The sequence below is a fragment of the Citrobacter sp. RHBSTW-01013 genome, assembly GCF_013781985.1.
GTDB lineage: Bacteria > Pseudomonadota > Gammaproteobacteria > Enterobacterales > Enterobacteriaceae > Citrobacter > Citrobacter braakii.
In genome coordinates this window covers 171,740-287,082 of the sequence record NZ_CP056185.1, presented here as the reverse complement: position 1 = coordinate 287,082, position 115,343 = coordinate 171,740, and the positions used below count along the sequence as shown (strand labels likewise).

Genomic DNA, 115,343 nt, shown 5'->3' with positions numbered 1-115,343 from the left:
GGTCCTGACCCGACGCCAGGATATCACCGGCCGCGGCGAATGGCTGATGAATATTGACTTCGTGGCCGTTGCCCACCGCGATCACCCGCTCTGCATGCTGGATGCGCCGCTGGATGAAGACGCATTACGCGCGTGGCCGCTGATTCGCATTGCCGATCGCGACACCCCGCAGCAAGCGGTGCGCGATGCCTGGACCTTCTCGACCATTGATGCCGCGATTGAGGCGGTGATGTATCAGGTCGGTTACGGCTGGTTGCCTGAGGAGCGAATTCAGCAGCAGCTTGAGCAGGGGCTATTACGACCGCTGCCGTTAAGCCATGGCGCTCGCCGTGCCACCCCGCTGCATCTGATCGTCAAAGACACGCTCGCGCCGCTGGATGAACAGGTAACAACCCTGCTGCGTTTATTGCGAGAGCATTAACCTTTTCCCCGGATGCCGGACGTGTGTTACAAAATACGCTATTCCCCTTACTCCCTGTGCGCCCACGCGCCACATGAAAGGTTAATTGCAGATGCAACGAGTCACCATTACCCTCGATGACGATTTACTGGAAACGCTCGACAGCTTGAGCCAGCGCCGTGGCTATAACAACCGTTCCGAAGCGATCCGCGATATTCTGCGCGGCGCACTGGCGCAGGAAACCACCCAGGAGCACGGCACTCAGGGATTCGCAGTGCTCTCGTATGTTTATGAGCATGAGAAGCGTGACCTGGCGAGCCGTATTGTTTCCACCCAACATCACCACCACGATTTATCAGTCGCCACACTGCACGTGCACATCAACCATGACGACTGTCTGGAAATCGCTGTGCTAAAAGGTGACATGGGCGATGTGCAGCATTTTGCCGATGACGTGATTTCCCAGCGCGGCGTGCGCCACGGTCATCTGCAGTGCCTGCCGAAAGAAGAGTAATTGCCTGTTATGTTGCCCGGCCTACATTCATTCCCGTTTGTAGGCCGGATAAGGCGCAGCCGCCATCCGGCAATAGTATTTACGCCATCGTGCCAATCGTCTTTCTGAAACGCAGCAGCGCTATCAGGAAGAACGTACTGCCAATCGCCAGCAGCGTCAGGAACTGCGGCCAGACAATGTTAAACCCTGCGCCGCGGTAAAGAATCGCCTGCGCAAGGCTAACAAAATGGGTAGTCGGCATCGTCAGCATAATGTCCTGCACCGCCTGTGGCATGCTTTCACGCGGTGTAGAGCCGCCGGAGAGCATCTGTAACGGCAGCAGTACCAGAATCATCAGCAACCCCAGTTGTGGCATGGAGCGCGCCAGCGTGCCCATAAAAATGCCGATTGATGTGGTGGCGAACAGGCTCAGCGCCACTCCCAGCATAAACAGCGGTATCGAGCCTTCAATCGGTACGCCAAGCACACCTTTTACCATCAGCATCAGCGACAGACCGGAAACCACCAGCACCACCAGCCCCATCGACCAGATTTTTGCCATCATGATTTCAAACGGCGTCACTGGCATCACCAGCAGGTGCTCAATGGTCCCGTGCTCACGCTCGCGAATCAGCGCCGACCCGGTAAGCACAATCGCCAGCATGGTGATGTTGTTGATAATCGCCATCACCGCGCCAAAGCGGGCGGGTTCCAGATTAGGGTTAAAGCGCATACGCATTTCCAGCGCCACCGGCAGCTCGCTGTTTTCGCGGTAACGCGACACAAAGCTGTTCACCTCGCCACTGATGATATTTTGGATATAGCTGTTGCCAGTAAAGGCCTGGCTCATTCGCGTGGCATCGACGTTAACCTGGATATCCGGCTGCCGTCCGGCCAGTACATCGCGCTGAAAATCAGGCGGAATATTCACAGCGAAGGTATAGCGCCCGGCATCCAGCCCGGCATCCATCTCATCGGCGGTAATCATCTCCGGCGGTAAAAACCACGGACGATAAAAACTGTTCACAATGCGATTCGACAACTGCGACTGGTCCATATCGGCAATGGCAATCGGCGCCAGGTGCAGCGACCCAGGCAGAACGGTCGCAGAAGAGTAAACCGAGACCGTGAAGGCGAAGACGATCAGCGTCAGCATCGCTTTGTCACCCAGCAGGCTGCGTAACTCTTTGATGCCGAGGTTATAAATATTCCGTAATCGGCGCATCACCCCTCCTGTTTTTTCAGCAGCAATACGCTCAGACCAATGACCACTGGAATGGCTACCGCCAGCGGAATAAACAGCGGCCAGAGATCGGTCAGATCCAGCGCTTTAGAGAACGTCCCGCGCGCGATGGTCAGAAAATGGCTGGTTGGGTAAATTTCGCCAATCCACCGTCCCGGCCCTTCCAGCGAGGCGACCGGGTCGATCATCCCGGAAAACTGCGTCGCCGGGATCAGCGTAATAATCGCCGTACCAAAAATGGCGGCGATCTGACTTTTCATAAACGTGGAAATTAACAATCCCAGCCCGGTGGCAATGGTGACGTACAGCAGCGCGGCCAGCGTCAGGGTCACAAAACTCCCCTTATGCGGGACGCCGAATACAAACACCGACAGCGCGCACAGCAGCAGGAAGTTCAGCATGCCCAGCACGATGTAAGGCAACTGTTTGCCGAGTAAAAACTCGCTGCGGGTAGTGGGCGTCACGTACAGGTTGATAATCGACCCCAGCTCTTTCTCACGCACCACGCTCAGAGCGCTGAGCATGGAGGGGATCATCATCAACAGCAGCGGGATCACCGCCGGAACAATCGCTGGCAGGCTTTTCACATCCGGGTTGTAACGATAGCGAGTTTCAATGGTCATCAATCCGTTTTGCCCGCTGGTATTTGGCTGACGCGCCATCACATCCTGCAGCCAGGTCTGGTGCATCGCCTGCACGTAGCCTCTGACCGTTTCCGCACGGCTCGGCATTGCGCCATCGACCCAGACGCCAATCTTCACCGGCGTTCCACGCGCGATATCGCGGCCAAAATTTGGCGGGATCTCTATGGCTACCGCGACTTCGCCCGAGCGCATCCGTTTGTCCAGCTCGTCATAGCTGGTGAGCGGCGGCTGCTCGATAAAATAGCGCGATCCCGCCAGATTCAGCGTCCACGCCTGGCTGCTGACTGTCTGATCACGATCGAGCACCGAAAAACGCAGGTTTTCCACATCCATGCTGATGCCGTAGCCCATGATCAGCATCAGGATCACCGTGCCCATCAGCGCCAGCGTTGAACGTACCGGGTCACGTCGCAGCTCCAGCGCTTCGCGGCGGCTGTAGCTGAACAAGCGCCGCAGGCTAAATCCCTGGTGCGGCGGCTGACTGTTTTCATGCACTGCCGGGACATTGGCTGGCGGTAACTGAGCCTCCGGCGCCGGACCTGCCGCTTCCTGTAACCAGGAGATAAACGCCTCTTCCAGACTGGCGGCACCACGCTGTTTCACCAGCTCCTGCGGCGTACCGCTGGCCAGGACTTTTCCGGCGTGCATCAGCGACATGCGGTCGCAGCGCTCCGCTTCGTTCATAAAATGGGTGGAGATAAAAATGGTCACTTTATCCTGACGCGACAGATCGACCATCAGTTGCCAGAACATGTCTCTCGCCACCGGATCGACCCCGGAGGTTGGTTCATCGAGAATGAGCATCTCCGGGCGATGGATCACCGCCACCGCCAGCGACAGGCGTTGACGGATCCCCAACGGCAGCGCGCCAGGCAACGCGTCTTCGACATCGGTCAGCGAAAAGCGCTCACTCATTTCTTGTACCCGCCCCGGGATTTCTGCTTCGGGGATATGGAACAACCGCGCGTGTAGCTCGAGGTTTTGCCGTACGGTCAGCTCGCTGTAGAGCGAAAACGCCTGCGACATATAGCCTACCCGGCGACGGGTATCGATATTCTTCGGGTCAACCGCTTGCCCAAACAGCCACGCCTCACCTTCACTTGCGGGTAGCAGCCCGGTGAGCATTTTCATGGTGGTGGATTTACCGCAGCCGTTGGAGCCGAGAAAACCGAAGATTTCCCCGCGCGGAATACGAAAGTTAACGTGGTCAACGGCCACGAACTTGCCGAAGCGCATGGTCAGATCTTTCGCCTCGATGGCAATCTCTTCCTGCTCAGCGTGATACGGCGGGATCACCACTGGCTTATGCGCCTGACGCTGGGCTTCGGGTAACAGCGCGATAAACGCCTGCTCCAGCGTGTCGGTGTTGGTTTTTTCGCGTAGCTGCTGCGCGCTCCCGGTGGCCAGCACCTCCCCGGCGTTCATCGCCACCAGCCAGTCAAAGCGCTCGGCTTCTTCCATGTAGGCGGTCGCAACCAGCACGCTCATGTTGGTCTGCCGCTGGCGAATGCTGTTAATCAGATCCCAGAACTGGGCGCGGGACAGCGGGTCGACCCCGGTGGTAGGTTCATCGAGAATTAACAGTTCTGGGTCATGGATCAACGCGCAGCACAGCCCCAGCTTTTGCTTCATCCCACCCGAGAGTTTCCCGGCCGGACGATCGCGAAACGGCGCCAGTCCGGTGCTGTTCAGCAGCTCGGTAATCCGCGCTTCGCGCTCCGCTTTGTCATGGCCAAACAGCCGGGCAAAGAAATCGACGTTCTCATACACCGACAGCGTGTGGTACAGGTTTTTCCCCAACCCCTGCGGCATCCAGGCAATGCGCGGGCAGACATCCCGGCGATGTTTCGGGTCGCGCATATCGCCGCCCAGCACCATCACGTTACCGTGTTCAATGACTCGCGCGCCGGAGATGAGCGACAGCAGGCTTGATTTTCCGACGCCATCCGGGCCAATCAGCCCCACCATACAGCGGGCGGGGATATCCAGCGTGATATTGTTCAGCGCTACCGTTTTCCCGTAATGCTGACTCACGCCGTCAAGGTGCGCCACGGGAGGAACGGGAACCAGCGCCAGATGCGTCATTGCGGCAACCTCACCATCAGGTCGTCAGGCCAGGCTCGATTTTCATCGACACGCACCCACGCCATGCCCGGCAGACCGGTTTTCACGTACTCGAGATGCTGCTGCAATAGCTCTGGCGGGATACGCGCTTTAACGCGGAACATCAGCTTCAGCCGCTCATCGCTGGTTTCGACCGTTTTCGGTGTGAACTGCGCGACGCTTGCCACAAAGCTGATGGTCGCCGGAACACGCAGATCCGGTGCGGCATCCAGCACCAGACGCGCTTCGCCGCCAATCTTCAGTAAGCCAGCCTGTTCGGTAGGCAAGAAGAACGTCATGTAGACATCGCTGAGATCGACCATATTCAGGACGCGCCCCCCCGCAGAAAGCACCTCACCCGGTTCAGCAACGCGGTACTGCACGCGACCATCGCGCGGGGCTTTCAGCTCACTGTCATCAATATCAGCCGCAATACGACGTTCGGTGGCCTGCGCGGCTTCTACGCGGGTTTGCGCCTGAATGATGCTAGTGCGAGCGGCTTCAATTGCGGCTTTTGCCGCTGAGACCTGCGCCTTTGCGGATTCCAGCGCCGCACGTGCGCTTTCTGCCGCGGCCCGATCGTCATCCAGTTGTTGCTCAGACACGGCCCCACGCTGGGATAGCGAACGGGAACGCACGTGGCGTTTAGAAACCGACTGCAGCTCCGCCTCGCGCTGTTTTACTACCGACTGCGCGGCGCGCATTTCACTTTGCCGCTGTTCCAGCAGCGCTCGCGCCGCCGCCACCGCGCTTTCGGCCTCTTTGATTTGCGCGATCGCTTCCAGCCGCTGCTCCTGCAGCACGCGAGTATCCATTTTCGCCAACACCTCGCCCTGACGAACGAACTGCCCTTCCGACACAAGGATCGTGTCAATTCGCCCGGCAATCTTGGTAGCAATATCCACTTCGGTGGCTTCAATTCTGCCGTTGCTGGCTGCGAACCCCTCCGGTATTCCGGCAGGACGGAGCATCCACCATGCTATCGCAGCCACCACGACCAGGGTGCCCGCCCCCCACCACATCACATGACGCTTAAACTTATCCATATTCGACCCGCCGTAATCCCTGTTATCAAACGATGCGTGTCACAAAGCCCACTGAATAGCTATTCAGCGGGAGATTCCATCCGGGATGAGAAGGAATAAGAAACCATGGCCAGAGAGCGGACAGGCGTTAAGGCAACCTGCGCCGCGCAGGAAGTGAATGACGAAAATGCTGTGAAATCGGGTAGTAATGTTGTCTTCATCAGCGTTCCTGGCCGGAAATGAAACACGCATACTCATAACTGCTATCTATTGAATACTAACACCTGGATTCAATATGTCTATTCGGTTGTAGTTTCCACTTCAGCCCTATCGCGCTCTGGCACAGGGAATATTTCGTATATCAACGATTGATAAACATTCACAACTATAAACATAATCAATAATTAGACATCGCTATAATAGTGGCTCATTTACCGATCTCGTTATGGCGAGGCTCCTGTACAAATACAAGTTACCGCCCTGCTGGTATCGAGAGAGGCCACTCAGGGAAATACAGGCATCCATCGAATCAAGGTGTTGCCAAGGTAACTTCTGACGATTTCACCATCGGGCAGATACGTTGTTCAGTGCTAAAACCAGGACGTAGGGATCCGCCTGCGCTAACCCTGTCTTGTTCGCCCCTATGAGAGATTTTTATAGGGAATTACACCATGTCATCTATGCCACTCTGCGCCGCCCATCATCCTATGCCGGATTTCAATGGCGATGCTATCGCGCAATATATGCGCACCGATTTTATTACCCTGCCGGATCATCTCAGCGTGAACGGCGCTCGTGAATACTTTGTCTCCCAGCTCACAACGGATGATATTCCAGGCCAGGTCTTTGTTGTATCTGGAAAAGCGCTGCGCGGGGTGTTATCCATCAAGCGCTTATTGCAGGAAAAAGATACATCGTTGAGCATCAACCATCTTACGGACAGTTGTTTGTTTCATGTAAAGCCTGATGATGAACGGGCACAGGTCGTTGCCGAGTTAGCCGAACGCGAACTCGATCTGGTGGCTGTCGTTGAGAAAGGTGAGCTGGTCGGTTGTCTGATGGAAAAAGAGATCGCTCATCTACAGGAAGATGATGTTACCGAAGATGTTCAGCTTCAGGGGGCAACGTTGCCGCTGGAAAAACCCTACCTGGAGATTAGCCCGTGGACATTGTGGAAAAAACGTTCTGTCTGGCTCCTGCTACTTTTTGTCGCAGAGGCCTATACCAGCAGCGTTCTTCAACATTTTGAAGAGGCGCTGGAATCTGCTATTGCACTGGCCTTTTTTATTCCACTATTAATTGGTACTGGCGGCAACAGCGGTACGCAGATCACCTCAACGCTGGTACGTTCAATGGCGCTGGGAGAAGTGCGGCTGCGCGATATGGGTCGGGTGATCCGCAAAGAAGTTTCAACTTCGCTGCTGATCGCCCTGACGCTGGGTCTGGCAGGCTGCTTGCGCGCGTGGATGATGGGTATCGGAGTGGAAATCACGCTAATCGTCAGCCTGACGCTGGTTTGCATTACGTTGTGGAGCGCCGTGGTGTCATCAGTGATCCCCATGGTGCTCAAGCGTATCGGCATTGATCCCGCCGTGGTTTCCGCCCCGTTTATCGCCACGCTTATCGACGGTACTGGGTTGATTATCTACTTTAAAATCGCCCAGTATTTTCTTGGTCTGAACTAATGATAACGCCCGGCAGCCCAGGTTGTCGGGCACCACGGTCAGGCAGGAGCCAAATCCTGCGCGCATGCCCAGGCGCTCGACCACGCCCACTGGAAGTTATAGCCGCCCAGCCAGCCGGTGACGTCCATGACTTCGCCGATAAAGTAGAGTCCCGGTACTTTGCGCGCTTCCATCGTGCGCGATGACAGCTCGTTGGTATCGACGCCGCCCAACGTGACTTCAGCGGTACGATACCCTTCCGTACCGTTCGGCTGCACCCGCCACTCGGTCAGCGTCTCAACCAGCGCTTGCTGATCGCGCACATTAAGCTGCTTCAGCGAGACATCCGGGATTTGCCCTAACTGCTGTAAGCATTCCACCAGACGCTTTGGCAACTGCATTGCCAGGGTGTTCTTTAAGCTTTGATTAGGGTGTGCGCTACGTTGGTCATCGAGGAAGCTCGCGAGGTCAACATCCGGCAACAAATTAATGCTGACAAATTCACCTGGCTGCCAAAAACTGGAAATCTGCAGCACGGCCGGACCAGAAAGCCCGCGGTGCGTAAAGAGCAGGTTTTCACGAAATACGGTGCCGTCCTCGGCGGTGATAACGGAAGAAACGGATACGCCAGAGAGCACCTGAAGCTGCTCCAGTAGCGGCTTATGTAAGGTGAAAGGCACCAGACCTGCGCGCGTAGGCAAAACGTTCAGGCCGAACTGTTCCGCAATTTTATAACCAAACGGCGTCGCGCCAAGACCCGGCATAGAGAGACCACCGGAGGCGATAACCAGCTTTTTCGTGCCGACACTCATCCCATTCAATTCCAGGACAAAATCGTCACCATCTCGCTCAACGCTCAGGATTTCGCTACGTAACCGCATAGTTACGTTACCTTTTTCACACTCATCCACCAGCATATCGACAATTTGCTGGGCGGAATCATCGCAGAAAAGCTGGCCTAGCGTTTTTTCATGCCAGGCAATACCGTGCTTACCCACCAGATCGATAAAATCCCACTGTGTATAACGCGCCAGCGCCGATTTGCAAAAATGCGGGTTTTGGCTCAAATACGCAGCCGGCTCGACATAAAGGTTGGTAAAGTTGCAGCGGCCCCCGCCAGACATGAGAATCTTGCGCCCTGGCTTTTTACCATTATCAATTAGCAGTACGCGACTACCTGCTTGTCCTGCCTGCGCGGCACAAAACATACCCGCTGCGCCAGCGCCTATAATAACGGTATCAAACCTTTCCACGTTGCTATCCTCTCTAAAAAGCGGGAGTGAATTGTAAAGATTCCTCAGTGGTCGCACCAGCACCAAACTACCGATAAAGGGTATTTATCTGAAATATATAGGATAATTCTTTAGTGGTGTAAAACAAAGCAGGAGACAAATCAAAAAAACTCTATATTTCACTTTGCCCGCGCCGCCAAAGTCACTGATAATGCGCCGCGTTCATGTCCTCAAAATGGCGTAACGTCCTATGCTACATTTGTTTGCTGGCCTGGATTTACATACCGGGCTTTTACTATTGCTTGCTCTGGCTTTCGTGCTGTTCTACGAAGCAATTAATGGCTTCCATGATACAGCCAATGCTGTCGCAACTGTGATCTATACCCGTGCAATGCGTTCGCAATTGGCGGTGGTCATGGCTGCGGTGTTCAACTTCTTTGGTGTTTTGCTGGGCGGTCTCAGCGTGGCGTATGCCATCGTGCATATGTTACCAACGGATCTGCTGCTTAATATGGGATCGTCACATGGCCTCGCCATGGTGTTCTCCATGTTGTTGGCGGCAATTATCTGGAACCTGGGTACCTGGTACTTTGGTCTGCCTGCATCCAGCTCCCATACGCTGATTGGCGCCATTATCGGTATTGGTTTAACCAATGCGCTGATGAACGGCACCTCGGTGGTGGATGCACTTAACATCCCGAAAGTTATCGGTATTTTTGCCTCGCTTATCATCTCACCTATTGTCGGTCTGGTGGTTGCAGGTGGTCTTATTTTCATTCTGCGTCGCTACTGGAGCGGTACGAAAAAACGTGCCCGTATCCACCTGACGCCGGCAGAACGTGAAAAGAAAGACGGAAAGAAAAAGCCGCCGTTCTGGACGCGTATTGCACTGATCCTCTCCGCTATCGGCGTGGCGTTCTCCCACGGCGCGAACGATGGTCAGAAAGGCATTGGTCTGGTGATGCTAGTGCTGATTGGCGTAGCGCCAGCAGGTTTCGTGGTGAATATGAATGCTTCCGGTTACGAAATTACCCGTACCCGCGATGCAATCAATAACGTCGAAGTCTTCTTCCAGCAGCGCCCTGACCTGCTTAAACAGGCCACAGGCGTAGACCAGCTGATTCCGTCCCCGACGGACGCGGCACCAGCGACGCCGACCGAGTTCCATTGCCACCCGGCGAATACCATCAACGCGCTGGAACGTGCGAAAGGTATGCTGGCGAATCTGGAAACCTACGACAAGTTAAGCGTCGAACAGCGTGGTCAGTTGCGCCGTATTATGCTGTGCATCTCTGATACCACCGATAAAGTGGTTAAGCTGCCTGGCGTAAGCGCTGACGATCAGCGTCTGCTGAAGAAACTGAAATCTGACATGCTGAGCACCATTGAGTACGCGCCTATCTGGATCATTATGGCCGTCGCACTGGCGCTGGGTATTGGTACGATGATTGGCTGGCGTCGCGTGGCAACCACTATCGGTGAGAAAATCGGTAAGAAAGGCATGACCTATGCCCAGGGGATGTCGGCGCAGATGACCGCCGCAGTCTCTATCGGTCTTGCCAGCTACACCGGTATGCCCGTTTCCACCACACACGTTCTCTCCTCTTCCGTTGCGGGAACAATGGTTGTTGATGGCGGCGGTTTGCAACGTAAAACGGTGACCAGCATTCTGATGGCTTGGGTCTTCACCCTGCCAGCAGCAATTCTTCTTTCCGGCGGGCTGTACTGGCTCTCCCTGAAGCTTATCTAAGCGAATGCGCGGTAAAAAAGCGGGTCAGGAAACTGGCCCGCTTTTTTTGTATCTGTCGTTGGAATCAGTGCCAGATAATCAGCGCAACCATGCTGATTAGCACCAGGCCGCATAGCGCGCTGGTGAGAATGAACTGACCGCGAACCCGCTCACAGCGGCGAATAAATTCATCATCATGATGATCGCGGTAACGCTGAGCGTAGATATACCACACCAGACGCATCTGCTTGTTCGGTTGCCCATGCGAGGTAAAAAAGCCCCCTCCATCGACATACTGGTAAAGCAATGGATCGCAACCACGAAGTACCACTAGCAGTGCGCGTAGCGAAGAAAAATAGCGCGCCATATTAACAATGCAAACGACACATAAAGCCCAGAACAATGCAATGGTGCTTATCATACCCCCTCCCCGGCGACCCGCCCACGGAACTCCTTTCCGGGACTACCGCTCCCCGATACCCTGCCAAACCATTCAGTGAAGAGTACTGAAGAAACCGTTCGTATTAGTATCACGCATTCGAACGCCCCTCTAGATAGTGTAGGAGATTAGTTAATTTTTTTGCCAGAAGGTTAATCGCTATCAATGCAATTAACTAAAAAATTTGTTTAACTGCTTGGCAAGCAAGGCGGATTGACGGATTATTCTGGTCGCTATAATGTAAGGATAGTCCTTATATGGTACGTTTTTACGACTGGGCTAGCCCCGCGCACAAGGTTCGCAGGACGCGGATGACGCGGCGGCAGAGAAACGCCAGCAGGCTAGTCATCGACAACTTATGGAAGGAGTAACACTATGGCTTATAAACATATTCTTATCGCGGTTGATCTTTCTCCGGAAAGCAAAGTTCTGGTTGAAAAAGCGGTCTCTATGGCGCGGCCTTACAATGCTAAAGTTTCCCTTATCCACGTTGACGTAAACTATTCCGACCTGTACACCGGCCTTATCGACGTGAATCTGGGCGACATGCAGAAACGCATTTCTGAAGAAACCCACCACGCGTTAACCGAGCTGTCCACCAACGCAGGCTACCCAATCACCGAAACCCTGAGCGGTAGCGGCGACCTGGGTCAGGTTCTGGTTGATGCCATCAAAAAATACGACATGGATCTGGTCGTTTGTGGTCACCACCAGGATTTCTGGAGCAAACTGATGTCCTCCGCGCGCCAACTGATCAACACCGTCCACGTCGACATGTTGATTGTTCCGCTGCGTGACGACGAAGAAGCATAAAATGCTTGCCGCCGGGATATAGCCCGGCCTGCCGCAAGTAGTTAAGCCTGTAAACGCCCGCCTGTGCGGGCGTTTTTGTTTTTATCATTCGGACACAATTAGTACATCAATCCAACAAACAAATAATAATTAGTGTGATCAACTAATTGGATCGAAAACCATCTCTATAATACTCTACTCTCGCGGCCAATAGCCGCAGTCTATAACAAAATAAGACTTTTTCGGCGCGTTTAAGCATACGCGTTCATACTTTTCGGGATGGCTTTGAAAGGCGATGGAATATGAATAAAACTGCACCTACGGGCTTGCTGCAGCAACCTCGTCCGTTCTTCATGATCTTCTTTGTAGAATTATGGGAACGATTTGGCTATTACGGCGTTCAGGGCATCCTGGCGGTATTCTTTGTTAAGCAGCTAGGATTTTCACAGGAACAGGCATTTGTCACCTTTGGTGCCTTTGCTGCGCTGGTCTACGGCCTGATCTCGATCGGCGGCTACGTCGGCGACCACCTGTTAGGCACCAAGCGCACGCTGGTTCTCGGTGCCATTGTGCTGGCAATCGGCTACTTCATGACCGGGATGTCGCTGCTCAAGCCCGATCTGATCTTTATTGCTTTGGGTACCATTGCCGTCGGTAACGGGCTGTTTAAAGCCAACCCGGCAAGCCTGTTGTCAAAATGCTATCCACCAAAAGACGCCCGTCTGGACGGTGCTTTCACCCTGTTTTATATGTCGATTAACATCGGTTCGTTGCTGTCGCTGTCGCTGGCGCCGGTGATTGCCGATAAGTTTGGCTACGCGGTGACCTACAACCTGTGCGGGGCCGGGCTTATCGTCGCGCTGCTGGTCTACTTTGCCTGCCGTGGGATGGTAAAAAATATCGGTTCTGAGCCAGACCATAAGCCGCTGAATTTCCGTAATCTGCTGTACGTGCTGGCCGGTACGGTAGTGATGGTATTTATATGCGCCTGGCTGATGCACAACGTGCAGATTGCCAACCTGGTGCTGATCGTCCTGTCGATTGCCGTGACTATCATCTTCTTCCGTCAGGCATTCAAACTGGATAAAACCGGGCGCAACAAGATGTTCGTGGCCTTCATCCTGATGCTGGAAGCGGTTGTGTTCTACGTGCTGTACGCGCAGATGCCGACATCGCTGAACTTCTTTGCTATCAATAACGTGCACCATGAAATTCTCGGTTTCGCCATTAACCCAGTGAGCTTCCAGGCGCTGAACCCGTTCTGGGTGGTGCTGGCAAGTCCGGTACTGGCCGCGATCTATACCCGTCTGGGAAACAAAGGCAAAGACCTGACTATGCCGATGAAATTTACGCTCGGTATGTTCCTGTGCTCGTTGGGCTTCCTGACGGCAGCCGCTGCCGGGATGTGGTTTGCGGATGCGCAGGGGCTGACGTCGCCGTGGTTTATCGTGCTGGTATATCTGTTCCAGAGCCTGGGTGAACTGCTGATTAGTGCCCTGGGACTGGCGATGGTCGCCGCTCTCGTGCCGCAGCACCTGATGGGCTTTATTCTCGGGATGTGGTTCCTGACGCAAGCCGCCGCCTTCCTGATGGGCGGGTATGTCGCCACGTTTACTGCCGTACCGGAGAACATCACCGACCCGCTGCAAACGCTGCCTATCTACACCAACGTCTTCAGCAAGATAGGCCTGGTCACCCTGGCTGTCACGGTGGTGATGGCGATTATGGTGCCCTGGCTGAACCGAATGATTAATACGCCAGATAGCAGTAAATAAGCTTTTTTTAACATTAACCGCGAGTCACATCGCGGTTTTTTTTGCCTTTTAAGTCCTGCATTGTAAGAGCGTAGTTTATACAAACAGGTCATCATGAATGGACATGACCATGAACGATATTGCGTTGATTAAGACTTCGGTCTTATCACGCCAGCGGAAAGCGCTTCTCACCGAGGATAAGCACCGGGCATTTTCAATCGCTACCCTTTGCGCGCGTTAATCCACTCCTGAACTTCGACCACAAAAGTGTCCGGCGCTTTGCGGTACATTTTGCGCGCCAAATCCAGAATCGTATGCTGACCGAGCGCTTCTTCCATTCGCTGCTGAGCCATATCCATTACCGAGCGCACACCACAAATGCCTTCACAGGCCCACTCCGGCGGATGCTCCTCAAATACCGCCAGCCGCTGGCGAATCTCACGACACTCAAAGATGCGCTTATCGCCATCAATGGCATTCACCACGTCCAGCACCGTAATGTGTTCAGCAGGTTTAGCCAACTGGAAACCGCCGCCCTTTCCCTCAATACTGCGCACCAGGCCCGCTTTCGATAAACGGGTGAAAATTTTCGCCAGGTAGTCGTACGGCACGCTTTGCAGCTCGGCAATTTCCCGCACACTCATATCCCGCGCGTCGCCCTTGCTGTCGACCATACACATCAGGCTATGAATGCCGTACTCAACCCCGGAACTGTAAAATGCCATTCTCTTATCTCAGCCAAAATGAATCTGAGTTAATTGTAGCTTTTTCGTCTCATTCATTCCAGACAGCAGCACAACCCATATTTATATAAAAACTTTAATCATATATTTATCAAATAGATAATTAAACACCCTACGACATCAGGACAAAAAGGATCCTGATCGCATTGCAATTCTTAACTGCGACAAATAAAATCCGAGTAAATTATTCGTAGTCACCAGAGAGAACCCCCCAATGCGTAAACGAATTCTGATCGTGGGCGCCGGCTTTGCCGGTATGTGGGCAGCATTAAGCGCCGCACGACTGGCGGATAAACATCAGCAGGCCATTGATATTACAGTAATTGCACCACAGCCAGAGCTGCGTGTCCGCCCACGCTTTTATGAACGCGCCGTACAAACCCTGGTCGCCCCACTGCAACCCTTGTTTGACGTTACCGGCGTCAACTTCCTGCAAGGTCACGTCGAGCAGATCATCCCGGACTCTAAAGAGGTGAGCTGGAAAGATGCCAACGGTGAAATTCATCTGCGCCGCTACGACCGCCTGGTGCTCGCCAGCGGGAGTCACGTTAACCGCGACGCCGTTGTCGGTGCAGCCGAGCATGCGTTTGACCTCGACCAGCTCGAGAGCGCCACCGCACTGGAGCAGCACATTACAGACCTGGCATTACAGCCGGAAAGTGAGGCTCGCAATACGGTGGTGGTCTGTGGCGGCGGCTTTACCGGGATTGAGATGGCGCTGGAATTGCCTGGTCGTCTGCGTGAGATTCTGGGTGCCGATGCTAAGACCAGAGTGGTCGTAGTTGAACGCGGTGCTCAGCCTGCCGGGCGCTGGAGCCAGGAATTACGCGACGTGATAATCGAAGCCTCCGCTGAACTGGGCATCGAATGGTTGGTAAATGCAGAAGTAGAAAGCGTGGATGCTGGCGGCGTAACGCTGAAAGATGGGCAGGTTATTGCCTCTCAAACAGTTATCTGGACCGTCGGTGTGCAGGCCAATAACCTGACAGCACAGATTAACGCCCCGCGCGATCGACAGGGCCGCCTGCATGTGAATGCCAATCTGCAGGTCGTGGGTCATGATGATATCTACGCCACTGGCGATGTGGCCTACGCCGCCACCGATGACAAAGGCAACCATGCGTTAATGACCTGCCAGCACGCTATTTTGTTGGGTAAATTTGCCGGTAATAACGCCGCTGCAAGCCTGCTAGGTGTAGAACCTTCACCGTACCGTCAGGAGATGTACGTCACCTGTCTGGATCTCGGCGTGTGGGGCGCGGTGTATACCGAAGGATGGGATCAACAGGTCAAACTCACTCGCGCAGAAGCGAAGAAACTGAAAGTATCGATTGTCAGTGAACTGATTTATCCGCCGAAAGCGGAAAGAGCCGTCGCATTTGAGATGGCTGACCCATACGCACCGTTTGTCTAACCTCCAGTAAACATAGTCTTCCTGACGGACAATCACTCTGTCAGGAAGTCGCCAGTGCCATACAACCTCCCCAGCAATGCCCCATCAGTTATATACATGCTTCTTTATCAATTATTCCCCTCAATTTTAATCACGCATAAAGACGCATTAAAAAAGAAAACGCGCAAATAAACGCATTAATGAATCGATTAACAATCGTACACACCAGAAATGCGATCCTTTACGCAAAACACAAGAAATATAAGCAAATAACTGAATTAAAAGAATTTAAAATGTATCCCGTGATTAGCATCGCAAAAATCAACGATCTTCGTAGGCAATGCGTTTTTCTGCGCATAGATTATAAACACGCAAAAAACCGCATAAACATGTAAACAATATGCTGCGGGCATCGAATGTCAAATACCCAGGCAGCTGCTGTCAGTCAATCGTGAAAAGTGGGAGAACGTAAATGGATCAAGCAACAAAGTGGTTGGATCTTTCCGGTAAAGTCGTGGTCGTGACGGGTGGCAGTATGGGCCTGGGTGAAAAAATGGTTGAGAATCTCTACGCCAACGGTGCAACCGTGGTTTATGCCGATTTATCACCCAATAAAAACTTCAGCCAGTTCGACGACATCATCTTCATCAAATGCGATGTGACCAAAAAAACAGAAGTTGAGCAGCTCACGGCCTCAGTGGTAAAGAGGTTTGGTCATATAGACGGTTTAGTCAACAATGCTGGTGTCAGCCGTCCACGCCTGTTAGTCGATGTATTTAAAGAAAAACCAGAATATGAACTGAGCGAAGATGATTTCGACTTTATGGTCAACGTTAACCAGAAAGCTGTTTTTCTGGTATCGCAGTCCATTGGGCGCCAGATGGTCGAACAAGAATCAGGCGTCATTATCAATATGACTTCTGAAGCTGGTGTTCAGGGTTCACGCGGGCAGAGCTGCTATTCCGCAACGAAAGCCGCCGTTAACGCCTTCACATTTTCATGGGCGAAAGAGTTGGGCCCCCACAATGTGCGCGTTGTTAGCGTTGAGCCAGCCATCAATGTACCAACGCCAATGAACAGCGAAGCCAATTTCCGGGCGCTGGCTTACACACGAGGAACCGATCCAAATCATGTTCATAAAGACTATAAAGGCATTATTCCTCTTGGTCGTCCGGGGAAACTTGAAGAGATTGCCGACCTGATCTCTTTCCTGGTTTCCGATCATTCTTCTTATATCACCGGGTCCGTAATCAATATTACCGGCGGTAAATCGCATCATTAATCACTCATCAATATAAGAATGGAGCCGACCATGGGGAACAGTCGAATTGCCAATAGCCCTGCGTTAGCAAAAATTAGAAAGTTTGGTGGAGTTATGAGCGGCATGGTTATGCCGAATCTGGGAGCGTTTGTGGGATGGGGTTTAATGGCCGCCATCTTTATCCCTAATGGCTGGTTCCCTAATGAAAAATTAGGTGAAATGGTTGGCCCAATCCTGAATTACCTTTTTCCATTACTGATTGGCTATACCGCAGGATATAACATCCACGGTCAACGTGGAGGGGTCATTGCTGCATTCGCGACAATGGGCGTTATCGTCGGGTCAGAAATCACGATGATCAGTGGGGCGATGGTCATGGGGCCACTCTCTTCCTGGCTGTTGAAGAAATTTGACCACAAAGTGCAGGACAAAATTAAGCCGGGATTTGAAATGTTCGTCAATAATTTCAGTCTCGGAATTATTGGCCTGATATGCGCTATTTTCGCCTATATGACCGTTGGGCCGGTTATCCGCCTGCTGATTGTCATTATCACGTCAGGGGTAAACTGGTGTACCAGCAATAATTTACTCCCTTTACTGTCAGTGTTTATGGCGCCCGCTCAGGTTCTGTTCCTGAATAATGTGGTTAACCACGGCATTCTCGCACCAATTGGTTTCGCCCAGGTTCCCGAACTGGGTAAATCAATCATGTTCCTGGTAGATACCAATAATGGCCCACTGCTCGGAACATTAATGGCGATAGCCCTGTTTGGACGTGGACGCGCGAAGAAAACAGCACCGATGGCGATGTTTATTGCAGGTATAGCGGGGATCGGTGAAGTCTATTTTCCGTTTGTGCTGGCAAATCCATTACTGGTATTCGCCACAATGGGAGGACTTGCCGTCTCCTTATTCTTACAAGTCATCATGGAAGGCGGGTTGATCGGCGTTGCATCTCCAGGCAGTTTAATCGCTATCGCCATGATGACGCCGAAAAGCGCCATCGTTGCCAATCTGGTGTCCATCAGCGCAGGGTTTATCGTGTCATGCGCGCTGGGCTGGTTAATACTTAAAATCAGCCCCGGTTCAGAAGATGATGATGAAAGCCCAGTGACTGTCGGCGGGCGTCAGGTTAAATCTGTGGCTGATTTTGTCCCGGGCTTATCCAATACCAGCGTAAAAAAGGTGCAACGTATATTGGTCGCATGTGATTCCGGGATGGGTTCTAGCGCAATGGGCGCTTCTGTTCTACGTAAACGACTACAAGAAGAAGGGCTCGGCTATATTAAGGTTATTAACGATTCAGCAAACCGAGTGGGTAGAGACTACGATATGGTAATTACTTTATCTGGGCTCCTTGAGCGCGCAAAATTAAGCTGTGAAAACACCGATACTGAGTTTATGACCGTTAATAACTTTATTAAGTTGAGTGATTATGACGAAACAGTTGCGTTTATAAAATCGCATAATCATGAAAACCATGAAGAGGTGCCAGCATGAGTGACATCTTTATCCCCGAGAACATTATTCTTAATGCACATGCCAACGATAAATTTGAAGCTATAACCCTTACTGGAAATATTCTGAAAATGAATGGCTATGTGACAGATAAATACGTTCAGAGAATGAAACTCAGAGAGGAGATTGTTTCAACTTATTTAGGCAATGGTTTAGCAATACCACATGGTACGGATGGTTCAGATTGCGAAATCATTAAGTCAGGCATTTCTTTAGTACAGTTTCCTGACGGTATAGACTTTGGTGATGGAAATACTGCCTATATAACCATAGGTATCGCGGGTAAAGAAGGCGAACATATGGACTTGTTAAATAAAATCGCCTTAATTTGCATTGAAGAAAAGAATGTTCAGGCATTACGAACCGCTAATTCCATAGAATATATTTTACAAGTGCTAAACATCTAAGATATACTCATTATTCTCTGAATAAAATGAGTCATTACGATGAAAGCGGCAAGACAAGATATTATTCTTCAAATACTTGAGAAAGAGAAAAAGATTGTTGTCAGTAAATTAAGTGAGCGTCTTAAGGTTTCTGAGGACACCATAAGACGCGACTTAAATGAGCTTGCGAATCAAGGAGTAATTCATCGTGTTCATAGTGGCGCAATACGCGTCGGGCCTGCCATCACTGAGTTTAATATCCGGCAGGATCTGAACACCAGTGAGAAAGTAAAGCTGGCAAAGAAAGCCGTACATTTAATTAAAGAAAATAGCGTCATTTTAATTGACGGAGGAACAACTAACTACGAACTCATAAAGCTAATACCCAAAGATTTAAAATGCACTGTTGTTTCTAATAACATCCCTATTCTGCATTTATTAAGTGATTACAAGAATGTAGAGGTTATAGGATTAGGGGGCAGGCTTTATAAAAACTCTTTGGTTTTAATTGGTGCTGAAACTATTCGTGAATTAAATGCTATTCGCCCGGATATATACTTTATGGGTGTTGCGCATGTTGACAGTGAAGTCGGTGTAACTATTCCCGATCTGGATGAGTGTTATACCAAACAAAAAATGGCTGAAGTCTCAAATGAAGTTGCCATTCTTGTAACCGAAGAAAAACTTGAGACCAGATCTAATTTCGTGGTGTCCTCACTCAAGGATATAAGTCATATATTCACGAGCAAGGATATCTAATAATATGAGGAGTTATAATGAAACGCGTATTAATTATAGGCGCTGGCCGCCTTGGTAAAGGCTTTGTGGGCGAAACGTTTGACAATGCTGGCTGGGATATAACCTTTCTGGATAAAGACCAACGAGTTATTGATGAACTGAACCGTGAAAACAAATATACCGTTCAGGTTTTTCGTACTGATGACATCATTTTACACGAGATCACCAACTTTAATGCTTTTTTGACCGATGACAACTATTCTGTCATGAATGACTTTCTTGAGTCTTCTGTCATTATGTGTCCACTTTATCCAGAGGATTTTGCAGAATCCGCTCAGTATCTTGGCAAATGTTTTGAGCATCAATATCATATTGACCCAAACAAAAAAATGTCATTAATTTGCCTGACAAATAAAAATCATATTATTAAAGATATTGAAGGCTGGTACCGTGACGCAATCCCATCTGCTGAAGCGCGTCAATGGTTCGACACCCACGTAGCGATCCGCGACTCAATTGTCAGACGCTCCACCGATGCCAAAACGCACTACGCAACCCAGATAGACAGCACCGCCGTTGCCTCATTGATCATTCAAACTCCTCTTTATAACGACATCAGTGGTGTGGAATGGCTAGAGCCACGCGAACATCTGGAAATGCTTAAAGACATCAAAGTATTTACCATCAATGGCCCTCACGCTACTACCGCCTGGTATGGACACCTGAAAGGTTACAAAACCATTCCTGATGCCTCAGCCGATCCTCAGGTTTCAGATTTGGCCAATGCGGTACACGATGTCACAATTACTGCGGTAATGACCGAATACCCACAAATCACGCGTGAAGCATTAAAAGATCTGGAGTACTTACCTAAAGCTAAAAACGAACTCCCGGATTCGATTCATCGTGTCGCCTATGATCCTATTCGGAAATTGGCTTATCAGGATCGCTTAATGGGTGTAGTGCAACTTTGTCTTAAACACGACCTCGATTACACCCCCCTCACAAAAGCGATCGCTTGCGGCCTTGCTTATTATGCCGAAGACGATCAAGCCTCTGTCAAACTGCAACAGAAAATGCAACGAATGGGATTGCTGACTACCGCTGCCGAAATCATTGGCTTACCTAAAAATCACCCTGTGACGCTTAATGTTGCACAGCAATATTTAGCGCTGGATGCTGAAAATTTAATTCCAACGACACAGTGTTAATTATGATGCCTGATGCCAATTGCAATGCTCGTTTCATCATAAAAAATGAGCATGGTCTACATGCTCGTCCAGGAGCAAACCTGGTTGCGACATTAAAACCCTTTAAATGTGAAGTTAAGATCGCAAATCTTGCAAGAAGTGATAAATACGTAAATGCAAAGAGTCTAATGGCTCTCATGTCCCTGGGTATAAAAAAAGGCCATGAAGTCAATATCGTATTCCTGGGTGAAGATGCCCAAATTGCATTACAAAAACTTAGCGCCGAAATCGAAAATGGTTTAGGTGAATAAGCTAATATCATTGGCGCTTATTTTTAAATAAGCGCCAACATCCGAAGATTTGGGAGCATTATGATGACCACCACCCACGATCGAGTTAAGTGGAAAGGCTATTCAGGAGTCCCCGCGTAAATATCAAACCGATGCCCTTTCGTGACTACCGCGTTCGGCGTGGCGACATCCGCCAGCGGCGGCGCGTAATCCGGGCGCTTCACTACCACACGTTTAGTGGCTAGCTGACGCGCAGGCTCCAGCAGCCCATCCGCATCCAGGTCCGGCCCCACCAACGACTGAAACACGCGCATCTCTTTTTTCACCAGCGCACTTTTCTGCTTATGCGGGAACATCGGGTCGAGGTACACCACCTGCGGACGCGGGGTGATATCGGTTAACGCCGTCAGGCTTGAGGCGTGGATCAGTTGTAAACGTTCCTGCAGCCACGGACCGATTTCCGGGTCAGCATACCCTCGCGCCAGGCCATCATCCAACAGCGCCGCCACGACCGGGTTACGTTCCAGCATTCGCACGCGGCAGCCTACTGAGGCCAGCACAAACGCATCGCGCCCCAGCCCTGCAGTCGCATCGACCACATCCGGCAGGTAATCGCCTTTAATGCCAACCGCCTTCGCCACCGCTTCGCCGCGACCACCGCCAAATTTGCGCCGATGGGCCATCGCACCGCCAACGAAATCCACGAAGATACCGCCGAGTTTGGGCTCATCACGTTTGCGCAGTTCCAGATGTTCCGGTGTCATCACCAGCGCCATCAGGTTATCTTCATCGTGCGTAAGATTCCAGCGGACGGCAAGAACAGATAAGGCGCCGTCTCCGGCGCCTGTTTCATCTACTAAGCAGATTTTCACGTGAATAATCAGCCTTTAATCCCGTAATGCTCCAGCATTGCATCCAGTTGCGGCTCACGGCCACGGAAGCGCTTGAACAGTTCCATCGGCTCTTCAGAACCACCACGGGTGAGAATGTTATCGAGGAACGATTGTCCGGTTTGACGGTTGAAAATCCCTTCATCTTCAAAGCGAGAGAATGCATCCGCCGCCAGCACGTCGGCCCACAGGTAGCTGTAGTAACCCGCCGCATAGCCACCAGCAAAAATGTGGCTGAAGGCATGCGGGAAGCGACCCCACGTTGGGCCCGGCACCACGGCGACCTGCTTTTTAATTTCCGCCAGCGTTTCGAGGATTTTCGCCCCTTGCTGTGGGTTAAACTCCGCATGCAGACGGAAATCAAACAGGCCAAACTCCAGTTGACGCAGAATAAACAGTGCCGCCTGGTAGTTTTTCGCCGCCAGCATTTTATCCAGCAACGCCTTGGGCAGCGGCTCACCTGTCTCAAAGTGACCAGAGATAAATGCCAGCGCTTCGGGCTCCCAGCACCAGTTTTCCATAAACTGGCTCGGCAGTTCGACCGCATCCCACGGCACGCCGTTGATACCTGAAACACCGGCAGTTTCGATACGGGTCAGCATATGGTGCAGACCGTGGCCGAACTCGTGGAACAGGGTGATCACTTCATCGTGGGTAAACAGCGCGGGTTTGCCGTTCACCGGGCGGTTAAAGTTACAGGTCAGGTAGGCAACAGGCTTTTGCAGCGTACCGTCGGCTTTACGCATCTGGCCGACGCAGTCGTCCATCCACGCCCCGCCACGTTTATGTTCACGGGCATACAGGTCAAGATAGAAACTGCCGCGCAGTTCGTTGTTTTCGTCATACAGTTCGAAGAAACGTACTTCCGGGTGCCAGACGTCAACATCAGTGCGCTCTTTAGCGGTAATGCCGTAAATACGTTTAACCACTTCAAACAGGCCGTTAACGGCTTTGTTTTCCGGGAAGTATGGACGCAGCTGCTCGTCGCTGATGCTATAGAGGTGCTGTTTTTGTTTCTCGCTGTAGTAAGCGATATCCCACGGCTGCAGCTCATCGACACCAAATTTCGCTTTCGCGAAGGCGCGCAGTTGAGCCAACTCTTTCTCGCCCTGAGGACGGGCACGTTTCGCCAGGTCCGTCAGGAAGTCGAGTACCTGCTGCGGGTTTTCCGCCATTTTGGTGGACAGAGATTTAAAAGCGTAGCTTTCAAAGCCCAGCAGCTGTGCCAGCTCGTGGCGCAGCGCGAGGATCTCTTCCATTATCGGGCTGTTGTCCCATTTACCAGCGTTTGGCCCCTGGTCAGACGCGCGAGTGGAGTAAGCGCGATACATCTCCTCACGCAGCCCCTGGTTATCACAGTAGGTCATCACCGGCAGGTAGCTTGGGATATCCAGCGTTAACAGGTAGCCTTCCTGCTGTTTAGCATCAGCCTGGGCTTTTGCAGCCGCCAGCGCGCTTTCCGGCATGCCGGAGAGTTCCGCTTCATCAGTCACCAGCTTAGTCCAGCCCATCGTGGCATCGAGGACGTTATTGCTGTAGAGATTGCCCAGCTCAGACAGGCGGGTGGCAATCTCACCATAGCGCAGCTGTTTTTCCTTCGGCAGACCAATACCAGAAAGCTCGAAATCGCGCAGCGCGTTATCGACCGCTTTTTTCTGTGCGGTGTTCAGGGTGGCGTAATGATCGCCGTCACGCAGGTCGCGGTACGCTTTGTACAGACCTTCATGTTGTCCAACCCAGGTGCTGTATTCAGACAGCAGCGGCAGCGTTTGTTCGTAGGCTTCGCGCAATTCCGGGCTGTTTTTCACCGAGTTCAGGTGGCTAACCGGAGAGAAAATACGCCCCAGCACATCGTCAACTTCCGCCAACGGCTGACAAAGATTTTCCCAGGTGTACGGCGCGCCCTGCGCAACCACTCGCTCAACGTTTTCGCGGCAATCGTTCAGCGCCTTAGTCACGGCAGGCACAACGTGCTCAGGCTGAATTTTAGAAAATGGCGGCAGTTCGAAGGGGGTCAGCAATGGATTGGTCATTAGCGCGGTCCTGTTGAAAAGAGTGAATGAAGCGCGTATCCGGCGCTGTGCATATTAATTTGTACAATGGGGTTAAGTGTAGAGGATTTCAATGCCAGGCGTTGCGCTTTCGCGGCAGTGACGACTTTTCTGTATACTGTGGCGATACGCTTTATTTTCGCCCGATATTGCGCTGTTTTCGGGCCTACGTTTATAACCTGGAACACGTTTACCCATGCTGAGTTATCGCCACAGTTATCACGCTGGCAACCACGCCGACGTCCTTAAACACACCGTCCAGAGCCTGATCATCGAATCGCTTAAAGAGAAAGAAAAACCGTTTCTCTATTTGGATACCCATGCTGGCGCAGGCCGTTATCAGCTGAGCAGTGAGCATGCCGAACGTACCGGTGAATATCTGGAAGGGATCGCCCGTATCTGGCAGCAGGACGATTTGCCTGCCGAACTGGAACCCTACATTGGCGTGGTGAAGCACTTCAACCGTAGCGGCCAGTTGCGCTATTACCCCGGCTCTCCGTTAATTGCTCGCCAGCTGCTGCGAGAACAGGACAGCCTGCAATTAACGGAACTGCACCCGAGCGACTTTCCTTTGCTGCGCGGCGAATTCCAGAAAGATGAGCGCGCACGCGTGGCCAAAGCCGATGGTTATCAGCAGCTAAAAGCAAAATTACCGCCAGTTTCCCGTCGCGGGCTGATCCTTATCGATCCCCCCTACGAAATCAAAAGCGACTACCAGGCGGTGGTGACCGGTATTAACGAAGGCTATAAGCGTTTCGCAACCGGCACCTATGCGCTGTGGTATCCGGTAGTTCTGCGCCAGCAAATCAAACGCATGATCCACGACCTGGAAGACACCGGTATCCGCAAAATTCTGCAGATTGAGCTGGCGGTACGGCCGGACAGCGATCAGCGCGGCATGACGGCGTCCGGCATGATTGTAATAAACCCGCCGTGGAAGCTGGAGCAGCAGATGAACAGTGTCCTGCCGTGGTTGCACAGCAAACTGGTTCCGGCAGGAACCGGTCATACGTCGGTAAGCTGGATCGTGCCGGAGTAATCGCAGTCATCGGTGGAACCTTTTAATTTCAGGTATACAATCGCGAATATTTTGGCGGATGGCGTAACGCTTCTCCGCCCTACAATGAACATGAAGGAGCGGTCATGACCAAGCACTATGATTACATCGCTATTGGCGGCGGCAGCGGCGGTATTGCCTCCATTAACCGTGCAGCAATGTACGGCCAGAAATGCGCGCTGATTGAAGCCAAAGAGCTAGGCGGCACCTGCGTTAACGTTGGCTGCGTACCGAAAAAAGTGATGTGGCATGCCGCACAGGTCCGCGAAGCAATCCACATGTACGGGCCGGATTACGGTTTCGACACCACCATCAATAAGTTCGATTGGGATAAACTGATCGCCACGCGCACCGCTTATATTGATCGCATTCATACCTCGTACGACAACGTGCTGGGCAAAAATAATGTCGATGTGATTAAAGGCTTTGCCCGCTTTGTGGATGCCAAAACCATTGAAGTGAACGGTGAAACCATTACTGCCGATCATATTTTGATTGCTACCGGTGGTCGCCCGAGCCATCCGAGCATTCCGGGTGTGGAATACGGTATCGACTCCGACGGTTTCTTTGAGCTGCCCGCGCTGCCAAAACGCGTGGCCGTTGTTGGCGCAGGCTACATCGCCGTTGAACTGGCGGGCGTAATTAACGGTCTGGGCGCAGAAACGCATCTGTTCGTGCGTAAACACGCACCGCTGCGCAGCTTCGACCCGATGATCGTCGACACGCTCGTTGAGGTGATGAACGCCGAAGGCCCGACTCTGCATACTCACGCGATTCCAAAAGCGGTCGTTAAAAACGCTGATGGTAGCCTGACCCTGCAACTGGAAGATGGTCGTAGCGAAACGGTAGATTGCCTGATTTGGGCGATCGGTCGTGAACCTGCCACCGACAACTTCAACCTGGCGGTTACTGGCGTGAAAACCAACGAAAAAGGCTACATCGTCGTTGATAAATTCCAGAACACCAGCGTGCCGGGTATTTATGCCGTCGGCGATAACACCGGGGCCGTTGAGCTGACGCCGGTTGCCGTTGCCGCGGGCCGTCGTCTGTCCGAGCGTCTGTTTAACAATAAGCCGGACGAACATCTGGACTACAGCAACATCCCGACCGTGGTCTTCAGCCATCCGCCTATTGGTACCGTGGGCCTGACCGAGCAGCAGGCTCGCGAACAGCACGGCGATGATCAGGTGAAAGTGTATAAATCATCGTTTACCGCGATGTATACCGCTGTCACCACCCACCGTCAGCCGTGCCGCATGAAGCTGGTTTGCGTCGGTCCGGAAGAGAAGATTGTCGGTATTCATGGCATTGGTTTTGGGATGGATGAAATGCTGCAAGGCTTCGCGGTCGCTCTGAAAATGGGCGCAACCAAGAAAGACTTTGATAACACCGTTGCCATTCACCCAACGGCATCTGAAGAGTTTGTCACCATGCGTTAATCGCGCTTCAGGAATGTTAAAGGGCAAAGAGGGGTTAGCTCTTTGCCCTTAGTTACGTTTCCGCTATCAGTTCAGCAGTTGCAGCAGATAGCGGATCAGCTCCAGCAACGCGATTAACGCTCCCAGAACGATGATTGCTTTATCAATCACCCGTCTTCTCCATCAGATGGAGTGAGAATGCATCCGCTTACTCATCCATTGCCTGTCACGGCGCATGTCCCAGTGTTAGATGATGGAACTCTCACTCCGGCCAGAGCATCGGCCAACGGCACCACCCGTACAGCCGATCAGGACTTAGAAAGCGTTTAGCGCGCGTCCGGAATGAAAATGCTTCAGAGCTAACTGGATAAGTATACAGTTATTTTAATCAAAACAACCAGCGTATTCTTGCAATACTACCGGTAAGGTAATACGATTGAAGCGTTAGATGATGGAACTCTCACTTCGGCCAGAACCACCAACTCGGGCTGAAGCGTAAAAAAACCGACGTGAAGTCGGTTTTTTTACGTCCGAATCTGGACCACAGAGAAATTATTTACCCTGCATATACGGTGTATATACCCCATTAAGGCTTTCGAGGAATGCCACGATATCGTCGATATCTTCCTGCGGCAGTTCTTTACCCACCTGATAACGCAGCATCAGTTTTACCGCGCCGTCGAGCGTAGGCACATCACCGCGATGGAAATAAGGCGCAGTCAGCGCAACGTTACGCAATCCAGGGACTTTCTGACGCAGCTTGTCACGTAATTCATTGGTGACGTTCATGCGGCCAATATCTGCAGCAGTGACCTCGCCGAAATTAAAGTCCTTTTTCAGACCCAATGGCTCAAATGAACGTCCGCCTAAAATAATACCGCCATGACAGGTCGCGCACTTATTATCTTTAAACAACTGATAGCCATGTTTTTGCTGAGCGGTTAAGGCCGCTTCATCACCACGCAGCCATTTATCAAACGGCGAATTTGGCGTAATCAGCGTTTTCTCAAACTCAGCAATCGCATCGGTAATATTATCCCCACTGAATCCCTGCGGATAAACGGCAATGAACTCTTGCTTAAGTTGCGGATCCTTGTCCAGTTTCTGGATAATTTCATCCCAGGATTTAGACGCCATTTCGATAGGGTTCAACGGTGGACCACCGGCCTGCGCCTGCAATGTTGGCGCACGGCCATCCCAGAATTGCTCAACGTTAAAGACCGAGTTAAATACCGTTGGCGCATTGATAGGGCCAACCGCGCCGCCTACACCGATTGACGTTTTCCGGCCATCCACGCCGCCCGCATTCAGGGCGTGACAGTGCGCGCAAGAAATCGTGCTATCGCCGGAAATACGCGGGTCATGGTAAAGCGTAAAACCAAGCGCTACTTTGCGGGCATCGGTCGGGATGCTTTCCGGTATCGGCTGTACAGGTTCATTACGATGCTGCGTGGCAGTATCGTTACTGGCGTAGTACTGCTCACGCTGTTTCGCAATCCAGCCCAGGATCTCTGCTCGCTCCGTATCGCTTACCTTGCCAGCCCAGTGCAGTGCGGTATAACGCGTCGGCGGCATGGTCTCGTATTGCATCACCCACTCAATTTTATTCAGATCGCTTTGCGAAACGGGTTTATCCGCGACCAGCGCCGCACGAACGGCCTCCAGATTGAATGATTTGTATCCCAGTTGAATATCGTAATTCATCAACTGCTTAGCGACGGGAAAAGAAGAATAGAAAGGTAATTCAGCCGAAGGAGTGTGACAATAATCGCATCCTTTTTCACGTAAGAACCCTAGTACTTTATTATTTTCTTCCAGCGTAGAGGCCTGAACATCAGCCTGTTTACTCCGTTGATTATCGTGATACCACACATAACCGGATAATCCAAAATAACAAATCGCGACGCCAGCTATGGCAATCACGGTAAGACGGGTAATGATTTTCATTATTTTACCCTCACCGTTGTGAGTTATTGTGACCCAGAAAATTAGAATAATTAATAGACAGTCTTTGTCAGACCTGACCATCATAGGAAATGAGGGGATTACTATTTTGATAAGTATCAAGCAATTACATGGAGGAGAACTATCGATAGAATAGCCTGTGCCTATTATAGAGTTAAACGTTACCAGGTTGTGTTCACACCTCGTTGCAATCGAATGTTCTGAAAATAGAATATCCTCAGTTTGTGCAGAATTCGGAATTCTGCATTATTTTCATTGGGATAGATTTATTTTTTGGATATTGCGCAGCACTAAAATGTGATCGACCGCACGCTTTACTCACCAGATACCGAAGCGAATGTCTACGCTTAATTGACGAGCGGGCAATAGCCTTAATCTTTCAACGTCCATCGGAGGTCTTTCGCATTATGCTCAACCAGAAACTACCCCACGCCCCTTCTGAAGAAATGACGATCGACATCGATCTGCTTTATGAAATGGATCCGTGCGAGTTAAAGCTGGATGAAATGATTGAGGCGGAGCCTGAACCGGAGATGATTGAAGGGTTACCCGCCTCAGATGCGTTAACTCCCGCCGATCGTTACCTCGAGCTGTTCGAACACGTTCAGTCGTCGAAACTGTTTGCCGATAGCAAAACCTTCCCCGACTGTGCACCGAAAATGGATCCGCTGGATATTTTGATCCGCTATCGCAAGGTTAAACGCCACCGCGATTTTGATCTGCGACGCTTCGTCGAGAACCACTTCTGGCTCCCGGAAACGCCCTCCAGTGAATATGTTTCTGACCCGGCAAATTCGCTGAAAGAGCATATCGATCAACTGTGGCCGGTGCTGACGCGCGAGCCACAGGACCACATTCCCTGGTCCTCGCTGCTGGCGTTACCGCAGTCATATATTGTGCCCGGCGGGCGTTTTAGTGAAACCTACTACTGGGATTCCTACTTCACCATGCTGGGTCTGGCGGAGAGCGGTCGCGAAGATCTGCTGAAATGTATGGCGGATAACTTTGCCTGGATGATTGAAAACTATGGTCATATCCCGAACGGTAACCGTACTTACTACCTGAGTCGCTCGCAGCCGCCGGTCTTTGCGCTGATGGTCGAACTGTTTGAAGAGGATGGCGTACGCGGCGCGCGTCGTTACCTTGATCATCTAAAAATGGAGTACGCGTTCTGGATGGATGGCGCAGATTCCCTGGTACTCAACCAGGCCTACCGTCACGTGATCAGAATGTCGGACGGCTCCCTGCTCAACCGCTATTGGGACGATCGTGATACGCCGCGCGATGAGTCGTGGCTTGAAGACGTCGAAACCGCCAAGCATTCGGGTCGCCCACCCAATGAAGTGTATCGGGATTTGCGCGCGGGCGCGGCCTCCGGCTGGGATTACTCCTCGCGCTGGCTACGCGATGCAGGCCGTCTTGCCAGCATACGCACCACTCAGTTCATCCCTATTGACCTGAACGCGTTCCTCTACAAGCTGGAGAGCACTATCGCCAATATTTCCGCACTGAAAGGCGACAAAGACACTGAAGCGCAGTTTCGCCAGAAAGCCAATGACCGCCGCGATGCGGTTAATCGCTATCTCTGGGACGATGAAAACGGCTGCTATCGCGATTACGACTGGCGGCGCGAACAAATGGCCCTGTTCTCTGCCGCCAGTATTGTGCCGCTGTATGTCGGCATGGCAACGCATGAACAAGCCGACCGACTTGCCAATGCGGTCCGCAGTCGCCTGCTTACCCCCGGAGGGATTTTAGCCACGGAGCATGAAACGGGTGAGCAATGGGATAAACCCAACGGCTGGGCGCCGCTGCAGTGGATGGCGATCCAGGGTTTCAAACTTTACGGCGACGACCATCTAGGGGATGAAATCGCCCGTAACTGGTTGAAAACGGTGAATCTCTTTTATCAGGAACACCACAAGCTTATCGAAAAATACCACATCGCCGACGCCGCGCCGCGCGAAGGCGGCGGCGGAGAATATCCGTTACAGGACGGCTTTGGCTGGACCAATGGCGTGGTGCGCCGACTCATCGGTCTGTATGGCGAACCCTAGCAGCTGACAGTCTGAATTATCAGACCGTCAGTTAATCGCATCGTACAGTTCGGCGTGAATTTTCTGCCATTTCTTGTTCTCTGGGCTTGGCTGCGCGCGAACGCGTAGCTCGGCCTGTTCAAGGTCATACTGCTGACGCGCGACAACCGCCGGCACCGAGCAAAAACTTTGCAGATAGCTTTTATGCAGCGATGTGAGTGACGCCCCATTCGCCATCGCATGGCTGACCGTGGTCATAAACTGCCGACATGGCTTACTCTCACTCATCTGCGAAGGGTAACGCAGCAGCAGCCTCAACACCTCGGTATTGCCTGCCGAGAATGCCTGCTCCGTCCACGCCAGCTTCCAGTCCATCCCGCCCTGCAGGAAAAGTGACGTCACACGGGTGTCGTTGCGCTCGATAGCCGCGCGCATGTTAAAGGCATCCCAGGTGATGCCCATTCGGGTCACCGACTCCCGCGCACCAGGGGCATCACGCCGTGGCTCCTCCTGCACGATTTCAACGGATTGCCCGGAAGACGCTTGTGGCGCTGGCGAAATGAATAACCAGAACGCGCCCAGCGAAATCACCAGCACCATCACGCCGACCGCTACCCACAACATGCCGGAAATCAGCTGTTCACGTTCTTCCGCCGTGCGCCTGGCCCGCTTCTCCGGCGGATCGATACTGTCTGCGATTTCCTGTTTATCGCCCCCCGCCTGCTCGTCTTTTTGCTTTGCGTTTTCCCAAAACTGGCGAACCGTCGCCTCATCGGACGCCAGATACGACGCAGGATTAATGCGCGTACGCCGTTCTTCAAATGCCCGCTGCACAGGGTGAGTAATCTGTCGGTACTGGCAATCCAGCAACAGCAGTTGTACTGAGGTTAGCGGCTGCTGCGCGATAACGCAGTTACGGGCCAGGCGGCAGTCATCCAGGAACATCCTCAGCGTGATACGTGGCTCAACAAACGACATGAGCACCGAGGTGTCGTTAAAAATCTCGCTAAAATGCCGAACGAATAACTTCTTATCGACAACCATCAGCGCCAGTTCGCTAAACATCATGCCGTCCAGCGCATCCCGACTTTCTCCCAGCTTTAACCAGCGACGCAGACGTTCACCGCCAAAGTGCTGTTTCAGGAAGCTGTTGAGCGGATGTTGATCCGGCCATACCCGCGCAATCAGGGATTTGAGGGTTAATTCTATTGCGCGAAGCTGACGCTGCGCCCGCATCTGCGCATCCGGCTCTGCACGTTCAATCTCGGTTGGATACTTCAGGAGGGGCTGTTGCTGGCGCAACTGTTCCAGAGAAGCGACAAAGCGCAGCGCAGAAATCAGCTGGTTTTCACTGACGTCCTGGCCATTTTCATATTGCGGCACGCTCTGCTGAAGATGGCGTAGCCGCAACGTGAACTGACTCAATTGCGCGTCATTCATCTGCAACCGCCTGGCGACAACGCCCCAACCTCCCAGATTCAATCGCGCCTGGTCAAGCTGCTCGAGAAACCAGCGTGGATCTTTACCCTCTGCGACGCGCACGCCAAGCATCAGCAAAATTTCTACCGAGGCTTGCCGGATTATCCCCAAACAATGTTCGAATGGTGTACATGTCGCCTGTAACGCGCTATTGGTCATTATCTTCCCTAAAAGGACCCAAAAAGTGCGGCCTCACAATGGTGTGTAGTTATCTTTTTTAAATGCAGCACTGTGCCGCCACAGACTAAAACACATTCATATAACAAATAAATATGTTTTACAGTGACTTCCACACAATCATTGAAAATTATTCTGGAGATAAGCCTGTGCCTGTACTGAAAACCTCGCGTTTGATCTGCCGCCCACTCACACATGACGACTGGGCGTTTTTCTTAACGTTACAGCAGAACGCAGCTGTGATGCGCTTTGTCGATGACTCGCGTACCGAAGAGGAGATACGGACAGTCTTTGACTCCCGCTTGCCTGAATGGTCTCCCGGCAGTCCACACTGGCTGTGCCTGGTCCTGTGCGATAAGGCATCGGGCGTACCGCTTGGGGTAACCGGATATATTCAGGATAAAAATGAATGTGCCGAGGTCGGCTTTCTGCTCACTCCCGAGGCGCAGGGTAAAGGTTATGGCGCTGAATCCCTGCATGCCGTTTGCGATTATGCGTTTACCGCCGGAGGACTACGCCGACTGACGGCCTGCGTCACCGCAGGAAACGATGCCTCACGGCGTCTACTGGAAAAGGTCGGGTTCATTCTCGAAGGCACGCTGCGCGAAAACTACTGGCTACATCAAACCTGGCATGATGACTGGATTTTCGGCCTGTTAAAACATGAATATCAGCCGCCCGCGCCATCAGGCGTTTTGCTGTAAAAACTGGCTGGATGGCGGCTGGCGTAACGGGGTGTGTTTCTTAAAATAGGTCTCTTTGTACAGAGATTATTATGCCGCTACATTCGACGCAGTTCACGCCCGCCTGTATCGCATTTATTAAGCAATGGCAGGGCCTGTCGCTGGAAAAGTATCAGGACAAAAAGGGGATCTGGGTCATTGGCTACGGGCACGAAATCACCGCAGATGAATCCTTTGATGCCCCAATTATGCTGATGCAGGCTGAAACATTGCTGCTCGCGGATATAAATATCTGCGAGGCATTCATCCATAAGGAAATGCCGCAAATACAAGATCGTTTTCAACAGGAAGCGTTAATTGCATGGATGCTCAGCGTGGGGATTAGCCGGTTTTGCAGTGCTGAATTCTGGCCGAGGGCTATTTCACAGCCAGAAACAGTCTGACTGTGAAATATTTGCCCATTATAGGGTGTCGTTTAGCATCATTGCCGCCTGCGTACGGTTTTTTACCTCCAGGCGCTGATACAACGATTCAAGATGGGCTTTTACCGTTCCGGTGCTGATATTTAATAATCGACCAATTTGTTTATTAGATTCTCCGGCGGCCAGCATCGTCAGAATCTCCCGCTGACGCGCGCTGAGCAATCTGATATTTTGCCCGCCACATTCGGTCGCTGTGATGCAATCTCTGGGGATAAACATCATACCTATCGCGACGCTATTGAGTGCCAGCGTGAAGGTTTCCGCATCAGAATCGCGCGGAATAATGGCCAGCACGTTTAATTGCGTGACTTCCTGTAGCCATTTTTTACGGCAGTCCGTTGCGATTACCAGCACTTTTACCTTCGCAAAGCGCTCTGCTATCTGTTGCAGCAAGCTACGGCAGAACTCAGCGTCAAAATCTCCATCCAGCATTACCAGTGCATCAGGATTGTCTTCCAGCGTCCGCCAAAGATCATCTGCCTGACTGACACCCTGAACATTCACTCCTGGAATACGCTCTTGCAAAATTACATTCATTCCATGAATAAATATTGACTGCCTGTCAAACATTATTAACTGCATTATTTATCTCCGTCTGAATAAGATATTAGCCTTAACACGCGGAAGGGTATTATCCGAGGGGCAAAATATGAAGTCACCATTTGGCGGAGGCCATTTTACCGATAGACGGAGAAGAAAGAAGCAGACGTTATAAATAGTTACAGCTGAAACCAAAGAATCACACAAAGGATCAAAATCGGGGTCAAATGTTCAGAAATTCCTTAATATTTGACGTTCAAAACTGGATTACTAATATTAATAACCCGGAGTTTATATTCTTAGCTAAAAATAAGGAACTCACGATAACAGACAAAAATGTTACAAAACAAAATATCGCATTAAATGATCATTCGGGCATGAGAATGGGGAGGTGATCATGGTTTCTGATACAACAAATCCACTCTCGAAGAAGAATGAACTCTTCAGAACGTTTATCCCCGCTCTCTTTCCGCGGTATCAGATTCCAAATAATACCGGCAAACGCCATCAGCTATATTTTGACCTCTGATAGCGCGCCAGATTTCTCTTGCTCAAAAAGCTAAGTAAGAGGCGGTCGATTACAGGAACATCCCGCCAGAGACTTCGATACGCTGTGCCGTCATCCAGGCCAGCTCATCGCTGAGCAACGCAGCAATGGCGTCGCCAATATCGTCCGGTAACCCAACACGCCCCAGCGCCGTCTGCGATGCAATGTAGGCATTCAATTGCGCATTATCCCGCACGTTTCCGCCGCTAAAATCCGTCTCGATTGCCCCAGGCGCAATAATATTCGCCGTAATGCCGCGCTCTCCCAGCTCCTTCGCCTGGTAACGGGTTAACACCTCCATCGCCCCTTTCATGGCAGCGTAAGCGCTGTAACCCGGTAGCGCAAAGCGCGACAATCCGGTCGAGACATTAAGAATGCGTCCGCCGTTGTTGATCAACGCCAGCAAGTTCTGTGTCAGGAAAAAAGGTCCTTTAAAATGGATGTCCAAAAGCTGGTCAAATTGCGCTTCAGTGAACGCCGGATACGGTGCGTTAATGCCAACTCCGGCATTGTTTAATAAATAATCAAAGGTGTCGCTTTGCCAGTGCGTTTGTAGGGTTTCCTGCACCTGTTGGACAAACTGAGGGAAAGTGGAAATATTTCCGACGTTCAACGGTAATGCTGCAGCTTTACCGCCAGATTGGCGAATTTCATCCACAACCTGCTGCGCTTCTTTTTCATTGCTGTTCCACGTCAGGATGACACCAATGCCTTTACTCGCCAGCTTTAGCGCCGCGTTTTTACCGAGTCCACGGCCGCCGCCGGTCACCAATGCGATACGTTGCGTCATAAGAAACCTCATTTCAGATGTTGTGAAGATTGAGACAAAGCTTATTAGGTGGTAGAAAAACAATAAATACCGCTTACTGCGCATTACTGTTTCATTTAGAACAACAATAGGGCATGAGAATGGATAAAATTCACGCAATGCAGCTGTTCATCCGCGTCGCAGAACTGGAGAGCTTTTCGCGCGCGGCAGACACCCTCGGACTTCCTAAAGGTAGCGTATCGCGCCAGATCCAGGCCCTGGAAAATCATCTGGGCACACAGTTGTTGCACCGCACAACCCGCCGCGTTCAGCTCACGCAAGACGGCATGATCTATTACGAACGAGCGAAAGATTTGTTGAGCAATCTCGATGAACTGGATGGGCTATTCCATCACGACCCGGCCAGCATCAGCGGCAAGCTGCGCGTCGATATGCCGGTTGGTGTGGCGAGAAATCTGGTGATGCCCCGCTTACCGGCCTTCTTGCATCAGTATCCGGGGCTTGAGCTCGAACTTAGCAGCAGCGACCGCCTGGTGGACTTGATCCGCGAAGGCTTCGACTGTGTGGTACGCGTGGGGACGCTGAAAGATTCAGGGCTGATTGCGCGCCCGCTGGGAAAACTCACGCAGATTAACTGCGCCAGCCCGCAATACCTCGCCCGATTTGGTTATCCGGAAAGCCTGGAGGATTTAGCCTCGCATGCGGTGGTGCACTACTCAGTCAATTTGGGAACACGTGCGCAAGGCTTTGAAGTGGCGACAGACAACGGTGCTAAATGGGTTAAAACCGGCGGCATGCTGACGGTGAACAGTACCGAAACGTATCATGCGGCATGTCTTGCCGGTCTGGGCATTATTCAGGTACCGCGCGTGGGCGTGCGTGATGCCCTGCGCGCCGGTACGCTGATTGAAGTATTGCCGCAATATCGCGCCGAACCATTACCGGTTTCATTGCTCTATCCGCATCGCCGTAACCTCTCCCGCCGCGTACATCTGTTTATGGAATGGCTGACCGGCGTGATGAAAGACTATGTGGACTGACAAGCTATACTGTCCTGAGAATGAACAGAACAAGGATTACTGCCCTGATGACGCAGGAAAAAGAGATTAAACGCCCCATTCAGGAACTTGAGCACGCACCAATCCCAAAAATTGAGACCCTGGAGCGTAAAAATACAGAAACCAACGGTAAGACCAACCAGGCGCTGAAAACCGCCCTGACCTTCGCCGATAAAATTCAACGCCAGCCCATGATTGCCCATCTGATTCGCGCCGCGGAGAGATTTAACGATCGTATGGGAAATCAGTTTGGCGCCGCCATTACCTACTTCTCGTTTCTGTCGATGATCCCTATCCTGATGGTGTCGTTTGCCGCCGCGGGTTTTATTCTCGCTTCGCACCCTACGCTGTTGCAGGATATCTTCAGCAAAATCCTGCTCAACGTCAGCGATCCGACGCTCGCCTCCACGCTGAAAAACACCATCAATACCGCCGTTCAGCAACGCACCACCGTCGGTCTGGTGGGTCTTGCCATCGCGCTCTATTCCGGAATTAACTGGATGGGAAACCTGCGCGAAGCTATTCGTGCCCAGTCGCGGGATGTCTGGGAGCGGACCCCACAGGATCAGGAAAAAATTTGGGTCAAATATCTGCGTGATTTTGTCTCATTGATTGGCTTACTGATTGCGCTGATTGTTACGCTGTCCATTACCTCCATCGCCGGTTCCGCCCAGCAGATGATTATCTCTGCGCTGTATCTCGACGGCATCGAATGGCTGAAGCCCGCCTGGCGGCTGATCGGCCTGACCATCTCTATTTTCGCCAACTACTTGCTATTCTTCTGGATTTTCTGGCGGCTACCGCGTCACCGACCGCGCAAAAAAGCGCTCATTCGCGGCACGTTTATCGCGGCACTGGGGTTTGAAGTCATCAAAATGATCATGACGTACACGCTGCCATCACTGGTGCAATCGCCGTCAGGCGCGGCGTTTGGTTCCGTACTTGGCTTGATGGCGTTCTTCTACTTCTTCGCCCGTCTGACTCTGTTTTGCGCTGCCTGGATTGCCACAGCGGAATACAAAGACGACCCGCGAATGCCGGGGAAAACCCACCGCTAATCTTTGTTAACTGCCGGATAACGCTGCGCTTATCCGGCCAACCCAATGCTTACGTCGAAATTCTGCGCATTATCAGAATTAAAATCCAGCCCGTAACTTTTGTTTAACCAAAAACCAGTTTTATCATCCAAGTTTTAAATTATGTGAAGCATTTCATGGAAGTGAAATCTCCAGCCTAAAAATTATCCCCTTTTTGCTCTGTTTTTGACCAATCGCAAGGTTTGTTACAGATTGAAATGTCTCTTTTGCTGTGCGTAATATGACCTTTCGTTCGACCAAAAATAAGAAAATATTATGCAAGCAACAGCCACAACGCTCGACAACGAACAGGAACACACCCCGGTCAACTCGCGCAATAAAGTTGTCGTCGCCTCACTCATTGGCACTGCCATTGAGTTCTTCGACTTCTATATCTACGCCACCGCCGCGGTGATCGTGTTCCCCCATATCTTCTTCCCGCAGGGGGATCCGACCGCGGCAACGCTGCAGTCCCTTGCCACCTTTGCTATCGCCTTTGTGGCACGGCCTATCGGTTCTGCTGTGTTCGGGCATTTTGGCGATCGCGTAGGGCGTAAAGTCACGCTGGTTGCCTCACTGCTCACTATGGGGATCTCGACGGTTGTCATTGGCCTGCTGCCGGGCTATGAAACTATCGGTATTTTCGCCCCGCTGCTGCTGGCGCTGGCGCGTTTTGGTCAGGGTTTAGGACTGGGCGGTGAATGGGGCGGCGCGGCGTTACTGGCGACGGAAAACGCACCGCCGCGTAAACGCGCGCTGTACGGATCATTCCCGCAGTTGGGCGCACCTATCGGCTTCTTCTTCGCCAACGGCACTTTCCTGCTGCTCTCCTGGCTGCTGACCGACGAGCAGTTTATGAGCTGGGGCTGGCGCGTACCGTTCATCTTCTCTGCGGTGCTGGTGATTATCGGTCTGTACGTTCGCGTTTCGCTGCATGAATCCCCGGTCTTTGCCAAAGTGGCTGCGGCGAAAAAACAGGTGAAAATCCCGCTGGGTACCCTGCTGACAAAACATGTCCGCGTGACGATCCTCGGCACGTTCATCATGCTGGCGACCTATACGCTGTTCTATATCATGACCGTCTATTCCATGACGTTCAGCACCGCCGCGGCGCCTGTAGGGCTTGGCCTACCGCGTAATGAAGTGTTGTGGATGCTGATGATGGCGGTTATTGGCTTTGGCGTCATGGTGCCGGTGGCAGGCCTGCTGGCCGATGCGTTTGGTCGTCGCAAGAGCATGCTCATCATCACCACGCTTATTATTCTGTTTGCGCTGTTTGCCTTTAAACCGCTGCTCGGCTCTGGCAATCCGGTGCTGGTGTTCGCCTTCCTGTTGCTTGGTTTGAGCCTGATGGGTTTGACATTTGGTCCGATGGGCGCGCTACTGCCGGAGCTGTTCCCGACCGAAGTGCGCTACACGGGGGCGTCGTTCTCGTACAACGTTTCGTCGATTCTTGGTGCTTCCGTTGCCCCTTACATTGCCGCATGGCTGCAGGCGAATTACGGCCTGGCGGCGGTCGGTACGTATCTGGCATCAATGGCGGCGTTAACGCTGATTGCGCTGCTGTTAACCCACGAAACCCGCCATCAATCATTGTGATTCTTTGGTTGTAAGCACCGTCTGCGGCCTACGTTGAGCATGAAATGTAGGCCGCAGAAGCGAAGCGTTAGCGCCATCCGACAACGGCAAAAATCACTTCTTCATTTGCGACAAAATGGTCCGGCATTGATTAGCGTCTCCTTCAGAAGGTGAAATCAGCGCCAGCAAGGCCGCCGCGGGCGTCACTAACGTTGCCAGCGCGGCAGCAACCGCACCGCGCGCAATCAGCGGCCCGGCCTTCACACCGGCCTGCGGATTCTTAAAGGTGCCGCGAACATACAGCGGCGAACGCAGGGTAATAATACGAATGCCTTTGCTCTCCGGATCGATGGTTAAATCCAGTTGCTCCGACGCAAAACTCGCCGTACCAGTGACATTAATGACCGCGTTTTCCGTGTCGAAGGCAAAAATCTGCGGGCGGGCTACGCCGTTAACAATATCCAGATTCGCCGCCGCGCAGTTTACCCGCACCTCGTCATCACCAAATATCTGTCCAACAAGATAGTTGCCCAGATTCAAGCCAACAATTTCCATCAGATTCCGGCTGATCAAACCGTCGTTCATCAGCAGCTTCAGGTTGCCATTGCTGTTACCAAGCAGCGCCGCTACCGAGTTTCCGCTCCCGCTAAACCTGGCGTCACCGTTCATTTCACCGAGCGTTTTCTGCATCAGCTCCACATCCGGCATCAGCGCTTTTAGCTTCAGGCGGCGAGCCTGGATGTCCGCCTGCCCCCGCATCGGCTTTTTATCCCCTTCCAGATGGATGCTGGAGACAATGCTGCCTCCCGCGAGGCCAAATTTCAGCGGCTGCAGGCGCAGGTCGGCATTTTTCAGGATGATATGGGTGGAGAGATCGCTGATCGGCAGGCTACTGCCGTGCTCAATACGCCGTCCTTTGAAACGTACGTCAGCGTCCATCACGTTCCATTTGTCGGTTTCAAAACGGTCATACGGCAAGACCTTGTCCGCGGGCTGGACGCTCTTCTCACCTTTGCGCTGTTCAGATTGTTTGGCCCGCTCCGCCCCTTTGCCTGAATCCACACCGATCAGCGGTCCCAAATCAGCCAGCCTCAGTTGGCGTGACTCAACATCCCCTTTCAGCATTGGGCGCGGCTTACCGGTGGTATAGGCCAGCGTTCCGTGAATATCGCTGTCGCCAATTCGGCCATTAAAATCGCGGTAATCAAAAACAGAGGATTTTTCCGGGTCAATTTTCGCGACCAGATGTCCGTCGGTTTCAAACGGCGGCGTATCCGGGAGCAGCACGCCGGTCAAATCGTACAAATCCCCTAGCGAATCTCCCGAGAATTTAAGCCGCAGATCCGCCCCGCCCATATTCATCGGATCGTTTATCGTACCGATAAACGCCACACGCGTATTACCCGAACGGAAATCAGCCTGAATCGGGAAAGGGGTTCCTTCACCGCGCAGCGCCAGCATTCCGCCTATTTTCCCGCTACCGCTTAGCGGTTCGCCGTTATATCGGCCTTGCGCTTTCAGACCAAACACGTAGTCCTCAATGTGGGCGTTGCTCTCTTTACTTTTTGCGCCAGTCACTTCGCTAAAGGGCAACGGCTTACCCAGCGGATCGACCAGGATTTCAATCTCTGACTTCGTCACCTTATCGTTAATGGCGATGCGCCCTTGGTCGAACAGAATGTTATCCAGCCGGAAAGACCAGGCTGATGGCGGCGCATTGGGATCGCGGTTTTCATCCCCTGCCAGGTTAAAGGTCCAGTTATTGTTTTTCTCCGACAGGCGGATAAGCCGTGCATCGGGTTTTACCAGCTTGATCCACGGGAGCCAGACGGTTTTTGTCAGCAACGCCAGTGGGGCGAGCGTGGCTTCAACGCGCGGGAGATGCACCATGGTGACGTCAGGAATGTCCGGCGGGTTGCCGAGGATGATATCCTCAGCATGAACATGCGGCCACGGAACCCAGCTACGCCAGCCGGTTTCCTGTTTTTGGCGTTCCCAAACCACGCCCAGGTCACCCCGTATGGCGAAGGGCCGGTTGAGTTCTGTAGAGACTTTCTGGTTGATGGTCGGTTTGAGCCGGTTCCAGTCAAATGTCGCAATCACGATGATGAGTACGACGATCAACAACAAGAAAACCCCTATTACTGAAGTGGTTATTTTGCCTGTTCTCGTCATGTTTAACCTCCTTACTTTCTTCCTTGCCTGTCCTAAAGATAGTCCAGCAGAGGAAAAGGAGGCGTTCTACATCCTTATCAAAGCGACAGGATTACGTCTTCAAGGGTATCCAGAGGCACTGGACGAGAGAGAAAATAGCCTTGCGCAGCGAAAGCAGGCGAGTTTTGCACATCACGCCACTCTTCCAGCGTTTCAACGCCTTCGACAATCACACCGCGGCAATAGCGGTTCATCAGCTGTAACAGCAGCGTAAAGAGATTGCGGCCCTCCGGCGTCTGGCGCAGCATGACAAACAGATCCCGCGCCACTTTGATATAGTCGTAACTCACTTCGCTCAGAGCCGAGAAGTTTGCCATTCCGGTACCAAAATCATCCAGCCAGAGCGGGCCAAACTCGCACATTGAGGCGAACGACGATCCCTTCGGCAAGCGGATATGCTCCACCAGTTCAAAGCGCAGCCACGGCAGACATTCGATGATTTTCAGGATTTCGGGATCCTGGCGCATTGCAATCAGCGTTGGCCCGTCGACATTCACGGATGCCAGCAGATCGTGGGCTTTGAAAAACGCCCCTTTTTGTTCAAGCTGTACAAGCTGCTCTTTCACCACATCTACACGATGTCGTACGGCCACTTCGGCGAAATAGCGGTCCGGCGCGATACGTTGGGAGGGGTTTTCAGGATGGCTCACGACGGTCAGCAGCTCAACGGCCATCAGCCGCCCGTTGGTCTGATAAATCGGCTGGTAGGTGTAAGCACGCTCGCACTGCAGCCAATAGCGTCTCTCCTGCAAGTTTTCAATACTCGCATCGAGCGTAATTAGCTGCTGGGTAACCTGCTTTATCATCTGAGATGTCCTGTAAATAAGAGTGTGACTGACCGGACTCGTCAAAGGTTATCGGCGCTCAGGCGAAGAACTTTACGTTCAGCCCTACGCAAAATAGAAACTAAGCGGCAAAAAACGACGCAGAACACGTGCTGGCTCAAAAAAATAATGGAACGATGTTTTAATATAGTTGACCACTTAACACCCACAGCGCACACTAACGCTAATTTTTTTCAGAGCAGGTTACGACTATGTCCAGAAAGATTGCCGTGATTGGCGAATGCATGATTGAGCTGTCACAGAAAGGCGCTGACGTTCAGCGCGGATTCGGTGGCGACACGTTGAATACATCCGTTTATATCGCCCGTCAGGTCGATGCTGCGGCACTTTCCGTACACTATGTGACTGCGCTGGGTACCGACAGTTTTAGCCAACAAATGCTGGAATCCTGGCAGAGCGAAAATGTGGATACCTCATTAACCCAACGCATGGAAAACCGCCTGCCGGGCCTCTATTACATTGAAACCGATAGCACCGGCGAGCGCACCTTCTATTACTGGCGTAATGAAGCCGCCGCAAAATTCTGGCTTGAGAGCGAACAGTCCGCCGCTATTTGCGAAGAACTGGCGACATTTGACTATCTGTATCTGAGCGGAATCAGCCTGGCTATTTTAAGCCCGGCAAGTCGTGACAAGCTGCTGTCGCTGCTGCAAGAATGCCGTGCCAACGGTGGAAAGGTCATTTTTGACAATAACTACCGCCCACGTCTGTGGAGCAGTAAAGAAGAGACCCAGCAGGTGTATCAGCAAATGCTGGAATGCACCGATATCGCGTTCCTGACGCTGGATGATGAAGACGCGCTGTGGGGTGAAAAACCGGTTGCCGAGGTGATTGCCCGTACTCATGCGGCTGGCGTACAGGAAGTGGTTGTGAAACGCGGTGCTGACTCTTGCCTGGTTTCCATCGTAGGCGAAGAACTCATCGACGTTCCGGCCGTAAAACTGCCGAAAGAGAAGGTTATCGATACGACCGCTGCGGGAGACTCCTTCAGCGCCGGGTATCTGGCGGTACGTCTGACCGGTGGCGATGCCGCTGATGCCGCAAAACGCGGCCACCTGACGGCAAGCACCGTTATTCAGCATCGCGGGGCGATTATTCCTCGCGACGCCATGCCGCAATAATCTGGCGTTCTGGCAGGCCGGATTAGACGTTAACGTCGCGTCCGGCCTGCAGGTCACGATTCCCTTATTGCACCGGCGGGATGTCCGTCACTTCAGAATGTGATTCATCCGTTTCTACCGACGTTGCCGCGGCGGTAACCGGTGCCATAATGCTATCCCACGTCGCCTGCAAATCCTTCATATTGAATTCAGGTTCACCCTTCGGCTGCAACAAAATTAACGCCATATCTTGCGACAGTTGCTGACGCAGGTCCTGATTCAGCATCTCAACACTCAGGTTGTTCAGGAAGCTCTGACGTAAACGCTGATACTGTTCAGGCGCAATATCTACGACCTGGTTTTGCAGCGAGCGCAAACGCTGGCTGATCAAAATATCGGTATCGGTGCGACCATAGGTGGCAAACAGCTTCTGCAGTTCCAGATTCTTTTGCGCCACCAGCGCATTAAATTCTTCTTCCGGCAGCCCCTTATCGCGCACTTTGGCCAGCTCACGCGCAACCGTGCTGAGGTTCGCGTTCAGCTTACCGTTCGGTGATTCAACGTTAATGGCACATTGCGCGCGCAGGAACAGCACCCGACAGTCAAAGCCAAGGCCAATGTCTTTGGCATTGTTTTTGGTGAGCTCCTGCTGAATGTGCCAGAACAACGCTTCACGGGCTAAATCAGCGCGCCAGTAACGTAACAGCGCGGCAGATTCACGGATCGGCTGCCACGGCGTATCCCACATAATAGACAGGCGATCCTGACGTACCGCATCGGTCATTATGCTTACGGCCTCTGCACGCAGCGGAGAGAGCGTGGGTACCGGCGCAGGCGTTTCGCGTTTACCTTTTAATTCGCCGAAGGTTTTATTGATTTGATCAGCCACGCTGCGCGCATCTACGTTACCGACGATAATCAGCGTCATCGCATCCGGGGTATACCATTTCTGGTAGAAGGACTGGATTTTCGTCGCATCAACAGGCGTTTTCAGCGGATCGGCAGGATCGTGACCCAGCAGCGTCGATCCCTTCAGACGATAGCGCCACCATCCCTCTTTGGTATCTGACGGCCAGGTTGCAACCATATCTTCGCTACTCAGCGCATGATTGACCGATTCAGGGGTGATGCTCAGATTACCGGAAATATTCGCCAGATAAGAAAGTGACTCTTTCAGCAGATCGTTGCGGCTGTTAGGCAGACTGAGGTTATACAGCGTGGAATCATAGGAAACGATAACGGGCGGCATGGGACGACTGGGATCGAACCCCTGCTGCCACAGAGAACGGGCTTGCGTAGCATCGAGGCCACCGCTTTGCGTCAGCGCGATACGCGGGATCGCATGGCTGAAACCACTCTGTTGTGTACTTTCGGTGAGTGAACCGGTATTGACCAGCAGGCGAACCTCAATACGGTCGCTGGGGCGCTGGGGCGTGGCTAAGACTTGCCACTGTAAACCATTTGCCAGCGTGCCCTGTTGCCACGCCGGGTCAGGCTGGAGCGCATCTGCCTGCACATAGCCGGCAGTGGCCATCATCAGCAAGCCGCCCGCTAAAAGTCGAATTTTTGTGCCCTGCATGTGAACCCCTGATCAACTATCCTGGAAATAAAAAGACAGCCCGCGAGAGGACTCTCTGAATATGACGTTAAAAACACTTCGTGTTAGACCGCAAGAACATAAAAATGTCACGGAGGAAGTGAAAAAATCCCGACGCCGCCGAATCGGCGGTTTCAGGCACAGGGGTTAATTATGCGCAAACGCCCGCAGTCCTGGAAGGGACTACGGGCATAAGTGGAGAGATTAAGAGGATATTTCGTGCGTTTTGCCATCCGGCGCACGATTATTCAGCACATCATCCAGCTTTTTATGGTCCAGTTCTTTCACCCATTTCGCTACTACAACAGTTGCCACACCGTTACCGACCAGGTTAGTCAGCGCACGGGCTTCAGACATAAAGCGGTCAATACCGAGAATCAGCGCCAGACCAGCAACCGGTAAATGGCCCACAGCGGAGATAGTCGCGGCCAGAACAATAAAGCCACTCCCGGTCACACCCGCAGCACCTTTTGAAGAGAGCAGGAGCACCACCAGCAGGGTTATCTGATGGAAGATATCCATATGACTGTTGGTGGCCTGAGCGATAAATACCGCCGCCATCGTCAGATAGATTGATGTCCCATCAAGGTTAAACGAGTAGCCCGTGGGTATAACCAACCCGACAACCGACTTGCGACAGCCCAGTTTTTCCATCTTATCGAGCATACGCGGCAGCGCGGACTCGGAAGAAGAGGTGCCCAGAACGATCAGCAGTTCTTCACGGATATAGCGGATGAATTTGAAAATGCTGAAGCCGGTTGCACGCGCAATCGAACCCAACACCACAACCACAAACAGAATACAGGTGATGTAGAAACAGATGATCAACTGACCCAACTGCACCAGCGTCCCGACGCCATATTTACCGATGGTAAAGGCCATGGCACCGAAAGCACCGATCGGCGCAAGGCGCATGATCATGTTGATGATGCCAAAAATAACCTGCGAGAAGCTTTCAATCACGTTGAAAATCATCTGGCCTTTGCTACCCAAACGATGCAGCGCAAAACCAAACATAACCGCAAACAGCAATACCTGCAGGATGTTGCCACTGGCGAACGCGCCAATGACGCTACCCGGGATAATATCCATCAGGAAGCCTACGATCCCCTGGTCTTTTGCCTGTTCGGCGTAAATCGCAACCGCTTTGGCATCCAGCGTCGCCGGATCGACGTTCATACCGGCACCGGGTTGCACCACGTTGACGATGATAAGGCCGATGATCAGCGCAATCGTACTGACAATTTCAAAATAAAGCAGTGCAACCGCACCGGTGCGGCCTACGGCTTTCATACTTTCCATGCCTGCAATGCCGGTCACGACAGTACAGAAGATGACAGGTGCGATGACCATTTTGATGAGCTTCACGAAAGCATCACCAAGTGGCTTCATTTGGGCGCCTAATTCAGGGTAGTAATGGCCAAGGAGGATACCTATGGCAATTGCTGTCAGGACCTGAAAGTAAAGGCTTTTGAATATAGAGGTTTTCATAGGGTGTCCTTAAAGTAAAAACCACAGGTCTTGTAAGGTTTTGTTTAACCTGCGGCCTTAAAGTAACACCCACACAACATGACAGAAATGCGCCTGGATCATAATTGATACAGAAATGTTAAAAATTTTGAGCTGGCTCGCACAAGCGAGACCTTTTTTAACTTTTGTAATCAGCGTTTTTCGGCGTCAGATAACGTTCTTCGAAGATATTCGCCGGAACCGGCCGGGCAAACAGGAACCCTTGTGCCACTTCTACCCCCGCTTGTGATAACCATTCGCGTTGCGCTTCGGTTTCGACGCCCTCAGCGATCATCTGCAAATTGAGGCTATGTGCCAACTGAATGATGGCGGAGATCATGCTGCAATCTTCAGGGACGCCATCGACAAACATCTTATCGATTTTGAGTACATCCACCGGGAGCGACTTCATGTGCTGCAGCTGCCGCAGGCCCGCATACCCCATACCAAAATCGTCCAGCGCGATACGCACGCCCGCGTTGCGCAGCGGGCGTAAAATAGCCACAGCGGCATTAGGATCATCAATGTGCCGGCTTTCGGTCACTTCCAGAATCAACGTCCCAGGCTTGATGCGATAGCGGTTTAGCAACTCCAGCAGATCCGACACCATACTCGGATGCATCAGCTGTAGCGCAGACAGGTTCACCGAGAGCGGCAGCATCAGGCCGCGTTCCTGCCAGGCTGACAGCTGGCGGCATGTCTCCTCCAGCACCCAGTAACCGACCGTCACCATCAGGCCACAGGACTCAATCCTGTCGATTAACCCTTCTGGCAACTCCCAGCTTCCGTCTGGCTGCTGCATTCGCAATAATGCTTCTGCGCTCAATACCTTACCGCTGGACATCTCCACCTGCGGCTGCATCCAGAGCGCAAACTGATGGTTATCCAGCGCGGTAAGAATATCGTTCTCTTCCGTCAAACGCTGTTGCGCCTCTTCCATCTGCAACGGGTCAAAGAACTGAATCCGGTTTTTACCCTTGTGACGCGACGTTAACACAGCTGAGAGTGCGCGGTGGTAAAGCTGTTCTGCGGTCAAGTCGCCATTAAACATCGCCACCCCAATGTTACAGGTTGGACGGAGTTGAATGCCCTGAATCGGTAATCGCTCGTTAACGATAGTGAGCACTTGCTGACCTAGCGTAATAGCGTGCCAGGGTTCTTTCACACCATGTGCGATGATGGCAAAGTCATAGCCGCTCACCTGAGTAAGCACCATTCTGGGGGCCAAAACTGACTTCAGCTTTTCAACCAGCGTAAGCAGCAGGATTTCCCGCTGGGTCTCGGATAACACACCCGCGGTATCACGTAGGGTTTCGCAGGTGACAATCATCAACGCCGTTGTCTGCTGGCGGTTCACAACCTGCTCCAGCAGCGCCATCAGAAACGACTTGTTGGGCAGCTCAGAAACCGGGAACCGCATTGAATGGTCGCTTTGCTCTTCACTGCGGCGCTGAATCAGTTGCTGATTGAGGTTGTAGCTACGCACCAGCAGGCCAATCTCGTCGTCCTGATGCAGACGCGGCAATGCCAGCTGATAGCCAATCAGATCCTGCTGGGGAATGTCGTTCAGCTCACGCGCTATTTTACGTAATGGATGCAAAATCAATCTGTTAATACACCATGAGATGGCTACCGTGAGTATTAACGAGAGAAGTAAGTAAATGGTCACTAACGTTGAGAGCGTACTCATCACGAACTTGTACATACGGTACGAATCCGCCTGCAGCACCAGATACGCCAGCGGTTGCGGATTCGCTGAACGCTCAAGAGAATAGACCGGCAGCGAAATTTGTACCGGAAGTTCAAACAGGCGAGTCACCGTAACCGGAACCGGGCGTTCAGGAATAAAGCTCATCCGCAGCGCCTGAAACTGATTGGGAAGCACCACATCGGCGCGACTGACCACGCCTGCTGGTCGAATACTTCTTAAAATAGCTTCTGCTTCGGGAATATCCCCTTTCAGGATCGTGCCCGACAGAGGCTCACGGACGGAGCGAGCGATACTTTCCAGTTGCGTAGCCGTGTTGTAGCGATTCTGCTGGACCAGATGGAACAACAAAACGGTGCAAAAAATAAACACAAACACCATGACAACGGCCGCAACCATTGCCATCTGCTTAATTGTTAACGAGCGACTGACACGCAAACTGACTCTCCACGGATAGACGAAACTGCCGTCAGAGTATACCCGATCGTAGCGGTATTAAGAGAGGCGGTATCTGAAAACTTACCAGCATGCATTATCCCGACAGGATAGGCACCTGGCGACGAGATTTATCTGCATTTAAGCCGAAAAAGGCCGCAAGGTTCCCCCCTGCGGCCTGGTTCGGGCGCATGTTGCCATCACGGCAGACAGACGCCCGCAAGGTGCATTACTTCCTGTTACGCAGCCAGCTCACAATCAGGCTGGCAATAATGCCAGCGATGATCGGAGCCGCTAAATCGTGCCAGAAGGCCACGCCTAACTGTGCGAGCGTCATATAGCCGCCTGTGTTGCAATGGCAACTGTTCGCGGCTATTCTTAACTTGTCTGGAGTCAAGTTAGCCCCCGTCTTGTTGCCTGGTTTATACCTAACAACGTGCGGGGGTTTTCTCTTTCCAGCAACCTATGCCGCCGGGGATCAAGCCCCCGCAACATTGCGCCTCACCGGGAATTCCCGGCTTGCCGCTGATTCTACGGTAGCCTACTTTCCATATCACTGCGCAATATACGGCTCTGCGTAGCGCCTCGCATTTCACCTGTTTTCTCACCATTACGCTGGAAAGATTCTTGCCAGTTGGCAACATTCCTGCCGCTCTTCAATACAGAAAAAGACATATCTCATTGATATATATACCTTAATTTTCTGGCACAGCGATTGCTATTTGACTGTGAGCTGTTCTGTTCCGAATCAAAGGAGATATCATGTCTGACTGTCGTACTTACGGATTCAACACCCAGATCGTTCACGCGGGGCAACAACCCGACCCTTCTACTGGCGCGCTCAGTACGCCTATTTTCCAGACTTCAACGTTTGTTTTTGACAGCGCCGAACAAGGTGCCGCCCGCTTTGCGCTCGAGGAGTCCGGGTACATTTACACCCGTTTGGGTAACCCCACCACCGATGCGCTGGAGAAAAAGCTGGCGGTGCTAGAAAGAGGTGACGCCGGGCTGGCAACCGCATCCGGTATTTCTGCCATCACCACCACGCTGCTGACATTGTGCCAGCAGGGCGACCATATCGTTTCCGCCAGCGCGATTTACGGCTGCACCCACGCGTTTTTGTCACACAGCATGCCGAAGTTTGGGATTAACGTCAGCTTCGTCGATGCGGCAAAGCCTGAAGAAATCCGCGCCGCCATGCGCCCGGAAACCAAAGTAGTGTATATCGAAACGCCCGCTAACCCGACGCTGTCGCTGGTCGACATTGAAACGGTAGCCGGTATCGCCCATCAACAAGGCGCATTGCTGGTGGTGGATAACACCTTTATGTCACCGTACTGCCAGCAGCCTTTACAGTTAGGCGCGGATATTGTGGTACACAGCGTCACTAAATATATCAACGGTCACGGAGACGTGATTGGCGGGATCATTGTTGGTAAGCAGGAGTTTATTGACCAGGCGCGGTTTGTTGGTCTGAAAGATATCACCGGCGGCTGCATGAGTCCTTTCAACGCGTGGCTGACTCTACGCGGCGTTAAAACACTGGGTATACGTATGGAACGCCACTGTGAAAACGCATTGAAAATCGCCCGCTTCCTCGAGGGGCATCCATCCATTACCCGCGTTTATTATCCTGGCTTATCTTCACACCCGCAGTATGAGCTGGGCCAGCGACAGATGAGCCTGCCAGGAGGAATTATCAGCTTCGAAATCGCCGGCGGCCTCGAGGCTGGCAGACGGATGATCAATTCTGTAGAATTGTGCCTCCTCGCGGTCAGTCTCGGTGATACCGAAACCCTCATTCAGCACCCAGCGTCTATGACACATTCGCCCGTTGCGCCAGAGGAACGGCTTAAAGCAGGTATTACCGACGGGCTTATCCGTCTTTCTGTGGGTCTTGAAGATCCAGAAGATATTATTAACGACCTTGAACACGCCATCAGAAAGGCAACATTCTGACCATTATGACCTGAACCGACGCCGATCGGTTCAGGTTGTTGAGAATCAAGGCACAACAGTCTGGTAATACGCGCAATCCTGTTTCGGGGAGTGCGCGTATTTTGGGCAGGGGGTTCTATGCAGGACGACACATTACAACTAAGCAACAATACAGCAACCACCGTACCATTCTCAAAGAAAATACCGTTTACGAAATACGACTTTGGCTGGGTATTACTGTGTATCGGTATGGCAATTGGTGCCGGAACGGTACTGATGCCAGTACAAATAGGCTTAACAGGCATTTGGGTATTTATCGTCGCCTTTATTATTGCCTATCCAGCAACCTATATTGTGCAGGATATTTATTTAAAAACATTATCAGAAAGTGAAACTTGTAATGACTATACCGATATTATCAGTCATTACCTGGGAAAAAACTGGGGTGTATTTCTTGGCGTCATCTATTTTTTGATGATTATTCACGGCATATTTATCTATTCCTTATCCGTGGTTTTTGACAGTGCCTCATATATCAAAACCTTCGGCTTAACCGATGCCGATCTTTCACAATCAATAATCTATAAAGTGGCCATTTTTTCCGTGCTGGTGGCTATTGCATCCGGGGGAGAAAAGCTGCTGTTTAAAATCTCCGGCCCGATGGTGGTAGTCAAAGTGGGGATCATCATCGTGTTTGGTTTTGCGATGGTTCCGCACTGGAACTTCTCTAATATCAGCGCATTCCCTGAAGCATCGGTCTTCTTTCGCGACGTGCTGCTGACCATCCCGTTCTGCTTCTTCTCAGCGGTGTTTATTCAGGTGTTGAACCCAATGAACATCGCCTACCGCAAGCGGGTAGCGGACCGGGTTCTGGCCACCCGCATGGCAATACGCACGCATCGCATCAGTTACATTACGCTGATTGCGGTCATTCTGTTTTTCTCATTCTCTTTTACCTTTTCTATTAGTCATGAAGAGGCCGTTTCGGCCTTCGAACAAAATATTTCCGCACTGGCGCTGGCAGCGCAAGTCATTCCTGGGAAAATTATTCATATCACCTCAACGGTGCTAAATATCTTCGCCGTATTAACCGCATTCTTTGGTATTTATCTGGGGTTCCACGAGGCGATTAAGGGTATTATTCTTAATGTTCTGAGCCGCGTTATTGATGTGGAGAAAATTAATCCCCTGGTGCTTACGCTGGGTATTTGCACCTTTATTGTTATCACCCTGGTGATCTGGGTGTCATTTCGTGTATCGGTACTGGTGTTCTTCCAGTTGGGTAGCCCACTTTACGGGATTGTGTCCTGTATTATTCCGTTTTTCCTGATCTATAAAGTAACGCAACTGGAAAAACTACGCGGGCTGAAAACCTGGCTAATCCTGTTGTACGGGATCCTGCTGTGCCTGTCGCCATTATTGAAGCTGATTGAATAATCCGTTTACAGCGCCGTCAGTGACTGACGGCGCTTAACTCACACTCTCCAGTTGATAGCTGCGAATTTTATTCAGTACCGTGGTATGTGACACCCCCAGCGCTTTAGCGATATGCCGCGACGACACATTCTCTTCCACCATCTGTTCAATAAGCTGGCGTTCAGCACACAAAACCTGTTCTTTAAAAGGACGCTCTGTCGGCGTCAGCTCAACAGCAGGCAAATTCACCATCCCTAATTCTTCCCGCGTAATGACGTCGGATTCCGCCATCAGCATCAGGCGAATGATGGTATTTTCCAGTTCGCGAACGTTTCCCGGCCAGGTGTGATGATGCAGGGCATCAAAGCAGGCTTTATCCAGAATGATCCGTCGTTGGAATTCCTTCGCGTATTTCTGCACAAAGTGGCGAATCAATAGGCTGATATCCTGCGGGCGCTCCCGCAGGGGCGGAATGGTCAGTGAAAGTACATTGATGCGGTAATAGAGATCGGCGCGCAGCAGACGTTGTTCCACCATCTCTTCCAGATTGGCGTTGGTTGCCACAATAATGCGCACATTGACCGGAATAATTTGCGCCCCGCCAACGCGACGGATCCCGCCATCCTGAAGTACGCGCAGTAATTTAGCCTGTAAGCTCAGCGACATTTCACCAAATTCATCGAGAAAAAGGGTGCCTTTATCGGCCATTTCAAACAGCCCTTTTTTGCCTTTACAATCTGCACCGCTAAAAGCTCCTTTCTCATAGCCAAAGAATTCACTCTCCATCAACGACTCAGGTAGCGCAGAGCAGTTGACCGGAATAAACGGATAAAAACGTCGCTGCCCGGAATTATGGATAGCCCGGGCCAGAAGTTCTTTGCCAGTACCCGTATCGCCGCGGATCAAAACGGTATATTTGCTGTCGGCAATTTTTATCGCCTTTTCGATAAGCGAGTGCATGCTCTGGCTGCTACAAATAATGTCAGAGAAATAGCGCGGGCGTTCTGGCTCAGGCGTTGACAGTTCGCTTATCTCTTCACACAGGTAAGCGACGTTAATAATATCGGCGCGCCGGCCTAAACAGGATTGCACGCAGGAAATATCCTGTAACTGACGGCACCAGGATTTAATCAGGATCCGTCCAGGCGTGACTTTCATAGAGATGATATTGATATCGCAGCAGGAAAATTCCTTCAGGACATCCTCAACCATCGACAGACGATCAATTGTTTTAATATCCCAGCGTATCGTGACCACATTTGCTCCTGACAGTTAGCAACTGCGAAATAGATATTTCTGTGACGAGAGGAAATCTGACTACATTTTAGACGCTGTGGAATAATGTTCTGCCAGAGGACTCACATTGTGGACGTAAAAACAAAATATAAAAAAACCGGAGCACAAGGCTCCGGTTATCAGGTCATAACCCACGTTTATTGCTGTGGATTTTCATCCTGGTCAACAGCGAAACAGGCCACGAGTTGTCCACCGTAATCCTTCAGCTGCGGCTGAAGCTGGGTACACGGACCAAAACGCCGACGGCAGCGGGCATTGAACGCACAGCCCGGCGGTGGATTCAGCGGGCTTGGCAGCTCACCGGTCAGCTTGATACGCTCGCGGCGATCGTCCGGGTTCAGGCGTGGCGTCGCGGAGAGCAGCGCCTGCGTATACGGATGACGCGGATTATTGAAGATCTGATCCTTCGTTCCTTTTTCCACGCAACGGCCTAAATACATCACCATCACCTCATCGGCAATGTGCTCTACCACCGACAGGTCATGCGAGATAAAGACGTATGACAGCCCCAGTTCCTGCTGCAAGTCCATCATCAAATTCAGCACCTGCGCACGAACAGAAACGTCCAGCGCCGAGACCGGTTCGTCGGCGATCACCACGTCTGGATCAAGCATCAGCCCGCGAGCGATGGCAATACGCTGACGCTGACCGCCGGAGAACATGTGCGGATAGCGGTCGTAGTGCTCGGTTTTCAGCCCCACTTTCGCCATCATCGCCAGCGCTTTTTCACGACGCTCCTCTTTACTTAGCGTGGAGTTGATCAGCAGCGGCTCTTCCAGAATCTGCCCTACTTTCTTGCGCGGGTTCAGGGAACCGTAAGGGTTCTGGAACACAATCTGGATTTTCTGCCGGCGCAGCTTCTGCGCCTGCGGGTCGTGCTTAAGCAGATCCTGCCCCTGATAATACAGCTCACCGCCGGTCGGGACTTCAATCATCGTCAGCAGGCGACCAAGGGTGGATTTCCCACAGCCCGACTCGCCTACCACCGCCAGCGTTTTGCCGCGTTCCAGGGTAAAGGAGACGCCGTCCAGCGCTTTCACCAGGCGTTCCGGGGCGAACATCCCCTTCTTCACCGGGTAGTGTTTTTTCAGGTCAATTGCCTGCAACAGCGGCTGTGGCAAAGCGGCCTTTTGCGTACTCATAGCCCAGGCCTCCCGGCATCATCAAGTGGGTAGTGGCATTTCGACTGACGACCGCCTTCCAGCAGGTTCAGTTCAGGTTCTTCAGCGCGGCATTTGTCAGTCGCATAGGGGCAGCGCGGGTTCAGTAAACAACCGGTCGGGCGGTCATATTTACCAGGTACCACGCCCGGCAACGAAGCCAAACGCGCTTTATCCTGAGCGAACTCCGGCAACGCGCGCAGCAACGCCTGGGTATACGGATGACGCGGCGCGCGGAAAATATCCTGCGCGGCCCCGGTTTCCACTACCTGCCCGGCGTACATCACAATGATCTTGTGCGCCGCTTCGGCCACCAGCGCCAGGTCGTGCGTGATTAAGACCAGCGCCATGTTCTCTTTTTGCTGCAATTCCAGCAGTAGCTCGATGATCTGCGCCTGAATGGTCACATCCAGCGCCGTTGTCGGTTCATCGGCAATCAGCAGCTTTGGACGACAGGCAATCGCCATCGCGATCATCACGCGCTGGCTCATCCCACCAGACAACTGGTGCGGATAGACATCCAGACGCGAGGCCGGATCGGGGATCCCCACCAGCGTCAGCAGGTCAATCGCCCGCTGAATACGCGTTTTTTTGTTACCGCCCTGGTGCACCTTAATGGCTTCCATAATCTGGTAGCCGACGGTGTAGCACGGGTTAAGGCTGGTCATCGGGTCCTGGAAGATCATCGCCACTTCCGCGCCCACTAACTGGCGACGCTCTTTCTCAGAGATGCGCTTCAGGTCACGACCATTAAACTCCAGATTTTCGGCCATAACGCGACCTGGGTAGTCAATCAGTCCCATGATCGCCAGCGAGCTGACGGACTTACCAGAGCCGGACTCCCCTACAATGCCAACCACTTCACCCTGGTTCACGCTGTAACTAATGCGGTCTACGGCACGGAATTCGGACCCCACATCGCCGAAGTGCACCGATAATTTATCTACATTTAATAACGCCATCTCGAACCTCTTACTGCTTCAGTTTGGGATCGAGCGCGTCACGCAGACCGTCACCCATCAGGTTAAATGCCAGCACCGTCAGCAGGATTGCCAGCCCCGGGAAGGTCACGACCCACCAGGCGCTTTGGGCAAATTGCAACACGTCAGAGAGCATGGTGCCCCATTCCGGCGTAGGCGGCTGTGCGCCCATCCCCAGGAAGCCGAGGGCAGCCATATCGAGAATGGCGTTAGAGAAACCAAGCGACGCCTGAACAATCAGCGGCGCAAGACAGTTAGGAAGAATATTGACGAACATCTGGCGCATCGCACCGGCTCCGGCCACGCGGGATGCGGTAACGTAGTCGCGGTTAACCTCCACCAGGACGGCGGCACGCGTCAGACGCACATAGTGCGGCAATGCCACGAACGTCAGCGCCAGCGCGGCATTGCCAATCGAGGGCCCAAATACCGCCACCAGCACCAGCGCCAGTAGCAGGCTCGGCAGTGCCAGCATGATATCGACCACACGCATGATGACGTTATCGACAATCCCGCCAAAGTAACCGGCAATCAGCCCGAGAATCACGCCCATCAGCAGGGAGAGCACCACCACCAGACAGCCGACCAACAGAGACAGACGCGCACCGTACATCAGGCGGGACAGCACATCGCGGCCCACATCATCAGTACCAAACAGATGCGCCATGGTACCGCCTTCCTGCCACGCAGGAGGAGCCAGCAGCGTATCGCGGAACTGCTCTGCCGGGTTGTACGGCGCGAGGACGTTGGCAAAGACCGCAATCAGGATCATCACGACAACGTACACCAGCCCAACAACCGCACCTTTGTTGCGTTTAAAATAGTGCCAGAACTCCTGCAGCGGGGTCATGGGCACCGGTGCAGCAATAACTTTATTTTCAGTAACCTGTGACATGATGGCCCCTTACTTCCTATGCCGAATACGCGGGTTCACCACGCCGTACAGCAGGTCTACCAGCAGGTTGACGAGGATAATCATCGTCGCGACCAGCAGCACCCCGCCCTGTACCACTGGATAATCACGGCGTTGTAGCGCATCGATCAACCAGCGTCCCAGTCCCGGCCACGAGAAAATAGTCTCGGTCAGGATTGCCCCAGCCAATAACGTACCGACCTGCAGGCCAATAACGGTCACAACGGGCAGCATCGCGTTACGCAGAGCGTGAATGATGATGACGCGCATACGGGTCAGGCCTTTGGCGCGTGCGGTACGAATGTAATCTTCACCCAGTACTTCCAGCATCGATGAACGAGTCATACGCACAATTACCGCCAGAGGAATGGTGCCAAGCACCATTGCCGGCAGGATCATATGCGCCAGCGCATCGATAAAGTTGCCCTCTTCACCCCAAATGGCGGTGTCAATCAGCATGAAACCGGTCAGGGGATTGGAATCATCAAGGAACACCATGTCGCTCACCCGACCGGAAACAGGCGTCAGGTTCCACTGCACGGAAACCAGCATGATCAGCATCATGCCCCACCAGAAAATCGGCATGGAGTAACCCGTCAGCGCCAGGCCAACGGCAGTGTGATCGAAAATGGAGCCGCGCTTAACGGCAGCAAGTACCCCCACCGGAATACCCACCGCAACGGCGAAAATCATCGCGCAGACGCCAAGTTCCAGCGTTGCTTTAAAGCGAGGAACGAACTCTTCCCACACCGGTAATCGGCTTTTCAGCGAGATACCTAAATCACCATGCATAACCCCCCAGATGTAATGGAGGTACTGCTGCCACATCGGTTTATCCAGACCGAGTTCAGCCAACAGTTGAGCATGACGCTCAGGGGAAATTCCACGCTCACCCGCCATGATCATTACCGGATCGCCGGGGATCATATGAACGAAAGCAAAGGTGAGAAGAGTGATACCGATAAACGTGGGGATGACGAGTCCCAAACGTCGGAGAATGAACTGCAACATAACCCGGATTCTCTCTAATGACGCACGGCCTGGAACCGTGAATCTGTATTGCTCACAAATCTTATCTCCCCCTCCAGCGAGAGGGAGATAAAGCATTACTGTCAGGTGGCGCTACGGTGACCCGACTTAACGGTCCGTAGCGCTGCCTGGCTTGCTTTTAATTATTCGACAGAGACATTTTCGAAGTGATGTTTGCCTAATGGATCAACCACATAGCCTTTCACTTCTTTACGCACTGGTTCATACACGGTGGAGTGAGCAACAATCAGAGCCGGGGCCTGATCGTGCATAACAACCTGAGCTTGCTTGTACAGTTCAATACGTTTGTTGTGATCGTCGGTCGCACGCGCCGGCTGGATCAGATCTTCAAACGGCTTGTAGCACCAGCGAGAGTAGTTGGAACCGTCTTTCGCTGCCGCACAGCTGAACAGGGTGGCGAAGAAGTTGTCCGGATCCCCGTTGTCACCGGTCCAACCCATCATCACCGCCTGATGCTCACCCGCTTTGGCGCGTTTCAGATATTCACCCCACTCGTAGGTCACAATCTTGGCCTGAACGCCAATTTTCGCCCAGTCAGCCTGAACCATTTCCGCCATACGGCGGGCGTTCGGGTTGTAAGGACGCTGTACCGGCATGGCCCACAGCTCAACGGTGAAGCCTTTATCCTGACCCGCTTCCTTCAGCAGCGCTTTAGCCTTTTCAGGATCGTAGGTGTAGTCTTTAACGTCGTCGTTATAGCCCCACATGGTCGGTGGGATCAGGTTTTTCGCGGCAACGCCGGCGCCCTGATATACCGCTTTAATGATGGCTTCTTTGTTCACCGCGTAGGTCAGCGCCTGACGGACTTTCACGTCATCAAACGGTTTCTTCTCGGTGTTGAAAGAGAGGTAGCCAACGTTCAGACCGGCCTGCTCCATCAGGTTAATGTTTTTATCCTGCTTCATGCGCGCGATATCTGCCGGGTTCGGGTACGGCATCACCTGGCACTCGTTCTTCTGCAGTTTGGCGTAACGCACGGAAGCGTCAGGCGTAATGGAGAAGACCAGACGGTCAATCTGTGGCTTGGTGCCCCAGTAACCTTCGAATGCTTTATACAGAATACGGGAGTCTTTCTGGTACTGCTGCAGCTGGAACGGACCGGTCCCAATTGGGTTCAGATCCACTTTCTCCGGGGAGCCGGCTTTCAGCATGTTGTCTGCATATTCTTTGGAAAGAATAGAAGCGAAGTCCATCGCCAGGTCAGCCAGGAAAGGCGCTTCCGGGCGAGTCAGCACGAACTGAACGGTTTTATCGTCCACTTTTTTCACTTCGGAGATCAGATCTGGCAGACCCATCCCTTCGAAGTATTCATAGCTACCGCCAGAGACTTTGTGGTACGGGTTCTGGGCATTTTTCTGACGATCGAAAGAGAACACCACGTCATCGGCGTTTAAATCGCGCGTCGGTTTGAAATCTTTGTTGTCCTGCCACTTCACGCCCTGGCGCAGGTGGAAGGTATAGGTTTTACCGTCTTCGCTGATTTCCCACTTCTCAGCAAGGCCCGGGATCACTTCAGTTGTACCGGTTTTGAACTCGACCAGGCGGTTATAGATCGGTACGGAGCTGGCATCATAGGTCGTGCCAGAGGTGAAAAGCTGTGGGTTAAAGCCTTCAGGAGATCCTTCTGAACAATAAACCAGAGTTTTAGCCTGTACGCTTGCGGCGCAGGTCATAGCCACCAGGCTCAGACCAAGCTTCAGCATCCCTGACTTCTTCAAGGAAATACTCATTCTTCTGCTCCAAATGTGATGTTTGTTGTTTTACCCTTTGCAGTGGGTTTGCACCGCCTGGCCTTTTTTGTTTTTTACCCGGCCGGGTCGGCGTTAAGAGGATAGGGATTCCGTTCACATAAGCGACTGAGTTGCAGTGCGGATTCTCCATGAAATGCCCCTCATGCCCTACAATCTGTCAACAGAATGTGAAAACGTCAATACAGGTAACCGTGATTTACACCAACGGTGAGAATTCGCAAACAAAGATTAAAAAAAGTGCAGAAGGACATTTTCAGCAGGGAAATTTGTGCTACGCGCACTATGCCAGAATAAACATCTTCATATTTCGCAACATTTGGTGATTAACATTTATGCAAATTATTAAAACTTTCTAAATTAATGCTGCATATCTGAGCGATTAATGCCATGAACGCTAAAGCGCACAGCGGAAAATGCCAGGTTCAGCCATAAGTAGCGCAAAAAAAGTTTCAAGCAAATATAAAAAAAGGCAATGGAATATGTCACAGAATCGTTAACAGTCAGTGGGAAGTGGTGCACAATTTTTGCAGATAAAAGGAAGGTCAATTTTGGTCGGAGAGAGAGGATTACTCGCCACTAATGCAAAAAACCCTGCTCGTTGAGCAGGGTTTTGAATTTGGTCGGTGATAGAGGATTCGAACCTCCGACCCCTTCGTCCCGAACGAAGTGCGCTACCAGGCTGCGCCAATCACCGAATGCGGGGCGCATCTTACTGCTCAGCCGCGCCCCCGTCAATCCCTTAGTATCAAAATGCCATTTGATCGGCGAGAAAGTCAGCAGCCCAATTACTGAGCCGTAACCTTCTTCGCGTCCGGGATACGGCACCAGTTGTTATTCTCGTTAATACCGCCATTTGGCGAGGTATAACCGAGGCAACCCAAAATAGTGTCGTACAGTTCCACATGACGACGCGGCACCTTCATATCAGCTTCTTGCTTCAGGTGTGCAAACGCCTTCGCATGGTCTGGGTCTTCCAGATATTTGTCTGACATCCACACCAGCATAGGAACGCGGAACTGCTCTGGCGGAGCCATTTTACGCGGCGTACCGTGCAGGTGCTCACGCTCGTTAATCGACTCACCGTGATCGGCGGCGTAGAACACTATCGCTTTCTTATCCCGCAGTTGATCAAACACTTTGGTAATAAAGTGATCAACATAGGTTACCGAGTTATCAAAAGAGTTAATCATCTCGGCTTTCGAGCAACCGCTATCCACATTGACACACTCCGGCTTCCACTGCGCATATTCGCGGGTATAGCGCTGCGTGTAGTTAAAATGCGAACCTTTGGTATGCAGAATAATCAGACGTTTGCCATCATCATCCGTCGGTTGCAGAGACTGCTGCATTTCGGTAATCAACAGCATATCGTCAACGTTCTTGCCACGGTTACGCGGCTCTGCGCCAATCTGCTCTCGGTAAGCGATGTTCTCCGCCATAGTATTGCTGTAGAACCACATCTCGCTTTGCATCGCGTAGAGGTCTGTCTTGAACCCTAACTGACCTAGCACGGAAAAGACGTTTTGTTCTTTCAGGGTACGCTGCGGGTTTTCTTCCGCCCCACCTTCACGCACAAACATACAGCGCAGCGAAAGTTTGGTCGCCGTGTCACAGGAATATCCACGGAACGCGGCCAAGTTTTTCTCCTGGGCGAGCCTTGGCGTGGTATTTCGCTCATATCCAAAAATCCCCATATGGTCCCAGCGGGTGGTTTCGCCGATAATAAAGACCACATAGGTGTCGTCGAGGTTCTTGGGCTCAACATAGGTAAATTTCTTCGCCGGGTTCATCAGCGATTTGTTGTCTGAGGATTCATCCACCTGTGCCCAGGCGTACAAACCCAGCGCAGAGAGCCAGTTTGACGGCAAATAAGAGTTCGCCACAACCCCGCCATAGCTGGGTAAATCGATACCTGTTTCTCGCTCTACGCTTCTCTGTTGCATGCTCAGCAGGCGAATCGGCGCCCACACCATCAGGCCGGCCAGTAAAACTACCGCTACGCTACGCCACCTCATGCCCGGTGTACGAATTTGTCTCATCAACGTGTAGCGGCAGCGGTTACTCCAAATCAGCACCAAGGGAATAATACTGACCGAAACCAGCCACACGATGAAATGCCAGCCGACGACTTCTTTCGATAAATCAATATCCGTGGTCATTACGGAGGCGATAATACCGTAACCAATTACCACGTTCAGGAAGGTCATATAATAACTGGCGCCGGCAGAACACAGCACCAAACAGGTTGCCAGGACACGCCAGGCGCGGCGGCCAAACAAAGAGAGAAGGCGTAGTAAAAAGAAGGTCACCAGCACAGTGCCGGCCAATTCAACAACCGCGGAGAGTCCTTTCCAGACGGTAAAATCGTGCGCATATCCGCTAAAACGACGGAAAAATACAGCACAGTTCATAAACAAACCGATATAGATTGCCAGCAAGAAACTGAGTTTCTGCTGCGTCATCGACTTAATGTATCTCATGCAAACAAACCCTGGAAATCGGGATAAAAAACCCTGAGCAGCGATCAATCAGACCTGACAGAGGAAAAATGCGACAACAGCAGAGGTGAAATGTCTACGGGCGCGGGTAAGTAGACCACAGGAGGGAGCAAAAGTGCTTATAGAGAATGAAAATGGCGCATAAATTTTTGTAAATATATGCGCCAGGTTACTAATAGATTTAGGCGTGCGCCTCGGTATAGACGCTACGTTGTGGCTGACGAATAGTGGTAGAAAGCGCCAGCGAAATGATTAACAGCGCAAAGATGACGCAGAAGGTCACATAGAACCCGCCAAACAGCGAGGCGATAATGGAACCGCAAATGCTACCGATACCGAAGCCCAGGTAAATAACACCGTAGTTTTTAGCCAGGTTATTCAGACCGAAGAACTCGCTGACCAGTGACGGGAATACGGTGATGGTGCCGCCAAAGTTAAATGCGACACAGGCAATTGCCATAAAGAAGGTTACGTCATTCAGCGGCGCGAACAACAGTGCAGCCATACCGACCAGCGAAACGACCTGACCAATGGTGATCACGCGAATACGGGAGATTTTATCGGACAGAATCCCCAGCACCAGACGACCCGACAGGTTCGCGATAGAAATGACGGTAACCGCATTCGCCGCCGTCGCCACATCCATATGCGCCAGGCTTTGTGCGATATCTTTCGCCACGCCAATGACGTACAGACCGCTCATACACGCCGTCAGGAACATGACTGCCAGCATCCAGTACTGCGGTTTGCGCATGGACTGCGCCAGGGTGTAGTCGTTCTCAACTACGCCATTCTTCGCTTTCACTTCCTGATTCGGCGCATCTTTCATCAGCGTGGAGCCAAAGACGATCATCACCAGTACGATCGCACCCCAAATCATGAAGGTTTTTTCCAGGCCCACGGTGCTCAGCAGTTGGCTGTCGATAAATTTAAAACCGAGGCTGCCAAGGCCATAAGAACCGATGGCAAAGGCGGAAATCAGCCCTTTACGCTCAGGGAACCATTTTACGCAGTTGGAAAGCGTTAACAGGTAACCTGCGCCATCCGCCAGACCAACCAGCACACCGGCGCTCAGCCACAGCATAATCAGGCTGTTGGAATGGGCGGTTAAGAAGAAACCGACGCCGAGTAAAATACCGGAGGCCATGGTGACGCGTTTCACGCCAAAACGTTCCTGCAGCTTGCCGGCAACGGAAGAGGAAATCGCCAGCCCGAGACTCAGCAGGCCAAAGGAAAATGCCACCTGACTTACTGGCGCATCGAGCTTAGAAGAGAGCGCGCCATTAAACAGGCTCCAGGTATAAACAGAACCTAAAGCAAATTGGGTAATAATCGTGCCGATCAGTGTTAGCCAGCGAGTGCGCTGATAATCAGAAGTTTTCATGGCAGTCTTCCTGCATAAGCAAAATGGGAAATTCTCTGCCAACAACCATACCGAAGCGCTTTTATGGCCAGGAGAAAACGGCATGAAATGCCGCCAGGACGGAATGAAATGCCTGGAATGCGGAATGAATGACGAGACAAAAAGTCGGGTTACTGAATTTTATCGTAAGAGTTAGTACACGCTATCGCTGAGGGGCGTGTGATTGTTGATCTCAATATGTAACAAAGATGTTTATATGATGATTGTTTGCGTTAAAATTTGGCACTCACTCCCATGGTGTACATATAGTCGCTGTTATTGGTGCTATTTTCCGCCTGCGAAAGCGCCGCGTAAGCCGCCATGTGCCGGTTCAACAGCATATCTGCGCCAACGGTAACATCCAGCCAGTTACCGTCTTGACCCGCCGCCGTCATGCGACTGAGGCCCGACTGCGCTTTCCAGATATTCTCGCCAAACTGCTGGTTATAGCTGATTTGCGCCCACGGCCGCACATCACCGAACTGAGAATTGACTCGCCAGCCTAACGTGCTGACGCTGGCATGCCACAGCGGATCGTTCTGCGTTACCGACGTCACGCTATCGCCAAATTCGTTGTAAGTAGACGTGGTCGAACCGTCATAATGCAGCGCGGCCACCGGACCGGTCATCACCTGCCTTGAAAGCGGAAAGTTCCAGCCCATACTCATGCCGCTGGTCGCATCCATAGGCGTTTCATCCGCCAGATTCACCACGGGACCCGCCACGTTTTGAGTGGAGCGAATACGTTCTTCCAGAATGTCGTTATAACGTGGTTGGTGATCGCTGTCCCATGTATAACGTTCAGCCGTATGCCCTGACATCGCATCAACGATATATTCTTGTTGCCAGCCATATGCTGTATTGATGAACAGCGCACAAACTACGACGCTCGCCAGAGTTAACCTTTGGCGACCACTACTGTTTCTTATAATCATCAACGCGACTCCAGAAAAGAGCCGAATTCGGCGATATTATTGTCATTGTGTGAAGGATATCGGGCCCATCAGGCCCTGTATTAAATATTGTCTTTTTAGCTGGCGCGTCAAGGCGGGCCGAATGAAATTTTTACGCCAGTAAAAACAGCGAGGAAGAATATGCAGCGTTGCGGATGGGTCAGTCAGGACCCACTTTACATTGCCTACCACGACAAGGAATGGGGTGTCCCCGAAACAGATGGCAACAAGCTGTTCGAAATGATCTGTCTGGAAGGCCAACAGGCCGGTTTATCGTGGATCACTGTGCTTAAGAAACGGGAAAATTATCGCCACGCCTTCCACCATTTTGACCCGGAAAAAGTGGCGGCCATGACCGAAGAAGATGTGGAAAGACTGGTACTGGATGCCGGCATTATTCGCCATCGAGGAAAAATTCAGGCCATTATCGGCAACGCTCGCGCCTTTCTGACCATGGCGCAAAACGGAGAATCGTTTAGCGAGTTCGTCTGGTCGTTTGTTGATAACCAACCGCAACTGACCCGCGCCGCCAACCTGAGCGATATCCCCACCTCTACACCTGCGTCAGATGCACTGTCTAAAGCGTTAAAAAAACGCGGATTTAAGTTTGTCGGCACCACCATCTGTTACTCCTTTATGCAGGCATGCGGCCTGGTCAACGACCATGTCACCAGCTGTATCTGTTACCCGAGAGAACAACATGATTCGTGAATCAAAGGCTGACGATCTACCGTCGATTCTGGCGCTGTGGATGGAAAGCACGATCCATGCCCATCCGTTTATCGAAGAACGCTACTGGCGCGAAAGTGAATCCATCGTGCGGGATGTTTACCTGCCAGCCGCACAAACCTGGGTATGGGAAGAAGAAGGGGTGCTCAAAGGCTTTGCCAGCGTCATTGACGACCGCTTTCTCGGCGCGCTGTTCGTCGCGCCTGCCGCCATCAGAAGCGGGATCGGCAAAGCGCTGGTGCAGCATGTACAGCAGCGCTTTTCGTTACTCAGCCTCGAGGTCTACCAGAAGAATCAATCAGCGGTGAACTTCTACCATGCGCTGGGTTTTCGCATTGAAGATGGCGCATGGCAGGAAGAGACTCACCATCCCACGTGGATTATGGGCTGGCAGGCGGATCAAACGCCGTAAGCGTCAACGTTGGTCCGCTGTATTTTTCGAGCCACGCCAGCGCAGTGTTGCCCGCACAGCCATTCCCCAGCTTCGAGCTGGGGAGATCTTTGGTCAGCACGTTGACGGCGCCATTTTTACAAATACCGTTGGCGGCGAGATCCAAATCAGGCCAGGCGCCCTCATGAATACAGATGACACCGGGTTTAATTCCCGTCGTCACGACCGCTCCCGCCAGAACGTGCCCACGCTGGTTCCACACCCTGACCGTGTCGCCATCCGCAATACCGCGCGCTTTGGCATCCTGCGGATGAATCGTGACGGGCTCACGATCCGCTACCGCATACTGTTCGCGCAACGCGCTGTAATTTAGCTGACTGTGCAAACGGTGCGCCGGATGGGCGGAAAGCAGCTGTAACTGGCCCGGCTCGGCGTTACCGAACCACTCATCCGGCTCCAGCCACATCGGATGCCCCGCACAGTCCGCGTAACCGTAACTGGCAATCCTCGCGGAGTAGATTTCAATTTTACCGCTGTCCGTTTTCAGCGGATGCGCCTGTGGGTTGCGGCGAAAATCCGCGAAACGGATAAACTGCGCGCTGGCGGCGTTTTCTGGCATTTCGATCAGCGCATTCCGCTGCCAAAACTCGGTGAATGACGGCAACGTCACCTGCTGGCTAGCCCCACGCTGCCCGGCAATGTTGTAAAAAGTCTCCAGCCATTCCAGCTCGCTTTTGCCTTCGGTAAATCGCTCATATCCGCCCTTCTCCCAGCGTTCACTCAGCTCGGCAAAGACATCAAAATCATTTCGCGCTTCAGCCTGCGGCGATACAACCTGCTTCATCGGCACCAGATGCTGGTTGCTGTAATCGCCGGTCATGGTCAAATCATTACGTTCAAAAGACGTCGTCGCCGGCAGCACGATATCGGCATGCTTCGCTGCGGCAGTCCAGAAACACTCCGAGATAACCACCAGCTCCGGTTTTTGCCAGGCGCGAATCAGACGGTTGGTGTCCTGATGATGGGTGAAGTTAGCGCCGCCCGCCCACCACAGCATACGGATGTCCGGGAAATGGCGGTCCATACCGTTGTGCTGATAAAAACCACTCGGGTTCTCCAGCGCTTCAACAATTCGCGCCACCGGGATTTTATCCACCGCGTCGGTGCCGTTTTTAACGCTGCCCTGCATTGAAGCCAGCACCGCAGCACGGCGCGTTGGGTTGCCGCCGTTGGCAAAATGGTACGACAGCCCAAAGCCGCCGCCAGGCGTCCCGATTTGCCCGAGCATGGCGGCCAGCGTGACAATCATCCAGTGTTTCTGCTCACCATACTGCTGGCGTTGCATACCCCATCCCGCCATCAGCATGGTGGTGTTTTGGTGAAATATCGCCGCAAGTTCACGTATTTTCGCCGCCGGAACACCACAAATTTCAGTGGCCCATTCTGCCGTTTTTGCAACATCGTCAGATTTGCCCAGCAGATAGTCGGCAAAACGGTCATATCCGGTCGTACACCGAGCGAGAAAGTCCGCGTCGTGCCAGCCGTTTTCCACCAGCGTATGCGCGATACCCAGCATCAGCGCCACGTCGGTCCCCATATGCGGAGCGATCCATTCCATCTTCTCGCCAAAGAAATCGACGCTTTCCGATCGCATCGGATCGATACAGATCAACCGCTTCCCGCTGCCACGCAGTGCCTCAAAGTAAGCGAGGCCCTGCTCGTCGGAGGCGTTCCAGGCAATTTTCAGGGTATTCAGCGGATTGGCGCTCCATAACACCACCACTTCACTGTTCTCCAGCACCACCGGCCAACTGGTCTGCTGCTGGTAAACTTCGTTACCGCCCACCACGTACGGCATGATGGCCTGCGCAGCACCCGTCGAGTAATCCCCCAGATGCCCGGTATAACCACCCGCCAGCGCCATATAACGCTGTAGCAGGGTCGCTGCTTTGTGTAACACGCCGTTGGAACGCCAGCCGTAGGAACCGGCAAAAATCGAGGCCGGGCCGTAGCTGTCACGGATGCGTTTATGCTGCGTATGGATAAGATTCTGCGCGTCGTCCCAACTGACACGAACAAATTCATCCTGCCCGCGCACCCCCTGCGAATTCTCCGGCGAGGCGAGAAAGCCTTTACGCACCATGGGAAAACGTACCCGCGTTTTACTGTGTACCTGGTCGCGCACCACGGTTTGCAAAGAGTTGGGATGGGCGGTGGGCAGCGCGCCGCGAGAGGAGAAAACCGTCTCGCCATCGGTTTCGACGAGAATAGGTCCCCAGTGGGCGGCGGTTAACACCGAGTAATGTGCGGGTGAATTAGCCAAGATGGCGCTCCTGAATGCGATGTGACGGCTTATTTATTATGCCGTTCAATGTTACTTACAAATTTCAGAGTCTTCCCTGGAATTTTCTTCATGTTCACACGTCATAATCAACCGCCACGGTCGCTGTGGCAAAGAAGAAAAAGTCATTAAGGAATTAAGATGAAGAAACGTGTTTTTGTTATTGCTGCCATCGTGAGCGGCGCCCTGGCGGTTTCTGGCTGCACAACAAACCCTTACACCGGAGAACGCGAAGCGGGTAAATCCGGCATTTGCGCGGGTATTGGCTCTCTGGTCGGCGCGGGTATTGGCGCACTCTCTTCTTCGAAGAAAGATCGCGGCAAAGGCGCGCTGATTGGTGCGGCGGCTGGCGCGGCCGTTGGCGGCGGTGTCGGCTATTACATGGACGTGCAGGAAGCAAAACTGCGCGACAAAATGCAGGGAACGGGCGTCAGCGTGACGCGCAGTGGCGATAACATCATCCTGAATATGCCAAATAACGTCACCTTCGACAGCAACAGCAGCAATCTGAAACCTGCGGGTGCCAACACCCTGACCGGCGTGGCAATGGTACTGAAAGAGTACAATAAAACCGCCGTCAACGTGCTCGGCTTCACCGACAGCACCGGCAGTCAGGATCTGAATATGCGCCTGTCGCAGCAGCGCGCGGACTCTGTGGCCAGCGCCTTAATCACTCAAGGCGTCGCCGCTAACCGTATCCGCACTCAGGGTATGGGCCCGGCAAACCCGATCGCCAGTAACAGCACGGCGGAAGGTAAAGCGCAAAACCGCCGCGTAGAGATCACCTTAAGCCCGCTCCAGTAACGTTTTGTGCCGGATAATGGCAGCGTCTTATCCGGCATGAAGCACTTGCCATCGTTGATTTTCGCGTTAAGGTGTTGTCACCAAATTTAGGGAAATCAGCGATGAGCAAATCAACACGGGCAACCATCAGCGATGTGGCGAAAGCCGCAAAAACCGGCAAGACCAGCATTTCACGCTACCTCAACGGTGAAAAGCACCTGCTTTCCGACGCGCTACTGGCCCGCATTGAACAAGCCATTGCCGATCTCGACTACCGTCCCAGCCTGATGGCAAGAGGCCTGAAACACGGTCGTACCCGTCTGATTGGTCTGATCATCGCCGATATTACTAATCCCTACTCCGTCAACGTGTTAAGCGGTATTGAAGCCGCCTGTCGCGACAAGGGCTTTACCCCGCTGGTGTGTAACACCAACAACGAAGTGGATCAGGAGCTGCATTATCTCGACCTGCTGCGCAGCTACCAGGTCGAAGGGATTGTGGTCAACGCCGTTGGAATGCGCGAAGAGGGGCTGAACCGCCTGCAACAGTCTGCGCTGCCGATGGTACTGATTGACCGTAAAATTCCCGATTTCGCCTGTGATATGGTCGGGCTGGATAACACCCAGGCGGCAACGGTTGCCACTGAACATCTGGTCGAGCAAGGCTTTGAAGCCATCCTGTTCCTCAGCGAACCGCTGGGCATGGTGAATACCCGCCGCGAACGCCTGAGCGCTTTTCGCGCCACGCTCGCACAGTACCCCGGCGTTATCGCGCAAAATGCCGAAGTCCCGCTAACGGACAATACGCAACTGGATGACACGCTGCGCCAGTTTCACCAGCAGCATCGGGGGATGCGCAAAGCCGTTATCTCTGCCAACGGCGCTCTCACGCTGCAGGTTGCCCGCGCCCTGAAGCGCATTGGCCTTAACTGGGGCAGCGATATCGGCCTGCTCGGTTTTGACGAACTGGAATGGGCGGAGCTGGCGGGCGTCGGTATCACCACGTTGAAACAACCCACATGGCAGATTGGCTACACCGCCGTTGAGCAGGTTGTACGCCGAATTGATGGCGGCTCTGCTGCCATTCAGGAACAGGTATTCTCCGGCGAGCTGATCGTGCGCGGCTCAACCGCCCGTTAAATTTCCTTCGTGATGGTGATCATAAATTCGACATCATGAGCTTTTCTTTGGAACCGGTTCCATCTAGCGTTATAACAAGAATGCTAGTCTGGAGTTTCCATGAAAAGAAAAATTATGGTGGTTACCGCCGCCTACGGCTACGACCAGGTGCGGGCCGCAGGCGGGCAAACGGCAATGTTGCCCATCATTGCCGAAGCCGGTGCTGACGGCGTCGAAATCCGCCGCGAGTTATTAACCGACGCCGAGCTGAAAACGCTGTCCACAATGGCCTCTGCAATCGAACTCTTCGGCCTGCTGGCCTGTTATTCAGCGCCTGAACCGTTATTCCTTGAGGATGGGAACCTGAATCCCCGACTTCCGCAGCTCCTCGAAGAAGCGCAGGCCCTACAGGCGCTGTGGTTAAAAGTCTCTCTCGGTCATTTTTCCCATACCGAACAGTTCGACGATTTACGTGAATGGCTGGACAACAGCGGAATGGAGCTGGTTGTGGAAAACGATCAGACCGCCTGCGGACGCCTGCAGCCGATGCAACGTTTCAATGAAGCCTGTCAGACGCAAAACCTGCCGATATCTCTGACTTTCGATATGGGCAACTGGCTGTGGGTTGGCGACTCCCCGGAACAGGCTGCGCAGAACCTGGCGCCAACCGTCGGATATATCCATGTCAAAGCCGCAGTTACGCATCGCGATAGCTACCGTGCCGTACCGCCTGATGAAGCAGATTCACGCTGGCTGGCGCTGTTAAAAACGCTGCCCAACGATGTTCCGCGCGGTATTGAGTTCCCCCTGGAAGGGCAGGATTTGACGGCGGTTACCCGCCACTACGTCGAGCTGTTACGCGAGGAGTAACACATGAAAAATTCACTGGATGCGGTCACTATTGGTGAAGCGATGGCGATGTTTGTCGCCACGCAAACCGGCGAACTGACGGATGTAGAGCAGTTTATCAAGCGCGTTGCAGGCGCTGAACTCAACGTGGCGACCGGTCTTGCTCGTCTGGGCCTGAAGGTCGGCTGGGTGAGCCGCGTAGGCAACGACAGTTTTGGTCGTTTTATCGTTAAGTCGCTGGAAAAAGAAGGGATAGATGCGCAGGGAGTTACCCAGGACGGGCGTTACGCTACCGGCTTTCAGCTTAAATCTAAGGTCGAAAATGGAACCGATCCCATTGTGGAGTATTTCCGCAAAGGGTCCGCCGCCAGCCACCTCAGCGTTGAGGATTATCACGAGGACTATTTCGCCAGCGCGCGTCACTTGCACCTGAGCGGCGTGGCGGCTGCGCTTTCTGCCAGCTCCTATGAACTACTGGCGCACACCGCCCGCACGCTGAAAGCCCAGGGGAAGACCATCTCGTTCGACCCAAATTTGCGTCCGGTGCTGTGGAAAAGCGAAGCCGAGATGGTGGAAAAACTGAACCGGCTGGCATTCCAGGCTGACTGGGTTTTACCTGGATTAAAAGAGGGGATGATTTTAACCGGCCAACAGACGCCTGAAGCCATCGCCGACTTTTATCTGCGTCACGGAGTGAAGGCCGTGATCATCAAAACCGGGGCTGATGGTGCCTGGTACAAAACAGCCAGCGGTGAACAAGGTTGCGTTGCACCGGTAAAAGTCGACAACGTGGTCGATACGGTCGGCGCAGGCGATGGCTTTGCCGTGGGCGTTATCAGTGCCCTGCTGGAAGGCCGTTCGCTGCATCAGGCGGTGACCCGCGGCAATAAAATCGGCGCACTGGCCATTCAGGTTCAGGGCGACAGCGAAGGATTACCCACACGTGAACAATTAGGGGAATAAACTCCCGGCCAACTCTGTCTCTGTACCCTACATACAGAGGCGGCGTATCAGCATAACCAGAGGGCAGTCTATGAATAGCTCAACTAATGCAGCAAAACGCTGGTGGTACATTATGCCAATCGTGTTTATCACGTATAGCCTGGCGTACCTTGACCGTGCGAACTTCAGCTTCGCCTCCGCCGCCGGTATCAACGAGGACCTCGGCATTACCAAAGGGATCTCTTCCCTGCTGGGCGCTCTGTTTTTCCTCGGCTATTTCTTCTTTCAGATCCCAGGCGCGATTTACGCAGAACGGCGCAGCGTACGAAAACTGATTTTTGTCTGTCTGATCCTTTGGGGCGCATGCGCGTCGTTAACCGGTATGGTCAGCAATATTCCAATGCTTGCCGCCATCCGCTTTATTCTTGGCGTCGTTGAAGCCGCGGTGATGCCCGCAATGCTGATTTATATCAGCAACTGGTTTACGAAATCCGAGCGCTCGCGCGCTAACACTTTCCTGATCCTCGGTAACCCGGTTACCGTCCTGTGGATGTCTGTGGTTTCCGGTTATCTGATCCAGGCGCTGGGCTGGCGGGAAATGTTTATCATCGAGGGCTTCCCGGCCATCATCTGGGCGTTCTGCTGGTGGGTATTGGTAAAAGACAAACCGTCTCAGGTCGGCTGGCTGTCAGAATCTGAAAAAGCCGCCCTTCAGGCGCAACTGGAAAAAGAGCAGCAAGGCATCAAAGCCGTGCGTAACTATAGCGAGGCCTTCCGCTCACGTAACGTCATCCTGCTGTGCATGCAGTATTTCGCCTGGAGTATTGGCGTCTATGGTTTTGTCCTGTGGCTACCGTCGATTATCCGCAACGGCGGCGCAAATCTGGGCATGGTAGAGGTTGGCTGGCTGTCATCCGTACCTTATCTGGCGGCGACGGCGGCGATGATCCTCGTCTCCTGGGCCTCCGATAAGCTGCAAAACCGTAAACTGTTTGTCTGGCCGCTGTTATTGATAGCCGCTTTCGCTTTTATCGGCTCCTGGGCCGTGGGTGCAGACCACTTCTGGATTTCTTACACGCTGTTAGTTATTGCGGGTGCGGCAATGTACGCCCCATATGGCCCCTTCTTCGCCATCATCCCGGAAATGCTGCCGCGCAACGTCGCCGGGGGTGCAATGGCGCTGATTAACAGCATGGGCGCGCTAGGCTCATTCTTTGGTTCATGGTTTGTCGGCTACCTCAATGGCGCAACCGGCAGCCCATCCGCCTCGTACATTTTTATGGGGGTAGCGCTTTTTGTCTCAGTATGGCTAACTTTAATTGTTAAGCCTGCTAATAATCAGCAATTACCTATTGGCGCACGCCACGCTTAAATTTTAACTTACGGAGATTCGCATGAAGCCGTCCATTATTCTCTATAAAGCGTTACCTGACGATTTACTGCATCGCCTGGAAGAGCATTTTACTGTGACTCATGTGCCTAACCTGCGCCCGGAAACAGTCGCACAGCACGCCGAGGCTTTTGCCAACGCGGAAGGTCTGCTGGGTTCCAGTGAAGCCGTCAATACCGCCCTACTGGAGAGAATGCCCAGGCTACGTGCGACATCCACGATTTCCGTAGGCTATGACAACTTCGACGTCGATGCCCTCAACGCGCGCAAGGTGCTGTTGATGCACACGCCAACCGTGCTGACGGAAACTGTCGCCGATACGGTAATGGCGCTGGTGTTAAGCACCGCTCGCCGCGTGGTAGAAGTTGCTGAACGGGTGAAAATTGGCGAATGGACCAAAAGTATCGGGCCGGACTGGTTTGGTACGGATGTACACCACAAAACGCTGGGGATTGTCGGCATGGGCCGTATTGGTCTGGCGCTGGCGCAACGCGCGCATTTTGGTTTTAGCATGCCGATTCTTTATAACGCGCGCCGTCATCACCAGGAGGCGGAAGAACGCTTCAACGCGCGTTACTGCGACCTCGATACGCTGTTGCAGGAGTCCGATTTTGTCTGCCTGATCCTGCCGTTAACCGCAGAAACGCATCATCTGTTTAGTACCGAACAGTTTGCCAAAATGAAGTCCTCCGCCATTTTCATTAACGCCGGGCGTGGGCCAGTGGTCGATGAAAAAGCGCTGATTGCCGCCCTGCAAAGCGGGGAAATTCATGCCGCAGGCCTGGATGTGTTTGAGCAGGAGCCATTACCGGCAGACTCACCGTTATTGGCGCTGCCAAACGTGGTAGCCGTGCCGCACATAGGTTCAGCGACGCATGAAACGCGCTATAACATGGCGGCCTGTGCGGTGGATAACTTAATCGATGCGCTGCAAGGACGCGTTGAGAAGAATTGCGTGAACCCGCAGGTCGCGCCATAAACAAAAGGCCGGGTAGCGCTTACGCTTACCCGGCCTTTTATGTATTACAGCGCCTTCATTACTGAGCGGCATTCACCGCAGCAGTCCAGGCCTGATTAAATGCCTGATGCTGAGAGGCCAACGGGCCAATCAGCGTGTTGTACTGACTTGCCTGCTGTGAAGTTGGGAACTGGATACCGTTAGCGACAAAGCTCACCTGCGTATCCTGCTGTGCCACAAAATCACCAACCTGTACTAACTGCTGCGTGAAGATTTGCGCGGCAGGGATCAGCGGCTGTAGCGCCTCTGAAGGTACAGTGACGACTTTATTGTAGACCTGGTCAAAGACCGGCTTCAGATCCTCGCCCTGCTTCAGCGCGCCATGCGCAGCATCTGCCTGCAGTTTCGCATTCTGCAACTGTTGCCCTAATACGCCCAACGCACCATTTGCCTGACGCAGCGGTTCGCGCTGAGTCACATAATCCTGAGGAACACGAATCGCATTTACGCTATCAACCACCGGGCGCAGACCGGAGTCCATTGCCTGATTAACCTGCTGCGAATAGCCATACAGAATCGCGTAATCGGACACAAACGGGCCAAACTGTTTTTTCTGATCGGCGGTCAGCGTTGGTAAACGCTCTCCGCTACGCATTGCAGTATTCTGCAGAAAATCGATAAACGCTTTGCGTTGATCGCCTTCTTTATCAAAACACCCACTCAGGCCAACTACCATTAAGAGCGCCAAAACAGGCGCAAACCAGCGAGAGCAGGACTTACCTGTCGCCATTTTAATACTCCTTTCACCCAAAAATGCGCACAACGACACCCGCGTGCCTGACGTTGACAAGGATAGTCCAGGTCAGCCCCGCAAGATACCCTTTCCGCGTAATCTTGTGGGGGAAAATAACCGCTCCCGCCACCCATCGTTTTGCTAAACAATGCGCCATTTACCACACGACGTCATATTTTAGTCATCTTTACAATCGGGATCGATCGTTCGCAGATCACGACCTTTATCAGTTCGTTAGCCTGCAAAAGATTGTCGACCCCGATCCGCTGAAACGAATCCATCACGCAAACCTAAAATCCGGCTTCATTTTTTCCGACTACTCTTAATGAGCTTCGATGAAATTCACGATCCCGCTGTGTGATTTGTAGGAGTTCTCAATGGAATACAAAGATCCTATGTTTGAACTGCTGAGCAGTCTGGAGCAGATTGTTTTTAAAGATGTATCGCAGACGGTTACTCTGACGCAAAAAACCAACCCTTTCACCGAATTTGAACAGCTACGACGAGGGACAGGTTTAAAAACAGATGATTTTGCCCGGGTGATGGGCGTGACGGTCGCGACGGTTCATGAATGGGAGTCTAAACGCGTAAAGCCTTCCAATACCGAATTGAAGTTAATGCGCCTGATTCAGGCAGACCCAAGATTAAGTAAGCAACTGATGGATTGAACTATTTTTCAATTTTACTTATGAACGGTCCTGTAAAAGGGCCGTTCCCTTAAGGGGGTTATCCACAAAAAAGAAAATAGTAGTTGCATCCACATGCGTAAAATGAGTTAATGCCCTCAACGGTTTGACGTACAGACCATTACAGCAGTTAGTAAGGCAAGTCCCTTCAAGAGTTATCGTTGATACCCTTCGTAGTGAGCATTTCCTTTACTGTTAAAAAATCTGTAAAGCACGCCATATCGCCGAAAGGCACACTTATTTTTTAAAAGGTAATACACTATGTCCGGTAAAATGACTGGTATCGTAAAATGGTTCAACGCTGACAAAGGTTTTGGCTTCATCACTCCTGACGATGGCTCTAAAGACGTGTTCGTACACTTCTCTGCTATCCAGAACGATGGCTACAAATCTCTGGACGAAGGTCAGAAAGTTTCCTTCACCATCGAAAGCGGCGCTAAAGGCCCGGCAGCTGGCAACGTAACCAGCCTGTAAGCTTAATAAGCTCAAAATTCTGAATCCCTGCCAAACGGCGGGGATTTTTTTTATCTGTACTTCGCAAGACTCCCCGCCCAAACGCTTCTTTGCATTACTTTACCCGTCCTCCCTTTGACCTTTCCCTAAGGGCAAGCTTTATAGTGAGCCAGTCTGTATTCCACAATATTCACAAGGAATTGAAGTTATGTCGAAATCCTCACTGCTGCTGGTTTTAGGTTTGCTCACTACCGCTAGCGCGTTCGCAGCAACTCCGGAAGCTGCTTTTCTGGCGGAACACGGGCTCAGCGGTAAATCCGTCGAGCAAATCGTCGAGACCATTGACCAGTCGCCACAGAACCGCCCGCTGCCGTACTCAGCATCTATCACCAGTACCGAACTGAAGCTCTCTTCGGGCGATCAGATTTATACCCTACCGCTCGGTGACAAGTTCTATCTGTCATTCGCCCCCTATGAATGGCAAACACATCCTTGCTTCAACCACAGCCTTTCTGGCTGCCAGGGCGAAATGCCGGAGAAGGCATTCAATGTCAAAGTGACGGATAACAAGGGTGAGGTGGTGGTACAAAAAGTGATGAAGAGCGGTCGAAATGGCTTCGTCGGGGTATGGCTACCGCGCAACATGGCAGGCACAATCGCGGTAAGCTACAACGGTAAAACGGCGGAGTATCCCATCAAGACGATGGAAGACAGCCAGACCTGTCTGACAAAATTACAGCTGCGCTAACAACATACAAAAAAGCCGGATGGCACAATGCTTATCCGGCTTTTCAAAGTCAGCTCAGGAGCGTTACTGCAGCAGAGAAATATCCGCTACGCGCAGGAACAGTTCGCGCAGTTTTGCGAGCATAGACAGACGGTTAATACGCAGATCTTTATCTTCCACGTTGACCATCACTTTCTCGAAGAACGCATCAACCGGTTCACGCAGTTCCGCCAACTCAACCAGCGCTTCCTGGTAACGACCAGCTGCAAAGACAGGCTCCAGCTTATCGCGCAGCACCACAACCTGCAGCGCCAGCGCAATTTCTTCCGGCTCTTTCAGCGTTGCCGAATTTACGCGGTCATTCAGCGTCTCTTCAGACTTCGCCAGGATGTTCGATACACGCTTGTTCGCTGCAGCCAGCGCGGACGCGGCTTCCAGCGTACGGAAGTGCGAAACCGCCTTCATACGTGCGTCGAAATCAGCCGGACGAGTCGGACGACGCGCCAGTACTGCCTGAATGGTATCGACGGTGTAACCTTCATCCTGATACCAGGCGCGGAAGCGACCGAGCATAAAGTCGATCACATCATCCACCACGTTGGCGTTAGTCAGCTTGTCGCCATACAGACGAACCGCTTCTTCGGTCAACGTTTGTAGATCCAGATTCAGGTTCTTCTCAACGATGATACGCAGTACGCCCAGCGCGGCACGACGCAGCGCAAACGGGTCTTTGTCGCCTTTCGGATGCTGACCGATACCGAAGATACCCGCCAGTGTGTCCATCTTATCGGCAATCGCCACGGCACAGGCAACCGGGTTAGATGGCAGGTCATCACCAGCAAAACGCGGCTGATACTGCTCGTTCAGCGCCACAGCGACATCTTCCGCTTCACCATCGTGACGCGCGTAGTGCATGCCCATCACGCCCTGGGTATCGGTGAACTCGAAGACCATGTTGGTCATCAGGTCGCACTTGGACAGCAGGCCAGCACGCGTTGCGTGGTTAACGTCAGCGCCAATTTGACCAGCAATCCAGCCCGCCAGCGCCTGGATACGGTCAGTTTTGTCGCGTAGCGTACCCAGTTGCTGTTGGAACAGCACGGTTTGCAGACGTGGCAGATGGTCTTCCAGACGTTTTTTACGGTCAGTATTGAAGAAGAACTCGGCATCCGCCAGACGCGGACGAACCACCTTCTCGTTACCGGAGATGATTTGCTGCGGGTCTTTGGATTCGATGTTGGCAACGAAGATAAAGTTCGGCAGCAGTTTGCCGTCGTTCGCGTATACCGGGAAGTACTTCTGGTCACCTTTCATGGTGTGTACCAGCGCTTCGGACGGAACAGCGAGGAATTTCTCTTCGAACTTCGCGGTCAGCACGACCGGCCATTCCACCAGCGAGGTGACTTCTTCCAGCAGGCTTTCACTCAGATCGGCGTTGCCGCCAATTTTACGCGCCGCGTCTTCGGCATCAGCTTTGATTTTGGCTTTACGCTCAGCGTAATCCGCAATCACTTTGCCGCGCTCACGCAGAATTTCTGGGTACTGATCGGCATTATCGATGGTGAACTCCGGCTCGCCCATAAAGCGATGCCCGCGGATCACGCGATCGGACTGAATCCCCAGAATAGTTGCCGGAATAACTTTGTCGCCCAGCAGCAACGTCACGGTGTGAACCGGACGCACGAAGTGAACGTCAGACGCGCCCCAGCGCATCAGTTTCGGGATCGGCAGCTTAGCCAGTGAGGTGGCGATCATATTCGGCAGCAACGCTTCAGCGCTTTCGCCTTTCACATGCGCGCGATACAGCAGCCACTCGCCTTTGTCGGTGGTCAGACGCTCAGCCTGATCAACCGTGATGCCACAGCCACGCGCCCAACCTTCAGCCGCTTTGCTCGGTTTACCTTCGGCGTCAAACGCCTGGGCGATAGCCGGGCCGCGTTTTTCTACTTCACGGTCGGGTTGTGCTTCAGCCAGGGCAGCGACTTTCAACGCCAGACGACGCGGCGCGGCGAACCACTCCACGTTGCCGTGCGCGATGCCAGCATTATCCAGCTCCGCGGTAAAGTTCGCAGCAAAGGACTCAGCCAGGCTGCGCAGTGCTTTTGGTGGCAGCTCTTCAGTGCCGATTTCCACCAGAAAAGTTTTCTCAGACATGGCCGCCTCTTATTTGTCTTTGTTGCACATCGGGAAGCCAAGGGCTTCACGGGAAGCGTAGTAAGCTTCTGCCACTGCTTTGGTCAGGGTGCGAATACGCAGGATATAGCGCTGACGCTCGGTGACGGAGATGGCTTTACGCGCATCCAGCAGGTTGAAGCTATGGGCGGCTTTCAGAATACGTTCATACGCAGGCAGCGGCAGCGGATTTTCCAGCGCCAGCAACTGCTGCGCTTCTTTCTCGTACTGCTCGAAGCAGGTGAACAGGAAGTCCACGTCGGCGTATTCGAAGTTGTAGGTGGATTGCTCCACTTCGTTCTGATGGAACACGTCGCCGTAAGTGGTTTTACCCAGCGGGCCGTCGCTCCAGACCAGGTCGTAAACGCTGTCTACGCCCTGAATGTACATGGCCAGACGTTCCAGACCGTAGGTAATTTCCCCGGTCACTGGTTTACATTCCAGACCACCAACCTGCTGGAAGTAGGTGAACTGCGTGACTTCCATGCCGTTCAGCCACACTTCCCAACCCAGACCCCAGGCACCCAGCGTCGGGTTTTCCCAGTTATCTTCCACGAAACGGATATCGTGAATGGTCGGGTCCATACCCAGCTCTTTCAGAGAACCCAGGTACAGCTCCTGAATGTTGTCCGGAGACGGCTTAATCACTACCTGGAACTGATAGTAGTGCTGTAAGCGGTTCGGGTTTTCGCCATAGCGGCCGTCGGTCGGACGACGAGAAGGCTGCACATAAGCAGTCGCCATCGGTTCCGGCCCCAGCGCCCGCAGGCAGGTCATTGGGTGAGATGTCCCCGCGCCGACTTCCATGTCCAATGGTTGAACGATGGTGCAGCCCTGGCGAGCCCAGTAATCCTGTAAGGTCAGGATCAAGCCCTGGAAGGTCCTGGTATCAAACTTTTGCATATTATTTCGTGCTGGATACGTGTGGATTTAAAGGAAGCGGTCAGTATACCCGCTGGCTGCAAGATATACAGTACGAAACGGGAAAAAGGGGGAACTTAGCGCATGGAAAGGTGTAAAAACTGCCCGTCTGCATCAAAAGAGCAGACAAAACTCTCTTTACGGAAGGTAGAACCACGCATCTCATAGCTGCCCTGAAATTGTTCCAGACCGGAGATATCAATTTTCTGCACTCCAGTGTTGTAGATTTGTGCCGCCTCATTTTTACATAGTGACTCCATATCCAGCGAACGTGTTGCACTGACTTTGATCTTTTGCGCCTTCTGCGCGGGTGCAGGCGGCTGGGTGTCGGCGCACGCAACCAGTAAAAGGGGAACGATCGCGGAAAAGAAATACTTCATCATCATTTTATTACCGCCTGGTTTGCTGGTCAGTCTTATTATTAAGTGTCTGGAAACGGATGCTATTTTGAGAATCTCATCAGACCATCTCAAGCTTTAGCGTAAGAACTCGGATTTTTCCAGTGAGCTACGCTCGCAAATTTTCGGTCAGACTTTTTTTAATGGATACAGAGGAACTGATGCAGCCCAAAATATTCTGGATTGATAACCTGCGCGGGATAGCCTGTCTCATGGTTGTGATGATCCACACCACGACCTGGTACATCACCAATGCGCAAAGCGTCAGCCCGTTGAATTGGGATCTGGCCAATGTGCTCAATTCAGCCTCTCGCGTCAGCGTCCCGTTGTTCTTTATGATTTCGGGCTATCTGTTTTTTGGCGAGCGCAGCGCCAAATCGCGCCATTTCATGCGCATTGCGCTCTGCATCCTGTTTTACAGCAGCGTGGCGCTGGCCTACATCCTGCTGTTTACCTCGATCAACGCTGAGCTGTCGCTGAAAAACCTGCTGCAAAAGCCGGTGTTCTATCACCTGTGGTTTTTCTTCGCGATCGCCGTAATCTACCTGGTTTCCCCGCTGATACAGGTAAAAAATATCAGCGGCAAGATGCTGCTAGCGCTTATGGTGGTGATTGGGGTGATTGCCAATCCCAATACCGTCTCACAAAAAATTGGCGGTTTTGAGTGGCTTCCCATCAACCTGTACATCAGTGGCGACACGTTCTACTACATCGTGTACGGTATGCTAGGCCGAGCGATTGGTATGATGGATACGCACAAGCGCGCGCTTACCTGGCTCTGTGCGGCGTTGTTTATCACTGCAGTGTTTATTATTTCTCGAGGCACGTTGCATGAACTGCGTTGGCGAGGCAATTTTGCCGATACCTGGTATCTCTATTGCGGCCCGGCTGTGTTTATTTGTGCCGCCTCCCTCCTGACGCTGGTCAAAAATACGCTCAGTACGCGCACTCTGCCGGTACTGGGCCTTATTTCCCGCCACTCCCTGGGCATTTATGGCTTTCATGCGCTGATCATTCACGCGCTACGCACCAACGGTGTAGAACTCAAAAACTGGCCGCCGCTGGATATGCTATGGATTTTTAGCGCCACACTGGCGGGAAGTTTACTGTTGTCTGTATTGTTGCAGCGCATCGATACGCGCAGACTGGTGAGCTAACAATAAAAGCCCTCGATCGGTAACCATCGAGGGCATACGATCACTCCGTAAAATCGTCTGCGACTGCCAGCGTTTCTTTTGGATGCTCAAAGCCACTATCACGGATATTTTTCTGCACCGCAACGGTACCAAACAGGCTTAAAAAGAAGGCCAGGCCGTAAAACCCTTTCTCGTTTAGCAGCAGCGTGGCATTCCACAAACCGATAACCAACAATGCAACCGCAATAATAAACGCGGCAAGACAGGTTATGTAGTAAATCGGCGTTGTCGGGATCCCCTCATATTTATCCCGTACCGTCTTTTGATACGACGCAGCAGAAAACAAACCAAGCACCAAAACAGCAAAGTAATACCCCTTTTCGTTCAACTGCATATCGGCATTCCACAACCCCAGCAGATAAACCACAATGCCGCCGAGAAGCGCGACCCATGACACAATACTAAATGCCGGTGAATAAGTTGATGTCCTGTTTTCCATTTAGAGTTCCGGTCCTTTAGATAAATATTCTGCTGAACGCATGAGTAAAACTTGCCCCAGTAAACATACGATGAATGCCAGCGGGAACAGCCCCTTTTCGAGGGGTGATAATGGGACATTCAATACGCCCACCAACAGCACCCCTACCGTGATGAGCGCCACCATCTGACATACAGAGGCGAAGTGTTCATCGTTCTGATTGAGATTTTCTGCACGCTGATAAACGTACGTCACAAACATTCCCGTCATCAGCACGGCGAAAAAATAGCCTTTGCTACTCAATAACGGGCATGCCCGCCATAAGCCAATAACGTAAATCAATGCACCAGAGAAGAATAATATCCATGGCAACAGCCTTGTCGTCTTCATTGGGACCTCCTTATCCATCATGGATACAATATGAATAACCCACTAAAGACAACACAGAAAAGGCCACTACGCCGGACTTTCAGAATAAATTCATGCGCGCTAATTATTAATTAGATTGAAATATATATTTGATAAATCCCCTCTGTTTACCAGAGGGGATTTAGGGTCAGGACATCAGCGGGTGTAATTGCTGATAGATTCGGCGGAAGGTTTCCCGACGCTGTTGGTAAAGGGCATGGCGCTCGACATCAGGATAATGCGCCTGCTCCAGCGTAAGCTGAGGTAGAAGATCTGATAATGGCTGCTGCGGATTAATGGCAATCTGCGCCAGACGCGCCGCACCGAGAGCAGGACCAACATCGCCGCCGGTACGGTAATCCAACTGCAATCCGCTGATGTCAGACAGCATCTGACGCCAGTATTCGCTGCGCGCCCCGCCGCCAATCAGCGTAATGCTGGAGGGCTGCACGCCGCAGGCGTGTACCACGTCCATACCCTCAGCCAATGCAAAACCAACGCCTTCCAGCACCGCCTGAGCCAGCTCCGCCGGACCATGCTGATGCGTCAGACCGAAAAATACGCCCTTCGCCTGCGGGTTGTTGTGCGGCGTACGTTCACCGGACAGATAGGGTAAAAACCAGACCGGCTCAGCGTGTTCATCCGCCTGTTGCGCTGCGGCAATCAACGCAGGAACGCTCGCCAGTCCGGTTAATTTTGCCGCCCAGTCCAGGCAGGATGCCGCACTTAACATCACGGACATCAGGTGCCATCGTTCAGGCAATGCATGGCAAAAGCTATGGACCGCGCTTTCCGGTTTGCTGAGAAAGCCGTCGCTGACCGCAAAATAGACCCCGGAAGTACCCAGCGATAGCATCGCCTGACCGGCATTCATCATGCCCACGCCAACCGCCCCCGCTGCGTTATCCCCGCCTCCGGCGACCACCGCAACCTCCTGCATTCCCCAGGCCCTGGCGACTGCTGGCAACAATGTTCCGGTAATCTCACTGCCTTCATAGAGCGCAGGCATATGCGCACGAGTCAGCTTACAGGCTTCCAGCATGACATCACTCCAGTCACGCTTCGCAACATCCAGCCACAGGGTACCAGCCGCATCAGACATATCGCTGGCGAAATCGCCGGTCATACGCAGGCGCAGGTAATCTTTCGGCAGCAGGACTTTATCAACCCGGCTAAAAATCTCCGGTTCGTGGCGCTGTACCCACAGCAGCTTTGGCGCGGTAAAGCCAGGCATCATCAGGTTGCCGGTGATGGCACGAGACTGCGGAACCAGACTCTCCAGCATGACGCACTCTTCGGCGCAGCGACCATCGTTCCACAGGATAGCCGGGCGCAATACCTTCTGTTGTGCATCCAGTAGCGTCGCGCCGTGCATCTGTCCGGCAATCCCCAACGCTTTCACCTCGCGAAGTGAATGCTGCCGACCCAGGGCTTTCACAGCGCGATCCGTTGCCAGCCACCACTGCTCTGGGTCTTGTTCTGACCATAACGGGTGCGGGCGCGAGACGGTGAGTTTCTCTGTTTGCGAAGCGACCACATCGCCCTGCTCGTTGAGCAGAATGGCCTTTACGCCTGATGTGCCAAGATCTATCCCGATATACATAGGGCATCGTTCCTTAAAGAAAGGCCCGGTCGCGCGAGCTGACCGGGCTTACGGACATGCTCAGAGACCCGTTATTTGTCGAACAAATAATGGTTCACCAGATTTTCCAGCAATTCCTGATGACCGCTCTGGTGCACTGGCGCCAGGTTGTGTTGTTCAGCGTACTGCGCAATTTCCGTCAGCGTCATCTGCCCTTTCAGAATTTGCTGGCCCAGCTCACCATTCCAACCGGCATAACGTTTAGCCACGCGCTGATCCAGACCACCGTCTTCAATCATACGCGCCGCAATTTTCAGCGACAGCGCCATGGTATCCATCGCACCAATATGACCATAGAACAGATCGTATTTATCGGTACTCTGACGACGAACCTTGGCATCGAAGTTCAGGCCACCGGTGGTGAAGCCGCCGGCTTTCAGGATTTCGTACATCACCAACGCATTCTCTTCTACGCTGTTCGGGAACTGGTCAGTATCCCAGCCCAGTTGCGCGTCCCCACGGTTGGCATCGACAGAGCCAAACAGACCCAGCGCGATAGCGGTGGCGATTTCGTGATGGAACGAGTGACCCGCCAGCGTGGCGTGGTTGGCTTCGATATTCAGTTTGATCTCTTTTTCCAGACCGAACTGCTTGAGGAATCCGTATACGGTCGCCGCATCGTAATCGTACTGGTGCTTGGTCGGTTCCTGCGGCTTCGGCTCGATAAGCAAAGTTCCCTGGAAACCGGTTTTGTGTTTGTGTTCCACGACCAGTTGCATGAAGCGACCAATTTGCTCACGTTCCTGACGCAGATCGGTATTCAGCAGCGTTTCATAGCCTTCACGACCGCCCCACAGAACGTAGTTTTCACCGCCTAATTTATGCGTGGCATCCATAGCCGTAACCACCTGAGTGGCGGCCCAGCTGAACACTTCCGGATCCGGGTTCGTGGCCGCGCCCGCGCCGTAACGTGGGTTGGTGAAGCAGTTTGCCGTTCCCCACAGCAGCTTCACGCCGCTCTGCTCCTGTTTTGCCGCCAGTACATCAACCATCTGCGCAAAATTGTTTTTGTACTCTTTCAGCGACGCACCTTCCGGCGAGACATCCACGTCATGGAAGCAGTAGTAGGGCACGTTCAGCTTGTGGAAAAACTCGAACGCCACGTCCGCCTTGCGCTTCGCTAATTCCAGCGCTTCACCGGGCTGCTGCCACGGGCGATTAAATGCACCAACACCAAACATATCTGCACCATTCCAGCAGAAAGTGTGCCAGTAGCAGGCAGCAAACCGCAGGTGATCTTCCATACGCTTGCCTAACACTAACTCATCAGAGTTGTAGTGGCGAAATGCTAATGGATTAGTTGATTTGGTGCCTTCATAACGAACGCGCTCAAGCTGGTCAAAATAGGCTGGCATAATGAACTCCATAATCAGGTAATGCGGCGGGTGATGGATAATGTCGTAATATTGGGCACTCCCCACCTATTGCTCAATTATGTTATTTCATACTGCCATTGAGATAATTCACAAGTGTGCGCTACTTCTCAAAATAAAATCTGAACAATTTAAAAATTGTTACTTATCAAACTTAAATGCAACCCAGGTGACGAATCATTTAAAATACGATCCCGGTCATAAATCAAGAAATAAACCAAAAAACGTAATTGGAAGATAAAAATCTATAATTGCCTTCCCGCCGTTACCTGTTAAAACTCTGCTACGTCTTATGCTGTGATTGTTACTTTTACTGCTATTTCTCCCCTACAAAAGGCATCACGATTATGAAGATGAAGAACATTTTACTTGCTGTTTGCACATCCCTTTTACTCACCAGCGTCGCAGGTCATGCCAAAGAAGTAAAAATCGGTATGGCGATTGATGATCTCCGCCTGGAACGCTGGCAGAAAGATCGCGATATTTTCGTCAACAAAGCTGAATCGCTTGGTGCGAAAGTATTTGTACAATCGGCGAATGGTAATGAAGAAACCCAAATGTCGCAGATTGAAAACATGATAAACCGGGGCGTGGATGTCCTTGTGATAATCCCTTACAACGGCCAGGTATTAAGCAATGTTATCAAAGAAGCAAAACAAGAAGGGATCAAGGTGCTGGCTTACGATCGCATGATCAATGATGCTGACATCGATTTTTATATCTCTTTCGATAATGAAAAAGTAGGTGAATTACAGGCTCAATCATTAGTCAATATTGTTCCCGAAGGGAATTATTTCCTGATGGGTGGCTCACCCGTTGATAACAACGCGAAGCTGTTCCGCGCTGGACAAATGAAAGTATTAAAACCTTATATCGACAGCGGAAAAATTAAGGTAGTGGGCGATCAATGGGTTGACGGCTGGTTACCGGAGAATGCGTTGAAGATTATGGAAAATGCGCTAACCGCCAACAATAACAAAATTGACGCAGTAGTTGCCTCAAATGACGCCACAGCTGGCGGTGCGATTCAGGCGCTGAGTGCGCAAGGATTATCAGGAAAAGTCGCTATTTCCGGACAAGATGCAGACCTTGCAGGCATCAAGCGCATTGTCGCCGGGACTCAAACCATGACGGTTTATAAACCTATTACATTGCTCGCAAATACCGCTGCGGAAATCGCCGTCGAACTGGGAAATGATCAACAGCCTAAAGCAGATACTTCGCTGAATAATGGCCTGAAAGATGTCCCTTCCCGACTACTCACACCTATTGATGTTAACAAAGATAATATTAACGAGACCGTCATTAAAGACGGATTCCACAAGAAAAGCGATCTGTAAGCCATGTGCCCTCTGCAAATCAGAGGGCAATAAAACGTGGTGTCAAATTCGCCACGGATATACGTGAATGTCCACGCAGGGTTCTCTTATTGGCTTATGTGGAGCAGTTATGCCATATCTTCTTGAAATGAAAAACATTACCAAGACATTCGGCGTAGTGAAGGCGGTTGATAACGTTAGCCTTAGGATCAATGCTGGCGAAATCATTTCATTATGCGGTGAAAATGGTTCGGGTAAATCGACGCTAATGAAAGTTCTGTGCGGAATTTACCCGCATGGAACCTACGAAGGTGAGATCATTTTTGCTGGCGAAGCCATCCGTGCCAGCCATATTCGTGATACCGAACGTAAGGGTATTGCGATCATCCACCAGGAATTAGCCCTGGTGAAAGAGTTAACAATACTGGAAAATATTTTCCTCGGTAACGAAATGACCCGTAACGGCGTTCTTGATTACGAGATGATGACGTTACGCTGTCAAAAATTACTCGATCAGGTCAGTTTGTCTATTTCGCCAGATACGCGCGTGGGCGATTTAGGATTAGGGCAACAACAGCTGGTAGAAATTGCAAAAGCGCTGAATAAGCAGGTCCGCTTACTTATTCTGGATGAACCAACGGCCTCTCTCACCGAGCAGGAAACTGCAATACTGCTGAATATTATACGTGACCTACAACAGCATGATATCGCCTGCATTTATATTTCACACAAATTGAATGAAGTTAAGGCCATCTCGAATACCATTTGCGTTATTCGCGACGGTAAACACATCGGCACACGCGATGCGACCAACATGACTGAAGACGATATTATCACCATGATGGTTGGTCGTGAGCTCACCGCACTTTACCCCAGCGAGCCTCATACCACGGGAGAAGAGATTTTACGGGTTGAGAATCTGACAGCCTGGCATCCCGTCAATCGCCATATAAAACGCGTCAACGACATTTCTTTCTCACTCAAGCAGGGCGAAATTCTCGGTATTGCCGGACTCGTCGGTGCAGGACGTACCGAAGCCGTACAGTGTCTGTTTGGCGTCTGGTCTGGTCGCTGGGAGGGAAAGATTTTTATTGAAGGCACTCAGGTGCATATCCATAACTGCCAGCAAGCTATTGCTCATGGAATCGCCATGGTGCCTGAAGACAGAAAAAAAGATGGCATTGTTCCGGTGATGGCTGTGGGGAAAAATATCACGCTGGCTGCACTCGATAAATTTACCGGGGGCATGAGCCATCTTGATGATGCCGCTGAACAAAAATGCATTCTGGAATCGCTTCAACAGCTCAAAGTAAAAACATCGTCCCCCGACCTTGCGATCGGGCGTCTGAGCGGAGGGAATCAGCAAAAAGCGATTCTCGCGCGTTGCCTCCTGTTAAATCCCCGGATTCTCATTCTTGATGAACCCACCAGGGGTATTGATATCGGCGCCAAATATGAAATCTACAAACTCATCAACCAGCTCGTCCAGGAAGGCATTGCCGTGATTGTCATCTCCTCTGAATTACCTGAAGTGCTCGGACTAAGCGATCGCATCCTCGTGATGCATGAAGGAAAACTGAAAGCTAACCTGGTAAATCATAACCTGACTCAGGAGCAGGTGATGGAAGCCGCATTAAGGAGCGAACATCATGTCGAAAAACAATCCGTCTGAAGCGAAACTTTCTCCCTCTATCACAGGTGGTTTCCCAGCAATAAAATCGCTTAACTTGCAAGTCTTCGTCATGATTGCGGCGATTATCGTGATTATGCTGTTTTTCACGTGGACCACTGATGGCGCATACCTGAGCGCACGTAATGTCTCGAACCTGCTTCGACAGACTGCGATTACCGGTATTCTTGCCGTGGGTATGGTGTTTGTGATCATTTCCGCTGAAATCGATCTCTCTGTCGGTTCCATGATGGGATTATTGGGCGGCGTAGCGGCGATCTGTGATGTTTGGCTAGGCTGGCCTTTACCGCTGACGGTGATCGTAACCCTGACTCTGGGATTGCTCCTCGGGGCATGGAATGGATGGTGGGTTGCTTACCGCAAGGTTCCCTCGTTTATCGTCACCCTTGCGGGAATGCTGGCTTTCCGCGGTATTCTGATTGGCATCACCAACGGCACCACCGTATCCCCCACCAGCGCAGCAATGTCTCAGATTGGTCAGAGCTACTTGTCTGATGGCACAGGCTTTGTCATCGGTGCTCTCGGCTTAATGGCGTTTGTTGGCTGGCAATGGCGAGGCCGTATGCGTCGCCAGGCGTTAGGCCTTGCCACTCCCGCATCAACGTCGGCTGTGGGTCGCCAGGCATTCACAGCCATTGTCGTCTTAGGGGCAATCTGGCTATTAAACGATTATCGTGGTGTTCCAACGCCCGTCCTGCTGCTGACGCTGCTGCTGCTCGGTGGGATGTTTATGGCCACGCGCACTGCATTCGGTCGGAGAATTTACGCCATTGGCGGGAATCTGGAAGCCGCCCGCCTTTCAGGTATCAACGTTGAACGCACCAAACTTGCCGTCTTCGCTATTAATGGTTTGATGGTCGCCATTGCCGGGCTCATTCTTAGCTCCCGGCTTGGCGCAGGTTCCCCTTCCGCAGGGAACATTGCAGAACTGGATGCCATTGCCGCATGTGTCATCGGGGGAACCAGCCTGGCGGGAGGGGTCGGGAGTGTTGCCGGCGCCGTCATGGGCGCATTTATTATGGCTTCTCTCGATAATGGAATGAGTATGATGGACGTCCCCACCTTCTGGCAATACATAGTGAAAGGAGCGATATTGTTGTTGGCGGTATGGATGGACTCAGCAACCAAACGTCGTTCCTGAATTTAAGAAGTGGGTGTATCTCAATGCCGGTTAATGCAACCGGCATTGTCTTTTCTACATGATTCAGCAGGAAAAGAACCATGTTGTATAAACGTCATCGTATTACGTTGTTATTTAATGCCAATAAAGCCTACGACCGTCAGGTGGTTGAAGGGGTTGGCGAGTATCTGCAAGCGTCGCAATCGGAGTGGGATATCTTCATAGAAGAAGATTTTCGTGCTCGCATTGATAACATTAAAGAGTGGTTAGGCGACGGCGTTATTGCCGATTATGACGATGATGATATTGCGCAATTACTTGTCGATGTGGATGTTCCGATCATTGGCGTTGGGGGTTCCTACCATCTGCAGCAAGATTATCCACCAGTACATTACATTGCCACCGACAACCACGCGCTGGTAGAAAGCGCCTTCCTGCATCTGAAAGAGAAAGGGATTAACCGCTTTGCGTTTTACGGTCTGCCTGCCTCAAGCGGTAAACGCTGGGCCGCAGAACGTGAATATGCGTTTTGCCAGTTGGTTGCCAAAGAGAAGTACCGCGGCGTCGTCTATCAGGGGCTGGAAACCGCGCCAGAAAACTGGCAGCACGCGCAAAATAGGCTGGCGGACTGGCTGCAAACTCTGCCGCCGCAAACCGGGATTATCGCCGTCACCGACGCACGTGCGCGGCACGTTCTGCAGGCCTGTGAACATCTGCATATTCCGGTACCGGAAAAACTGTGCGTCATTGGTATCGATAACGAAGAACTGACCCGTTACCTGTCACGAGTCGCCTTGTCCTCCGTCGCTCAGGGGGCCAGACAAATGGGGTATCAGGCAGCCAAACTACTCCACCGCCTGCTGGCTCACGAAGAGATACCCTTACAGCGCATTCTGGTTCCTCCTGTACGCGTTGTTGCGCGTCAGTCTACAGATTATCGTTCACTTACCGATCCTGCCGTTATTCAGGCGATGCATTACATTCGCAACCATGCCTGCAAAGGTATCAAGGTTGATCAAGTGTTGGACTCAGTAGGGATTTCACGTTCGAATCTGGAGAAGCGCTTTAAAGAAGAGGTCGGAGAGACCATTCACGCCGTGATTCATGCCGAAAAGCTGGAAAAGGCGCGCAGCCTGTTGATTTCTACCACGCTTTCAATCAACGAAATTTCACAGATGTGCGGCTATCCGTCTCTGCAGTATTTCTATTCGGTATTCAAGAAAGAGTACGACACGACGCCAAAAGAGTATCGCGATGTGAACAGTGAAGTGTTGCTATAAGGATGATAGCCGGAGGGCGAAGTCGCCATCCGGCACTCGAAATTACATATGCGCGGCGATTAAACGCTGGTTGTCCTGATACATTGCGAACAGATAGTTGTTATAACTCTGTCCCTTAGTGGAATAACCCTTCAGCTTATGGATCATCGCGGTGGCGGTGACTTCCTGATCGGCTTTACGCAGCTGCGCACGTGACTTACGGAAGGAAGAGTAGGCCGGATGCGTATTCAAATTAATGACGTAAGCATTCACCGACTCTTTCACTGATTCAAATTGTGAGTAGCCTTTGACCTTACCCGGTGCATTGTTACAACGACCCTTGCCGCATTTCATGCCAAACAGGTTGTTGTTGCTACGCGCCAGCTTCGACGTACCCCAGCCGCTTTCTGCCGCAGCCATGGTTGCCACCATACTGGTCGGGATAATGTCTACACGTTCAAGCAGCGTATTCCACGGAATTTTACGCGTGTTACCAGACCAGTTCACCTTGTAGCGCTTCGCGATGTCTTTCATACGCGTACGCTCAGTCGGTGACCAGCGGTTCTGGTACTGTTTTGAAATCAGCCAGTTACGGTCCGCCGTAATGGCAGCATTTTGACTGGTAATATAAGGCATAACCGTCCGGAGAAACGCTTTTTTCCTTGGTGTTCCGGAAGGGTATTTTCGCAAATCAGGAAGTGAACTACTCTTTGCACTATTGCGAGAATACTCTTGTTTACTGCTAACCTGTTTATTACTTGCCTTGGTTATCTGGGGCTTGTGACTCGTTGTCGCCGTGTGTGTCTTTGCCAGCACCTCACCCGAAAATGCAACGGTGAGTAACATAAGAATCATTGCCCCATATCGTCGAATGGGAGTCAATATCATTAGGTCTCCTGGTCGGATTTATACATTCCAACACCTTATATTTTTCACAAAAATGAGAGATGAATCTCAAATCATATCAAAAATAGCCGTCAAGAGCACCCACAGGAATAGTCCAATTCTGAAACTATGTCACGTATTAACGGTTCTGGGTGCCATTAATTCGAAGAAAATGTGGAGGTTATCGCAAAATCAGTTCATTTTTTGCGCGCGATCGCTCACCCTCACTTCTCCTCCTGGCGGAATCAACTCAAAGGAGGAGTTTCCGGCCTGATTTCGCTGGCAAACTGGCGAAAATCGCAGCATCAAGGACAGCACTATGAAACTTGCCGCCGTTGCGCTGGCGCTAATGCCCGGCATTGCCATCGCCTCATCATGGACGTCTCAAGGACTTCCCACCTTCGAAGCGGAAGGTACGGGTAAATTCGTCAGCCATGCAGCGTTGACGAAGGGTACCCGTCCTTTAACCCTGAATTTTGACCAACAGTGCTGGCAGCCTGCTGATGCGATAAAACTCAACCAGATGCTGTCGCTAAAACCTTGTGAAGGCACGCCGCCACAGTGGCGTTTATTCAAAGACGGCGATTACACGCTGGAAATCGATACCCGCTCCGGTACGCCGACGCTGATGCTGTTGGTAAAAAGTGCTAAGGACACCGTCACCACCCAGATTCGCCAATGCCCGAAATGGGACGGCTCACCATTAACGCTGGACGTGAGCCAGACCTTCCCGGAAGGTGCCGTGGTGCGTGATTTCTACAGCCAGCAAACGGCAACGGTAAAAAACGGGTCGATTACCCTACAGCCCGCCGCAACCAGTAACGGGCTGTTGCTACTGGAACGGGCGGAAACCGATGCCCCCGCCGCTTTCGACTGGCATAACGCCACGGTGTATTTCGTCCTGACGGACCGCTTTGTGAATGGCGATCCGAGTAACGACCACAGCTATGGGCGTCGCAACGACGGCATGCAGGAAATTGGCACTTTCCACGGTGGCGATTTGCGCGGGCTCGCCAGCAAACTCGACTACCTGCAACAGTTAGGCGTCAACGCCCTGTGGATCAGCGCGCCGTTTGAGCAAATCCACGGCTGGGTCGGCGGTGGCTCCAAAGGGGACTTCCCCCACTACGCTTACCACGGCTACTACACCCAGGACTGGACCACGCTTGACGCCAATATGGGAAACGAAGCGGACCTGCGTGCGCTGGTTGATGGCGCACACCAGCGCGGCATCCGTGTCTTGTTTGATGTGGTGATGAACCATACCGGCTACGCCACGCTGGCGGATATGCAGGAGTATCAGTTTGGGGCACTGTACCTATCGGGCGATGAACTGAAAAAAACGCTCGGGGAACGCTGGACGGACTGGCAGCCATCCGCCGGGCAAAGCTGGCACAGTTTCAATGATTACATCAACTTTAGCGATAAAGCTGGCTGGGAAAAATGGTGGGGGAAAAACTGGGTCCGCACCGATATTGGCGATTACGACAATCCTGGCTTTGACGACCTGACGATGTCGCTGGCCTTCCTGCCCGATCTGAAAACCGAATCCACCACGCCTTCCGGGCTGCCAAACTTTTATCAGCACAAGCCGGATACGCACGCCAAAGCCATCGCCGGTTACACGCCCCGGGATTATCTGACGCACTGGCTCAGTCAGTGGGTGCGTGATTATGGAATTGACGGATTTCGGGTCGACACCGCTAAACACGTCGAGCTTCCCGCCTGGCAGCAGCTAAAAACACAAGCCAGCGCGGCGCTGGTCGAATGGAAGAAAGCCAATCCGGAAAAAGCGCTGGATAATAACCCCTTCTGGATGACTGGCGAGGCCTGGGGTCACGGTGTGATGCAAAGCGACTATTACCGTCACGGCTTCGATGCGATGATCAATTTCGACTACCAGGAGCAGGCGGCAAAGGCCGTTGATTGTCTGGCAAATATGGACCCCACCTGGCAGCAGATGGCGGATAAATTGCAGGACTTCAACGTCCTGAGCTATCTCTCCTCGCACGATACACGTCTGTTCCGCGAAGGTGGAGACAAAGCCGCCGAGCTATTGCTGCTGGCACCTGGCGCGGTTCAACTCTTTTATGGCGACGAGTCGGCCCGCCCCTTTGGCCCAACCGGCTCAGACCCATTACAGGGTACGCGCTCAGAGATGAACTGGCAGGATGTGACCGGGAAATCTGCCGCCAGCGTCGCACACTGGCAGCGAATCAGTCAGTTCAGGGCCAGACATCCCGCCATTGGTGCCGGTAAACAAATCACGCTGCCGCTGACGCAGGGATACGGATTTATTCGTGAGCATGGCGACGATAAGGTGATGGTGGTGTGGGCCGGTCAGCCCTGATCCCGGCAGGCTTCTCGCTGTGCACGCAGCGGGAAGCCTTACTCAACATTAAAAACCAGCCAAATAAAAATCATTAGCACAAAATCTCAATCCGGCCTGATACCCCTGATTTGCACCCTGCCATGGGTAGCGCTATGGTTAGCCACTTTATTACTCAGTTCGACAGACCACCTGCTATGACATTCTCACTTTTTGGCGACAAATTTACCCGCCATTCAGGCATCACACGCCTGATGGAGGACCTTAACGACGGTTTACGCACCCCAGGCGCCATCATGCTCGGTGGCGGCAATCCGGCGCAAATTCCAGAGATGCAAAATTACTTTCAATCTCTGCTGGCAGATATGCTGGAAAACGGCAAAGCCACTGATGCGCTTTGCAATTACGATGGTCCACAAGGTAAAACCGAGCTGCTGACTGAGCTGGCGAAACTGCTACGTGAGAAGCAGGGTTGGGATATCGAGCCACAAAATATTGCACTGACAAATGGCAGTCAGAGCGCATTTTTCTACTTATTCAATCTGTTCGCCGGACGCCGCGCCGACGGAACAACGCAAAAAGTGTTGTTCCCGTTAGCTCCGGAATACATTGGCTATGCTGATTCCGGGCTGGAAGAGGATCTTTTTGTCTCCGCGCGTCCAAACATCGAACTGTTACCAGAAGGTCAGTTTAAGTATCACGTTGATTTTGAACACCTGCACATCGGTGAAGAGACGGGCATGATCTGCGTGTCACGTCCGACAAATCCGACAGGCAACGTGATCACCGATGAAGAGCTGATGAAGCTGGACCGGCTGGCCAACCAGCATGGGATCCCGCTGGTGATTGATAACGCCTATGGCGTACCGTTCCCCGGCATCATCTTTAGCGAAGCGCGCCCGCTGTGGAATCCCAACATTGTGCTGTGCATGAGCCTTTCCAAGCTGGGTCTGCCAGGCTCCCGCTGCGGCATCATTATCGCGAATGAAAAAATCATCACCGCCATCACCAACATGAACGGCATTATCAGCCTCGCGCCTGGCGGAATGGGCCCGGCAATCATGTGCGAAATGATTAAGCGCAACGACCTTCTGCGCCTGTCCGAGACGGTGATCAAGCCGTTTTATTATCAGCGCGTTCAGGAGACGATTGCGATCATTCGCCGCTATTTATCTGAAGATCGGTGCCTTATTCATAAACCGGAGGGCGCGATTTTCCTGTGGTTATGGTTCAAAGATTTGCCTATCACCACCGAACTTTTGTATCAGCGTCTGAAAGCGCGTGGCGTACTGATGGTTCCCGGTGACTACTTCTTCCCGGGTCTGGATAAACCCTGGCCGCATACCCATCAGTGTATGCGGATGAACTACGTGCCAGAACCGGAGAAAATCGAAGCTGGAGTGAAGATTCTGGCTGAAGAGATCGAACGCGCCTGGCAGGAAGGCTAACGCAAGTCCCGACCCGAGAGCGGGTCGGGCTCACTTCACAGCGGCTGTGAACACAGACGCTGGCGCTGAATGCTGACGGCATCTATACACTGCAACGCGCTGGTCGGACAGGCTTCGACACACGCGGGTCCCGCATCACGGTGCCAGCATAAATCGCATTTTATCGCCTGCACCCGTGACGAGCGGGCGACGACATTCATTGCCCCAAACGGGCAGGCCAGCATACAACTTTTACAACCTATACAACGCGCCTGTTCAACGAAGATATGCCCATATTCACGACGAATTGCGTGCGTCGGGCAGACATTTGCACAGGGAGCGTCCTCGCATTGATGGCAGGCGACTGCCGTCGTAAAGGCGTCGTCTTTGATCACGCGGATGCGCGGGGTAAACGCAGTGGAAGAGACCGACGCACAGTCCTGGTTTTGCTGGTGCGCGACGACGCAAGCAACTTCACAGGTACGACACCCAATACATTTTGCCGCATCCGCCATAATAAACTCGTTCATTGCTCCCTCCGTCTGCGTGAAAACCACAGAGTGCCAGAGAGGTTGCCCCTGACGCCTTGATCGGACAGGGGAAACGGTTAAATATTGTCAGGTGCCTGAATAACTATGGATATCTGCCTAATCGCGAACGGTAAAACCCAGCTCATTGGAAATGGTCAGATGACGATGCTTCGGGTCTTATCCGGTCTACCGCATTGAAAAGATTGCCCTCCTCCCTGAGGACAAACGGGTGAGAATCAGAAACGCCAGGTCAGACCGGACATAAAGGTAAAGCTGTCATCACGGTCAACCATCGGGCTATTTTTAATATCATCTGGCAGCGCACTATAGTTGGCGCTGGCCAGCAGCGTCAGATTGCTGGTCAATGCGTATTTAGCGGACAGGCCAACATACGGTGTCCAGCTATCGCCAGGGGAGTAGCTTGATAACCCACTACGGCGGGATTCATTGCCAGAGATGCCGTAGTAATATTCGTTGAAGTTTTCGTCATAGTAGAGCACGCCAATCGCCGGCGTCAGCGTCAGCTTGCCCATCGGCATTTGGCGAAACAGAGACATTTCCCCAACCCAACCGTTGCTGTTGTCCAGCACATCCGCTGCTGCGGAGACTTTCACGCTGCCCCATTTCTCATGGTGATACCATGCAGCACCTGCCATCGCGGTTGCGTCACGCTTGTTCAGTTGCTTCATCGCTTGATCGTCGTTATCACCCGGATCAAACTCAAGCGGCATGTACGAGGCAGTAATGCTAAATTCATTACTTTCATTTTTTGAAAGAATATAACCTAACGTTGTTTGCCTAAAATAAAATGATTCACTTTCATAACTGACAAGCGGTACTGCGTGAACGTTATCATTATATCCACGATAAGGAGATTCGTTATATACAGCGCCGCCGCCAATAGAAAATTCTGCGGCAGTTGCGCTCGCCATAAATGAAAAGGCGAATAGCGCCACAATATTGCGTTTAATTAACATGCCCACATTCCATTTTAAAATAAGATACAAAACGCGTGCATAATAATGCTTACAATTTCATCGGTGCAAGATTCATATTTATATAGTAATATATACAAACATATATATATTGGGTTTGGCGATGAACAAATTACAACTCAAACACCGGGAACTGAAGATTATTTCGGTAATTGCTGCCAGTGAAAACATCAGTCATGCCGCTACGGTTCTCGGCATCGCACAAGCCAACGTTAGTAAGTATCTTGCTGATTTTGAATCCAAAGTTGGACTAAAGGTATTTGATCGCACCACTCGACAGCTCACCCTCACACCGTTTGGTACAGCGCTGCTTCCTTACATCAATGACATGTTGGACAGAAACGATCAGCTCAATAATTTCATTGCTGATTATAAGCACGAAAAACGTGGCCGGGTAACCGTATATGCTCCGACGGGCATAATTGCTTATTTATCGCAACATGTGATCGCAAAAATTCAGGATATTGGTGGAATTAGCCTCTCACTTAAAACATGTAACCTGGAACGAAAGGCATTTTTTGAAGGTGTCGACTTCCCTGAAGATTGTGATATTTTAATTACCTATGCGCATCCTAAAGATGAATCTCTGGTTGCCAGTTTCATTACCAAATATGCGGTGACGGCTTTTGCCAGCCCTGAGTATATCAAAGCACATCCTATTAGTAGCCCTGATGAACTGGAAGAACATTCCTGTATCCTGATTGATTCCATGATGATAGATGAGGCTAATATCTGGCGTTTCACTTCTGCCGGAGGCAAGGAGATGCACGATTATCGGGTGACCGGAAATTATGTCTGCGACAATACACAGTCTGCACTGGCGCTGGCACGTAACCATCTGGGCATTGTTTTTGCGCCAAATGCGAGTATCCAAAAAGATATTGAATCCGGGTCGCTGGTTCCATGTTTCTCAGAACAACATGAATGGTGGCTGGATTTGGTGGTGATTTTCCGCAAACGTGAATATCAGCCATGGCGGGTACAGTTTATTCTTGATGAGATGTTAGCAGAGATCCGCCAGCAACTTACTCAGGCGCTGGAACAGCAGCCTGAGTAAGCGAAATTAGGGTACCAGGTTCAAAATGGTAAGCAAAATAGCCTGCGCCTAGTGATCGAGATACAGATAATGCACCCAACTGGTCATACGCAGCAGAACCTTACGCATCACTGACACATGGGTGAAGTGATCAGAATAAACCGCGACCTGCGCATAAATCCCGTCAGGCAGAGCGTTCACATCCACATTATCATTCAGCTCAATCGTGGCGATCACCCCTTCCGATCCGGGCGTAGAATTTAAGGATTGCAGCGCCCCATTCGACTGGTATGTCCCCCCCGGTACGGCCGGGCTGATGGCAGCCAGTTTGCCGCTGAAAACCTTACCCGGCAGGGCGTTAAACACCACTTCAGCTTCATCGCCTGGCTCCAATCGCAGCAACGAGTTTTGCCGGAACTGGGCGATAATTTGCCGTTTTTGATCCGGGATAAACACCATCACCGGACGCATAGGCAGCGCGGCGGCATAGGTTCCCGGTCGCATCAGCACCTGCGTAACGTAACCATCGCTGGGCGCGCGAACCACTGTCTGGTCCAGGTTGAACTCCGCTTCGGCTAACTGCGCTTTCAGGCTGGCAATTTGCGAATTCTCACCCTGCACCAGGCTGTCTAACTGACTCTGGATTTGCTGTTGTTCCGCAACGGAGGATTTCACCGCTGCTTCCTGCGCCAGATAGTTTTGCCGCGCCGCATCGATATCGCGTTCAGAAAAAGGATTGACCTTCGCCTGACTCCCCTGCGCATAGCGCTGGTAATCTTTAGCTAGCTTGTCACGCGTAGCCTTTGCCCGCTGCGTGTTGGCTTGCATTTCGTCTAACTGCGCCACCAGCACCTGCTCTTTATGTTGTGCGGTGACAATATCAGCTTTCAGGCGATCAACTCGTGCCTGATAACGTCCCGGATTAAGTTTAAACAGTACCTCACCTTTTTTGATCAGCGTATTCTTCTTATCCGTCACTTCCGTCACGACCCCCGTGACCTGCGGTACTACGGGAATAGAAATTACTGCCTTTTGCGCCTTAAATGTATACGGATGGTTATAATTCATCAGTAATATAAGCCCGCAAACAATGAATATACCGCCCAATGCTGCAGTGGGTACTGTCCATTTATTGGCAGGAATTTTAAAAATCTTAAATATTGACCATGCGCACGCCACATAGGTCAGAACGATCAATAAATCCATCGATATTACTCCGCCGGAGAGGTCTTCGCCTCACCCAGTTTCTTTTCCAGATCGGCAACCCTGGCCTGCAACTGGATCAGGGAAGAATCCGCGCTTTGCATACCCCACCCGCGTTCCGGGCGATAAAGCGTTGCCCAGATCCATAAAAAGGGCCAAATGACATGTAAGGTAAACAAACTCACCCAGCCTGCGACATGTATTGCGTCAGCGTGAGGGTGGTTACGTTTCTTTGCAATGAGATAGGGAATATCATGCAGAATAATAATCCCGTAAAAAATGACCAGGAATACAAAAATAAGCACTCCTAATGCAAAATAATTAAGGAACATATTTGCCTCAGGGATTTAAATTAAAAATTCGGCTGCAATTTGATTTACACAATAGAGTTGATAATAGTAGTGGAATGACCAGATTGGATGCAATCGTCTTATTTATATAACGATATATGGGTTTATATATAACTGCAGAATAAAGATATGCCCGGCGCAAAACCGGGCAATAAGTGATGAGAAATTAAAATAGTCCCAGCGGTTTATCCGAGTAGCTCACCAGCAGACATTTGGTTTGCTGATAATGCTCGAGCATCATCTTATGCGTCTCGCGCCCGATGCCTGACTGCTTATAGCCACCGAATGCCGCATGGGCCGGGTAAGCATGGTAACAGTTGGTCCAAACACGCCCCGCCTGAATCCCACGGCCCATCTTGTACGCCAGATTTCCATTACGGCTCCAGACACCAGCGCCAAGCCCATATTGGGTGTCATTGGCGATTTCCAGCGCCTCTTCCATGGTTTTAAAGGTCGTGACGGCCAGCACGGGCCCGAAGATCTCTTCCTGGAAAACCCGCATGTTGTTCTTGCCAAACAGAATGGTTGGTTCGAGGTAATAACCTTCTTTTAAGTCGCCATCCAGTTGCTTGCGCCGCCCACCGGTGAGAACATCAGCCCCTTCTTTCTTACCAATATCGATGTAATTCAAAATGGTTTCCAGTTGACCATGCGAGACCTGCGCACCCATTTGCGTCACGCTGTCTAACGGATTGCCGCTGCGAATACTCTCCACCCGGCGGATAGCTCTTTCCATAAAACGTTCGTAAATAGATTCCTGTACTAACGCACGGCTCGGACAGGTACACACTTCACCCTGATTGAAGGCAAACAGCGCGAAACCTTCCAGCGCTTTGTCAAAAAACGCATCCTCTTCATCCATCACATCAGCGAAGAAGATATTGGGCGATTTCCCACCCAGCTCCAGCGTGACGGGAATAATGTTCTGCGTGGCGTATTGCATGATCTGCTGCCCAACTTCCGTTGAGCCGGTAAACGCCACTTTCGCAATGCGTTTAGACGTCGCCAGATACTCACCGATTTCCCCACCCGCACCGTTTACCACGTTCACCACGCCTGGCGGGAGCAGATCGCCGATGACTTCCATCAGCAACAGCACGGACAGCGGCGTGAGGCGCGCGGGTTTAAGCACGACGCAGTTACCCGCCGCCAGCGCGGGCGCCATTTTCCAGCTGGCCATCAGCAGCGGGAAGTTCCACGGGATAATTTGCCCTACCACGCCAAGAGGTTCATGGAAGTGATAAGCCACGGTCTCGCTATCAACCTCGCTTATACCCCCTTCCTGCGCACGAATACAGGAAGCGAAATAGCGGAAATGGTCAATCGCCAGCGGAACATCTGCCGCGCTGGTTTCGCGGATGGGCTTACCGTTATCCCAGGTTTCTGCCGTCGCCAGCAGTTCCAGGTTTTTCTCCATACGATCGGCGATTTTGAACAGTATCGCCGCCCTGTCCTGCACGGATGTCTGCGCCCACTTGTCTTTTACTTTGTGCGCGGCATCCAGTGCCAGATCGATATCCTTTTTGCCGGAAGAGGCCACTTCGCACAGTAATTGCCCGGTTACCGGCGTCAGGTTTTGGTAATACTCGCCGTCCACCGGGGCAACCCAGTCACCGCCGATAAAGTTATCGTATCGGGCTTTTAACTTCAGAGGGTAACCATACTCGCCGGGATAAATACGCGTTGAAGGGGGGTTATTGGTCATGACCGTCTCCTTGCTGTAGGGGTACTACAAGGGTAGACGGGGCTGGCGAATTATTCGCCAGCCATTTACTGCTTTACGACAGGTATCACGAATTACATGGCTGCGCGATAAATCGCCATGATTTCTTCATGAGTCGCCTGAATCGGGTTAGTGAAACCGCAGGCATCTTTCAGAGCATTGGTCGCCAGTACGGCAATATCCTCTTCCTTCACGTTCAACTCACGCAGACCGGCCGGGATATTCACTTTCTGCGCCAGTTCGCGGATCGCCGTGATGCAGGCTTCCGCCCCTTGCTCTGCGCTCAAGCCAGCAACGTCCACACCCATTGCCGCGGCGCAATCACGCAGGCGAGCGGCAGCCACTTTGCTATTGAAGACCTGCACATGCGGCAGCAGCACTGCGTTACATACACCGTGCGGCAGATCGTAGAAGCCACCCAACTGGTGCGCCATTGCGTGCACATAACCAAGAGAAGCGTTGTTAAAGGCCATGCCCGCGAGGAACTGCGCGTAAGCCATGGCTTCGCGCGCCTGAGCATTGCTGCCATCTGCAACGGCGACCGGCAGGTTTTCCGCAATCATGGTGACCGCTTTCAACGCGCACGCATCGGTAATCGGCGTTGCAGCAATAGACACGTAGGCTTCAATGGCGTGGGTCAGCGCATCCATACCGGTTGCCGCTGTCAGGGACTTCGGCATGCCGACCATCAGCGAGGAGTCATTAACGGACAGCAGCGGCGTAACATGCTTATCCACAATCGCCATTTTAATGTGACGTACTTCATCGGTAATGATGCAGAAACGGGTCATCTCAGATGCCGTGCCCGCGGTGGTGTTAATGGCGATCATCGGCAGCTGTGGTTTTGCAGAACGGTCCACACCTTCGTAATCGCGAATATCACCGCCGTTAGCCGCCACCAGCGCAATGCCCTTCGCACAATCGTGCGGAGAACCGCCGCCGAGGGAAATAACGCTATCACATTCATTTTCTTTCAGTATGTGCAGGCCAGCAGCGACGTTACTGGTCGTGGGATTAGGATGCGTACCGTCGAAAATTACACTGAAAATATCACGTTCCTGTAATGCTTTTTGAATCTCGCCAGCCATACCTAATTTTGTCAGCATGGCATCCGTGACAATCAGCGTACGACGAAAACCATATTCTGCCATTGTATTCATTGCGTCTTTTAATGAATCAGCGCCAATTACATTCACGGAAGGAATAAAAAATATTGAAGCAGCCATTGTACGATCCTTAATTACTCTAAAGAGTCAGGAAGCATACGAGTGAAATATCCAACAAAATATGATCGTGGTTGTTATTTTAATAACACCCACAATTAAAAAGCACATTAGGTTCATAATCTAATGTGCTTATTTCAATCAATATTTATTTTGTATTAATTCATTTAATTCCTGAATTAATTGTTTCATTACTTTTCGGGAAACAACAAAGCATCGCGTAATAAATGATCATTTCCCCGGCGACGCGTAAAACCAATGCGGTCAAAATATTCCAGAATCTGGATAGCCAATTTACGTCCAACGTTAAGCCTGTCGCGGAAATCGGCAGCACAGGTCGATCCTTTCTCCTGATCCAGTTCGCGGATCATATTGGCAAAGGCCACAATACGATCGTTACGGTAATAGCGATCTTTGACGATCGCGGTAATGATGCCTTGCTGCGCTGCTTGTCGTAACGCCACACGCATCGTCTGCTCATCTGTGCCCGTCTGTTTTGCCAAATCGCGCACCCACCACGGCTCATCGCCAAAAAGCGGTTCTGCTTTTTGCCAGATAGCCTGCTGCTCTTCGCTGAAACCGGCCTTATGATCCGGCAAATGCAGCCAGCCATGATGGCTATGGATGGCGCCGCTCTCACGCATCTTTTCAATCAGCAGCAGGACCAACGCTTCGTCTTCCATCGGCAAAGCCATACGGCGCAGGCGTTCTCGCCCTGGTCCTGGTTCATCACGGTGCTGTTCGTGGTACGTTGCCAGCGTATCAAGGACTTTCCGCTGCCAGCGCGCTGCAACGGCAGCATTCAACAGACTGTATCCCGCCTGAATAAAGCCATGCAGCTCAATCAACGGACGCATACCGTTGCCGTTGAGCTGACGCGCCCAGGCGAAGTCAGGAATATTCACCGCCCCGCGCGTCAGATGTAGCGCCAGAGCTTCGCCGTCACTCTGTACCTTCTCCAGCGCTGCCAGCCACTGCAAATATTCCGGCTTACGCTTCCCGCGACGCGGCGGATTGAGCGTTACCACGCGCGCGCCAGCCAGCGTCGTGCGGGCCGAAATATCGCGTAGCACCAGACGGTCGTTATCGGCGAGCCAGAGCGGTGTATCAAACACCAGTTCCGCCAGCGTCCCTTCAAGCAGCGAGATTCTCCCGGTGACATGGCTGGCCGCGTGGTGAAAATGCAGCGGTTGCCACTGCATCAGCGGCGCGGCATGCTCTAAAGAGACAATCACGCGGGTAAACGCCTCTGGCGGTGCATCGGACAGCAGCCAGTCGCCGCGGTTAAGCTCTTCTTTTTGTGCATCACCGGCAATATTCAGCGCAATACGTTGCCCCGCCTGCGCGCGATCGGTGGTCTGATTTTGCGCATGCAAGCTACGTACGCGCATCGGTTTGTTGACGCCCGTGAGCCACAGCGTGTCACCAACAGTCACTTCACCGCTAAGCGCCGTCCCGGTCACCACCAAACCCGCGCCTTTGACCGTAAAGGCACGGTCAATCGCCAGGCGAAAGCTGCAATCGCGGGCATGCTCGCGCGACGTTAATTGCTGTAAATGATCGCGCAGTTCTTCGATTCCACGACCTTCACTGGCAGCCGTCACGAACAGAACCGCATCGGCGAATCCATAGTTTTCAAGCGCAGTATGCACCTCAGTACGTACCGCGTTGATGCGATCGTCATCCACGCGATCGGCTTTCGTGAGCGCCACGGTGATCTGCGGGTTGCCCGTCAGTTGCAGAATTTGCAAATGCTCACGCGTTTGCGCCATCACGCCGTCATCACACGCCACCACCAGCAGCGCATGGTCGATCCCGCCGACACCCGCCAGCATGTTGGACAAAAACTTTTCGTGTCCGGGAACATCGATAAATCCCAGAATCCTTCCGTCCGGCTGCGGCCAGTAGGCATAACCGAGATCGATGGTCATGCCGCGCTTTTTTTCTTCCGGCAAACGGTCGGCATTCACGCCGGTAATCGCCTGTAATAACGTTGTTTTTCCGTGGTCAACGTGTCCGGCGGTTGCAATAATCATTTCAGCATCATCTCCATAAACCGGGTCTCGTCCTCAAGGCAGCGCAGATCCAGCCATAAGCGACCATCATAAATTCGCCCAATGATCGGCACGGGCAGCGCACGCCAACGGGCGGCCAGTGCTTCGAGGCGGCTACCGCGCCCGTCATGTGGAGTAAAGGTTAATGCCGCGCTGGGCAGCCTATCAACAGGTAGCGAACCGCTGCCTATCTGCGATAAACAAGGCATAACGTTCAGGGCGAATTCGTCGCCGTAATGATCAGCAAGCCGTGCCTGTAATTGTTGTGCCTGCGCGTGGACAGCCTCCTGCGAGCGGGTGAGCTGGCGTAACGTCGGCAACTTCGCTGCCAGCGCTTCCGGGTGCAGGTAGAGCCGCAGCGTCGCTTCCAGCGCAGCCAGCGTCATTTTATCAGCCCGTAATGCACGTTTCAGCGGATGGCTCTGTAAGCGCGCGATCATCTCTTTTTTACCGACAATAATCCCTGCCTGCGGCCCTCCCAGTAATTTATCGCCAGAGAAGCTCACCAGGCTAACGCCAGCGGCAATCAGCTGTTGCGGCATCGGCTCCTGCGGTAATCCATACTGGCTGAGATCGACCAGCGAGCCGCTGCCGAGATCCGCCACTACCGGAACATCCAGCTCCTTGCCAATAGTGGCCAGCTCTGCCTCATCCACCGACTTCGTAAAGCCTTCGATGCTGTAATTACTGGTATGCACTTTCATCAGCAGACCGGTGTTTTCATTTACCGCCTGACGATAATCTTTCGTGTGGGTCCGGTTGGTGGTACCCACTTCGCGCAGAATACATCCGGCCTGACACATCACGTCAGGAATACGAAACGCGCCGCCAATTTCTACCAGCTCTCCGCGTGAAACGACCACCTCTTTGCCGTTAGCCGTGGCCGCCAGCATCAGCAAAACCGCTGCGGCATTGTTATTGACGATACAGGCGTCTTCCGCCCCCGTCAGACGGCAGAGTAAATCCGCCAGGGCCCGATCCCGATGTCCACGCCCGGCATCATCCAGGCTGTATTCCAGCGTCACTGGCGTGCGCATCGCCTGCACCACCGCCTCGATCGCTTCTTCGGCCTGCGATGCGCGACCAAGATTGGTATGCAGCACCGTTCCGGTCAGGTTAATCACCGGACGCAGCGCACTTTGCGATTCTCGTTCCAGCCGGGCGCAGGCCTCTTGCGCCCAGTCCTCACACCATGCCGGGAGCGCGTGCGTGTCGCGAATAGCTTCTCTGGCTTCGTCGAGCATGTGACGCAGCAGGTCAACCACCCGGGTATGACCGTGAGACTCACGTAAAGCTGGGAAGGCGCTATCGCGCAATAAACGATCGATCGCAGGAAGCTGGCTGTAGAGTGAACGCATGTCGGTTGTCATGAAAGGGCCTGGCTGTTGGTGGCCCTCTCCACCGTGGAGAGGGATATCGATATAGGAAGGATTGTACCGTGACTTTGCTTAGGCGAGTATAATGTGTATCAAGCCTTTGGCGGTTCCGTACGGGCAAAACTTTCGCGTTGAAAGAGCGTTTCCACCAGTTTGACCAGACGCGGGCGATCAACACACCAGCCGGGCGCAACCCGACGGAAATTGAGATAACCGACGGCACAGGCAATCGCAATGGTTGCCAGGTTAACCGTATCCGTTTTCAGCGTACCCTCCGCCAGATAACCTTCCAGCATATCCAGACTACGGGTAATCTTTTCTCGCTGGCGTAACAGTTCGGTTTCTGACTGCTGTGCGACGGGGCGAGCCTGTTCGCGTACCGAGACTAAACCGGCATCCATAATGCCATCGGCCAGCGCTTCCAACTGGCGTACCTTCAGCGCCGCCAGTGGTTCACGCGGCAGCATCGCTGGCGCAATATCCAGCAGTTCTATGTATTCCGCGATGATCGGAGAGTCAAACCAGTACTCGCCCTCATCGGTAACCAACGCGGGCACTTTTCCTAACGGGTTATAGCGTGCCACGCCGTTATCTGCGTTATAGGGGAGTTCATTTACAAATTCGAAGGTGATGCCCTTTTCCAGTAACAGTATAGAAATTTTACGCACAAAAGGGCTGGTATAGCTGCCAATGAGTTTCATGCCGGGTCCTTTTTGCCAACAAAAATATCAGTATGGCTCAGGTCAGTGCAAATGGCAGGTGATGACGGTCTCAATGATCCAAATAAAGGTAATGCATCCAACTGGTCATGCGCAGCAGCACTTTACGCATCACTGAAACGTGAGCGAAATGGTCGGAATAGACCGCCACCTGGGCATAGATACCGTCCGGCAGCGCATCCACATCGGCATTGGGAGCCAGCTCAATCGTGGCCAGCACGCCATCGGTACCCGGCACCACCGTTAAGGACTGTAATGCTCCCTGCGCCTGATAAGAACCGCCCGGAACAACCGGCAGAATGCTGGTGAGCTTGCCGGAGAATACCTGGCCTGGCAGCGCGTTGAAGACCACTTCCGCTTCATCACCCGGTTTAAGACGCAGCAACGAATTCTGGCGGAATTGCGCCACGATTTGCCGTTTTTGTTCCGGAATAAATACCATCACCGGGCGCAGAGGCAGCGCGGCGGCATAGGTCCCGGGCCGGATAAGCACCTGCGTTACATAACCGTTGCTGGGCGCACGTACGATAGTCTGCTCAAGATTGTATTTGGCTTCAGCGAGCTGGGCGCGCAGAGACGCAACCTGAGATTGCTCTCCATTGACCATACTGTCTAACTGGCTCTGAATCTGCGTCTGTTCAGCAACTGAGCCTTTGACCAGCGCATCCTGCGCCAGATAGTTTTGCCGGGCGTTGTCGATGTCGCTTTCAGAGAATGGATTAACCTTCGCCTGGCTGCCCTTCAAATAGCGTTGATAATCTTTATACAGGCGATCTCGTTCAGCGGAAACGCGGGTGGTATTGGCTACGGCTTCAGACAGCTGCGCTTTCATATTGTCGATGTTGTGCGTAGCGGTCACCAGGTCGGCCTGCAGCCTGTCGACCCGCGCCTGATAACGAACGGGATCGAGTTTAAATAACACCTCGCCTTTTTTAATCAGCTGATTATTTTTATCTGTCACCTCACTAACAATTCCGGTGACCTGTGGGGTAACAGGAATTGAAATAACCGCCTTTTGCGCCGTAAAGGTATACGGGTGGTTATAGTTCATTAATAAAATGAGTCCCGCCACAATAAACACCCCACCTAATGCGGCGGTAGCAAGCGTCCATTGATTTACCGGAATACGGAATATTTTAAAAATGGCCCAGGCGAATGCCACATAGGTCAGGACAATCAACAAGTCCATGATCAAATCTCCGGAAAGGTGGAGTTATCGTTTTTTTTCTCCCCATCCAGTCTATTTTCCAACTGGGTGATGCGCGCGGCCAGCGCGGCAATTTCAGGGTCAGGTTCCTTCCCGGACGGCGTGATGTGTGACTGCATTCCCCAGCCTCGTTCTGGCTGATAGAGCGTGGCCCAGATCCACAGGAAGGGCCAAATAACATGCAGCGTAAATAAACTCACCCAACCCGCCGTATGGATGGCATCGGCATGGGGATGGTTGCGCTTCTTAGCCATGTTATAGGGAATATCATGGATGGCGATGATTCCGTAAAACAGAACCAGAAAAACGAAGATCAGCACACCTAACGCGAAATAGTTTAGAAACATACCCGCCTCGTATTCACGCTAATCAGAGCTTTCAATTGCAGGCAGCCGAAAGGAGTCATGGCTGGTAATTTGAACATAATTGCAGTTAGTCATTTCCGCCATACCACCAGGGTATAAATTTTCAGGTTGATGGCTTGCGGGGTAGTTGCAAGAAATAGGTGATGAAACAGAATCCGCTCCAGATCACACCAGGAGAAATCCAGACAAATATTTATTGCGAAGTAGATCACAAATACCCAACAAACAGCCAAAGCAAAAACGTGAACAACTTCACACTTAACGCCCATTTTTAGCCAATTCTTGACCTGTGATGTTTTTTTGTACCGATATTTTGTGATGAAAATCACATTAACTAACGCCATACACCCTATATTTACGTGACAAACGTCACATAAAAAGCCATCGACTGGACAGTTGAACGATTCAGTGCCAGATTTCGCAGTATCTACAGGGTCCGGCTACCTCCTGCCGCTACATTAACAAACCTCGGGCTTTTAGCCTGCGCGACAGCAAACATAAGAAGGGGTGTTTTTATGTCATCCGATATTAAGATCAAAGTGCAAAGCTTTGGTCGATTCCTCAGTAACATGGTGATGCCAAATATCGGCGCGTTTATCGCGTGGGGTATTATCACCGCATTATTCATTCCGACAGGGTGGTTGCCGAACGAAACGCTGGCGAAGCTTGTCGGCCCAATGATCACCTATCTGTTGCCGCTGCTGATCGGTTATACCGGTGGTAAGCTGGTTGGCGGCGAGCGTGGCGGCGTGGTGGGTGCTATCACCACCATGGGCGTTATCGTCGGTGCCGATATGCCAATGTTCCTCGGCGCGATGATCGCAGGTCCGCTGGGCGGCTGGGCTATCAAACATTTCGACAACTGGGTAGACGGTAAGATCAAGTCCGGTTTTGAGATGCTGGTGAATAACTTCTCCGCAGGCATCATCGGGATGATCCTCGCCATTCTGGCATTCCTTGGCATTGGCCCATTGGTTGAAGCACTGTCCAAAATCCTGGCGGCAGGCGTTAACTTCATGGTTGTCCATGACATGCTGCCGCTGGCGTCTATCTTCGTTGAACCGGCGAAAATCCTGTTCCTCAACAACGCCATCAACCACGGTATTTTCTCACCGCTGGGTATTCAGCAGTCCCACGAGATGGGCAAATCCATCTTCTTCCTGATTGAAGCTAACCCGGGTCCGGGTATGGGCGTTCTGCTGGCATACATGTTCTTCGGTCGCGGCAGCGCTAAGCAGTCTGCAGGCGGCGCGGCTATCATCCACTTCCTGGGTGGTATCCACGAAATTTACTTCCCGTACGTGCTGATGAACCCGCGTCTGATCCTGGCCGTTATCCTCGGCGGTATGACTGGCGTATTTACCCTGACTATCCTGAACGGCGGCCTGGTTTCTCCGGCTTCTCCGGGTTCTATCCTGGCCGTGCTGGCAATGACGCCGAAGGGTGCTTACTTCGCGAACATCGCTGCTATTTGTGCCGCAATGGCTGTCTCCTTTGTCGTCTCAGCCATTCTGCTGAAAACCAGCAAAGTGAAAGAAGATGATGACATTGATGCCGCAACTCGTCGTATGCACGACATGAAAGCGGAATCCAAAGGTGCATCTCCGCTGGCGGCTGGCGACGTGACTAACGACCTGAGCCATGTGCGTAAAATCATCGTTGCCTGCGATGCGGGTATGGGCTCCAGCGCCATGGGTGCGGGCGTACTGCGCAAGAAAGTGCAGGATGCCGGTCTGTCTCAGATTTCCGTCACCAACAGCGCGATTAACAATCTGCCGCCGGATGTCGATCTGGTCATTACCCACCGTGACCTGACCGAACGTGCGATGCGCCAGGTGCCTCAGGCGCAACACATTTCGCTGACCAACTTCCTCGACAGCGGCCTGTACGCCAGCCTGACCGAACGTCTGGTTGCTGCACAGCGCCACAACGTGAACGAAGAGAAAGTCCGCGATCACCTGAAAGACAGCTTTGAAGAGGGTGATACCCACCTGTTCAAACTGGGTGCGGAGAATATATTCCTCGGCCGTAAAGCCACTAACAAAGAAGAAGCGATTCGCTTTGCCGGTGAGCAACTGGTGAAAGGCGGCTACGTTGAGCCAGAATACGTCGAGGCGATGCTGGACCGCGAAAAACTGACCCCGACTTACCTCGGTGAGTCCATCGCAGTGCCGCACGGTACGGTTGAAGCCAAAGACCGCGTGCTGAAAACCGGCGTGGTGTTCTGCCAGTACCCGGAAGGCGTGCGCTTCGGTGAAGAAGAAGACGATATTGCCCGCCTGGTCATTGGTATCGCCGCACGTAACAATGAACATATCCAGGTGATCACCAGCCTGACCAACGCTCTGGATGACGAATCCGTGATCGAACGTCTGGCCCATACCACCAGCGTGGATGAAGTTCTGGAACTGCTGGCTGGTAAAAAAGCTTAACCATTAAGTATCTCCAAAATAGTTCGAGCTGCAGAAAGGCGGCAACGCAGCGAATCCCCAGGAGCGTACATAAGTACGTGACTGGGGTGAGCGAGGAGATCCAACGCATCTGCAGTTCGAAATATGAAGGCGATATCCTCTCCCTTGTGGAGAGGGTTAGGTTGAGGGAAACGCCTCACCCCAGCCCTCTTGGGTAAAAACATTAATGAAGGTTAATACTATGAAAGCATTACATTTTGGCGCAGGTAATATCGGTCGTGGCTTTATCGGCAAACTGCTGGCGGACGCGGGGATACAACTGACGTTCGCGGATGTAAACCAGGTCGTGCTCGATGCCCTGAATGCCCGTCATAGCTATCAGGTTCATGTGGTGGGTGAAAACGAGCAGGTTGATACCGTTTCCGGCGTCAACGCCGTGAGCAGCATCGGCGATGATGTTGTCGACCTGATTGCCCACGTAGATTTAGTCACTACCGCCGTCGGTCCGGTCGTGCTTGAGCGTATCGCTCCGGCCATCGCCAAAGGGCTGGTTAAACGCAAGGCGCAGGGCATCGCCACTCCGCTGAATATTATCGCCTGTGAAAACATGGTGCGCGGAACCACCCAGTTGAAAGGCCACGTTATGAACGCGCTGGCAGATGAAGACAAATCTTGGGTTGAAGAACATGTTGGCTTCGTCGATTCCGCCGTGGACCGCATTGTTCCCCCTTCGGCTTCTGCGACCAACGATCCGCTGGAAGTCACCGTCGAAACCTTCAGTGAGTGGATTGTCGACAAAACACAGTTCAAAGGCGAACTGCCTAACATCCCGGGAATGGAATTAACTGATAACCTGATGGCATTTGTCGAACGTAAACTCTTCACGCTGAACACCGGGCATGCTATAACCGCGTACCTCGGAAAATTGACCGGTCATCAGACCATCCGTGACGCGATTCTCGACGAGAAAATCCGTGCAGTGGTAAAAGGTGCGATGGAAGAGAGCGGCGCGGTACTGATCAAACGCTATGGCTTTGATGCAGCAAAACATGCGGCATACATTCAGAAAATCCTCGGTCGCTTTGAAAACCCGTATCTGAAAGATGACGTTGAGCGCGTGGGGCGTCAGCCGCTGCGTAAACTGAGCGCGGGCGACCGTCTGATTAAACCGCTGCTGGGCACGCTGGAGTATGGCTTGCCGCACGCGAATCTGGTCACCGGTATTGCTGCAGCGATGCACTATCGCAGTGAAGAAGATCCGCAGGCCCAGGAACTGGCCGCGCTGATTGACGAAAAAGGTCCACAGGCCGCGCTGGCGCAGGTTTCCGGTCTGGATGCCAACAGTGATGTGGTGGCGGAGGCGGTTAACGCATATAACGCAACCAAATGATAGAGAATGTGGCGCAGGTCAGCCTGCGCCCAAATGACAGATTGTCAGATATGCAGGCAATAATGGAACAAACGCAGGCCTTTGAAAATCGTGTGCTTGAGCGTCTGAATGCTGGCAAAACCGTACGCAGCTTCCTCATCACCGCCGTAGAACTGCTCACCGAAGCGGTGAATATCCTTGTGCTTCAGGTATTTCGCAAAGACGACTATGCGGTAAAATATGCCGTAGAACCCCTGCTCGACGGCGACGGTCCGCTGGGCGATCTTTCCGTTCGTCTGAAGCTAATTTACGGTCTGGGCGTACTCAGCCGGCCGGAGTATGAAGATGCGGAGCTTCTGATGGCGCTGCGGGAAGAGTTAAACCATGACGGTAATGAATACGCGTTCACCGACGACGAAATTCTTGGCCCGTTTGGCGAACTCCACTGCGTGACGGCACTCCCGCCGCCACCGCAGTTTGATACCTCAGACTCAGGTTTGCACGCAATGCAGATTCAGCGCTACCAGCAGATGGTACGCTCCACGATGGTACTTTCCCTGACCGAGCTGATTTCTAAAATCAGCTTAAAAAAAGCCTTTCAAAAATAAGACCCTGCAGGCTTACTTCTCTTCCTGCTGCGGTCGATACAGCTGCCGATAATACGCCAGACGTTGCAGATACAGCTGCGCATTCTCCTGCGGTATTTCAGTAGGGACAACGTTGCGCGGTGGTGTTTTATTCAGATATTCGCGAAAAGCCTGGCTTGAAGCCATAAAATCGACCGTCTTATCAATAAGGGCCGAAACGTTCTCACCTATTTTCGCCATAATCTTCCCTCCTCCATGTATTAACCGCGCTCAGCCTGCGCGGTTGCTCATTTAAGTTTAGGATCGGTTGGGCGATTATATTGAGGAAAACGTGCTTCACTATGAACCCGTCAATAAAAAGCACCACGGCCGACCTTATCACTTAAAATTCCTTATTAATCAAAATAGTAGTATTTTCATTAGCTGAATAATACTTGCAACATTTGATTATTTATCTGCGATTAGTTGTGAATAATCCCGCTCTGCGCGCATACTATAGGATATTCATCCTATTTTTATCAGAAGCTATCCTATGAAAGAAGTCGAAAAAAACGAAATTAAACGCCTGAGCGATCGTCTGGACGCTATCCGCCACCAGCAGGCAGACCTGTCCCTGGTTGAAGCCGCCGACAAATATGCCGAGCTGGAGCAAGAGAAAGAAACGCTGGAAACCGAGATCGCGCGTCTGCGTGACGTCCACGGCCAGAAGCTGAGCAAAGAAGCGCAAAAGCTGGCGAAACTTCCTTTCCGTCGTGCTATCACCAAAAAAGAACAGGCCGACATGGGCAAGCTGAAGAAGAGCGTGCGCGGCCTGATCGTCGTTCACCCGATGACCGAGCTTGGCCGTGAAATGGGCCTGAAAGAGATGACGGGCTTCGCGAAGAGCGAGTTCTGATCTCCCACCGGGCAACATTCGCTTGCCCGGTCCTTCCCTTCTCCTCGCAATTGGCCCTACCAATTTCAACCAGATCCTACCAGCACCTCACATTTCATTAAAATGTGCGTACAATACCGTTGCCAATAAATAACATTTGATTAACCATTCATTGTCATTACCCCTACACAACAATATTGGCAGGGCCACTTTTACACATAATGTGACCAGGAGATGAGCACAGACTCATTCCATTATGTCGGCGGCCCCCAGGAGACCTGCAATGAATCTCTGGCAACAGAACTACGACCCGGCCGGTAACATCTGGCTTTCCAGTCTGATCGCATCGCTCCCTATCCTGTTCTTTTTCTTCGCCCTGATTAAGCTCAAGCTGAAAGGCTATGTTGCGGCGTCATGGACGGTGGTGATCGCTCTGACGGTCGCCCTGCTGTTTTACAAAATGCCGGTCGATCACGCTCTGGCTTCCGTGGTGTACGGCTTCTTCTATGGTCTGTGGCCAATTGCCTGGATCATTATCGCCGCGGTATTCGTCTATAAAATCTCGGTGAAAACCGGGCAGTTCGACATCATCCGCTCCTCAATACTCTCGATTACCCCGGACCAACGTCTGCAAATGCTGATTGTCGGTTTCTCCTTTGGGGCATTCCTCGAAGGGGCGGCAGGATTTGGCGCTCCGGTAGCGATTACCGCCGCACTGCTGGTTGGTCTGGGCTTTAATCCTCTGTACGCGGCAGGTTTGTGTCTGATCGTAAACACCGCTCCGGTCGCTTTTGGCGCAATGGGCATTCCGATTCTGGTTGCCGGTCAGGTTACCGGGCTGGATAGCTTCGAGATTGGTCAGATGGTGGGCCGTCAGTTACCGTTCCTGACCATTATCGTGTTGTTCTGGATTATGGCGATTATGGATGGCTGGCGCGGCGTAAAAGAGACCTGGCCTGCGGTGATGGTCGCTGGCGGCTCGTTTGCTATCGCGCAGTACCTCAGCTCTAACTTTATCGGGCCAGAACTGCCAGACATTATCTCGTCTCTGGTTTCGCTGGTCTGCCTGACGCTGTTCCTGAAACGCTGGCAGCCGGTACGCATCTTCCGCTTTGGCGATATGGGCGCTTCACAGGTCGATCAGACGCTGGCTCGCACCCACTATACCGCTGGACAGGTGGTCCGCGCCTGGTCTCCGTTCCTGTTCCTGACCGCCACCGTCACGCTGTGGAGCGTACCGCCGTTTAAAGCGCTGTTTGCACCAGGCGGCGCGATGTACCACTGGGTGGTCAATATTCCGGTTCCGTACCTCGATAAGCTGGTTGCCCGTATGCCGCCGGTCGTACACGAAGCCACAGCCTACGCGGCGGTGTATAAATTTGACTGGTTCTCCGCAACCGGTACCGCGATTTTGTTTGCCGCCCTGCTGTCTATCGTCTGGTTGAAGATGAAGCCGTCCGCAGCGCTGCAGACTTTTGGCAGCACGCTGAAAGATCTGGCATTACCTATTTACTCCATCGGAATGGTGCTGGCATTCGCGTTTATCTCAAACTACTCCGGGCTTTCATCAACCCTGGCGTTGGCCCTGGCACACACCGGCAGCGCGTTTACCTTCTTCTCACCGTTCCTCGGCTGGCTGGGGGTATTTCTGACCGGGTCCGACACCTCATCAAACGCACTGTTTGCCGCCCTGCAGGCTACGGCTGCTCAGCAAATCGGCGTTTCGGATGTGCTGATGGTTGCGGCAAATACCACCGGCGGCGTGACCGGCAAGATGATCTCGCCGCAATCTATCGCTATCGCCTGTGCGGCAGTGGGACTAGTGGGGAAAGAGTCTGACCTGTTCCGCTTTACCGTGAAACACAGCCTGATTTTCACCTGCATGGTGGGTGTGATTACCACGCTGCAGGCCTATGTCTTAACCTGGATGATTCCATGATAGTGATGCCCAGACGCCTGTCAGACGAAGTCGCATCTCGTGTGCGGGCGCTGATTGAAGAACAACAGCTGGAGGCGGGCATGAAGTTGCCCGCTGAGCGCCAACTGGCCGTACAGCTCGGCGTATCGCGTAACTCGCTGCGCGAGGCGTTAGCAAAGCTGGTCAGTGAAGGCGTACTGATTAGCCGTCGTGGCGGCGGGACGTTTATCCGCTGGCAGCATGAGGCCTGGTCTGAACAAAACATCGTTCAGCCGCTGAAAACCCTACTGGCGGACGATCCTGATTACAGTTTCGATATTCTGGAGGCCCGCCACGCCATCGAAGCCAGTACCGCCTGGCACGCTGCCATGCGGGCCACCGCCGCGGATAAAGAGAAAATCAGGCTCTGTTTCGAGGCCACGCAAAGCGAAGATCCGGATCTCGCCTCGCAGGCTGACGTTCGTTTTCATCTCGCCATTGCGGAAGCCTCGCACAACGTGGTGCTGTTGCAGACCATGCGCGGTTTCTTCGACGTCCTGCAGTCTTCGGTAAAACAGAGCCGCCAACGTATGTACCTGGTACCGCCCGTATTTTCTCAACTGACGGCGCAGCATCAGGCCGTGCTGGACGCCATTGTTGCCGGGGATGCCGACGGGGCGCGTAAGGCCATGATGGCGCACCTCAGTTTTGTCCACACCACAATTAAACGATTTGATGAAGATCAGGCCCGGCAGGCGCGTATTACTCGCCTGCCGGGTGATCCTGGTGAGAATAGCAGGGAGAACAACACATGATTATTTCAGCAGCCAGCGACTATCGCGCCGCAGCCCAGCGCATCCTGCCCCCCTTCTTGTTCCACTATATTGACGGCGGGGCGTATGCCGAGCACACCTTGCGCCGTAACGTGGCAGACCTGTCAGAGGTGGCGCTGCGCCAGCGCGTACTGAAGAATATGTCTGACCTGAGCCTGGAAACCAAGCTGTTCAACGAAACACTCTCCATGCCGGTAGCCCTCGCGCCTGTCGGTTTGTGCGGCATGTACGCACGCCGGGGCGAGGTTCAGGCCGCCGCCGCCGCT

General features: G+C 52.4%; 101 protein-coding genes, 1 tRNA gene, 1 pseudogene and 1 riboswitch (2 of these 104 running past the window's edge). Of the genes and pseudogenes, 51 read left to right on the top strand and 52 right to left on the bottom strand.

Annotated features, from left to right (window positions below):
- The 3 genes and pseudogenes from HV350_RS01385 to nikR form a co-directional block, all read left to right on the top strand.
- A protein-coding gene (locus tag HV350_RS01385) for a LysR family transcriptional regulator (protein ID WP_046274498.1) crosses the window boundary here: on the top strand, positions 1–421 show its final stretch. 440 nt of this gene lie to the left of the window's left edge; the window shows 421 of its 861 coding nt (coding positions 441–861); the start codon falls outside the window, past its left edge; the stop codon is at positions 419–421.
- Positions 418–498, top strand: a pseudogene (gene nikE / locus HV350_RS26580) (nickel import ATP-binding protein NikE); the annotation flags it as partial. The gene HV350_RS01385 and the pseudogene nikE, both read left to right, overlap by 4 nt.
- Positions 499–512: 14 nt before the next feature.
- Complete coding sequence (gene nikR, locus HV350_RS01380) at positions 513–914, top strand: nickel-responsive transcriptional regulator NikR (RefSeq protein ID WP_005121550.1); 402 nt, start codon at positions 513–515, stop codon at positions 912–914.
- A 79-nt stretch (positions 915–993) separates the two neighbouring features.
- Here the strand turns inward: nikR and HV350_RS01375 are convergent, their stop codons facing one another.
- From HV350_RS01375 to HV350_RS01365, 3 genes are read right to left on the bottom strand one after another with little or no spacing between them, the layout of a single operon-like run.
- Positions 994–2,118, bottom strand: a complete 1,125-nt coding sequence (locus HV350_RS01375; protein WP_181629654.1) for an ABC transporter permease — start codon at positions 2,116–2,118, stop codon at positions 994–996.
- On the bottom strand, positions 2,118–4,865 hold the full coding sequence (rbbA, locus tag HV350_RS01370) for a ribosome-associated ATPase/putative transporter RbbA (protein WP_047415903.1): 2,748 nt from the start codon (positions 4,863–4,865) through the stop codon (positions 2,118–2,120). Before rbbA ends, HV350_RS01375 begins: the two co-directional genes overlap by 1 nt.
- Positions 4,862–5,929: an HlyD family efflux transporter periplasmic adaptor subunit gene (locus HV350_RS01365; protein WP_016154872.1), complete on the bottom strand. Its 1,068-nt coding sequence runs from the start codon at positions 5,927–5,929 to the stop codon at positions 4,862–4,864. Before HV350_RS01365 ends, rbbA begins: the two co-directional genes overlap by 4 nt.
- 411 nt (positions 5,930–6,340) lie before the next feature.
- Positions 6,341–6,524: riboswitch (M-box (ykoK) riboswitch) on the top strand.
- A 55-nt stretch (positions 6,525–6,579) separates the two neighbouring features.
- Between HV350_RS01365 and HV350_RS01360 the strand changes: the two genes are divergently transcribed.
- Positions 6,580–7,593: a magnesium transporter gene (locus HV350_RS01360; protein WP_181629653.1), complete on the top strand. Its 1,014-nt coding sequence runs from the start codon at positions 6,580–6,582 to the stop codon at positions 7,591–7,593.
- A gap of 38 nt (positions 7,594–7,631) precedes the next feature.
- On the opposite strand, the gene HV350_RS01355 is transcribed toward HV350_RS01360, so the two are convergent.
- Positions 7,632–8,825 (bottom strand): NAD(P)/FAD-dependent oxidoreductase, encoded by a 1,194-nt coding sequence (locus tag HV350_RS01355; protein ID WP_181629651.1) that lies wholly within the window; start codon positions 8,823–8,825, stop codon positions 7,632–7,634.
- A gap of 229 nt (positions 8,826–9,054) precedes the next feature.
- Between HV350_RS01355 and pitA the strand changes: the two genes are divergently transcribed.
- Entirely contained in the window at positions 9,055–10,554 is a 1,500-nt protein-coding gene (gene pitA, locus HV350_RS01350; protein ID WP_016154875.1) for an inorganic phosphate transporter PitA, read from the top strand.
- A gap of 64 nt (positions 10,555–10,618) precedes the next feature.
- Here pitA and uspB read toward each other — a convergent pair whose 3' ends face one another.
- Entirely contained in the window at positions 10,619–10,954 is a 336-nt protein-coding gene (gene uspB, locus HV350_RS01345; protein ID WP_003023371.1) for a universal stress protein UspB, read from the bottom strand.
- A gap of 393 nt (positions 10,955–11,347) precedes the next feature.
- Here uspB and uspA point away from each other — a divergent pair, with 393 nt between their 5' ends.
- The gene (gene uspA / locus HV350_RS01340; protein ID WP_003023368.1) at positions 11,348–11,785 is read left to right on the top strand and encodes a universal stress protein UspA; all 438 of its coding nucleotides are present in this window, start codon (positions 11,348–11,350) and stop codon (positions 11,783–11,785) included.
- A 281-nt stretch (positions 11,786–12,066) separates the two neighbouring features.
- Entirely contained in the window at positions 12,067–13,539 is a 1,473-nt protein-coding gene (gene dtpB, locus HV350_RS01335; protein WP_019078104.1) for a dipeptide/tripeptide permease DtpB, read from the top strand.
- Positions 13,540–13,739: 200 nt separating this feature from the next.
- Here dtpB and HV350_RS01330 read toward each other — a convergent pair whose 3' ends face one another.
- On the bottom strand, positions 13,740–14,243 hold the full coding sequence (locus HV350_RS01330; protein ID WP_016154877.1) for an Rrf2 family transcriptional regulator: 504 nt from the start codon (positions 14,241–14,243) through the stop codon (positions 13,740–13,742).
- A 232-nt stretch (positions 14,244–14,475) separates the two neighbouring features.
- On the opposite strand from HV350_RS01330, the gene HV350_RS01325 reads away from it, so the two are divergent.
- From HV350_RS01325 to HV350_RS01295, 7 genes are all read left to right on the top strand, one after another.
- A complete protein-coding gene (locus HV350_RS01325; protein ID WP_181629650.1) occupies positions 14,476–15,675 on the top strand; it encodes an NAD(P)/FAD-dependent oxidoreductase in 1,200 nt (399 codons plus the stop codon).
- A 451-nt stretch (positions 15,676–16,126) separates the two neighbouring features.
- On the top strand, positions 16,127–16,936 hold the full coding sequence (locus tag HV350_RS01320; RefSeq protein WP_016157691.1) for a sorbitol-6-phosphate dehydrogenase subunit: 810 nt from the start codon (positions 16,127–16,129) through the stop codon (positions 16,934–16,936).
- A gap of 30 nt (positions 16,937–16,966) precedes the next feature.
- Complete coding sequence (locus HV350_RS01315; protein ID WP_181629648.1) at positions 16,967–18,415, top strand: PTS mannitol transporter subunit IICB; 1,449 nt, start codon at positions 16,967–16,969, stop codon at positions 18,413–18,415.
- Positions 18,412–18,840 carry a PTS sugar transporter subunit IIA gene (locus tag HV350_RS01310; RefSeq protein WP_016157693.1) on the top strand — a complete coding sequence of 143 codons (429 nt, stop codon included), beginning with the start codon at positions 18,412–18,414 and terminating at the stop codon, positions 18,838–18,840. Before HV350_RS01315 ends, HV350_RS01310 begins: the two co-directional genes overlap by 4 nt.
- Before the next feature lie 39 nt (positions 18,841–18,879).
- Positions 18,880–19,578, top strand: a complete 699-nt coding sequence (locus tag HV350_RS01305; RefSeq protein ID WP_181629647.1) for a DeoR/GlpR family DNA-binding transcription regulator — start codon at positions 18,880–18,882, stop codon at positions 19,576–19,578.
- Positions 19,579–19,595: 17 nt separating this feature from the next.
- Positions 19,596–20,768, top strand: a complete 1,173-nt coding sequence (locus tag HV350_RS01300) for a mannitol dehydrogenase (RefSeq protein WP_019078100.1) — start codon at positions 19,596–19,598, stop codon at positions 20,766–20,768.
- 2 nt (positions 20,769–20,770) lie between these two features.
- Positions 20,771–21,058, top strand: a complete 288-nt coding sequence (locus HV350_RS01295) for an HPr family phosphocarrier protein (RefSeq protein ID WP_029139725.1) — start codon at positions 20,771–20,773, stop codon at positions 21,056–21,058.
- Positions 21,059–21,156: 98 nt separating this feature from the next.
- Here HV350_RS01295 and rsmJ read toward each other — a convergent pair whose 3' ends face one another.
- Complete coding sequence (gene rsmJ, locus HV350_RS01290) at positions 21,157–21,909, bottom strand: 16S rRNA (guanine(1516)-N(2))-methyltransferase RsmJ (RefSeq protein WP_049042429.1); 753 nt, start codon at positions 21,907–21,909, stop codon at positions 21,157–21,159.
- 8 nt (positions 21,910–21,917) lie between these two features.
- Positions 21,918–23,960, bottom strand: a complete 2,043-nt coding sequence (gene prlC, locus HV350_RS01285; RefSeq protein WP_181629645.1) for an oligopeptidase A — start codon at positions 23,958–23,960, stop codon at positions 21,918–21,920.
- Between the two features lie 214 nt (positions 23,961–24,174).
- On the opposite strand from prlC, the gene HV350_RS01280 reads away from it, so the two are divergent.
- Together HV350_RS01280 and gorA are read left to right on the top strand one after the other, a co-directional pair.
- Entirely contained in the window at positions 24,175–25,017 is an 843-nt protein-coding gene (locus HV350_RS01280; protein ID WP_016154881.1) for a 23S rRNA (adenine(2030)-N(6))-methyltransferase RlmJ, read from the top strand.
- Positions 25,018–25,121: 104 nt separating this feature from the next.
- Positions 25,122–26,474: a glutathione-disulfide reductase gene (gene gorA, locus HV350_RS01275; RefSeq protein WP_016154882.1), complete on the top strand. Its 1,353-nt coding sequence runs from the start codon at positions 25,122–25,124 to the stop codon at positions 26,472–26,474.
- A gap of 66 nt (positions 26,475–26,540) precedes the next feature.
- Here the strand turns inward: gorA and dinQ are convergent, their stop codons facing one another.
- Positions 26,541–26,624, bottom strand: coding sequence for a damage-inducible type I toxin DinQ (dinQ, locus tag HV350_RS01270; RefSeq protein ID WP_003837776.1), 84 nt, complete (start codon positions 26,622–26,624; stop codon positions 26,541–26,543).
- 381 nt (positions 26,625–27,005) lie between these two features.
- On the bottom strand, positions 27,006–28,400 hold the full coding sequence (locus HV350_RS01265) for a cytochrome-c peroxidase (protein ID WP_016157700.1): 1,395 nt from the start codon (positions 28,398–28,400) through the stop codon (positions 27,006–27,008).
- A gap of 425 nt (positions 28,401–28,825) precedes the next feature.
- Between HV350_RS01265 and HV350_RS01260 the strand changes: the two genes are divergently transcribed.
- Entirely contained in the window at positions 28,826–30,475 is a 1,650-nt protein-coding gene (locus HV350_RS01260; protein ID WP_029139724.1) for an alpha,alpha-trehalase, read from the top strand.
- Between the two features lie 27 nt (positions 30,476–30,502).
- Here HV350_RS01260 and HV350_RS01255 read toward each other — a convergent pair whose 3' ends face one another.
- A complete protein-coding gene (locus tag HV350_RS01255) occupies positions 30,503–32,092 on the bottom strand; it encodes an STY4199 family HEPN domain-containing protein (protein WP_151222238.1) in 1,590 nt (529 codons plus the stop codon).
- A gap of 167 nt (positions 32,093–32,259) precedes the next feature.
- Between HV350_RS01255 and HV350_RS01250 the strand changes: the two genes are divergently transcribed.
- Positions 32,260–32,814, top strand: a complete 555-nt coding sequence (locus HV350_RS01250; RefSeq protein WP_181629643.1) for a GNAT family protein — start codon at positions 32,260–32,262, stop codon at positions 32,812–32,814.
- A 71-nt stretch (positions 32,815–32,885) separates the two neighbouring features.
- On the top strand, positions 32,886–33,236 hold the full coding sequence (locus HV350_RS01245) for a lysozyme (protein ID WP_181629642.1): 351 nt from the start codon (positions 32,886–32,888) through the stop codon (positions 33,234–33,236).
- An 18-nt stretch (positions 33,237–33,254) separates the two neighbouring features.
- Here the strand turns inward: HV350_RS01245 and HV350_RS01240 are convergent, their stop codons facing one another.
- Positions 33,255–33,857: a response regulator transcription factor gene (locus HV350_RS01240; RefSeq protein WP_181629640.1), complete on the bottom strand. Its 603-nt coding sequence runs from the start codon at positions 33,855–33,857 to the stop codon at positions 33,255–33,257.
- A 536-nt stretch (positions 33,858–34,393) separates the two neighbouring features.
- The gene (locus HV350_RS01235) at positions 34,394–35,152 is read right to left on the bottom strand and encodes an SDR family oxidoreductase (RefSeq protein ID WP_181629638.1); all 759 of its coding nucleotides are present in this window, start codon (positions 35,150–35,152) and stop codon (positions 34,394–34,396) included.
- Between the two features lie 119 nt (positions 35,153–35,271).
- On the opposite strand from HV350_RS01235, the gene HV350_RS01230 reads away from it, so the two are divergent.
- From HV350_RS01230 to HV350_RS01220, 3 genes are all read left to right on the top strand, one after another.
- Positions 35,272–36,171: a LysR family transcriptional regulator gene (locus HV350_RS01230; RefSeq protein WP_016157706.1), complete on the top strand. Its 900-nt coding sequence runs from the start codon at positions 35,272–35,274 to the stop codon at positions 36,169–36,171.
- Between the two features lie 47 nt (positions 36,172–36,218).
- On the top strand, positions 36,219–37,247 hold the full coding sequence (gene yhjD / locus HV350_RS01225) for an inner membrane protein YhjD (protein WP_016154892.1): 1,029 nt from the start codon (positions 36,219–36,221) through the stop codon (positions 37,245–37,247).
- Positions 37,248–37,541: 294 nt separating this feature from the next.
- A complete protein-coding gene (locus HV350_RS01220; RefSeq protein WP_003023312.1) occupies positions 37,542–38,864 on the top strand; it encodes an MFS transporter in 1,323 nt (440 codons plus the stop codon).
- Between the two features lie 93 nt (positions 38,865–38,957).
- On the opposite strand, the gene HV350_RS01215 is transcribed toward HV350_RS01220, so the two are convergent.
- Both HV350_RS01215 and pdeH read right to left on the bottom strand, forming a co-directional pair.
- Positions 38,958–41,018 (bottom strand): AsmA family protein, encoded by a 2,061-nt coding sequence (locus tag HV350_RS01215; protein ID WP_181629636.1) that lies wholly within the window; start codon positions 41,016–41,018, stop codon positions 38,958–38,960.
- Positions 41,019–41,095: 77 nt separating this feature from the next.
- A complete protein-coding gene (gene pdeH, locus HV350_RS01210) occupies positions 41,096–41,863 on the bottom strand; it encodes a cyclic-guanylate-specific phosphodiesterase (protein ID WP_016157708.1) in 768 nt (255 codons plus the stop codon).
- 230 nt (positions 41,864–42,093) lie between these two features.
- Between pdeH and HV350_RS01205 the strand changes: the two genes are divergently transcribed.
- Positions 42,094–43,023, top strand: a complete 930-nt coding sequence (locus HV350_RS01205; RefSeq protein WP_181629635.1) for a sugar kinase — start codon at positions 42,094–42,096, stop codon at positions 43,021–43,023.
- A 64-nt stretch (positions 43,024–43,087) separates the two neighbouring features.
- On the opposite strand, the gene HV350_RS01200 is transcribed toward HV350_RS01205, so the two are convergent.
- The 4 genes from HV350_RS01200 to HV350_RS01185 all read right to left on the bottom strand — a co-directional run bounded on the left by HV350_RS01200 (position 43,088) and on the right by HV350_RS01185 (position 48,588).
- Positions 43,088–44,581 (bottom strand): pitrilysin family protein, encoded by a 1,494-nt coding sequence (locus tag HV350_RS01200; RefSeq protein ID WP_047358202.1) that lies wholly within the window; start codon positions 44,579–44,581, stop codon positions 43,088–43,090.
- Between the two features lie 222 nt (positions 44,582–44,803).
- Positions 44,804–46,090: a C4-dicarboxylate transporter DctC gene (gene dctA / locus HV350_RS01195; RefSeq protein WP_003023301.1), complete on the bottom strand. Its 1,287-nt coding sequence runs from the start codon at positions 46,088–46,090 to the stop codon at positions 44,804–44,806.
- 157 nt (positions 46,091–46,247) lie between these two features.
- Entirely contained in the window at positions 46,248–48,254 is a 2,007-nt protein-coding gene (hmsP, locus tag HV350_RS01190; RefSeq protein ID WP_032931922.1) for a biofilm formation regulator HmsP, read from the bottom strand.
- A gap of 226 nt (positions 48,255–48,480) precedes the next feature.
- Positions 48,481–48,588, bottom strand: a complete 108-nt coding sequence (locus HV350_RS01185) for a type I toxin-antitoxin system toxin Ldr family protein (RefSeq protein ID WP_016154898.1) — start codon at positions 48,586–48,588, stop codon at positions 48,481–48,483.
- Positions 48,589–49,013: 425 nt separating this feature from the next.
- Between HV350_RS01185 and megL the strand changes: the two genes are divergently transcribed.
- Together megL and HV350_RS01175 are read left to right on the top strand one after the other, a co-directional pair.
- Positions 49,014–50,210 carry a methionine gamma-lyase gene (megL, locus tag HV350_RS01180; protein WP_181629634.1) on the top strand — a complete coding sequence of 399 codons (1,197 nt, stop codon included), beginning with the start codon at positions 49,014–49,016 and terminating at the stop codon, positions 50,208–50,210.
- 117 nt (positions 50,211–50,327) lie between these two features.
- A complete protein-coding gene (locus HV350_RS01175; RefSeq protein WP_181629633.1) occupies positions 50,328–51,626 on the top strand; it encodes an amino acid permease in 1,299 nt (432 codons plus the stop codon).
- A 33-nt stretch (positions 51,627–51,659) separates the two neighbouring features.
- Here HV350_RS01175 and HV350_RS01170 read toward each other — a convergent pair whose 3' ends face one another.
- The 11 genes from HV350_RS01170 to HV350_RS01120 all read right to left on the bottom strand — a co-directional run bounded on the left by HV350_RS01170 (position 51,660) and on the right by HV350_RS01120 (position 63,590).
- Entirely contained in the window at positions 51,660–52,862 is a 1,203-nt protein-coding gene (locus HV350_RS01170) for a sigma 54-interacting transcriptional regulator (RefSeq protein WP_016154900.1), read from the bottom strand.
- Positions 52,863–53,038: 176 nt separating this feature from the next.
- Positions 53,039–54,043, bottom strand: coding sequence for a dipeptide ABC transporter ATP-binding subunit DppF (gene dppF / locus HV350_RS01165; protein WP_003827418.1), 1,005 nt, complete (start codon positions 54,041–54,043; stop codon positions 53,039–53,041).
- Positions 54,040–55,023 carry a dipeptide ABC transporter ATP-binding protein gene (gene dppD / locus HV350_RS01160; protein WP_019078085.1) on the bottom strand — a complete coding sequence of 328 codons (984 nt, stop codon included), beginning with the start codon at positions 55,021–55,023 and terminating at the stop codon, positions 54,040–54,042. The genes dppF and dppD overlap by 4 nt, the downstream gene beginning before the upstream one ends.
- A 10-nt stretch (positions 55,024–55,033) precedes the next feature.
- Positions 55,034–55,936 (bottom strand): dipeptide ABC transporter permease DppC, encoded by a 903-nt coding sequence (gene dppC, locus HV350_RS01155; protein WP_016154902.1) that lies wholly within the window; start codon positions 55,934–55,936, stop codon positions 55,034–55,036.
- Positions 55,937–55,945: 9 nt separating this feature from the next.
- Positions 55,946–56,965: a dipeptide ABC transporter permease DppB gene (dppB, locus tag HV350_RS01150; RefSeq protein ID WP_016154903.1), complete on the bottom strand. Its 1,020-nt coding sequence runs from the start codon at positions 56,963–56,965 to the stop codon at positions 55,946–55,948.
- A gap of 161 nt (positions 56,966–57,126) precedes the next feature.
- On the bottom strand, positions 57,127–58,734 hold the full coding sequence (gene dppA, locus HV350_RS01145) for a dipeptide ABC transporter periplasmic-binding protein DppA (protein WP_016154904.1): 1,608 nt from the start codon (positions 58,732–58,734) through the stop codon (positions 57,127–57,129).
- Positions 58,649–58,885 carry a hypothetical protein gene (locus HV350_RS01140; protein WP_137398959.1) on the bottom strand — a complete coding sequence of 79 codons (237 nt, stop codon included), beginning with the start codon at positions 58,883–58,885 and terminating at the stop codon, positions 58,649–58,651. The genes dppA and HV350_RS01140 overlap by 86 nt, the downstream gene beginning before the upstream one ends.
- A 487-nt stretch (positions 58,886–59,372) precedes the next feature.
- Positions 59,373–59,449: transfer RNA gene (locus tag HV350_RS01135), tRNA-Pro, on the bottom strand.
- A gap of 91 nt (positions 59,450–59,540) precedes the next feature.
- The gene (gene eptB / locus HV350_RS01130; protein ID WP_016157716.1) at positions 59,541–61,235 is read right to left on the bottom strand and encodes a kdo(2)-lipid A phosphoethanolamine 7''-transferase; all 1,695 of its coding nucleotides are present in this window, start codon (positions 61,233–61,235) and stop codon (positions 59,541–59,543) included.
- 199 nt (positions 61,236–61,434) lie between these two features.
- Positions 61,435–62,637, bottom strand: a complete 1,203-nt coding sequence (locus HV350_RS01125; protein WP_016154906.1) for an MFS transporter — start codon at positions 62,635–62,637, stop codon at positions 61,435–61,437.
- Positions 62,638–62,888: 251 nt separating this feature from the next.
- Complete coding sequence (locus HV350_RS01120) at positions 62,889–63,590, bottom strand: autotransporter outer membrane beta-barrel domain-containing protein (RefSeq protein WP_016154907.1); 702 nt, start codon at positions 63,588–63,590, stop codon at positions 62,889–62,891.
- A 159-nt stretch (positions 63,591–63,749) separates the two neighbouring features.
- Here HV350_RS01120 and tag point away from each other — a divergent pair, with 159 nt between their 5' ends.
- Together tag and HV350_RS01110 are read left to right on the top strand one after the other, a co-directional pair.
- The gene (gene tag, locus HV350_RS01115; RefSeq protein ID WP_094761601.1) at positions 63,750–64,319 is read left to right on the top strand and encodes a DNA-3-methyladenine glycosylase I; all 570 of its coding nucleotides are present in this window, start codon (positions 63,750–63,752) and stop codon (positions 64,317–64,319) included.
- Positions 64,309–64,749, top strand: a complete 441-nt coding sequence (locus HV350_RS01110; protein WP_016157718.1) for an N-acetyltransferase — start codon at positions 64,309–64,311, stop codon at positions 64,747–64,749. Before tag ends, HV350_RS01110 begins: the two co-directional genes overlap by 11 nt.
- Here HV350_RS01110 and HV350_RS01105 read toward each other — a convergent pair.
- Complete coding sequence (locus HV350_RS01105; protein ID WP_181629631.1) at positions 64,718–67,051, bottom strand: molybdopterin guanine dinucleotide-containing S/N-oxide reductase; 2,334 nt, start codon at positions 67,049–67,051, stop codon at positions 64,718–64,720. The two genes, HV350_RS01110 and HV350_RS01105, sit on opposite strands and share 32 nt — an antisense overlap.
- Positions 67,052–67,210: 159 nt before the next feature.
- Here HV350_RS01105 and HV350_RS01100 point away from each other — a divergent pair, with 159 nt between their 5' ends.
- The 6 genes from HV350_RS01100 (at position 67,211) to ghrB (ending at position 73,130) form a co-directional block, all read left to right on the top strand.
- Positions 67,211–67,873, top strand: coding sequence for an OmpA family lipoprotein (locus HV350_RS01100; protein WP_181629630.1), 663 nt, complete (start codon positions 67,211–67,213; stop codon positions 67,871–67,873).
- 101 nt (positions 67,874–67,974) lie between these two features.
- Positions 67,975–68,991 carry a LacI family DNA-binding transcriptional regulator gene (locus HV350_RS01095; RefSeq protein WP_005133828.1) on the top strand — a complete coding sequence of 339 codons (1,017 nt, stop codon included), beginning with the start codon at positions 67,975–67,977 and terminating at the stop codon, positions 68,989–68,991.
- A 99-nt stretch (positions 68,992–69,090) separates the two neighbouring features.
- Positions 69,091–69,840, top strand: coding sequence for a hypothetical protein (locus tag HV350_RS01090; protein WP_016154912.1), 750 nt, complete (start codon positions 69,091–69,093; stop codon positions 69,838–69,840).
- A gap of 3 nt (positions 69,841–69,843) precedes the next feature.
- Positions 69,844–70,782, top strand: a complete 939-nt coding sequence (locus tag HV350_RS01085) for a sugar kinase (protein ID WP_046275780.1) — start codon at positions 69,844–69,846, stop codon at positions 70,780–70,782.
- Positions 70,783–70,852: 70 nt separating this feature from the next.
- Positions 70,853–72,133 (top strand): MFS transporter, encoded by a 1,281-nt coding sequence (locus HV350_RS01080; RefSeq protein ID WP_003827389.1) that lies wholly within the window; start codon positions 70,853–70,855, stop codon positions 72,131–72,133.
- 22 nt (positions 72,134–72,155) lie between these two features.
- The gene (gene ghrB / locus HV350_RS01075; RefSeq protein WP_016154914.1) at positions 72,156–73,130 is read left to right on the top strand and encodes a glyoxylate/hydroxypyruvate reductase GhrB; all 975 of its coding nucleotides are present in this window, start codon (positions 72,156–72,158) and stop codon (positions 73,128–73,130) included.
- A gap of 58 nt (positions 73,131–73,188) precedes the next feature.
- Here ghrB and HV350_RS01070 read toward each other — a convergent pair whose 3' ends face one another.
- Positions 73,189–73,899: a DUF3053 domain-containing protein gene (locus HV350_RS01070; protein WP_016154915.1), complete on the bottom strand. Its 711-nt coding sequence runs from the start codon at positions 73,897–73,899 to the stop codon at positions 73,189–73,191.
- 380 nt (positions 73,900–74,279) lie between these two features.
- Here HV350_RS01070 and HV350_RS01065 point away from each other — a divergent pair, with 380 nt between their 5' ends.
- From HV350_RS01065 to cueP, 3 genes are all read left to right on the top strand, one after another.
- Positions 74,280–74,570, top strand: coding sequence for an HTH-type transcriptional regulator (locus HV350_RS01065; protein WP_016157726.1), 291 nt, complete (start codon positions 74,280–74,282; stop codon positions 74,568–74,570).
- 279 nt (positions 74,571–74,849) lie between these two features.
- Positions 74,850–75,062, top strand: a complete 213-nt coding sequence (gene cspA, locus HV350_RS01060) for an RNA chaperone/antiterminator CspA (RefSeq protein WP_000014594.1) — start codon at positions 74,850–74,852, stop codon at positions 75,060–75,062.
- A 187-nt stretch (positions 75,063–75,249) separates the two neighbouring features.
- Positions 75,250–75,789, top strand: coding sequence for a copper-binding periplasmic metallochaperone CueP (gene cueP / locus HV350_RS01055; RefSeq protein ID WP_016157727.1), 540 nt, complete (start codon positions 75,250–75,252; stop codon positions 75,787–75,789).
- Between the two features lie 63 nt (positions 75,790–75,852).
- Here cueP and glyS read toward each other — a convergent pair whose 3' ends face one another.
- From glyS to HV350_RS01040, 3 genes are all read right to left on the bottom strand, one after another.
- A complete protein-coding gene (glyS, locus tag HV350_RS01050) occupies positions 75,853–77,922 on the bottom strand; it encodes a glycine--tRNA ligase subunit beta (protein ID WP_016157728.1) in 2,070 nt (689 codons plus the stop codon).
- Between the two features lie 9 nt (positions 77,923–77,931).
- A complete protein-coding gene (glyQ, locus tag HV350_RS01045) occupies positions 77,932–78,843 on the bottom strand; it encodes a glycine--tRNA ligase subunit alpha (protein WP_001168551.1) in 912 nt (303 codons plus the stop codon).
- Positions 78,844–78,938: 95 nt separating this feature from the next.
- Positions 78,939–79,247: a YsaB family lipoprotein gene (locus HV350_RS01040; protein ID WP_181629628.1), complete on the bottom strand. Its 309-nt coding sequence runs from the start codon at positions 79,245–79,247 to the stop codon at positions 78,939–78,941.
- A gap of 173 nt (positions 79,248–79,420) precedes the next feature.
- Here HV350_RS01040 and HV350_RS01035 point away from each other — a divergent pair, with 173 nt between their 5' ends.
- A complete protein-coding gene (locus HV350_RS01035; protein WP_047358213.1) occupies positions 79,421–80,416 on the top strand; it encodes an acyltransferase in 996 nt (331 codons plus the stop codon).
- A gap of 40 nt (positions 80,417–80,456) precedes the next feature.
- On the opposite strand, the gene yiaA is transcribed toward HV350_RS01035, so the two are convergent.
- The 4 genes from yiaA to xylA form a co-directional block, all read right to left on the bottom strand.
- Positions 80,457–80,894 carry an inner membrane protein YiaA gene (gene yiaA, locus HV350_RS01030; RefSeq protein WP_016154922.1) on the bottom strand — a complete coding sequence of 146 codons (438 nt, stop codon included), beginning with the start codon at positions 80,892–80,894 and terminating at the stop codon, positions 80,457–80,459.
- Positions 80,895–81,263, bottom strand: coding sequence for an inner membrane protein YiaB (gene yiaB, locus HV350_RS01025; protein WP_047415855.1), 369 nt, complete (start codon positions 81,261–81,263; stop codon positions 80,895–80,897). It abuts the gene before it with no gap.
- A gap of 166 nt (positions 81,264–81,429) precedes the next feature.
- A complete protein-coding gene (xylB, locus tag HV350_RS01020) occupies positions 81,430–82,884 on the bottom strand; it encodes a xylulokinase (RefSeq protein WP_047415853.1) in 1,455 nt (484 codons plus the stop codon).
- 71 nt (positions 82,885–82,955) lie between these two features.
- Positions 82,956–84,278: a xylose isomerase gene (gene xylA, locus HV350_RS01015; protein ID WP_016154925.1), complete on the bottom strand. Its 1,323-nt coding sequence runs from the start codon at positions 84,276–84,278 to the stop codon at positions 82,956–82,958.
- Between the two features lie 365 nt (positions 84,279–84,643).
- On the opposite strand from xylA, the gene xylF reads away from it, so the two are divergent.
- The 4 genes from xylF (at position 84,644) to xylR (ending at position 89,705) form a co-directional block, all read left to right on the top strand.
- A complete protein-coding gene (gene xylF / locus HV350_RS01010; RefSeq protein ID WP_016154926.1) occupies positions 84,644–85,636 on the top strand; it encodes a D-xylose ABC transporter substrate-binding protein in 993 nt (330 codons plus the stop codon).
- 109 nt (positions 85,637–85,745) lie between these two features.
- Positions 85,746–87,287, top strand: a complete 1,542-nt coding sequence (locus tag HV350_RS01005) for a xylose ABC transporter ATP-binding protein (RefSeq protein ID WP_046275786.1) — start codon at positions 85,746–85,748, stop codon at positions 87,285–87,287.
- Positions 87,265–88,446, top strand: a complete 1,182-nt coding sequence (xylH, locus tag HV350_RS01000; RefSeq protein WP_016154928.1) for a xylose ABC transporter permease XylH — start codon at positions 87,265–87,267, stop codon at positions 88,444–88,446. The genes HV350_RS01005 and xylH overlap by 23 nt, the downstream gene beginning before the upstream one ends.
- An 80-nt stretch (positions 88,447–88,526) precedes the next feature.
- Positions 88,527–89,705, top strand: a complete 1,179-nt coding sequence (gene xylR, locus HV350_RS00995; RefSeq protein WP_181629627.1) for a D-xylose utilization transcriptional activator XylR — start codon at positions 88,527–88,529, stop codon at positions 89,703–89,705.
- 42 nt (positions 89,706–89,747) lie between these two features.
- On the opposite strand, the gene HV350_RS00990 is transcribed toward xylR, so the two are convergent.
- Complete coding sequence (locus HV350_RS00990) at positions 89,748–90,572, bottom strand: protein bax (RefSeq protein ID WP_016154930.1); 825 nt, start codon at positions 90,570–90,572, stop codon at positions 89,748–89,750.
- A 316-nt stretch (positions 90,573–90,888) separates the two neighbouring features.
- Between HV350_RS00990 and malS the strand changes: the two genes are divergently transcribed.
- Both malS and avtA read left to right on the top strand, forming a co-directional pair.
- The gene (malS, locus tag HV350_RS00985; protein WP_181629625.1) at positions 90,889–92,919 is read left to right on the top strand and encodes an alpha-amylase; all 2,031 of its coding nucleotides are present in this window, start codon (positions 90,889–90,891) and stop codon (positions 92,917–92,919) included.
- A 134-nt stretch (positions 92,920–93,053) separates the two neighbouring features.
- The gene (gene avtA, locus HV350_RS00980) at positions 93,054–94,346 is read left to right on the top strand and encodes a valine--pyruvate transaminase (RefSeq protein WP_225622922.1); all 1,293 of its coding nucleotides are present in this window, start codon (positions 93,054–93,056) and stop codon (positions 94,344–94,346) included.
- Between the two features lie 35 nt (positions 94,347–94,381).
- Here avtA and HV350_RS00975 read toward each other — a convergent pair whose 3' ends face one another.
- Together HV350_RS00975 and HV350_RS00970 are read right to left on the bottom strand one after the other, a co-directional pair.
- Complete coding sequence (locus HV350_RS00975; protein WP_181629620.1) at positions 94,382–94,855, bottom strand: 4Fe-4S dicluster domain-containing protein; 474 nt, start codon at positions 94,853–94,855, stop codon at positions 94,382–94,384.
- Between the two features lie 236 nt (positions 94,856–95,091).
- A complete protein-coding gene (locus tag HV350_RS00970; RefSeq protein WP_016154944.1) occupies positions 95,092–95,832 on the bottom strand; it encodes a MipA/OmpV family protein in 741 nt (246 codons plus the stop codon).
- A gap of 121 nt (positions 95,833–95,953) precedes the next feature.
- Here HV350_RS00970 and HV350_RS00965 point away from each other — a divergent pair, with 121 nt between their 5' ends.
- Positions 95,954–96,907, top strand: a complete 954-nt coding sequence (locus tag HV350_RS00965; protein ID WP_115190065.1) for a LysR family transcriptional regulator — start codon at positions 95,954–95,956, stop codon at positions 96,905–96,907.
- 48 nt (positions 96,908–96,955) lie between these two features.
- Here HV350_RS00965 and HV350_RS00960 read toward each other — a convergent pair whose 3' ends face one another.
- The 9 genes from HV350_RS00960 to HV350_RS00920 form a co-directional block, all read right to left on the bottom strand.
- Positions 96,956–98,092, bottom strand: a complete 1,137-nt coding sequence (locus tag HV350_RS00960; protein WP_016154946.1) for an HlyD family secretion protein — start codon at positions 98,090–98,092, stop codon at positions 96,956–96,958.
- A 5-nt stretch (positions 98,093–98,097) separates the two neighbouring features.
- Entirely contained in the window at positions 98,098–98,421 is a 324-nt protein-coding gene (locus tag HV350_RS00955; RefSeq protein ID WP_003024200.1) for a DUF3302 domain-containing protein, read from the bottom strand.
- Positions 98,422–98,605: 184 nt separating this feature from the next.
- The gene (gene aldB / locus HV350_RS00950; protein WP_181629618.1) at positions 98,606–100,144 is read right to left on the bottom strand and encodes an aldehyde dehydrogenase AldB; all 1,539 of its coding nucleotides are present in this window, start codon (positions 100,142–100,144) and stop codon (positions 98,606–98,608) included.
- A gap of 92 nt (positions 100,145–100,236) precedes the next feature.
- Positions 100,237–101,388, bottom strand: coding sequence for an L-threonine dehydrogenase (gene yiaY, locus HV350_RS00945; RefSeq protein WP_181629616.1), 1,152 nt, complete (start codon positions 101,386–101,388; stop codon positions 100,237–100,239).
- 188 nt (positions 101,389–101,576) lie between these two features.
- Positions 101,577–103,421 carry a selenocysteine-specific translation elongation factor gene (selB, locus tag HV350_RS00940; protein ID WP_181629614.1) on the bottom strand — a complete coding sequence of 615 codons (1,845 nt, stop codon included), beginning with the start codon at positions 103,419–103,421 and terminating at the stop codon, positions 101,577–101,579.
- On the bottom strand, positions 103,418–104,809 hold the full coding sequence (gene selA, locus HV350_RS00935) for an L-seryl-tRNA(Sec) selenium transferase (RefSeq protein WP_016154951.1): 1,392 nt from the start codon (positions 104,807–104,809) through the stop codon (positions 103,418–103,420). The genes selB and selA overlap by 4 nt, the downstream gene beginning before the upstream one ends.
- Positions 104,810–104,907: 98 nt before the next feature.
- Positions 104,908–105,516 carry a glutathione S-transferase gene (locus HV350_RS00930; protein WP_046275795.1) on the bottom strand — a complete coding sequence of 203 codons (609 nt, stop codon included), beginning with the start codon at positions 105,514–105,516 and terminating at the stop codon, positions 104,908–104,910.
- A 70-nt stretch (positions 105,517–105,586) separates the two neighbouring features.
- Positions 105,587–106,723, bottom strand: a complete 1,137-nt coding sequence (locus HV350_RS00925) for an HlyD family secretion protein (RefSeq protein WP_016157740.1) — start codon at positions 106,721–106,723, stop codon at positions 105,587–105,589.
- 2 nt (positions 106,724–106,725) lie between these two features.
- Positions 106,726–107,088, bottom strand: coding sequence for a DUF3302 domain-containing protein (locus tag HV350_RS00920; protein WP_016154955.1), 363 nt, complete (start codon positions 107,086–107,088; stop codon positions 106,726–106,728).
- Between the two features lie 533 nt (positions 107,089–107,621).
- Between HV350_RS00920 and mtlA the strand changes: the two genes are divergently transcribed.
- The 3 genes from mtlA (at position 107,622) to mtlR (ending at position 111,494) form a co-directional block, all read left to right on the top strand.
- The gene (mtlA, locus tag HV350_RS00915) at positions 107,622–109,538 is read left to right on the top strand and encodes a PTS mannitol transporter subunit IICBA (protein ID WP_016154956.1); all 1,917 of its coding nucleotides are present in this window, start codon (positions 107,622–107,624) and stop codon (positions 109,536–109,538) included.
- 220 nt (positions 109,539–109,758) lie between these two features.
- Positions 109,759–110,907, top strand: coding sequence for a mannitol-1-phosphate 5-dehydrogenase (gene mtlD / locus HV350_RS00910; protein ID WP_047415823.1), 1,149 nt, complete (start codon positions 109,759–109,761; stop codon positions 110,905–110,907).
- A complete protein-coding gene (gene mtlR, locus HV350_RS00905) occupies positions 110,904–111,494 on the top strand; it encodes a mannitol operon repressor MtlR (RefSeq protein ID WP_005120486.1) in 591 nt (196 codons plus the stop codon). The genes mtlD and mtlR overlap by 4 nt, the downstream gene beginning before the upstream one ends.
- A 12-nt stretch (positions 111,495–111,506) precedes the next feature.
- Here the strand turns inward: mtlR and HV350_RS00900 are convergent, their stop codons facing one another.
- Positions 111,507–111,713 carry a hypothetical protein gene (locus HV350_RS00900; protein WP_016154958.1) on the bottom strand — a complete coding sequence of 69 codons (207 nt, stop codon included), beginning with the start codon at positions 111,711–111,713 and terminating at the stop codon, positions 111,507–111,509.
- Positions 111,714–112,005: 292 nt separating this feature from the next.
- Between HV350_RS00900 and HV350_RS00895 the strand changes: the two genes are divergently transcribed.
- The 4 genes from HV350_RS00895 to lldD form a co-directional block, all read left to right on the top strand.
- Positions 112,006–112,368: a YibL family ribosome-associated protein gene (locus HV350_RS00895; RefSeq protein ID WP_016154959.1), complete on the top strand. Its 363-nt coding sequence runs from the start codon at positions 112,006–112,008 to the stop codon at positions 112,366–112,368.
- A gap of 262 nt (positions 112,369–112,630) precedes the next feature.
- On the top strand, positions 112,631–114,286 hold the full coding sequence (lldP, locus tag HV350_RS00890) for an L-lactate permease (RefSeq protein ID WP_016154960.1): 1,656 nt from the start codon (positions 112,631–112,633) through the stop codon (positions 114,284–114,286).
- A complete protein-coding gene (gene lldR / locus HV350_RS00885; protein WP_003024170.1) occupies positions 114,283–115,059 on the top strand; it encodes a transcriptional regulator LldR in 777 nt (258 codons plus the stop codon). The genes lldP and lldR overlap by 4 nt, the downstream gene beginning before the upstream one ends.
- Positions 115,056–115,343, top strand: partial view of an FMN-dependent L-lactate dehydrogenase LldD gene (gene lldD / locus HV350_RS00880; RefSeq protein WP_016154962.1) — the 5' end (the start) only. Its footprint extends 903 nt past the window's final position; only the first 288 of its 1,191 coding nucleotides appear in the window; the start codon lies at positions 115,056–115,058; its stop codon lies off the right edge, out of view. Before lldR ends, lldD begins: the two co-directional genes overlap by 4 nt.

Bases quoted from the DNA above. Each gene is read 5' to 3' on its own strand.
- HV350_RS01090 (WP_016154912.1), top strand. From the start codon at position 69,091: ATGAAAAGAAAAATTATGGTGGTTACCGCCGCCTACGGCTACGACCAG.
- xylA (WP_016154925.1), bottom strand. From the start codon at position 84,278: ATGCCAGCCTATTTTGACCAGCTTGAGCGCGTTCGTTATGAAGGCACC.
- HV350_RS01305 (WP_181629647.1), top strand. From the start codon at position 18,880: ATGAAAGCGGCAAGACAAGATATTATTCTTCAAATACTTGAGAAAGAG.
- ghrB (WP_016154914.1), top strand. From the start codon at position 72,156: ATGAAGCCGTCCATTATTCTCTATAAAGCGTTACCTGACGATTTACTG.
- HV350_RS00965 (WP_115190065.1), top strand. From the start codon at position 95,954: ATGAACAAATTACAACTCAAACACCGGGAACTGAAGATTATTTCGGTA.
- avtA (WP_225622922.1), top strand. From the start codon at position 93,054: ATGGTTAGCCACTTTATTACTCAGTTCGACAGACCACCTGCTATGACA.
- HV350_RS01120 (WP_016154907.1), bottom strand. From the start codon at position 63,590: ATGATTATAAGAAACAGTAGTGGTCGCCAAAGGTTAACTCTGGCGAGC.
- HV350_RS01245 (WP_181629642.1), top strand. From the start codon at position 32,886: ATGCCGCTACATTCGACGCAGTTCACGCCCGCCTGTATCGCATTTATT.
- malS (WP_181629625.1), top strand. From the start codon at position 90,889: ATGAAACTTGCCGCCGTTGCGCTGGCGCTAATGCCCGGCATTGCCATC.
- HV350_RS00960 (WP_016154946.1), bottom strand. From the start codon at position 98,092: ATGGATTTATTGATCGTTCTGACCTATGTGGCGTGCGCATGGTCAATA.
- cueP (WP_016157727.1), top strand. From the start codon at position 75,250: ATGTCGAAATCCTCACTGCTGCTGGTTTTAGGTTTGCTCACTACCGCT.
- HV350_RS01205 (WP_181629635.1), top strand. From the start codon at position 42,094: ATGTCCAGAAAGATTGCCGTGATTGGCGAATGCATGATTGAGCTGTCA.
- lldR (WP_003024170.1), top strand. From the start codon at position 114,283: ATGATAGTGATGCCCAGACGCCTGTCAGACGAAGTCGCATCTCGTGTG.
- HV350_RS00930 (WP_046275795.1), bottom strand. From the start codon at position 105,516: ATGAAACTCATTGGCAGCTATACCAGCCCTTTTGTGCGTAAAATTTCT.
- HV350_RS00925 (WP_016157740.1), bottom strand. From the start codon at position 106,723: ATGGACTTGTTGATTGTCCTGACCTATGTGGCATTCGCCTGGGCCATT.
- rbbA (WP_047415903.1), bottom strand. From the start codon at position 4,865: ATGACGCATCTGGCGCTGGTTCCCGTTCCTCCCGTGGCGCACCTTGAC.
- dppB (WP_016154903.1), bottom strand. From the start codon at position 56,965: ATGTTGCAGTTCATTCTCCGACGTTTGGGACTCGTCATCCCCACGTTT.
- HV350_RS01125 (WP_016154906.1), bottom strand. From the start codon at position 62,637: ATGAAAACTTCTGATTATCAGCGCACTCGCTGGCTAACACTGATCGGC.
- HV350_RS01375 (WP_181629654.1), bottom strand. From the start codon at position 2,118: ATGCGCCGATTACGGAATATTTATAACCTCGGCATCAAAGAGTTACGC.
- pitA (WP_016154875.1), top strand. From the start codon at position 9,055: ATGCTACATTTGTTTGCTGGCCTGGATTTACATACCGGGCTTTTACTA.
- prlC (WP_181629645.1), bottom strand. From the start codon at position 23,960: ATGACCAATCCATTGCTGACCCCCTTCGAACTGCCGCCATTTTCTAAA.
- mtlD (WP_047415823.1), top strand. From the start codon at position 109,759: ATGAAAGCATTACATTTTGGCGCAGGTAATATCGGTCGTGGCTTTATC.
- HV350_RS00970 (WP_016154944.1), bottom strand. From the start codon at position 95,832: ATGTTAATTAAACGCAATATTGTGGCGCTATTCGCCTTTTCATTTATG.
- cspA (WP_000014594.1), top strand. From the start codon at position 74,850: ATGTCCGGTAAAATGACTGGTATCGTAAAATGGTTCAACGCTGACAAA.
- selA (WP_016154951.1), bottom strand. From the start codon at position 104,809: ATGACAACCGACATGCGTTCACTCTACAGCCAGCTTCCTGCGATCGAT.
- HV350_RS00920 (WP_016154955.1), bottom strand. From the start codon at position 107,088: ATGTTTCTAAACTATTTCGCGTTAGGTGTGCTGATCTTCGTTTTTCTG.
- HV350_RS01080 (WP_003827389.1), top strand. From the start codon at position 70,853: ATGAATAGCTCAACTAATGCAGCAAAACGCTGGTGGTACATTATGCCA.
- HV350_RS01325 (WP_181629650.1), top strand. From the start codon at position 14,476: ATGCGTAAACGAATTCTGATCGTGGGCGCCGGCTTTGCCGGTATGTGG.
- xylB (WP_047415853.1), bottom strand. From the start codon at position 82,884: ATGTATATCGGGATAGATCTTGGCACATCAGGCGTAAAGGCCATTCTG.
- HV350_RS01175 (WP_181629633.1), top strand. From the start codon at position 50,328: ATGCAGGACGACACATTACAACTAAGCAACAATACAGCAACCACCGTA.
- HV350_RS01085 (WP_046275780.1), top strand. From the start codon at position 69,844: ATGAAAAATTCACTGGATGCGGTCACTATTGGTGAAGCGATGGCGATG.
- HV350_RS01260 (WP_029139724.1), top strand. From the start codon at position 28,826: ATGCTCAACCAGAAACTACCCCACGCCCCTTCTGAAGAAATGACGATC.
- xylF (WP_016154926.1), top strand. From the start codon at position 84,644: ATGAAGATGAAGAACATTTTACTTGCTGTTTGCACATCCCTTTTACTC.
- glyQ (WP_001168551.1), bottom strand. From the start codon at position 78,843: ATGCAAAAGTTTGATACCAGGACCTTCCAGGGCTTGATCCTGACCTTA.
- HV350_RS01070 (WP_016154915.1), bottom strand. From the start codon at position 73,899: ATGGCGACAGGTAAGTCCTGCTCTCGCTGGTTTGCGCCTGTTTTGGCG.
- HV350_RS01330 (WP_016154877.1), bottom strand. From the start codon at position 14,243: ATGGCATTTTACAGTTCCGGGGTTGAGTACGGCATTCATAGCCTGATG.
- HV350_RS01110 (WP_016157718.1), top strand. From the start codon at position 64,309: ATGATTCGTGAATCAAAGGCTGACGATCTACCGTCGATTCTGGCGCTG.
- HV350_RS01215 (WP_181629636.1), bottom strand. From the start codon at position 41,018: ATGACGAGAACAGGCAAAATAACCACTTCAGTAATAGGGGTTTTCTTG.
- dppC (WP_016154902.1), bottom strand. From the start codon at position 55,936: ATGTCACAGGTTACTGAAAATAAAGTTATTGCTGCACCGGTGCCCATG.
- dppF (WP_003827418.1), bottom strand. From the start codon at position 54,043: ATGAGTACGCAAAAGGCCGCTTTGCCACAGCCGCTGTTGCAGGCAATT.
- HV350_RS01300 (WP_019078100.1), top strand. From the start codon at position 19,596: ATGAAACGCGTATTAATTATAGGCGCTGGCCGCCTTGGTAAAGGCTTT.
- dctA (WP_003023301.1), bottom strand. From the start codon at position 46,090: ATGAAAACCTCTATATTCAAAAGCCTTTACTTTCAGGTCCTGACAGCA.
- HV350_RS01140 (WP_137398959.1), bottom strand. From the start codon at position 58,885: ATGGAGAATCCGCACTGCAACTCAGTCGCTTATGTGAACGGAATCCCT.
- mtlA (WP_016154956.1), top strand. From the start codon at position 107,622: ATGTCATCCGATATTAAGATCAAAGTGCAAAGCTTTGGTCGATTCCTC.
- HV350_RS00900 (WP_016154958.1), bottom strand. From the start codon at position 111,713: ATGGCGAAAATAGGTGAGAACGTTTCGGCCCTTATTGATAAGACGGTC.
- HV350_RS01040 (WP_181629628.1), bottom strand. From the start codon at position 79,247: ATGATGATGAAGTATTTCTTTTCCGCGATCGTTCCCCTTTTACTGGTT.
- HV350_RS00955 (WP_003024200.1), bottom strand. From the start codon at position 98,421: ATGTTCCTTAATTATTTTGCATTAGGAGTGCTTATTTTTGTATTCCTG.
- yhjD (WP_016154892.1), top strand. From the start codon at position 36,219: ATGACGCAGGAAAAAGAGATTAAACGCCCCATTCAGGAACTTGAGCAC.
- HV350_RS01005 (WP_046275786.1), top strand. From the start codon at position 85,746: ATGCCATATCTTCTTGAAATGAAAAACATTACCAAGACATTCGGCGTA.
- dppA (WP_016154904.1), bottom strand. From the start codon at position 58,734: ATGAGTATTTCCTTGAAGAAGTCAGGGATGCTGAAGCTTGGTCTGAGC.
- uspB (WP_003023371.1), bottom strand. From the start codon at position 10,954: ATGATAAGCACCATTGCATTGTTCTGGGCTTTATGTGTCGTTTGCATT.
- HV350_RS01065 (WP_016157726.1), top strand. From the start codon at position 74,280: ATGGAATACAAAGATCCTATGTTTGAACTGCTGAGCAGTCTGGAGCAG.
- aldB (WP_181629618.1), bottom strand. From the start codon at position 100,144: ATGACCAATAACCCCCCTTCAACGCGTATTTATCCCGGCGAGTATGGT.
- mtlR (WP_005120486.1), top strand. From the start codon at position 110,904: ATGATAGAGAATGTGGCGCAGGTCAGCCTGCGCCCAAATGACAGATTG.
- tag (WP_094761601.1), top strand. From the start codon at position 63,750: ATGCAGCGTTGCGGATGGGTCAGTCAGGACCCACTTTACATTGCCTAC.
- gorA (WP_016154882.1), top strand. From the start codon at position 25,122: ATGACCAAGCACTATGATTACATCGCTATTGGCGGCGGCAGCGGCGGT.
- HV350_RS01240 (WP_181629640.1), bottom strand. From the start codon at position 33,857: ATGCAGTTAATAATGTTTGACAGGCAGTCAATATTTATTCATGGAATG.
- nikR (WP_005121550.1), top strand. From the start codon at position 513: ATGCAACGAGTCACCATTACCCTCGATGACGATTTACTGGAAACGCTC.
- HV350_RS01365 (WP_016154872.1), bottom strand. From the start codon at position 5,929: ATGGATAAGTTTAAGCGTCATGTGATGTGGTGGGGGGCGGGCACCCTG.
- HV350_RS01220 (WP_003023312.1), top strand. From the start codon at position 37,542: ATGCAAGCAACAGCCACAACGCTCGACAACGAACAGGAACACACCCCG.
- HV350_RS01095 (WP_005133828.1), top strand. From the start codon at position 67,975: ATGAGCAAATCAACACGGGCAACCATCAGCGATGTGGCGAAAGCCGCA.
- pdeH (WP_016157708.1), bottom strand. From the start codon at position 41,863: ATGATAAAGCAGGTTACCCAGCAGCTAATTACGCTCGATGCGAGTATT.
- HV350_RS01320 (WP_016157691.1), top strand. From the start codon at position 16,127: ATGGATCAAGCAACAAAGTGGTTGGATCTTTCCGGTAAAGTCGTGGTC.
- yiaA (WP_016154922.1), bottom strand. From the start codon at position 80,894: ATGGAAAACAGGACATCAACTTATTCACCGGCATTTAGTATTGTGTCA.
- HV350_RS01235 (WP_181629638.1), bottom strand. From the start codon at position 35,152: ATGACGCAACGTATCGCATTGGTGACCGGCGGCGGCCGTGGACTCGGT.
- HV350_RS01255 (WP_151222238.1), bottom strand. From the start codon at position 32,092: ATGACCAATAGCGCGTTACAGGCGACATGTACACCATTCGAACATTGT.
- HV350_RS01265 (WP_016157700.1), bottom strand. From the start codon at position 28,400: ATGAAAATCATTACCCGTCTTACCGTGATTGCCATAGCTGGCGTCGCG.
- HV350_RS01295 (WP_029139725.1), top strand. From the start codon at position 20,771: ATGATGCCTGATGCCAATTGCAATGCTCGTTTCATCATAAAAAATGAG.
- selB (WP_181629614.1), bottom strand. From the start codon at position 103,421: ATGATTATTGCAACCGCCGGACACGTTGACCACGGAAAAACAACGTTA.
- HV350_RS01035 (WP_047358213.1), top strand. From the start codon at position 79,421: ATGCAGCCCAAAATATTCTGGATTGATAACCTGCGCGGGATAGCCTGT.
- dtpB (WP_019078104.1), top strand. From the start codon at position 12,067: ATGAATAAAACTGCACCTACGGGCTTGCTGCAGCAACCTCGTCCGTTC.
- HV350_RS01280 (WP_016154881.1), top strand. From the start codon at position 24,175: ATGCTGAGTTATCGCCACAGTTATCACGCTGGCAACCACGCCGACGTC.
- xylR (WP_181629627.1), top strand. From the start codon at position 88,527: ATGTTGTATAAACGTCATCGTATTACGTTGTTATTTAATGCCAATAAA.
- HV350_RS01200 (WP_047358202.1), bottom strand. From the start codon at position 44,581: ATGCAGGGCACAAAAATTCGACTTTTAGCGGGCGGCTTGCTGATGATG.
- HV350_RS00990 (WP_016154930.1), bottom strand. From the start codon at position 90,572: ATGATATTGACTCCCATTCGACGATATGGGGCAATGATTCTTATGTTA.
- HV350_RS00895 (WP_016154959.1), top strand. From the start codon at position 112,006: ATGAAAGAAGTCGAAAAAAACGAAATTAAACGCCTGAGCGATCGTCTG.
- HV350_RS01310 (WP_016157693.1), top strand. From the start codon at position 18,412: ATGAGTGACATCTTTATCCCCGAGAACATTATTCTTAATGCACATGCC.
- yiaB (WP_047415855.1), bottom strand. From the start codon at position 81,263: ATGAAGACGACAAGGCTGTTGCCATGGATATTATTCTTCTCTGGTGCA.
- xylH (WP_016154928.1), top strand. From the start codon at position 87,265: ATGTCGAAAAACAATCCGTCTGAAGCGAAACTTTCTCCCTCTATCACA.
- dppD (WP_019078085.1), bottom strand. From the start codon at position 55,023: ATGGCGTTATTAAATGTAGATAAATTATCGGTGCACTTCGGCGATGTG.
- megL (WP_181629634.1), top strand. From the start codon at position 49,014: ATGTCTGACTGTCGTACTTACGGATTCAACACCCAGATCGTTCACGCG.
- yiaY (WP_181629616.1), bottom strand. From the start codon at position 101,388: ATGGCTGCTTCAATATTTTTTATTCCTTCCGTGAATGTAATTGGCGCT.
- HV350_RS01360 (WP_181629653.1), top strand. From the start codon at position 6,580: ATGTCATCTATGCCACTCTGCGCCGCCCATCATCCTATGCCGGATTTC.
- HV350_RS01185 (WP_016154898.1), bottom strand. From the start codon at position 48,588: ATGACGCTCGCACAGTTAGGCGTGGCCTTCTGGCACGATTTAGCGGCT.
- eptB (WP_016157716.1), bottom strand. From the start codon at position 61,235: ATGAGATACATTAAGTCGATGACGCAGCAGAAACTCAGTTTCTTGCTG.
- HV350_RS00975 (WP_181629620.1), bottom strand. From the start codon at position 94,855: ATGAACGAGTTTATTATGGCGGATGCGGCAAAATGTATTGGGTGTCGT.
- glyS (WP_016157728.1), bottom strand. From the start codon at position 77,922: ATGTCTGAGAAAACTTTTCTGGTGGAAATCGGCACTGAAGAGCTGCCA.
- HV350_RS01230 (WP_016157706.1), top strand. From the start codon at position 35,272: ATGGATAAAATTCACGCAATGCAGCTGTTCATCCGCGTCGCAGAACTG.
- uspA (WP_003023368.1), top strand. From the start codon at position 11,348: ATGGCTTATAAACATATTCTTATCGCGGTTGATCTTTCTCCGGAAAGC.
- HV350_RS01315 (WP_181629648.1), top strand. From the start codon at position 16,967: ATGGGGAACAGTCGAATTGCCAATAGCCCTGCGTTAGCAAAAATTAGA.
- HV350_RS01100 (WP_181629630.1), top strand. From the start codon at position 67,211: ATGAAGAAACGTGTTTTTGTTATTGCTGCCATCGTGAGCGGCGCCCTG.
- lldP (WP_016154960.1), top strand. From the start codon at position 112,631: ATGAATCTCTGGCAACAGAACTACGACCCGGCCGGTAACATCTGGCTT.